Origin of the sequence: Microcoleus sp. PH2017_35_SFW_U_B (genome assembly GCF_020737865.1) — a bacterium.
In the GTDB taxonomy this organism is placed as follows: domain Bacteria; phylum Cyanobacteriota; class Cyanobacteriia; order Cyanobacteriales; family Microcoleaceae; genus Microcoleus.
In genome coordinates, this window is sequence record NZ_JAEQDE010000022.1 from 115344 (window position 1) to 210894 (window position 95551).

Annotated in this window: 87 protein-coding genes and 1 pseudogene (1 of these 88 running past the window's edge); 36 read left to right on the top strand and 52 right to left on the bottom strand. The window is 45.4% G+C overall.

Annotated features, from left to right (window positions below; genetic code table 11):
* From JGK36_RS03460 to JGK36_RS03475, 4 genes are all read left to right on the top strand, one after another.
* On the top strand, positions 1–873 hold the end of the coding sequence (locus JGK36_RS03460; protein WP_293182800.1) for a ribonuclease catalytic domain-containing protein. It extends 1137 nt beyond the left edge of the window; 873 of the gene's 2010 nt are visible here — the last part of the coding sequence; its start codon lies off the left edge, out of view; its stop codon occupies positions 871–873.
* A 499-nt stretch (positions 874–1372) separates the two neighbouring features.
* A complete protein-coding gene (locus JGK36_RS03465; protein ID WP_293196262.1) occupies positions 1373–2818 on the top strand; it encodes a 1-acyl-sn-glycerol-3-phosphate acyltransferase in 1446 nt (481 codons plus the stop codon).
* Between the two features lie 454 nt (positions 2819–3272).
* Positions 3273–4166 (top strand): histidine kinase dimerization/phospho-acceptor domain-containing protein, encoded by an 894-nt coding sequence (locus JGK36_RS03470; protein WP_293182804.1) that lies wholly within the window; start codon positions 3273–3275, stop codon positions 4164–4166.
* A gap of 181 nt (positions 4167–4347) precedes the next feature.
* Positions 4348–5787 (top strand): IctB family putative bicarbonate transporter, encoded by a 1440-nt coding sequence (locus JGK36_RS03475; RefSeq protein WP_293196264.1) that lies wholly within the window; start codon positions 4348–4350, stop codon positions 5785–5787.
* 857 nt (positions 5788–6644) lie between these two features.
* On the opposite strand, the gene JGK36_RS03480 is transcribed toward JGK36_RS03475, so the two are convergent.
* The 3 genes from JGK36_RS03480 to smpB all read right to left on the bottom strand — a co-directional run bounded on the left by JGK36_RS03480 (position 6645) and on the right by smpB (position 8775).
* Complete coding sequence (locus JGK36_RS03480) at positions 6645–6875, bottom strand: Osc7112_2153 family protein (RefSeq protein WP_293185323.1); 231 nt, start codon at positions 6873–6875, stop codon at positions 6645–6647.
* Positions 6872–7597: a tetratricopeptide repeat protein gene (locus tag JGK36_RS03485; RefSeq protein WP_293185324.1), complete on the bottom strand. Its 726-nt coding sequence runs from the start codon at positions 7595–7597 to the stop codon at positions 6872–6874. Before JGK36_RS03485 ends, JGK36_RS03480 begins: the two co-directional genes overlap by 4 nt.
* A 710-nt stretch (positions 7598–8307) precedes the next feature.
* Positions 8308–8775, bottom strand: coding sequence for an SsrA-binding protein SmpB (gene smpB, locus JGK36_RS03490; RefSeq protein ID WP_293185326.1), 468 nt, complete (start codon positions 8773–8775; stop codon positions 8308–8310).
* 138 nt (positions 8776–8913) lie between these two features.
* On the opposite strand from smpB, the gene xrtO reads away from it, so the two are divergent.
* Together xrtO and JGK36_RS03500 are read left to right on the top strand one after the other, a co-directional pair.
* Positions 8914–10464, top strand: coding sequence for an exosortase O (xrtO, locus tag JGK36_RS03495; protein WP_293185328.1), 1551 nt, complete (start codon positions 8914–8916; stop codon positions 10462–10464).
* The gene (locus JGK36_RS03500) at positions 10442–13306 is read left to right on the top strand and encodes a TIGR02921 family PEP-CTERM protein (RefSeq protein ID WP_293196266.1); all 2865 of its coding nucleotides are present in this window, start codon (positions 10442–10444) and stop codon (positions 13304–13306) included. Before xrtO ends, JGK36_RS03500 begins: the two co-directional genes overlap by 23 nt.
* Positions 13307–13554: 248 nt before the next feature.
* Here JGK36_RS03500 and JGK36_RS03505 read toward each other — a convergent pair whose 3' ends face one another.
* Positions 13555–14025: a cupin domain-containing protein gene (locus tag JGK36_RS03505; protein ID WP_293185330.1), complete on the bottom strand. Its 471-nt coding sequence runs from the start codon at positions 14023–14025 to the stop codon at positions 13555–13557.
* A 625-nt stretch (positions 14026–14650) separates the two neighbouring features.
* On the bottom strand, positions 14651–14959 hold the full coding sequence (locus JGK36_RS03510; protein ID WP_293185331.1) for a Rieske (2Fe-2S) protein: 309 nt from the start codon (positions 14957–14959) through the stop codon (positions 14651–14653).
* A gap of 116 nt (positions 14960–15075) precedes the next feature.
* Here JGK36_RS03510 and JGK36_RS03515 point away from each other — a divergent pair, with 116 nt between their 5' ends.
* From JGK36_RS03515 to JGK36_RS03535, 5 genes are all read left to right on the top strand, one after another.
* Complete coding sequence (locus JGK36_RS03515; protein ID WP_293185332.1) at positions 15076–15609, top strand: COP23 domain-containing protein; 534 nt, start codon at positions 15076–15078, stop codon at positions 15607–15609.
* Between the two features lie 154 nt (positions 15610–15763).
* Positions 15764–17395: a tetratricopeptide repeat-containing serine protease family protein gene (locus JGK36_RS03520; RefSeq protein WP_293191925.1), complete on the top strand. Its 1632-nt coding sequence runs from the start codon at positions 15764–15766 to the stop codon at positions 17393–17395.
* 89 nt (positions 17396–17484) lie between these two features.
* Positions 17485–17736 (top strand): PPC domain-containing protein, encoded by a 252-nt coding sequence (locus JGK36_RS03525; RefSeq protein WP_293191991.1) that lies wholly within the window; start codon positions 17485–17487, stop codon positions 17734–17736.
* A gap of 205 nt (positions 17737–17941) precedes the next feature.
* Positions 17942–18286, top strand: a complete 345-nt coding sequence (locus tag JGK36_RS03530) for a hypothetical protein (RefSeq protein ID WP_293191927.1) — start codon at positions 17942–17944, stop codon at positions 18284–18286.
* Positions 18283–18486, top strand: a complete 204-nt coding sequence (locus JGK36_RS03535) for a hypothetical protein (RefSeq protein WP_293191929.1) — start codon at positions 18283–18285, stop codon at positions 18484–18486. Before JGK36_RS03530 ends, JGK36_RS03535 begins: the two co-directional genes overlap by 4 nt.
* Before the next feature lie 59 nt (positions 18487–18545).
* On the opposite strand, the gene JGK36_RS03540 is transcribed toward JGK36_RS03535, so the two are convergent.
* The 6 genes from JGK36_RS03540 to JGK36_RS03565 all read right to left on the bottom strand — a co-directional run bounded on the left by JGK36_RS03540 (position 18546) and on the right by JGK36_RS03565 (position 23300).
* Positions 18546–18767 carry a hypothetical protein gene (locus tag JGK36_RS03540; RefSeq protein WP_293191931.1) on the bottom strand — a complete coding sequence of 74 codons (222 nt, stop codon included), beginning with the start codon at positions 18765–18767 and terminating at the stop codon, positions 18546–18548.
* Between the two features lie 279 nt (positions 18768–19046).
* Positions 19047–19400 (bottom strand): hypothetical protein, encoded by a 354-nt coding sequence (locus JGK36_RS03545; protein WP_293191933.1) that lies wholly within the window; start codon positions 19398–19400, stop codon positions 19047–19049.
* Positions 19401–19424: 24 nt separating this feature from the next.
* Positions 19425–20885: a serine/threonine-protein kinase gene (locus JGK36_RS03550; protein WP_293191935.1), complete on the bottom strand. Its 1461-nt coding sequence runs from the start codon at positions 20883–20885 to the stop codon at positions 19425–19427.
* 115 nt (positions 20886–21000) lie between these two features.
* Positions 21001–21669 (bottom strand): HAS-barrel domain-containing protein, encoded by a 669-nt coding sequence (locus tag JGK36_RS03555; protein WP_293185341.1) that lies wholly within the window; start codon positions 21667–21669, stop codon positions 21001–21003.
* A 170-nt stretch (positions 21670–21839) separates the two neighbouring features.
* Positions 21840–22031, bottom strand: a complete 192-nt coding sequence (locus JGK36_RS03560) for an NAD(P)H dehydrogenase subunit NdhS (protein ID WP_293185343.1) — start codon at positions 22029–22031, stop codon at positions 21840–21842.
* Between the two features lie 198 nt (positions 22032–22229).
* Positions 22230–23300, bottom strand: coding sequence for an Mrp/NBP35 family ATP-binding protein (locus tag JGK36_RS03565; protein ID WP_293145049.1), 1071 nt, complete (start codon positions 23298–23300; stop codon positions 22230–22232).
* Between the two features lie 189 nt (positions 23301–23489).
* On the opposite strand from JGK36_RS03565, the gene hemF reads away from it, so the two are divergent.
* From hemF to JGK36_RS03575, 3 genes and pseudogenes are all read left to right on the top strand, one after another.
* Complete coding sequence (hemF, locus tag JGK36_RS03570) at positions 23490–24533, top strand: oxygen-dependent coproporphyrinogen oxidase (RefSeq protein ID WP_293185344.1); 1044 nt, start codon at positions 23490–23492, stop codon at positions 24531–24533.
* Positions 24534–24879: 346 nt separating this feature from the next.
* Positions 24880–25011, top strand: a pseudogene (locus tag JGK36_RS33800) (zinc ribbon domain-containing protein); the annotation flags it as partial.
* 111 nt (positions 25012–25122) lie between these two features.
* Positions 25123–25485: an STAS domain-containing protein gene (locus tag JGK36_RS03575; RefSeq protein ID WP_106149243.1), complete on the top strand. Its 363-nt coding sequence runs from the start codon at positions 25123–25125 to the stop codon at positions 25483–25485.
* Positions 25486–25676: 191 nt separating this feature from the next.
* Here JGK36_RS03575 and JGK36_RS03580 read toward each other — a convergent pair whose 3' ends face one another.
* Both JGK36_RS03580 and JGK36_RS03585 read right to left on the bottom strand, forming a co-directional pair.
* Entirely contained in the window at positions 25677–26327 is a 651-nt protein-coding gene (locus JGK36_RS03580) for a chromophore lyase CpcT/CpeT (protein ID WP_293191937.1), read from the bottom strand.
* A complete protein-coding gene (locus JGK36_RS03585; RefSeq protein ID WP_293191939.1) occupies positions 26311–26646 on the bottom strand; it encodes a hypothetical protein in 336 nt (111 codons plus the stop codon). Before JGK36_RS03585 ends, JGK36_RS03580 begins: the two co-directional genes overlap by 17 nt.
* 23 nt (positions 26647–26669) lie before the next feature.
* Between JGK36_RS03585 and psb29 the strand changes: the two genes are divergently transcribed.
* The gene (psb29, locus tag JGK36_RS03590) at positions 26670–27383 is read left to right on the top strand and encodes a photosystem II biogenesis protein Psp29 (RefSeq protein WP_293185349.1); all 714 of its coding nucleotides are present in this window, start codon (positions 26670–26672) and stop codon (positions 27381–27383) included.
* 20 nt (positions 27384–27403) lie between these two features.
* Here the strand turns inward: psb29 and JGK36_RS03595 are convergent, their stop codons facing one another.
* The 3 genes from JGK36_RS03595 to JGK36_RS03605 all read right to left on the bottom strand — a co-directional run bounded on the left by JGK36_RS03595 (position 27404) and on the right by JGK36_RS03605 (position 29412).
* Complete coding sequence (locus JGK36_RS03595; protein WP_293196268.1) at positions 27404–27562, bottom strand: hypothetical protein; 159 nt, start codon at positions 27560–27562, stop codon at positions 27404–27406.
* A gap of 156 nt (positions 27563–27718) precedes the next feature.
* Positions 27719–28261, bottom strand: a complete 543-nt coding sequence (locus JGK36_RS03600) for a late competence development ComFB family protein (protein WP_293185350.1) — start codon at positions 28259–28261, stop codon at positions 27719–27721.
* A gap of 212 nt (positions 28262–28473) precedes the next feature.
* On the bottom strand, positions 28474–29412 hold the full coding sequence (locus JGK36_RS03605) for a M23 family metallopeptidase (RefSeq protein WP_293196270.1): 939 nt from the start codon (positions 29410–29412) through the stop codon (positions 28474–28476).
* Positions 29413–29628: 216 nt separating this feature from the next.
* On the opposite strand from JGK36_RS03605, the gene JGK36_RS03610 reads away from it, so the two are divergent.
* The gene (locus JGK36_RS03610; protein WP_366038591.1) at positions 29629–30729 is read left to right on the top strand and encodes a formylglycine-generating enzyme family protein; all 1101 of its coding nucleotides are present in this window, start codon (positions 29629–29631) and stop codon (positions 30727–30729) included.
* A 256-nt stretch (positions 30730–30985) separates the two neighbouring features.
* On the opposite strand, the gene JGK36_RS03615 is transcribed toward JGK36_RS03610, so the two are convergent.
* Positions 30986–32077: an acyltransferase gene (locus tag JGK36_RS03615; RefSeq protein ID WP_293183659.1), complete on the bottom strand. Its 1092-nt coding sequence runs from the start codon at positions 32075–32077 to the stop codon at positions 30986–30988.
* A 119-nt stretch (positions 32078–32196) separates the two neighbouring features.
* On the opposite strand from JGK36_RS03615, the gene JGK36_RS03620 reads away from it, so the two are divergent.
* Entirely contained in the window at positions 32197–34512 is a 2316-nt protein-coding gene (locus JGK36_RS03620; RefSeq protein WP_293196272.1) for a cation:proton antiporter, read from the top strand.
* Positions 34513–34528: 16 nt separating this feature from the next.
* Entirely contained in the window at positions 34529–34708 is a 180-nt protein-coding gene (locus JGK36_RS03625) for a hypothetical protein (RefSeq protein WP_293196274.1), read from the top strand.
* A gap of 157 nt (positions 34709–34865) precedes the next feature.
* On the opposite strand, the gene JGK36_RS03630 is transcribed toward JGK36_RS03625, so the two are convergent.
* Together JGK36_RS03630 and JGK36_RS03635 are read right to left on the bottom strand one after the other, a co-directional pair.
* Complete coding sequence (locus JGK36_RS03630; RefSeq protein WP_293183666.1) at positions 34866–35078, bottom strand: RNA-binding protein hfq; 213 nt, start codon at positions 35076–35078, stop codon at positions 34866–34868.
* A gap of 59 nt (positions 35079–35137) precedes the next feature.
* Positions 35138–35284: a hypothetical protein gene (locus tag JGK36_RS03635; RefSeq protein WP_293183669.1), complete on the bottom strand. Its 147-nt coding sequence runs from the start codon at positions 35282–35284 to the stop codon at positions 35138–35140.
* 57 nt (positions 35285–35341) lie between these two features.
* Here JGK36_RS03635 and dapF point away from each other — a divergent pair, with 57 nt between their 5' ends.
* Positions 35342–36220, top strand: a complete 879-nt coding sequence (gene dapF, locus JGK36_RS03640) for a diaminopimelate epimerase (RefSeq protein WP_293191949.1) — start codon at positions 35342–35344, stop codon at positions 36218–36220.
* A gap of 483 nt (positions 36221–36703) precedes the next feature.
* Positions 36704–37846: a hypothetical protein gene (locus JGK36_RS03645; protein WP_293196276.1), complete on the top strand. Its 1143-nt coding sequence runs from the start codon at positions 36704–36706 to the stop codon at positions 37844–37846.
* A 258-nt stretch (positions 37847–38104) separates the two neighbouring features.
* On the opposite strand, the gene JGK36_RS03650 is transcribed toward JGK36_RS03645, so the two are convergent.
* Both JGK36_RS03650 and JGK36_RS03655 read right to left on the bottom strand, forming a co-directional pair.
* Positions 38105–39286, bottom strand: coding sequence for an aspartate aminotransferase (locus JGK36_RS03650; RefSeq protein WP_293183762.1), 1182 nt, complete (start codon positions 39284–39286; stop codon positions 38105–38107).
* A 233-nt stretch (positions 39287–39519) separates the two neighbouring features.
* Positions 39520–40665: an iron-containing alcohol dehydrogenase family protein gene (locus JGK36_RS03655; protein ID WP_293196278.1), complete on the bottom strand. Its 1146-nt coding sequence runs from the start codon at positions 40663–40665 to the stop codon at positions 39520–39522.
* 192 nt (positions 40666–40857) lie between these two features.
* On the opposite strand from JGK36_RS03655, the gene JGK36_RS03660 reads away from it, so the two are divergent.
* The 4 genes from JGK36_RS03660 to JGK36_RS03675 all read left to right on the top strand — a co-directional run bounded on the left by JGK36_RS03660 (position 40858) and on the right by JGK36_RS03675 (position 43593).
* The gene (locus JGK36_RS03660; RefSeq protein WP_293183678.1) at positions 40858–41193 is read left to right on the top strand and encodes a DUF4437 domain-containing protein; all 336 of its coding nucleotides are present in this window, start codon (positions 40858–40860) and stop codon (positions 41191–41193) included.
* 100 nt (positions 41194–41293) lie between these two features.
* On the top strand, positions 41294–42061 hold the full coding sequence (locus JGK36_RS03665; RefSeq protein WP_293196280.1) for an SGNH/GDSL hydrolase family protein: 768 nt from the start codon (positions 41294–41296) through the stop codon (positions 42059–42061).
* Positions 42062–42125: 64 nt separating this feature from the next.
* Positions 42126–42734, top strand: a complete 609-nt coding sequence (locus tag JGK36_RS03670) for a hypothetical protein (protein WP_293196282.1) — start codon at positions 42126–42128, stop codon at positions 42732–42734.
* A gap of 142 nt (positions 42735–42876) precedes the next feature.
* A complete protein-coding gene (locus JGK36_RS03675) occupies positions 42877–43593 on the top strand; it encodes a hypothetical protein (protein ID WP_293196284.1) in 717 nt (238 codons plus the stop codon).
* 281 nt (positions 43594–43874) lie between these two features.
* Here the strand turns inward: JGK36_RS03675 and JGK36_RS03680 are convergent, their stop codons facing one another.
* From JGK36_RS03680 to JGK36_RS03710, 7 genes are all read right to left on the bottom strand, one after another.
* Positions 43875–44204, bottom strand: coding sequence for a type II toxin-antitoxin system PemK/MazF family toxin (locus tag JGK36_RS03680; RefSeq protein WP_293196286.1), 330 nt, complete (start codon positions 44202–44204; stop codon positions 43875–43877).
* A complete protein-coding gene (locus JGK36_RS03685; RefSeq protein ID WP_293183688.1) occupies positions 44191–44598 on the bottom strand; it encodes a DUF2281 domain-containing protein in 408 nt (135 codons plus the stop codon). The genes JGK36_RS03680 and JGK36_RS03685 overlap by 14 nt, the downstream gene beginning before the upstream one ends.
* A gap of 182 nt (positions 44599–44780) precedes the next feature.
* Positions 44781–45065: a type II toxin-antitoxin system mRNA interferase toxin, RelE/StbE family gene (locus JGK36_RS03690; RefSeq protein ID WP_293183690.1), complete on the bottom strand. Its 285-nt coding sequence runs from the start codon at positions 45063–45065 to the stop codon at positions 44781–44783.
* Entirely contained in the window at positions 45062–45286 is a 225-nt protein-coding gene (locus tag JGK36_RS03695; protein WP_293183692.1) for a hypothetical protein, read from the bottom strand. Before JGK36_RS03695 ends, JGK36_RS03690 begins: the two co-directional genes overlap by 4 nt.
* Before the next feature lie 133 nt (positions 45287–45419).
* Positions 45420–47108, bottom strand: a complete 1689-nt coding sequence (locus JGK36_RS03700; RefSeq protein ID WP_293196288.1) for a DNA repair helicase XPB — start codon at positions 47106–47108, stop codon at positions 45420–45422.
* 444 nt (positions 47109–47552) lie between these two features.
* Entirely contained in the window at positions 47553–49433 is a 1881-nt protein-coding gene (locus JGK36_RS03705) for a hypothetical protein (protein WP_293196290.1), read from the bottom strand.
* 767 nt (positions 49434–50200) lie between these two features.
* Positions 50201–50650, bottom strand: coding sequence for a hypothetical protein (locus JGK36_RS03710; RefSeq protein WP_293183698.1), 450 nt, complete (start codon positions 50648–50650; stop codon positions 50201–50203).
* A 246-nt stretch (positions 50651–50896) separates the two neighbouring features.
* Between JGK36_RS03710 and JGK36_RS03715 the strand changes: the two genes are divergently transcribed.
* Complete coding sequence (locus JGK36_RS03715; protein WP_293183702.1) at positions 50897–52348, top strand: aspartate ammonia-lyase; 1452 nt, start codon at positions 50897–50899, stop codon at positions 52346–52348.
* A gap of 176 nt (positions 52349–52524) precedes the next feature.
* Positions 52525–52851: a hypothetical protein gene (locus JGK36_RS03720; protein WP_293183703.1), complete on the top strand. Its 327-nt coding sequence runs from the start codon at positions 52525–52527 to the stop codon at positions 52849–52851.
* Here JGK36_RS03720 and JGK36_RS03725 read toward each other — a convergent pair.
* Positions 52848–53021 (bottom strand): hypothetical protein, encoded by a 174-nt coding sequence (locus tag JGK36_RS03725; RefSeq protein ID WP_293183704.1) that lies wholly within the window; start codon positions 53019–53021, stop codon positions 52848–52850. The two genes, JGK36_RS03720 and JGK36_RS03725, sit on opposite strands and share 4 nt — an antisense overlap.
* 138 nt (positions 53022–53159) lie before the next feature.
* On the opposite strand from JGK36_RS03725, the gene JGK36_RS03730 reads away from it, so the two are divergent.
* Positions 53160–54128: a DUF362 domain-containing protein gene (locus tag JGK36_RS03730; protein WP_293183705.1), complete on the top strand. Its 969-nt coding sequence runs from the start codon at positions 53160–53162 to the stop codon at positions 54126–54128.
* A gap of 394 nt (positions 54129–54522) precedes the next feature.
* Positions 54523–55461 (top strand): class I SAM-dependent methyltransferase, encoded by a 939-nt coding sequence (locus tag JGK36_RS03735; protein WP_293183706.1) that lies wholly within the window; start codon positions 54523–54525, stop codon positions 55459–55461.
* 377 nt (positions 55462–55838) lie between these two features.
* Here JGK36_RS03735 and JGK36_RS03740 read toward each other — a convergent pair whose 3' ends face one another.
* Positions 55839–57305 (bottom strand): Ig-like domain-containing protein, encoded by a 1467-nt coding sequence (locus tag JGK36_RS03740; protein WP_293183707.1) that lies wholly within the window; start codon positions 57303–57305, stop codon positions 55839–55841.
* 142 nt (positions 57306–57447) lie between these two features.
* Between JGK36_RS03740 and JGK36_RS03745 the strand changes: the two genes are divergently transcribed.
* Entirely contained in the window at positions 57448–57723 is a 276-nt protein-coding gene (locus JGK36_RS03745) for a hypothetical protein (RefSeq protein WP_293183709.1), read from the top strand.
* 200 nt (positions 57724–57923) lie between these two features.
* On the opposite strand, the gene JGK36_RS03750 is transcribed toward JGK36_RS03745, so the two are convergent.
* The 3 genes from JGK36_RS03750 to JGK36_RS03760 form a co-directional block, all read right to left on the bottom strand.
* The gene (locus tag JGK36_RS03750; protein ID WP_293183711.1) at positions 57924–58730 is read right to left on the bottom strand and encodes a WecB/TagA/CpsF family glycosyltransferase; all 807 of its coding nucleotides are present in this window, start codon (positions 58728–58730) and stop codon (positions 57924–57926) included.
* A 110-nt stretch (positions 58731–58840) separates the two neighbouring features.
* Complete coding sequence (locus JGK36_RS03755; RefSeq protein WP_293183713.1) at positions 58841–59923, bottom strand: NAD-dependent epimerase/dehydratase family protein; 1083 nt, start codon at positions 59921–59923, stop codon at positions 58841–58843.
* A gap of 58 nt (positions 59924–59981) precedes the next feature.
* The gene (locus tag JGK36_RS03760; protein ID WP_293183714.1) at positions 59982–61223 is read right to left on the bottom strand and encodes a glycosyltransferase; all 1242 of its coding nucleotides are present in this window, start codon (positions 61221–61223) and stop codon (positions 59982–59984) included.
* Positions 61224–61236: 13 nt separating this feature from the next.
* Between JGK36_RS03760 and JGK36_RS03765 the strand changes: the two genes are divergently transcribed.
* A complete protein-coding gene (locus tag JGK36_RS03765) occupies positions 61237–61395 on the top strand; it encodes a hypothetical protein (RefSeq protein ID WP_293196294.1) in 159 nt (52 codons plus the stop codon).
* 107 nt (positions 61396–61502) lie between these two features.
* Here the strand turns inward: JGK36_RS03765 and JGK36_RS03770 are convergent, their stop codons facing one another.
* The 8 genes from JGK36_RS03770 to JGK36_RS03805 form a co-directional block, all read right to left on the bottom strand.
* Complete coding sequence (locus JGK36_RS03770; RefSeq protein ID WP_293183717.1) at positions 61503–62669, bottom strand: glycosyltransferase family 4 protein; 1167 nt, start codon at positions 62667–62669, stop codon at positions 61503–61505.
* A gap of 1 nt (position 62670) precedes the next feature.
* Positions 62671–63552 (bottom strand): glycosyltransferase family 2 protein, encoded by an 882-nt coding sequence (locus JGK36_RS03775; RefSeq protein WP_325315236.1) that lies wholly within the window; start codon positions 63550–63552, stop codon positions 62671–62673.
* A gap of 315 nt (positions 63553–63867) precedes the next feature.
* The gene (locus JGK36_RS03780; protein ID WP_293196296.1) at positions 63868–65118 is read right to left on the bottom strand and encodes a glycosyltransferase family 4 protein; all 1251 of its coding nucleotides are present in this window, start codon (positions 65116–65118) and stop codon (positions 63868–63870) included.
* 150 nt (positions 65119–65268) lie between these two features.
* Complete coding sequence (locus tag JGK36_RS03785; RefSeq protein WP_293196298.1) at positions 65269–66195, bottom strand: glycosyltransferase family 2 protein; 927 nt, start codon at positions 66193–66195, stop codon at positions 65269–65271.
* Between the two features lie 18 nt (positions 66196–66213).
* Positions 66214–67275, bottom strand: a complete 1062-nt coding sequence (locus JGK36_RS03790; protein ID WP_293183721.1) for a hypothetical protein — start codon at positions 67273–67275, stop codon at positions 66214–66216.
* A 38-nt stretch (positions 67276–67313) separates the two neighbouring features.
* Entirely contained in the window at positions 67314–68531 is a 1218-nt protein-coding gene (locus tag JGK36_RS03795) for a hypothetical protein (RefSeq protein WP_293196300.1), read from the bottom strand.
* Complete coding sequence (locus JGK36_RS03800; RefSeq protein WP_293183723.1) at positions 68528–69862, bottom strand: flippase; 1335 nt, start codon at positions 69860–69862, stop codon at positions 68528–68530. Before JGK36_RS03800 ends, JGK36_RS03795 begins: the two co-directional genes overlap by 4 nt.
* A 140-nt stretch (positions 69863–70002) precedes the next feature.
* Positions 70003–71400, bottom strand: coding sequence for an O-antigen ligase (locus JGK36_RS03805; protein WP_293183726.1), 1398 nt, complete (start codon positions 71398–71400; stop codon positions 70003–70005).
* 312 nt (positions 71401–71712) lie between these two features.
* Here JGK36_RS03805 and JGK36_RS03810 point away from each other — a divergent pair, with 312 nt between their 5' ends.
* The 3 genes from JGK36_RS03810 to JGK36_RS03820 all read left to right on the top strand — a co-directional run bounded on the left by JGK36_RS03810 (position 71713) and on the right by JGK36_RS03820 (position 76359).
* Positions 71713–73191, top strand: a complete 1479-nt coding sequence (locus JGK36_RS03810; protein ID WP_293191975.1) for a polysaccharide biosynthesis/export family protein — start codon at positions 71713–71715, stop codon at positions 73189–73191.
* A 136-nt stretch (positions 73192–73327) separates the two neighbouring features.
* On the top strand, positions 73328–75673 hold the full coding sequence (locus JGK36_RS03815) for a tyrosine-protein kinase family protein (protein ID WP_293183731.1): 2346 nt from the start codon (positions 73328–73330) through the stop codon (positions 75671–75673).
* A 320-nt stretch (positions 75674–75993) separates the two neighbouring features.
* Complete coding sequence (locus JGK36_RS03820) at positions 75994–76359, top strand: response regulator (protein ID WP_039886668.1); 366 nt, start codon at positions 75994–75996, stop codon at positions 76357–76359.
* 63 nt (positions 76360–76422) lie between these two features.
* Here the strand turns inward: JGK36_RS03820 and JGK36_RS03825 are convergent, their stop codons facing one another.
* The gene (locus tag JGK36_RS03825; RefSeq protein WP_293183733.1) at positions 76423–76920 is read right to left on the bottom strand and encodes a hypothetical protein; all 498 of its coding nucleotides are present in this window, start codon (positions 76918–76920) and stop codon (positions 76423–76425) included.
* A gap of 165 nt (positions 76921–77085) precedes the next feature.
* Here JGK36_RS03825 and JGK36_RS03830 point away from each other — a divergent pair, with 165 nt between their 5' ends.
* A complete protein-coding gene (locus JGK36_RS03830) occupies positions 77086–77307 on the top strand; it encodes a hypothetical protein (RefSeq protein WP_293200795.1) in 222 nt (73 codons plus the stop codon).
* Here JGK36_RS03830 and JGK36_RS03835 read toward each other — a convergent pair.
* The 9 genes from JGK36_RS03835 to purE form a co-directional block, all read right to left on the bottom strand.
* Positions 77285–80197: a PAS domain-containing protein gene (locus tag JGK36_RS03835; RefSeq protein WP_293200797.1), complete on the bottom strand. Its 2913-nt coding sequence runs from the start codon at positions 80195–80197 to the stop codon at positions 77285–77287. The genes JGK36_RS03830 and JGK36_RS03835 overlap by 23 nt on opposite strands.
* A 742-nt stretch (positions 80198–80939) precedes the next feature.
* Positions 80940–81401 (bottom strand): response regulator, encoded by a 462-nt coding sequence (locus JGK36_RS03840; protein ID WP_293183740.1) that lies wholly within the window; start codon positions 81399–81401, stop codon positions 80940–80942.
* Positions 81398–83344: a CHASE3 domain-containing protein gene (locus JGK36_RS03845; protein WP_293191981.1), complete on the bottom strand. Its 1947-nt coding sequence runs from the start codon at positions 83342–83344 to the stop codon at positions 81398–81400. The genes JGK36_RS03840 and JGK36_RS03845 overlap by 4 nt, the downstream gene beginning before the upstream one ends.
* A 225-nt stretch (positions 83345–83569) precedes the next feature.
* A complete protein-coding gene (locus JGK36_RS03850; protein ID WP_293183744.1) occupies positions 83570–84646 on the bottom strand; it encodes an RNA-guided endonuclease TnpB family protein in 1077 nt (358 codons plus the stop codon).
* A 791-nt stretch (positions 84647–85437) separates the two neighbouring features.
* Positions 85438–86643 carry a 4-hydroxy-3-methylbut-2-enyl diphosphate reductase gene (locus JGK36_RS03855; protein ID WP_293183747.1) on the bottom strand — a complete coding sequence of 402 codons (1206 nt, stop codon included), beginning with the start codon at positions 86641–86643 and terminating at the stop codon, positions 85438–85440.
* A 415-nt stretch (positions 86644–87058) separates the two neighbouring features.
* Positions 87059–88504, bottom strand: a complete 1446-nt coding sequence (locus JGK36_RS03860) for an ammonium transporter (RefSeq protein WP_293183749.1) — start codon at positions 88502–88504, stop codon at positions 87059–87061.
* A 427-nt stretch (positions 88505–88931) separates the two neighbouring features.
* On the bottom strand, positions 88932–89852 hold the full coding sequence (locus JGK36_RS03865) for an SGNH/GDSL hydrolase family protein (RefSeq protein ID WP_293183752.1): 921 nt from the start codon (positions 89850–89852) through the stop codon (positions 88932–88934).
* 533 nt (positions 89853–90385) lie between these two features.
* The gene (locus JGK36_RS03870) at positions 90386–91999 is read right to left on the bottom strand and encodes an ammonium transporter (protein ID WP_293183754.1); all 1614 of its coding nucleotides are present in this window, start codon (positions 91997–91999) and stop codon (positions 90386–90388) included.
* Positions 92000–92073: 74 nt separating this feature from the next.
* Entirely contained in the window at positions 92074–92595 is a 522-nt protein-coding gene (gene purE, locus JGK36_RS03875) for a 5-(carboxyamino)imidazole ribonucleotide mutase (protein WP_293144866.1), read from the bottom strand.
* A gap of 357 nt (positions 92596–92952) precedes the next feature.
* Between purE and nagA the strand changes: the two genes are divergently transcribed.
* On the top strand, positions 92953–94182 hold the full coding sequence (nagA, locus tag JGK36_RS03880) for an N-acetylglucosamine-6-phosphate deacetylase (RefSeq protein WP_293196306.1): 1230 nt from the start codon (positions 92953–92955) through the stop codon (positions 94180–94182).
* Positions 94183–94376: 194 nt separating this feature from the next.
* Here the strand turns inward: nagA and tnpA are convergent, their stop codons facing one another.
* A complete protein-coding gene (gene tnpA, locus JGK36_RS03885) occupies positions 94377–94790 on the bottom strand; it encodes an IS200/IS605 family transposase (protein WP_293183758.1) in 414 nt (137 codons plus the stop codon).
* Between the two features lie 85 nt (positions 94791–94875).
* On the opposite strand from tnpA, the gene JGK36_RS03890 reads away from it, so the two are divergent.
* Positions 94876–95397 carry a hypothetical protein gene (locus JGK36_RS03890; RefSeq protein WP_293183760.1) on the top strand — a complete coding sequence of 174 codons (522 nt, stop codon included), beginning with the start codon at positions 94876–94878 and terminating at the stop codon, positions 95395–95397.
* Positions 95398–95551 lie beyond the last annotated feature (154 nt).

Here is a 95551-nt window from a genome sequence, read left to right on the forward strand (position 1 = left end):
AAGATCAAACCCACCTATCGCTTAACCTACGATGACGTAGACGAAATGCTGGAGTTGGGAATTGAAGCAGAACCGGAAATAAGCGCGATCGCCTCGGCGGCAAAACTGCGTCAAAAATGGCGCGAAGCCCAAGGCGCCATCAGCATTTTCATGCCCGAATCCGTCATCAAAGTCCACGGCGACGAAATCAAAATCCACGTCATCGACGACTCCACAGCCAGATTGCTAGTAGCAGAAATGATGATTTTAGCTGGCGAAGTCGCCGCCCGCTACGGTCAAACTCACAGCCTGCCCATACCCTACCGCTATCAGCCGCAGCCGGAACTCCCCCCAGAGGAAGAACTGCTGGCCGTGCCCGCTGGCCCAGCCCGCGCTTGCGCTGTACGTCGCTGTATGCCCCGCAGCGAAATGGGTCTGACCCCCGGACGCCACGCAGGTTTAGGTTTGGAATCCTACACTCAAGTTACTTCCCCGATCCGCCGCTATACCGACTTGCTGACTCACTTCCAAATTAAAGCCCACCTGCGGGGCGAACCACTGCCTTTTTCCGCCCAAGAAATACAGGATATTGTGATGTGTCTCGGTACCGCAGTTAGAGAAGCCTCTACTGTGGAACGCCAAACAAACCGTTATTGGGGATTGGAATATTTGCGGCGCAATCCTGATGAGGTTTGGGAAGCTTTGATGCTGCGCTGGTTGAGGGAAGATAGCAATCTGGCTTTGATTTTGTTGGAAGAGTTGGGTTTGGAGTTGGCGATGCGATTTGGTCGATCGGTCGAAATTGGCGATCGGCTAGAAGTCAAAGTCACTCACTGCGATCCGCGATCGGATGTGATTAACTTCCAAGAAATGATTTTTGAAGCCGCACAATAGGATTTTAGATTTTAGATTTTGGCAATCCAAAATCTTAGTGACAGGAATTATGCGTTTGCCGCTATAAACCAATAAGCTTAAGTTAGCAATCTCATGGAAGTGGGTTTTGTTTCTCTAGGGGCGGTTGCAAGCGCCGTCTTATATCATGTCGAGTCGATTACCATCACAAAAACCGTTTGTTTGTAGTGCGGACTAAAGTCCGCTTTCAGGCTGCGGACTAAAGTCCGCACGCGCGATCGAATCTGATTGCGGTAAATCGATCGCACATGATTAACTAAGGAACTAAAATTTAATAACTTACACTCTTAAAAGTGGGATGGGCCAGAAGATCCCGTTCTTTCTGGACGGGCGGGACGCCCATCCCACAAGAACAATAAAAATTGTAAGTTAAGCTGTTGTGCATTTAAACTGTATGTCAAGAAATAATTCAAGTCTTGTGGGATGGGCTTCTAGCCCGTCCCGAATATGCAATTGAAATGCACGACAGTAAAATCGCCAAATGCCCAATTCTATAAACCAAGTTCAGCCACCGCTGGAATTCATACCCCCAGCCTACAACCCCCTCATCGTCAATGGTTGTCAGCAAATACTCCCCTGGTGGCTGCGATTTAAGACAAATATCAGCCACATTCAAGCCGAAAACGTCGAAACCCTCGCCGAACTCTTCCACCAATTTCAAAATCAAAAAGTTCGCTTCTTACTCGCCTTCCGCCATCCCAACTCCGACGATCCCTACTGTTTGGGACAACTAATTTGGAAACTCGTTCCCCAGGCGGCGCGCGCCAAAGGCATTCCCCTGCAATTCCCGGTACATTCCCACTTTATCTACGATCGCGGAATTCCTCTGTGGGCCGGTTCTAGCGTCGGCTGGCTATATTCTCGCCTCGGCGGTACTCCGATTGTGCGCGGCAAGATCGATCGCGCTGGATTGCGATCGGCCCGCGATTTATTCGCCAACAGCCAATTTCCCATCGCCGCCGCCCCAGAAGGCGCCACCAACGGTCACAATGAAATAGTTAGCCCCCTGGAACCGGGAATCGCTCAAATGGGCTTCTGGTGCGTTGAAGACTTGCTAAAAGCCGGACGTACTGATGAAAAAGTGTTGATTGTGCCGATCGGCATTCAATACCGCTATGTCAATCCACCTTGGGAACCCTTAGAAAAACTTTTAACTCAATTAGAAATAGATTGCGGACTTCCAGCCTTAGAACCCACCGAGATTGCTAAATTAGAGGCAGAAAATCTCGCTCCCGCAGACCAGCATCACAAATTCCAATATCTGCGCCTGATTCGAGTTGGCAACCATTTACTAACAGTAATGGAACAGTTTTACGCCCGTTTTTATCATCGAAATTTACAGTTAAAAACATCTTCTTTGACATTAATACCGCTGCCCGAAACAACGACAAACGATTCGGAAAATGAAGCGATGATTCCTCGACTGACAGCACTGTTAGACGTAGGCTTGCAAGTAGCAGAAGAATATTTTAACTTGAAGCCCAAAGGCAGTTTGATAGACCGCTGCCGCCGTCTGGAACAAGCAGGCTGGGACTATATTTATCGAGAAGATATCAAAGATATTGCAGGACTTTGTGCCTTAGAAAGAGGATTAGCCGATCGCCTCGCTGAAGAAGCAAGTCTGCGGATGTGGCACATGAGACTTGTCGAAAGTTTCGTCTCAGTCACGGGCAGATACGTCCAAGAAAAGCTCACAGCAGAACGTTTGGCAGAAACAACTTTACTGCTGTGGGACGTACTGACTCGCATCAAAGGCGGAAATCCTTTCGGCCGACCTTCTTTGGGCAAACAGCAGGTGCAAATGACCGTGGGCGAACCGATATCAGTGGGCGATCGCTGGGAGGGATATCAAAGCAGCCGCAGGGTAGCAGTTGCCGAACTCACTCAAGACTTGCAATCCGCTTTAGAAGGAATGATTAAATCTTAATTAGTCCGAATCTGCAATTAGGAATAGGGAAGTAGGAAGAGAGACGCAGGAAGAGAGAAGCAAAAATAAGGATGATATAGCAACCGCCACATAGGTTAGGACATAAATCATGTCATGAATAGATCCTATAACCCTTTAGCATAAACGGTTTGATTCTCGTACTATGTAACTGTCAACTGTCAACTGTCAACTGTCAACTGTCAACTGCTATATATTGCCTTTGGGTTGCCACTCTATTTTTAATTCGTGCAGCAAACAACTTGTTATAAACTTGGGGAAGATGTATAATAAGTAACTAAGTATCAGTGCCGGTTAATCACTGATAATAAAGTTGTTTTCGTTCGGCGTTTTAAGATTTTGAGGGCTGCCGTCCTCAGTACAAACTTAATTAGAATTATTTAACCGGACTCGATCTAACAATAAGCGCTCGATAATGAACCAACAAAAATAACCGATGAATAACAAACCTATCGATTTATCTACTAACTCAATTAAAGTAAAACTGCTGAATCATTTAGCGCAAGAATTGCTCACCCCGCTCACTTCTGTCCTCGGCATGGCAAGCGTATTGAACCAAGAAATTTACGGCCCCTTAACGAGCAAGCAAAAAGAATATATCGACGTGATCCAAGACAGCAGCCGATCTTTGCGATCGCTAGTTGAAGAAATTTTGGAACTGGCAGATCTAGACGATACCGCTTTCACATTGAAGCGAACCGCAGTTGATATAGAAACTTTGTCTCAGCAAGTTGTGACAACCCTGTCGCCAGCAGCCTCTAGACGAGAGCAAGAAATTAACTTGTCAATGGGGCCCGGGCCGCGCATCTGGCTGGCCGATAAGGATAAAGTTCAGCAAATGCTGCACCACTTAATTTTTAGCATTATTCAATCGGCTGGGGCAGGCAGCGTGATTCGAGTCCACGTTTCTCGGAAACAAGACGGTATCAATATCGGAGTTTGGGTTTTTCATCCTTGGTTGGGTGAAAGTTTGCCCCATGCTAAACTCTACTCCGACTACTTGTTGAAGGTCGGAGCCGATCGCGGTGCGCGATCGAACTCCGAAACCGACTCCCTGGAATTTGAACCGCCACTTCCGTCACAGACACAGGCTTCGCAGCGATTAACGCTGGCGTTTTCTGAGTTGGCGGCTTTGGTGGCCGAGAATGCTGCGGATACGGCACCTGTGTTAGCTGGTTACGGCGCTAGGGAACGCTTGGGGCTGCTGCTTTGCTGCCAGTTGGTGGAAATTCAAGGCGGCAAACTCTCGATTCAAGGCACTCCAGAATCTGGATATCGCTACGCGCTCTGGCTCCCCTGTACCAATGCTACCGAGTTGTTGGAAAGATGAAGTCAGTTGACAGTTGACAGTTGACAGTTGACAGTTGTTATTGGTTACTTGTTATTGGTTACTTGTTACTTGTTATTAGTTATTTGTTGTTATTACAGCCAATAACGAACAACGAATAACGAATAACGAACAACGAATAACGAATAACGAATAACGAATAACGAATAACGAATTTAAAGAAATGAATTCAGTTTGGCAACAGTTAACTCTGGCAAATTTGTCGCTCTCTCAGTGGCAAAGTGGCAGTTATTTATTGAATTTGGCGATCGGCTCTTTGCGCGGTTGGCGGCAGAGTAGCTGGCTGATGCAGTGGGCCGAGCCCCTGGGTTTTGTTTTGCTCGCCTTGACGTTCGGTATGGGCCCATTTGTAAACAACGCCCTGGTGGGTGTGTTGATGGCTGCTGGCGCTGCGTTTTGGGTGCTGCTGACTGTTTCGGACGATCGCGCGATCGCCCTCACACCCATTCACTTGCTGGTACTTTTGTACTGGGGCATTGCTACCGTCGCCACAGCAATGTCGCCGGTGAAAGCCGCCGCTTTTACAGGCTGGACGAAGCTAACGCTGTATTTGCTATTTTTTGCACTGATGGCGCGGATATTGCGAGATTCCCGTTTGCGATCGTGGTTAATAGCCGTATATCTTAATGTTGCTTTAATTGTCAGTTTCTACGGCGTGCGGCAGTGGATTGATAAAGTGCCACCATTAGCTACTTGGAACGATCCGACTTCTACTCAAGCCGATGTCACCCGAGTTTACAGTTTTTTGGGCAATCCCAACTTGCTCGGTTCCTATTTGCTACCAGCCATTGCCTTGAGCGCCGCCGCACTTTTTGTGTGGCAAGGATGGGGAACCAAACTTTTAGCGTTGACGATGCTGGTGGTGAATTGCGCGTGTTTGCGCTACACCGACAGTCGCGGTGCTTGGATCGGTTTTGTGGCACTGCTAGTAGTGTTTTTAGTCCTGCTTTGGTACTGGTACAGCCCTTTGATGCCTAGGTTCTGGCGCACTTGGGCGCTACCGTTAGGGTTAGGAGGTTTGGCTGGAGCGTTAATTTTGGGAGTAGCTTTGGTGCCAGCGTTGCGCGATCGAGTTTCGAGTATGTTTGTCGGGCGCGGCGACAGCAGCAACAATTTTCGGATTAATGTTTGGATGGCGGTGATTGACATGATTCGCGATCGGCCAATCCTCGGCATTGGGCCCGGAAATACTGCTTTTAATAAAGTTTATCCGCTTTATATGAAGCCAAAATTCACTGCTTTGAGCGCTTATTCTGTGCTGCTAGAAATTGCCGTCGAAACTGGTTTTATCGGTTTAATGTGTTTCCTGTGGCTGATGACTGTTACCGTCAATCAAGGTTTGTTGCAGATCAAAAAATTGCGCGACGCACAATTTAACAGCTCTCATTTAGAGGAAGAATCCCCAAATCTCAAATCAAATCAGGGGTTTTGGTTGATTGGGGCGATCGCCACTTTAACTGGTATGATGGCTCACGGTTTTGTCGATACAGTTTGGTATCGGCCGGAAGTTAATATGCTTTGGTGGTTGATGGTGGCGATTATTGCTAGTTTTTATAGCAATTCTCAGCAGCAGCAAGATTCAGGTTTGACACAGGGCGAGTAGAATAGCGATCGGAAAAATCAGGTACCCCTGGGTAATCACCGAAAAGCTTGCGGTTCAAAAATCGAACTTATAAAAGTAATGGCGGGGTTTTATCCCCGCCCGGTAAGGATTCCAGTTCCCAAAAAGCAGACAGCTTTCCTAAAGCTGCAAGCGATGATTTGACACTCTCCGACCTGAAGGTGCGGAGATTCTTAAGAAGCTTTGACACTCTTAAATACGCTGTCAAGACACATCTAGACGTTCAAAACAACTACCTTTTGGTGTTGCAATTACGCTTACTTTTTTGATTTATGCTTTCGTTCGCACTTCTCAACACTAAGCCAGTTCGGTACGCTCCCCATCCTGCGCTGCTTGGCTGTGCCATAGTCTTTCTCAAACAAAGATGTTGAGGGTGTCTTACTGCCCGGAATTTCACCGTTCTAGGAATGGTTCTACGCGTAGTTGATACGCCTACTTGTTCCACATTGTTAAAAACTATAACACAGATTACTGGCAACCTAAAGGTTGCAACTGCGTTTCATCCCCGGCTTGAAAGACCGGGGTTCTCACGCGACGCGCTATAGCCTTTCTCAAATAAGTGAGGTATGCCCTATGCCCTATGCCCTATGCCCTATGCCCTATGCCCTATGCCCTATGCCCTATGCCCTATGAGCACCGCACTGTTACTGAAAAAGGCTATAGTCATCAGTCATTTCCAATTCTTTAATCTCAAATCGAAAAATCTCAAATCTCAAATCTCAAATCTCAAATGGTATAAGGTGCACAGCGTGCACCTACATAACTACTACTACATACTACATACCTGTTAGTTGTAAAGTGCTAGTGGCGAACTCTACAAAAATTATCGAAAATAACTCTTATTCTTCGCTATCCGAAGGCATTGCAAATCTCGGACACGCATAATATCCATCTCTATCTTTGCACCGCCGCCACGTCGTAGACTGATTCAATTGGAACAGCGTTGCGACTGATTCATTCACTGTGGGTGTAACAGTTGCAGGAGTTGGCATTGCTCTTGAGGCTTGACTTAGCTCCATTACCGTTATAATTGCCAGCATGGCTGATGAAAGCAAAACTGTGCGTTTCATTTATTTGTTTTTTCCTCTTTTAATCGTTGACGTGCCATTCCTATCCATATATCCTCATCGAATTCTTGGGAATCCGCATACTTTAGACAAGTTTTCCACTGCGGTAGCGCTTCCTTCGTCTTTTTCATCCCTTCTAGGACTTGCGCTTTTAAGCAGTAAGTTGCAGGTCTTTCACTATCAAGCTTAATCGCTGCATCCAGATGCTGCAATGCCTCTGAATATCTACCCTGTTTCAGCCGAGCCCATCCCAAATTTTTGAGTAAGGAATATTTTACTCGATCGTCCTCAGCTAATTTTAAACCTTGCCACAGCAAGTGAACGGCAGCAGCATAGTTTTTCTTGTCTACTATATATAATCGAGCTAAATTGCTGTAAGCAGCAGGGAGACCCAGTTTGGCAGCTTGCAGGTATTTTCCTCGGGCGCACTCTAAATCTTGCACCTCTTCGCACAGCCATCCCAAATTGTAAAGAGCTGTTCGGCTCTTGGGATCTACGGAGAGGGCTAATTCATAGGCTTTTTGAGTATCAGCCAATCTATTGGCTTTGTAGTTTTCAAAGCCCTTATTATTAAACAGTGAGGCGAGTTCCGGCAACCCAAATTGCCAGCCGCCAAAGCCTACTGCTAGCATCAGTAGGAATGCCGCCCACTTGGAGTGATGATGCTTTTTTGTTGGCTCTTTCATGACATTAAAAATGTTAGCTAACGGTGTCGTTTTTAGCATCTTTTAACTTGAGAGTTGGGATATTTTGTTGTCTAGATTTAATTGCCACCCTCATGGCATCATAATCTTAGGAAATGAAGGAAGGCTTGAACTCATTTCTCATTTATGGTTTGCAACTCCACAGCCGAATGCTTGCCTCATGCTGCGATTACCTAGATGTATTCGAGCATAGGTTAACCCTTCGTGGGACTCCACAAGCAATCCGGATATTTTCAGGAAGATTGAAGATTGAAGCGGGAAGAAGGACAGTTGACAGTTGACAGTTGACAGTTGACAGTTGGCAGTTGACAGAAGAGCCCGAAGAGGTTGACAGAAGCGGTTGAGAGGACTGATGACTGAATGACTGATGATATGGTGTTCGCTCGATTAAGGGCACGCGCGAACAGTTTGTAGTGCGTCCTGGTGTCCGCTCTGAAGCTGCGGACACCAGGACGCACTACGAACCATTTTTATTATGGTTATGGATCGGACATGATAGGCAGCATCTGAGTTTTGTATTTATAGTGCTGTCCCCGCTCGCGTACTATACAATACGCGAGCGGGGACGCTCGCACTCAAAAAAAAATGCTTTTTACAAAAATGAGATGCTCCCACATAATATAACTGATGACTGTTGACAGTTGACAGCTTGCCCCCTGCCCGAAGAGCACAGTCGTTGGGTTGATAGGTGACAGTTGACTGTTTACCGACTAATGACTGATGACTGATGACTAAAATTGCTTCATCGCGCGTTCCATATCCCGCTTGTCTTCGCGTTTCTTCAAATCTTCGCGCTTGTCGTGCAGTTTTTTCCCTTTTCCCAAACCGATATCAAGTTTTACCCAGCCACCTTTCAAATACATTTTTAACGGCACTAAAGTCAAACCTTTTTCTTCCACTTTGCCGATTAATTTGCGAATTTCCTGCTTGTGCATCAGCAATTTGCGGGTGCGGCGAGGCTCGTGATTAAAATAGTTGCTAGCACTTCTCCACGGCGAAATATGAACGTTAATCAGCCATATTTCGCCATTTTTAACCAAAGCATATCCGTCCCGCAAATTCGCTTTTCCTTCCCGAATCGATTTGACTTCGGTTCCCTTTAACTCGATTCCCACTTGATATGTATCTATAATTTCATACAAATGGCGCGCTTGTCGGTTGTCGCTAAGAATTTTGTATCCTGTACTTTTTTCGCTCATTTTTACCTCCGATTAAATTATTATAAGGCTAACATTTATGTATAGAAAATAGAAGCTTGACAAAACTTAATTTACGGGTCTAGGCATTACCAATTTTGCTGAGCTAAGATTTCATCAATGTGAATTTCAAGCGGTATCATGCAGCGCACCAATATTCCAGATTCGGGAATTTCAGATTCTGTTAGTCCCCCTCAGGCGGTTAATTTGGTTTGGCTGGCTCCTTTTTTGCTGGCGCTTGCTTGGTTTTGGGCCAATATCTCGGCTGTTAAGTGGCTGTTATCGTCGTTTGTTGAGATACCGGCACTGTACAAGATAGCAATTGGTTTTCTGATTGTAGCATTAGTAGTGCGATCGCCCCAACCGAGCGATCGCCCGCGCGCATTTTCCCGCAACTTCATTTTGAGGCGCAATCCGCTGCTGTTGATGTTGGGTGCAGGTGTTTTGGCGATCGCCACAGGGTGCATAATTAATATCCCACAAGTTAGCGTACTGCTATTTATCCTCGGAACTTACGGGCTGTGCGGCTTCTTTGCGGAACCGAATTTTTGGCAAAAAAACTTGCCAATTGCCGGCTTGCTGGCTTGTATTTTACCCTTCAGCAATCAGTTTAATAGCGGCCTCGGCTTGCCCGCGCGAGTGATGACTGCTCACGTAGTAGAACAGTTGCTCTCATTCCTGCACGTGGGAGCTATTTCTTCCTACGATATCCTGATTTTGGAAAACGGCATCGCTCACGTTGATATACCTTGCAGCGGCATTAAAACCCTATTAGTCGGGACGCTATTTTTGCTAGTGGCTACCTGGTTAGAAAGCCGAAAATTAAGTTTTCAATGGCTGGCAGTATGCGCTGCTAACTTGTTAATGTTGCTGTCTGCTAACGCTTTGCGGGTTGTCGCGCTAGTGCTGGTTGCCCAAGTTTGGCAACAGCCAACCTATGCAGAAATCCTCCACGTACCGCTGGGAATTGTAGGTTTAGTCTGCGGTTGTTTTGTAAGTTGGTTGATGCTGCAACAAGTTCCCAAATTTCAGCCAACAAAACAAATTGATTTCAACTCGCAACGAGATTCGGAAATACTGAAAAATCAGCCTCTGGCAAAAGCCGGACTAATTGTGACGGTGACTGTTTTAGCAGGAATTTCTCAATTGTATCATGTCGAAAGTACAAAAGTAGCGATCGCCCCTTTACAACTACCCCAACAAATTATATCCGAAGCAATCCCGCTGAATCCCAGCGAACAAAGATTCTTCGGCAATTACCCAGATACAAAAGCCGAAAAAAAGAGATTTGTCTCAGGTAACTTGCACGGTTCCCTCCTCGCAGTAGCCAGCACATCTTGGCAGACTTATCACGCACCAGAGTTGTGCTTTGTAACCAGTGGCATCTCCGTTAATCGAATAGAACAAAAACAGCTAACTCCTACCGTAACCGCTCGCTGGCTGTATCTCAAAGACAACCAACTATCCGCTGCATACTGGCTGCAATCTCAAGCGCAAACCACAGATAACTTCTTGTCGCGCATCGGCAGCGACATCACCCATCGCAATCAGACTTGGGTGCTAGTTTCCATTCTTTTTGACAGTTTCGTAAATCCTGAAAATTCCGAGGTACAAGAGTTTACTGCTAACGTACATAATGCTGTCAAACAAAGCTTAAAAGGAGCAAAAAATGAAAGCAAAGCAGGTATTTGATGCAATTTTTAGAATTGTTTTTTGGGTGTGGAACCTGACATTTTTGTCAACTGTTTATCTAGGAATTTTGCCATACCTAGCAATTCCGTTAATCCAAGCAACAATAGACGGAATTATTCCCCTTGAATTTTCCTTAACCCTAACAGCACTGATAGCAGTACCGACAGTGTTTACCATAGTAGGAGCAAGGCGCTTTCACAAGCAACCATTGCAGCTAATGCGCTTGTTTTACGGAGTAGAAGCGCCGTTGTTTTTGCTCTGCTTAATCAGGCTGTTTATGCTTCGAGAACTGAATCCAGCCAGCTCGCTAATTATCGCTACAATCGTTTTGTGCATTGCAGCATTTTTAGTAGAAATGCTGTACGGATATTTTGGGAAACAAGAAAATATTGAAGATATTTCAATATCTCAAGATGCTCGCAACAGAAAGTCCAGTTCTATTGGATTCATGGGAAACAAGCGAAGTGCATGGATCCAGTTAGGATTTCACAGCTTAATGCTGCTAGTTGGAACTTGGGCGGCAACCTTGCTGATGTTTTACGCTCTACCTGTCGCATTTACGCTGGTAGTTGGATTTTTAAGTTTTGTTTGGGTAGCACCACTGATAGATTCTCTAAAGTACACTTCATTATCCATAATTTGGTGGCTACCATTATCCTTGATTCTGTTTGGTCTTACCTCCAGCTTGTTCGTAGTAATGCCTTCGCTTTACGGCTTTCTATACATCCAATCTGGACGCAAAGTATTTCGCAGTTTTGCTTCCCAATACGGAAAGAATCAAGCAATCATGGGCAGCTTGGGAGTCATGGCTGCTTGGCTGGCAATTTTTGCAGCTTTGCTACAGCAGCCGCAAATTCAAGCCATGAAAATTCTGGCAACTCCCGCAGCAAATGACACTGCGCGTCAAACTTTATTAGCCAAGTCTGATATGATTCGATCGGGCTTAGTTAATGCTTATTTATCTCCGTACCGCTATCTCAGCACTGTGGGAGAAAACAACCACATTTATGAGATGTACAAAAATACGTTCAGTTTGCCTAACACAGCGGCTCGCAACGTGCAGAACAGCTACAATTTTTTAATGTCGCCGTTTTTGTATCAAGGCTCTGATTCCGATGTTAAAAAAGCCGAAAAACTCTACGCTGGATTCTTCGATACCGAAATTCAAAAAGGTGACACGGAAGCAGTAAAGCACGCAGTGCAGTCAACATCTAACCGCCAAGAAGCTAAGGCAGGTTTGCTGAATGTTAATGAGGAAAAAGTATGGTTGCAGTCCCAAGAAGTTACAATCACAGAAAAGGGCGATTGGGCTGACATTCAACTCTACGAAGTTTACAAAAATCAAACGCCGAACTTGCAAGAAGTATTCTATTACTTTTCACTGCCGGAAAGCGCCGCAGTTACAGGAGTTTGGCTGGGCGATACTGGGGATTTGAAAAGGCGTTTTGCATTTAGTGTGTCGCCCAGAGGTGCTGCACAGCAAGTTTACAACCAGCAGGTGAGAGAAAATGTAGACCCGGCTTTGCTCGAACAAGTTGGCCCGAAACAATACCGCTTGCGAGCTTTTCCAATTCCGGCTAAACGAGAGTTTTCGCGCACGCAAACTGATGGGCCAACGGAAATGCACTTGTGGCTGACTTACAAAGTGATGCGACAACCACAGGGTTGGGCGATGCCTGTTTTAGCAGAAAAACGTAACATTTATTGGGATGGAAATACTCGCCGCACAATTGCCGGAAAACAGGTAAATTACAAGGGAAAAGAGGCAAAAGAAACTTGGCTGCCGACTTTTGTGCTAGCAGTTTCCCGGCAGCAAGCAATACCGCGTCTGGCAAATTTGCCGGGAGAAAATACGATTTCGGCTCAGCCGTTAGTTGATGCAAATTATTCGCTGCCGCAGGGAAAAAAGTTGGCAGTGATTCTGGATACTTCTCGCAGTATGGCGGGGGAAACAAAGGAAGTTAAGGAGAATTTTGAATGGTTGAAAGCGAATAGTTTAAAAGCAAATACGGTTGATTTGTATGTGGCGAGTGCGACGGGGATGCCGCCGAAGTTGGTGGAAGATTTGGGGAGTTTTGATGTTGGAAAGTTGACGTTTTATGGTACGCTCCAACTTAAGGATATTCTGCAACAGTTTGCACAGTTACGCGCCGATCGCACTTATGATACTGTATTCTTGGTGAGCGATCGCCACAGCTATGAGTTATCCGACGATCGCAAAACCAGCGTTTCCATGCCCTCACCCCTATGGACTGTGCATTTGGGAGGCTTACCACCGGCTTACGATGATGGAACTTTAAAGCTGATTCAAGATAGCGGTGGCGGAGTTTCTACCGATATCAAAGAGGCGATGCAGCGAGTGGCGACGACAGCATCATCAGGGAAATCTGCAATTAGTGTTGTTGATGGCTATGTTTGGAGTTATGCCAAAACTCCCAAGTCGGCGGCGGTTGCGAAAATAACTGATGATGAAAATGAAGGTTTTAAACCGATAGCTGCGCGGCAGTTGATAACCGCCCTTAGCAAAGAGAAAACTTCCAATCAGTTGACTCAGTTGGATGCAATGCACTCGCTAGCTAAAACTTTTAAAGTCGTCACGCCTTATTCTTCGATGATTGTGCTAGTTAATGACGCGCAAAGGGCGCAGCTAAAGGCGGCGGAAGCTAAGAGCGATCGATTTGAAAGAAAGATAGAATCGGGTAAGGAGGAGTTGACGAAACCGAACAATCCTTTGAATGTTTCTGGGGTTCCGGAACCGGAAGAATGGCTGCTTTTGATCGTTGGGGCGATCGGGCTTTTGGGGGTTTTCCTCCGTCAGCGGCGCGCCAAAGTGATAGGTTGAAAAGTGCGGTGGTTTAAAGTTAATTAACTCCTTCCCAAGCGATGTGCTTGGGAAAGAGTCATATCATGTCCGCTCTATTACCATAACAAAAACAGTTTGTAGTGCGTCGGGAGTGTCCTCCGCATGAAAGCTGACTGAAGTCCGCACTACGAACCAATCTGATTGTGCTTAATTACTCGGACACCATATGAACCCCAGATGCCAGTTCAAAACTTTAATCCGCCACCACCAAGCACCAGTAAAGTCGATTAACGCTCGATCAAAATTGCTTTCGGTTTCTGAGAATCCAGGAGAGAAGTGGAAAGCAGAATTACCAGATCTCCTGTTTCATTTTGACCGTGATGCACCATACCCCCTGCCTCAACTAAAGAATCTCCCACCGTCAGACGAGTAGTTTGGCCCGCGTCTAGGGTTTCTTCTTTACCATTGGCGCGTTTAATTTTCGCGATTCCCTGGACAACAGTATAGGTGAGTGTCCCCAATTCAACTTTGAAAATTTGCATCCCTGGATGAACGTGAGGCAGCAGTTTTGCCATACCAGGAATGGTATAACGTACTAATTCTAAAATTCTACCTTCTGCCTCACTAGGATAACCACTCGCGAAGACTTCCCGTTTCACGGTTTGACTATAGGTATTGATAGGTGGTGGTGTTTGCTGACTTCTGACAATTGCAACTGTTCCCAAGCTAATCATCACCATCAAAAAAAAAACAGGCATAGTTTTTTCATGATTTTATTTGTTGGAATATCTGGTTTTCCGTCCCTAGTTGAGATTTTATCTTTGACGCTCCTTGCCGCGTGAAGGTACGAGGAGTATGAACACTATTGAGAATGTTTGTTGGGTTATAAAACAATACGGTTTACTTAACACTATTTATGCCCGGAGATCACCCTAAATCCCCCGCATCGTTGCGGGGACTTTAAGAGCTTCTTGTCCCCCCCGCATCTCCCGGGGGGTTAGGGGGGATCTGTCTTAAGTGAACCGTATTGGGTTATAAAATTACTGGTATCACGCTCGGAACCCTTCTATTAAATGCGTGGGACTTTGTAATTTACCAGGCAACTCAGATTCTTATGCTCTGCCTTGTTTGGCTCCCATGTCGGCAAAGCCTCCCGGCGCTAGCAGGTTTGTGTTGGAAACAGCACATAATAAGATTTTGACAAATTGTTGTTACGGTTATTAACGGTTATTAACTGTATAAAAAATATCTATCTTAAGGCATAGATTGCCAGACACGGTGCCGTGCCGTGTCCCTACAGGTAAAAACCTCTAATTTATTTTTCTTATTTTTTTATTCTTATGAGATTTTGTTTCAAATTGGTATGAATAAATGACTGATGAATCATGATTCATTGATGTCAACAAAAACGATTTCGCCCTCAATCTTTACGGGATAAGACTCTAGGGAATCACTCGGTGCATTCAAACATTTACCAGTATCTAACTTGAATTGAAATTTATGAAAGGGACAGGTAATAATGCCATTACTTACTTTCCCCATATCGATCGGATATTCTAAATGAGTGCAAGCATTGCGGTAACAAGTGACATTCGCACCTTGGCGATTCAAAATTAGTGAAATTCCTTCAACTTTTACCTTCAAAATATCCCGTTCGGGAATCTGATTTAGCGCTGTTACGTCTACCCACATATGATTTTTTGGTTTAAATAAATTATGACAGACTGATTTGCGGATTTAGCATCAGGATAAGTTCCAGGTTGCAAATGTAGCTCAGCTATGAGATAATATATCAAAAATTTATATTTATGAAATCCAAAATCTTGACCGGACTCCTGACAGGGCTAGTTGTTTCTTATAGCACGAGTGCGCTGTTTTGTCAACCCAGCCGTGCGGGCAATAATAGCTTTTTCTGCGGCACTCTCAATAGACAGCCTGTCACCTTGGTTCGCACCCCACGGGGCAGTGTACCCCTTGTCCGCTGGACTTCTAACAACTATTTTCCGCCGCCGTGGACTGCTCAAAAACGCTGCGAAGAGGTAGGTCGAAGATTTCAGCGAAACTACGATAACGGTACTCTCAAATATATTAACACTGGGACTCTGAACGGAGAACCGGTGGTGTGTGCTGCTGTTAACAAAGACGATAGTTGTACGAATAGGACTTTGCTATTCACTCTCAAGCGGGGGAGTGATGCTGACGCTACTTTGAAAAAATTGATGGATCGTCGCGGGTTGGCTTCTGGATATGTACTATCTGAAACTGGGCCTGGTTCTGTTGATGTGGAGAGATATCTGGAAGACACACCGGTTGAGGAAAATGTTTCTCCTATGTCTCCCTAGGCGTGGGTTTGCTTATCCAATATGAAGACTGACGCATAAATACCAAAGAAACCGGGTTTTTACCAGTGTTAAAGACTGAAATGCAGAATTTTCGGCAAAAACCCGGTTTCTGTCTCCATGACTAAATATCTCAAATTTCTCAACGCTAAAATCAATGAACTTCTCTAACAAAATTCCCATCGCCTTAATCGGTACAATTGCAACTATTGTCATCGCCCAACCAACCGCAGTTTTCGCAATATCTGCTGATGAAGTTGGCAAAATTGCTAAATCAATCACAGTCCTGATTGACAGTAAAAATCCCGGTTCTGGAATCATTATCAAACGGAATGGCAACACTTATACGGTGCTCACAGCCCGTCACGTTTTCAAAGATGCTCAAGCTAAATATGAGATTGTCACGCCTGATGACAAGCGGTATTTGCTCAATTACAGCAGTGTGAAAAAACTGCCAAATATTGACTTAGCAGTTGTCGAGTTTACCAGCAGTCAAACTTACAGCGTGGCTAAGATTGGCAACTCGGATTTGGCGACAGAAGGGAAAGCGGCTTATGTGGCAGGATTTCCGAAGACTTCAGCGGCGATTAATACTTCGATTTACAATTTCACCGATGGGCGGATTACTGCTAATGCTTCTCGACCTTTAGAAGATGGTTATGCGTTGGTTTATAGTAACAATACGCTGCCGGGAATGAGTGGGGGGCCGGTGTTGAATGAGAATGGCGAGGTGGTGGGAATTCACGGGAGGGCGGATACGAGGGCGGCGGAATCTAGCAGTATTAATCAGAATATTCAAATTGCTAAGACTGGTTTTAATCTGGGGATTCCGATTAATACGAGTCTGAGATTGTTGGCTTCATCTCAAGTGGATTTAGGGGTGAAGGTTCCGAGTGCGCCTGTGGCGACTGGGCCGAAAGCTGGTGATTTCTATATTCAGGGTGGGGATAAGTATAAGAAAGGAGATTATCAGGGTGCTGTAGCCGCTTACAATCAAGCAATTCAGCTTAATCCTAACTATGTTGAAGCCTACAGCAACCGGGGACTTGCCCGCTCTGACCTAGGAGACAAGCAGGGCGCGATCGGCGATTACAACCAAGCTTTGCAAATTAATCCTAATTATTCGGAAGCTTACAACAACCGGGGGGCAGCCCGCTCTGATTTAGGAGATAAGCAAGGTTCTCTTGATGATTATAACCAAGCTTTACGAATTAATCCTAATAATGCATATGCCTACAACAACCGAGGACTTGTCCGCTCTGAATTAGGAGATAAGCAGGGTGCGATCGGCGATTACAACCAAGCTTTGCGAATTAGTCCTAACTTTGCCGTAGCCTACTACAGCCGAGGAGTTGTCCGCTCTGATTTAGGAGATAAGCAGGGTGCGATCGCCGATTACAACGAAGCTTTGCGAATTAATCCTAACGATGCTGATTCCTACAGCAACCGAGGACTTGTCCGCTCTGAATTAGGAGATAAGCAGGGTGCGATCGGCGATTACAACCAAGCTTTGCGAATTAATCCTAACCTTGCCGTAGCCTACAACAACCGAGGACTTGCCCGCTCTAATTTAGGAGATAAGCAGGGTGCGATCAGCGATTACAACCAAACTTTGCAAATTAATCCTAACTATGCCAAAGCGTACTACAACCGAGCAGTTGCTCGCTATCGTTTAGGAGATAAGCAGGGTGCGATTCAAGACCTTCAAAAAGCAGCAGATTTATTTCAACAGCAAGGTGATAAAGATAATTATCAAAAAGCCCTTAACAATCTTAGGAGACTTCGATAAACTATAACAACTACCCAAACAGCCAGCGACTAATCACGAATAGCTCATTAATACCTGGTAAATCCTCTGCCCTTCCCTCTGACGGAAGTCTGTACGAGCAACATACCTTTGAAGGCCGAGCCGGTCAATCAGTTACAATTAGCGTAGAAAGCCGCGATTTTGATACCTTGGTCATACTCTTGACCCCTGATGCAAAAGTGTTAGCAAAAAATGATGACATCAGCCGATCGAATTCCAATTCTTCTGTCACCTTCACCTTACCCGCCAGCGGCCGCTATACCGTAGTTGTTAATGCTTATAAAAAAGGCGAAAGAGGTAGATACACTTTGACAATCCGTTAGTATTCAATGTTGATGATGCTTACATTTATCAGATTGAGTGATTGCGTTAAATCTGAATACGATCGGGATTTACTCACTGCGACTAAAGAAACCGGGTTTTTACTTAATCTGTCGGCTACGACGAATATTTTTCGTAAAAACCCGGTTTCCCAGCCCCAGCCAATGCTAATATACTGATAATTTGTCATCCTCCAAATTCAAATTCATGGCAACATTACCAGACCAAACTATCAGCACTATTTTTAGATTGCAACAGCGGTTAGTCGCACTTCTCGACACAGCAACAGCAGCAGAATATTCCCTTTTACAGCAATTTGGCGAAACACAGGAAACAATGCCTGAGTTAGAAGCAATTGATAATGTCAAGGAACGCCTGAGAATTCCCTACAACCGCTTGCACAGAATCTTGCAACAGGTAGCAGAATCTCAACCAGCAGCAACAGCCGATGTGCTAGACTTTTTGTATAGGACGATCGCAGAGACAGAAGCAGCAGCCGATGGCTCAGAAGCAAGTATTCAAGAAATTAAAAGGAGTTGGAATCTGCCATGACTCAACAGCCCAGAATACCGGATTTAGAAACTAGACAGCAAAATGTTGCTAGGATGCGAGAATCTTGCCAGCAGCTTGATATTGTCAATTTAAAATTAGATGAAGTCCTCGCAATGTTAGAAGCTGACAACCGCCGTCAGCGACAGGAACGTTTAGATGGCAAATATCGGCGAGTACCAGAAAAAGTAGCTGAATCCTAAATAATTGCCCAAAATTTTTGACTAAAATATCTGTTCCTCATTTGATGGCAAAATAAGGATTAACTATCATTATCTAATTTCAGGGGAGGAATTTGATCGGCAGTTAAAGTAATTACTTTGCCATCCTGCCAAATGCTAATTGATTCCCCTAATTTGCGGTGTTTTTCTATGGCTTTAGCAATAGCAATTTTAACCCCAGCATCAATTTTTTGATGGAGTTCTGTTAGGGGAATTTGCGGTTTACGATCCAAGGGTGATTTGGTTCCAGATTGGGGATTCATAAATAATGACCTCTTGATTGTTATGTAGTGTTAATCTGTAGGGTGCGTCGCTACGAGATATTGAATAGAACTTGTAGATTTTTGAGGGCGACGCACCTTACACGACATCTCGCAAGATTATGTGTACCACATATACATGGAATATGCTGTATCAGGATTTACTCACTGCGACTAAAGAAACCGGGTTTTCACCTAATCTGTCGGCTACCACGAATATTTTTCGTAAAAAACCCGGTTTCTCGGCCCCAGTAAGTGCTAATTTATGTATAAATTAGGCATCTAATGAGAAATTAAGTTATTAGTTTCAAGTAAAAGATTCTGTAACTTGCGCGTCCAATCTCCTATTCCCTTATAGCAAAATTCCCAATCAGCCAAGTCAATCTCCCACAAATTATTAACCTTCGATTCCAGATTTCTGATAAAAAATTCATCTTCAGAAAGTCGCTGGTTAAAAGTGAGATAATCCATCCCATATTTAGCTTGATACTGAGCATTTCTTTGTCGAAGTTCAGCAACTTTTGCGGTAATCTGCTCGATGGTATAGCGTTGGATTGCCAAATCCATAGCCGCCTGCAAATCACCCAAAGCACTCAACACTTCAACATATTCATCTTTGATTGATACTGTCACCATAATCTGACAACTGCCTCAATAAATTTATTTCGTGTCTTGAACTTCCAGCGACTTAATCATTTTCTCAACAACAGGCAAAAACTGCTCGTACTTCCCCGCTTTTGCCTCGTAGGTTATCAAATAAGCCTTGTCATTTTTCATTGTCCAAACATTCAATTTTTTAAACTCTTCATTCCCTTCTTTTGTTGTATAAACAACTCTATACCCGTTTTTACCAGCCAGAGTAGATTCACCCTCTTGAGCTATCTTAGCATTTTTATCTAAATTCAAGATTTCTTGTTTAGATAACTTCGTATATTCATCAAGGGTTTTATTATTCGTCGTAGGTTCAACTGTCACAATCAGCCGTTCCTGAAAGTTATCAGCATCGTTTTCTTTAGGTGAAATAAATTGAACCACATCTTTGGTAACGGCGTTAGACTCTTCTTGTTTAGTCCAATTATCGGGATATTTGATTTTAATACCTTGGGCTGTATTGTCATAACTTGCCAGATTATCCGCAGCCTCCAATCCCACCATTTTTCTAATTTCTGGTGTAAACAATGCTGCTACACCAAATATAGCAGCCAAACCAACCCCAAGCAAACCAATTATATGATCTCGCGTCCAGTTACTCATTAATGTCAATAAGTTAGGAGATGATACTACAGTAGAAGATGGTGGAATTCTCCTCAAATTGTTGAAAGCTTGCAACACCTCTGCGGCTGACTGGTAGCGATCGCGAAAATGATACCGCACCATTTTGTTTAAGATATTAGCAAAACCATCGCTAACTTGAGTGCGATCGCGCCAAACAATTTCACCGTTAGCATCCTTTGGCAACTCGTGAGGAAGTATGCCCGTCAGCCATTCAATCCCAGTCATTCCCACAGCATAAATATCGCTGCCAAAGTTAGGATGTCCGTTATTTTGTTCCGCTGGCGTATAACCATTTGTGCCGATGCCAATAGTCGGCGGAATTTGCCCTGTAGTGTTAACTATTTGAGTGCTAATTCGTTTGACAGCCCCAAAGTCAATTAAGAATATTTTGCCGTCAGAATTGCGCCTCATTAAATTAGGAGGTTTAATATCCCGGTGGATGACTTTGTGCTGCTGAACAAACACCAATATTTCTACGATTTCCTGCAAAATAGCCATAACTTGCAACTCACTAAGCCGCTGGCCGGGAGTAATTTCTTTGCTTAAATCTCTCCCCTCAATCAACTCTTGAACTAAATAAAATTCCTGATTTTCCTCAAAATGATCCAAAAGTTCGGGAATCTGAGGATGAGTTCCTAGATTGTGGAGGGTGTCTGTTTCTGTTGTAAATAAACGTCTAGCTATCTCTAGAGTTTGCGGATCTGTAAACTGCGGCTTGAGTTGCTTGACGACACACCGAGGATTTCCCGATCGCCTTTTATCTTCAGCCAAGTAAGTTTGACCAAAGCCACCGCCTCCCAAGTGGTTGATGATGTGATAGCGTCCTGCGAGTGTTTGTCCTTGCATGAGAGTTATGTTGGGTAGCAGTAGTGTGCGGGCTGAACTATTGATAGTTTAGTTTAATTTGGGAAACCTGTCATGTTTAACGGCTAGCTTCAGACGATCTCAATTTTGTCAGGTATTAGGGATGAATCTGACTCAAAATCACCCGCAACCTGTCATAATCATCCTTCAACAAAACACTTAAATTCCTGCCCGCTTCCACCAACCAAGATCGATCGCGCATTCGCAACTGATAAATCTCCCGAATCGTCGCCGCCGTCAGCGCATCCACAGGCGCATTCGTCACTCCCAGCAGCGTCCTCAAGAAATCCAACTGCACCGTAAAATCAATCACCTCATCCGGTTCGCAGCGATAAACCGCTTGGTGAATTTGCGGCGGGCGCGGCGGCAAATACTGATAAATTGTACCCCTCGATGGGCCGTGGCCGTTCAACCTTTCCGGTGGCTTCTCAAACCCCACAAGCGCCACTCGAAACTCGGTTTTCAGCATCGCAAAAATCTGCGGTTGTTCTTCCCGCAACTCTTCCAGCGATAAACCCAAAGCCCTAGCTCTGTGCACCGAGTCGATCGGGCTAGTGGTAGCATGGTAAACTACGCCGTAGATTTGATTTTTGGACTCTTCATCTTCCGCCTTCACCCAACTCCCAAAAGGTGGCATCACCGGAAAACTCAAGTCATCCGGTTCCAAGCATTGAGCCAAAAACTCTGTAGTTGCCGTCTCGATGACTTCAGCAATGCGATCGGGATGCCGCTCTTTTGTTCCAAATTGGGGTAAAGGTAAACGCATATTAGTCAGTTGACAGTTGACAGTTGACAGTTGGCAGTTGGCAGTTGGCAGTTGGCAGTTGGCGGTTAGCAGTTGGTTATTTATTATTTGTTATTTGTGAGTGGGTACTAATAACCAATAACCAATAACTAATAACAAATAACAACTGACTAATGACCGCTGACTAATGACTATTTCGCGCGACCAGCCGTAGCATCCACAATATCCAATTGCGATAAGCGGAACGTGATCAGCTTGTCCCAATTGCCACCTTCAAACAATACCGCGACTTTCCCGTCGGTAACTCGCTGCACAAGTCCTTGAAAGCCGTAGTAAATCTCGCCCTTATCTTTAACTCGAACTGCCGAACCTGGAAAAATCATAATTCTTTGAATGTTAAGTTTGCTCTTTATAGCTTACCGTTTCTCGTTTCTAGTTCCCAAGCAGAGCTCGGGAATTAGGCAAACCTTCGCCAACAGGAGACAAAGCTGGGAAACGAAAGTTTGTGAGACTTCTCCCAAAAACTGTTGTGGGGCAGGCCGGAGAGCCTGCCCTTGACGAACTTTTGGATGAGATGTCTATTAGGCTAGGGCTGCTACAGAAACTTTACCAGCAATGCGACCCGCGATCGCCCGCAACTCCCTCGCCGAAGCAGAACCCGGTTGTCCCACGACAATTGGCACACCGGAATCGCCACCTTCCCGCAGCGGAATTTCCAGCGGAATGCGGCCTAACAGCGGCACTCCCAACTCTGCCGCCGTCCTTTCGCCGCCGCCGGAACCGAAAATATCGTATTGCTTGTCAGGCATATCCGGCGGCACAAAATAACTCATATTTTCCACAATTCCCAACACCGACACTCCCAACTGTTGGAACATCTTCAACCCCTTGCGGGAGTCCAACAAAGCCACCGTCTGCGGCGTCGTCACAATCACCACACCAGCCATCGGCACCGCTTGGGCCATTGTCAACTGCGCGTCTCCAGTACCCGGAGGCATATCGACAATCAGATAATCTAAATCGCCCCAATTCACCTGGTAGAGGAACTGTCGGATGATTCCGTTCAACATCGGGCCGCGCCAAATTACAGGCTGGTCTTTCTCAATTAAAAACGCCATCGACACTAATTTGACGCCGTAGTTGAATGCGGGTTCGAGGCTTTCTCCGCTTTTTCCATCCCTAACCATTACTTTCGCGTCCCCCAAACCCAACATATTTGGGTCGTTGGGCCCATAGATATCGGCATCCAGCAAACCCACCTTTGCGCCGGTTTGCGCCAGGGCTACTGCCACATTCACCGCCACCGTGCTTTTGCCGACGCCCCCTTTGCCGCTGGAAATTGCGATAATATTTTTAACGCCTTCTATGCCTTGGCGATCGACCACTCCCTTCTGCTGGGGAGTCTCGGCTGTCACCTCCACAGCCACTTTTTCGACTCCTGGCAACTGTTTGACCGCTTTTTGGCAATCTTCGACAATAAATTCTCGCAGCGGGCAAGCAGGCGTTGTCAGCACTAAAGTAAAACTGACGACTCCGCCGTCAATTTTGATGTTACGAATCATGTTCAATTCCACCAAACTTTTTTGCAGTTCGGGGTCTTGCACAGGTCGCAGGATTTCTAAGACTGAACTAATATCGAGTGTACTGGGCATTGTGTTCTCCACCATAGCTCTGCAATTGTGTCAGTGAATGTTCGATCGCAAGTTTAAGTATATTTTTATTGCTATTTTTTAATGTAACTTCATAGCGATCATTTGCAGACCTGCGGTGGCATAATTACATGGCGACTGGATTTGGCAATCATCACCATCTAAGATTCAAATCTGACAACAGAAAATTTTATGACAGTTTCTACAACACTTAAAACCACGACTTCTCCGTTTTTGCCGCCCGCTGACTCTAGAGCTAGAGTCAGCCAATTTATGAAAAGCCTACAAGACGAAATTTGTCAAGCCCTCGAACAGGTCGATGGCGGCGGCAAATTTAAAGAGGACTCTTGGGAACGCTCCGAAGGCGGGGGCGGACGTTCTCGCGTTATGCGCGAAGGCAATGTGTTTGAACAAGGCGGAGTTAATTTTTCCCAAGTTTGGGGCGAAAGTTTGCCTGCTTTGATTCTGACCAAGCACCCAGAAGCTGCCGGTCACGATTTCTACGCCACTGGTACTTCGATGGTGCTGCACCCCCGCAATCCCTACTTGCCTACGGTTCACCTGAATTACCGTTATTTTGAAGCGGGCCCGATTTGGTGGTTTGGTGGTGGTGTCGATTTGACTCCTTATTACCTGTTGGATGAGGATGCAGCTCATTTTCACAAAACTCTGAAATCAGCTTGCGACAAACACCACTCGGACTATTACCAGACATTTAAACTCTGGTGCGACGAATATTTTTACCTGCCCCACCGCCAAGAAACTCGCGGTATCGGCGGCCTGTTTTTTGACTACCAAAACGCTCAAGGCCCGCTTTACCGCGACCAAAATGTCAAAGGGAAAGCTGCTGAGTACAGCAAAAATGTCGGAAACCCGGAGCCTAGAAGCTGGGAGTCGCTGTTCGCCTTCATACAGGACTGCGGCCGCGCATTTTTGCCGGCTTACACCCCAATTGTTGAAAAACATCGATCGAAAGCATACGGCGAGCGCGAGCGCGATTTCCAACTTTACCGCCGCGGCCGTTACGTTGAATTTAACTTAGTGTACGATCGGGGCACGACCTTTGGCTTACAGACCAACGGACGCACCGAATCGATTCTGATGTCCCTGCCACCTCTGGTACGCTGGGAGTATTGTTTCGAGCCAGAACCCAACTCTCCAGAAGCCGAACTCTACTCAAAGTTCTTAAAACCGCAAGATTGGGCGAATTGGATGCCTCAGCAGTCACCGACGTGAGTTAAACTACTGAGAAAGTCCTTAGCTAGCAATTAAGTAGACAGAATGGTAAACTTTTACACAAACACTCATAGTGTGCCATGTTCAAACCCTGCGCGATTTGCGAAAAAGCTTGGACTTTCAGTATCAAGTCACTACTTACTTATGCAAAAACCACGCAACTATAAGTAGAAGATTTAAATGTTGATCGGATGCCAAAAAATCACAAACTAGCGCAGGCAATAGCTGACTGTGGATTCTCTGAATTCAAGCGTCACCTAGAATATAAGGCGAAAAAGTTTGGTTGTGAAATAATCATTGCTGACCGCTGGTTTCCGCCCTTGCAAAACAATAGTCAAGCTGTGGGCATATCCAAGATATGCCACTGAAAGAAAGAACCTTCAACTGCGAAAGTTGTGGTAATTCGATGGACAGAGACTTGAAGGCAGCGATTAATTTATCACGCTTGGCTAAAGCGCGAAAGCTTACTGAGGGATAACCGCTCCCATGCTCCCTGTGAAGTAAGAAGCAAATGTCTAGACTTGTCTAGTATTTGTATAGCAGAAAGTAACCACCGCGATAAATAGTAATAAATTTGAGGGAAGGGTCAGTGATTCATATTGATCAAAAAACCCACACGCTATCTGACGGTACAACAGTTATCGTCTTAGCACCGACAGGACGGTTGGACATCACGACAGCTTGGCAATTCCGCCTCAAGTTGCAAGAGTGTATTTCCAAACTCAGCCGTCATGTCGTCGTGAATCTTGGTCAGGTAAACTTTATCGATAGTTCTGGCCTGACCTCGTTGGTAGCCGGTATGCGCGATGCGGATAAAGTTAAGGGCAGTTTCCGCATTTGCAATGTTCATCCAGAAGCCAAACTGGTGTTTGAAGTGACCATGATGGATTCTGTCTTTGAAATATTTGAAACAGAAGAAGAAGCTCTAGAGGGGGTGCCGCGCGCAAGTTAAGAAAACCGGGCGGTTGAAACCGCTTCTACACAAACAAAACCTGCCTCCGCAGGTTGAAGAAGACCGGGCGATTGAAATCCCGTCTACACAAACTTGCACGTGTCTGGTGCAGGTTAAAGACCGGGCGGTGAAAATTACGCGATCTTCTTCTTTAGTCCGCGGAGGCGGACTTTGTTTCTGTAGACGCGGTTTCAACCGCCGTCCGATCCGATCCCAAGCGTATTGGCAAATATTTCAGAAGCAAAATCCTGACGCTTGACAAATCTAAAAGGGCCCATTAAAGCTCCCCAGATAGCCTTACCTGTCGTGGGGTTTATTCCTTTGTCGTAGCTGAGAAATTCCTCGTCTGCGGCTTCAAATCCCAAGTCTACTTGGTAAGTTTGCCCATCGTAGGTAAAGCAGCAACGAGTTCCCTCCGGCAGAGATGCCCGAAATCGATAGCGGTTTGAGCCTAAATTTTGCACCGCAACCGAGAGGGTGCAGCCGGGAAGAAGTTCGACTTGCTCGCCCTTGAGTTTTGCCAGTAAGTCGGGGTTGCGACCGGCTCCTTTGACGGCTGCGATATCCTTGAACATATAATACTGAGCTTCTATAAGTTCCGGCGCTGTCTTCACGTGCCTCAGTTGCACGATGCGGGGACGGTAGGGCTTGTCTAATTCTAGAATATTGGCTTGTTCGGCAAACAGGGCAATACTCGGTTCGTCCAAGAGAGGCACGGGCAGGGGTCTTTGCCAAAAACGCAGGTGGACGTACCACGCCGGATCTGCTAGCGCTTGTTCTTGGTTGTCAAATTCGCCCGCCATGTATTGGGCTAAAGCTCTTAATTCAGGAGAAATTGTCATGTTCGTTCGATTTTTGAGGATTGGGCTTGACAATAAAATTTGATTGTGGTAAGGGTTGCCCGAAGAGGGCCGGGCAAGTCAGAAGATGGGATTTATCAGCGATCCCAGAAGAGCTATGATTGTAAAGATACTTGGCTTTTGCCATCGTATTGCGACAGATTAATTGTTGCTGCCGATCGCCCGCAAAATCTTCCAGGGTAAAATTTTGCCTCGCAGTCTCGGCTGCACAGTTAAAAAAAACTGGCAAATTTTGCCAGGGAGATCGCCAATCGACTCTCCCGACTTTACTCATGCCGCGCTGGTCCACCTGTGGCGGCACAATTATTTATCTATAAAACTCAGGTGAACAAGAACCGTACTGTTTCAGATACTAAGCGAAGTTTCTATACGATTCACACTCGACCGATTAACTCAATTTACCGTCGAGTGGTGGAAGAGTTGATGGTAGAAATGCACTTGCTTTCGGCGAATGTAGATTTTCAATACGACCCGATTTATGCTTTGGGCGTGGTGACAGCTTTCGATCGATTCATGCTCGGGTACGCCCCAGAAGCAGACAGACTTTCGATTTTTAACGCTTTGTGCAAAGCCCTAGAAGACGATCCCGATCGCTACAAGCAAGACGCTCACAGATTGGAAAGCTTGGCCGATCGCCTTGGAGGGTCTGAGTTGCTCTCGTGGCTCGATCGCTCCACCAGCTTTGAAGATACAGGAGATTTGCAAGCGTCCTTAGGGGCGATCGCCAGCAACGCTCAATTTAAGTACAGTCGCTTATTTGCGATCGGTTTGTTCTCGCTGTTAGAAAAAGCTGACCCCGAAATGGTAAAAAACCAAGAAACTCGCAACGAGGCGATCGGCAAAATCAGTGCAGCTTTGCATTTACCTGAAGACAAAGTTAGCAAAGATTTAGATTTGTACCGCAGCAATTTGGAAAAAATGGCCCAAGCGCGAATAGTGCTTCAAGATGTCATCCAAGCTGAACGGAAAAAACGTGAAAAACGAGAAACAAAAGTTACTGCCGGCCCCTCCGCAGACTCTTCTGAGAGCAATAATTAATTGTTTGAAGTCATTAGTCATTAGTCATTAGTCAGAAGGAAAAGGGAATTGTTTGTTTTAGGTGGCAAACAAACAATTCCTTTAATTTTTTTTTCAATTGTGACGGATGTCTTGTGACCAAAAAGAATTGGTTTAAAGCCGGAATCCCGATCGGGAGAAATTAAAATCAGACGATTCATTACTCCAATCCCACATCCCCCTTCCTTCTGCTGTCAACTGTCAACTGTCAACTGTCAACTGTCAACTGTCAACTGTTTCTGGCTCAAAAACTAAAAATCCCGCTTTTTGAATTGAGCGGGATCGACTTAACCAAAATAGAGCTGTTGGACGTGGTACTACGGCTGCGGCTCAAAATTAACGGCGTTAGCTTGCAGCCAATTGCTGAGATTTGACAGAACTTCGGTTCCAGAAGACGGCTTACCCAAAGCTGTGGGGTTTACGGGTTCAGGTCTGACCAAGTTGCGGTCGATCGCTGCGTTGACTTCTTTGGAAATCAAATCGTGAAGCTGCTCTTTAGCCCTAGCCCTTTGAAAGTGAGCTCCCTCTTCCGTCGTAGCGTACAGAGGGGGCAGCCTATTTAAAGCATAAGCCGCAATATCTCCCACATCCAGACTCTGCTCGCTGCTCGCCGCCTCAATTTCTGCCACCCTGGCGATCGCCTCGCTAAGCACCAACTCTTCCATCACATTGATGAACTGTTTGCGTGGCAGAACCACCACTTCTCCGGTCAACAAAGCTCCCATCAGGCGATCGAGAGCCATGTACTCTTCGATCGACAATTCAGAAGCCGTATTGCAGATTCGTCCCACCTCAGCTTCCATAGACGGCGTTAAATAGCCGTCTTGCAAAGCCTGTTCAACAATTTTTTCAATACTCATATATGCTTCCCGCTCAACGGCATCATTAATACAGTTTTGTTTTGTAAAGACGCAATTGCTGGCGTCTTGAGATTCGAGTTTTGAGGCTTGAGTTGAGAATTTTTGTACAAATCATAACCCAATAGTGATAACCCAGAACAGTTATCTACACACCCCAGCCACAAACTTACCCCATAATTGACTTTTAAATTCGTCAAAATCGGTAAAAAGTCCTACTCAACTCCCTGAAGCCGCCAAGGTACCGGATCGACAGACTGCCCGTGCACGTAAAGTCCCCAGTGCAGGTGAGGGCCTGTCGAAGCCCCCGTTGACCCCAAAGCACCAATTACTTGACCCGCTTTCACGAAATCGCCTTCCTTGACATCAATCCGGCTGAGGTGCATCAAAATACTTGCTACCCCTTGACCGTGGTCGATACCAACTACATTACCGTGGATTTTGAACCCTTGGGATTCGCGTCCCACGAGAGACACGCGACCGGCAGCCGGTGCAACTACAGGGGAACCGTAAGCGCCCGCGTAATCGACGCCGCGGTGGTAGTAGTCCTTAGCAAATACCCCATTATAGTACCGACGCACGCCGTAAATAGTGGTAATTTCGCCGGAGTTGGGGCGCAACAATTTGCCATCCCAAAATTTTTGAGGTGTCACAAGTGCTTTAAAGGCGTCTACGCGATCGAATTCGGCATCGGTACCTTCACTGTCTTTCCCAGGCGGCAGCCAGATGGATTGAGTCGGAAAATCTCGATCGCGCACTTGCACATTCAACTTCTGCACTTGTCCGTCACCGGAGACTTGAACAACGCGCGCACCGGGTTTCTCCAGTGGTGTCGTCGGTAGCAGGGCCCGAAAGCGATTATTGCCGATCGGAAACGCGGGGTAATTTTTTTGCAGTACAGAAACCGTTGGAGTTGCGCTGCTGCTGTTTACCTGAATGATTACCGACAGCGTATCACCCAGTTCAGGATTTGGCGGCGTCACCTGCACCTGCAAAGCTTGCACAGGCGATACCAGACTGAGAATGCTGGCAACAATTGGGCCAGTCAAAATCGCCCTGTTCATGTTTGCTTTCAATAGCCTACACTCCAAAATAGCACTCGCAACTATTTTGGCACTTTGTCCGCAGTTAGCTCGATTCGCAGTTGCTGTCATTACCGATATCCTTAACCTTTGTCTAGCTAATGTTATACAAAGTAGCTAAATTTAGCACGCTTTGACTCAAAAAGGTAAAGGACTATTATGAGTTATGCTGCGCTGCATAAAAGATGAGATCAAAAAACCTTGTTCAAACATATTATAAGTTTTGAATATTTGACATATTTATTAGACAAATGCCACATTTGTAGATATTATAGAGGTTAAAATGCTATGCCAAGCGAGCAAAATAGACCCAAAGAATACGATGCCGTCCTTGGCGGTCAAAATTTAATTCCTATGAATGCGGCGGTACTGGGAGGAATTGCAGGCGTTAAAAGCCGCTTGGCATCGCCCGATGTTGCAGTGAGAATCGCTGCACTCTCCGATGCGCCCAAATATGGAGATGCAGGATTAGATTTGATAATTGGGGCATTGCAGGATGAGTCAATGCAGATAAAATTAGCGGCCTACTCACTGCTGAAGGATAAAAATGACTTAAAGATAAAACTACAGTTTTCCAAGTATTTACCCACATTTAAATTTGATGTCATCACAGTCGATTCCTCTGGCAAAGAAAACAGCCGCACTAAGTCATTTGCTCGCTTCTTCCCTGAAGACTTAGGTAACTCAACTTTACTGGAAATGGTTTACATTCCCGGTGGCAAATTTATGATGGGTTCTCCTTACAGAGAAGCAGGACGAGAGAATTGTGAAAATCCGCAGCATCAAGTTACAGTAGCCAGTTTTTATGCAGGCAAATACCCCATCACCCAAGCACAGTGGGAAGCAGTAATGGGAAACAACCTATCGTATTACAAAGGCGAAAAACATCCTGTAGAGCAAGTATCGTGGAATGATGCTGTCGAATTCTGTGACAAAATTTCGCTACAAACCGGGAAAAAGTATCGCCTCCTGAGTGAAGCAGAATGGGAATATGCCTGTCGTGCGGGTACAACAACCCCATTTCACTTTGGGGAAATAATTACCACTTATTTAGTTAACTATAGCGGACGCAAAGCCTCCGCAAACGCTTCCAAAGGACTCTACCGAGGAGAAACAACAGATGTCGGGAGTTTTCCCCCTAATGCCTTTGGACTGTACGATATGCACGGCAATGTTAGCGAATGGTGTGGCGATAAATGGCACCAAAATTATGAAGGCGCACCAACTGACGGAAGTTGCTGGGAAAGTCACGCAGGTAGGGGTAGAGTGGTACGTGGTGGCTACTGGGATTCTTTTGCGGTTCATTCCCGCAGTGCCTATCGTAGCTGGAATTCCGTGGGTAGCTGCGTCGTGGGCTGCGGTTTTCGTGTAGCTCTTGTTTTTGTCTAGTTTGTAGGGTGCGGATTCTTCTACAATCTGCAAATGCGATCGACAATCTCACAGCGACGCACCATGGAAAATAAAGTGCGATCGAACTAATTAAACCCTGTGGTGCGTCGCTTTTAGATTTTTCGATTTTTTACCGAGATTCTGGATTGCGACGCACCCTACACCTCAAAATCCCCCCCCTGCTGACGTATTGCGGTAAATCGATCGCAAGTTAAGCTCGATCGCACCGCACATCTCACAGATCCGCACCCTACAATTAGCTGGCTTGCGCCTTCGGAAGAAACATTTTTTCAACAATATTTTTCCGCAGATAAACTGTCAATGGTTTTTCGATGAAAGAGTAGAATATGCAGCCGACAACTACAGCAAACAATGCCACCATAGCCGGAGCAAAGAAACCGTCGAAATATTTTCCTAAATTTGCCTTTTGCACAATTTTTGTAGTTGCTGATATCACCGGGCTGTGGAGCAGAAATATTGAATATGAGGCATCGCCCAGGAAAATTAAAAGATAAGGAAGTCTCGGAGAATCCTTAAGGTCGATCGAAGTTGCAGCAACGATTAATATAGCTGCCAGCACTGCAAAAGTCTTGATCCGATCGAACTCAATGTTGCCCCAAGCCACAAACAGTCCTAAAATAACATATCCTAAATTTGCTATCCCAAATAATATCCATCTGTAATTAGTAATCTTATTGTTATATTTAAGCACGATATACGCAGCCAAGCCACCCAAAACAAATTCTAGATTCATATTGCCAAATACTAGATTCAGCAAGAAAAAAGCATCGGGAAATGTTACTACTTTAGAAAAATGTAGAAATGTGACAAATAGCCAAGCCGACAGCAGAGGCACAGACTGTTTAGGTTTTAGCCAGATAGCTATGCTGAACAATACATAAAAATAAATTTCGTAAACTAAAGTCCAACCTACATCGAGAATTGGCTTGCCATATTGAGGAATCAATAGCAGCGACAGAATTATCTTGTCCAAACTTAAGTCTTGAGCATTAGCAAAACCTGGAATCAGTAGAAAGAAAAACACAACTGTCAGAGTAATTATCCAGTAGATTGGGTAAATTCGCACGCAGCGCTTGACTAAAAATGATTTTAACTGGTCTTTTTTACCGATCGCCGATCGGTGAACGTAGACCATGATAAAACCGCTCAATACAAAAAAGTAATCAACACCACTCCACCCAGCCTGAAATAAATTAAAAAAAGTAACTTGATTTAATCTTTCCGTGCTCATCTGGTTGACGTGAAACATTACCACCAATAAAGCCCCAATCCCTCGATAAACTTGCAAGAGATTAAGCTTTTTGTGAGGATTTGAACTCTTTGTCATTAGAAAATACCTTGTTCAAGAGTGGCAGTTGGGCTTGCTACTCAACTATAGTCAACGCCCCCCAACATAGTCAACACATTAAACACTATAATATAACTTTACACTTTTTTCATAAAGTTGTGCAAGAAGACTTCCGACTGATTGTTGACTTAGTTCTAGTTCTCGCTGCTGCCGCAGCAGGAGGACTCTTTGCATCGTTGTTGCGACAGCCGGTAATTCTCGGATACCTCCTGGGAGGGATCGTAGTTGGGCCGGCCGGTTTGGGGCTGATTAAAGAATTAGTTCAGGTAGACACCCTGGCAGAATTTGGTGTGGCTTTTCTGTTGTTTGCTTTGGGAGTAGAGTTTTCATTCGCCGAACTAAATCGAGTTAAAGCAATTAGTCTGGGCGGGGGGGGCTTGCAAATTGTGCTGACGATCGCCATTACTACTGCAATTTCCTTGGGTGTAGGCTGGGTAGAATCCCCTGCCCAAGGGGTGTTTTTAGGGGCAATCCTGTCGCTTTCCTCGACGGCGGTTGTACTCAAATGCTTGATGGAACGCAATGAAGGCGGTACTTCCCACGGACAAGTCATGCTGGGAATCTTGGTAGTTCAAGATTTGGCTTTGGGGCTAATGCTGGCAGTTTTGCCGGCCCTCAACCAGCCCGCAGAGGCGATCGGCATGACGGTAGTCTGGGCCCTGGTGCGGATCGGATTATTTGCTGCGGGTGCAGTAGTAGCGGGCATTTGGATCGTACCGCAGTTGCTGCGCTACCTCGCGAGAACAGAAAGCCGGGAACTGTTTTTGCTGGGAGTTGTGGTTTTGGCTTTAGGGATTGCGCTGCTGACAGAATATCTGGGTTTCTCGATCGAGATGGGCGCATTTGTGGCGGGTTTAATGATTTCGGAGGTGGAATATGCCGACCAAACTCTAACTTATGTCGAGCCTTTGCGAGATATTTTTGCATCCTTATTTTTTGTTACCATCGGAATGTTAATCGACCCGGTGTTTCTCTGGAACCATCTAGAGTTAATTCTAGGACTGGTATTTCTAGTATTTGTCGGCAAATTCTTGATTGTAACGCCGATCGTCCGATTATTTGGCTATCCCCTAAAAACAGCATTAATCGCAGGTTTGGGCTTAGCTCAAATCGGAGAATTTTCCTTTGTACTCGCTAGTTCTGGCCAAGCTATGGGACTGGTTTCGCGAAACGTTTACCTATTAATTTTAGGAACGACAGCAGTCACCTTGGTGCTGACGCCGTTTGTATTGAGAAGCGTGCCACAGTTATTCAAGTGGGCGGAAAATTTCGGGCCTTTGCAGCGCTATTTTGACCAAACATCTCAACCTGTCGAAATAGCTGAAACTTTGCCGGAACAAAATCATGTTGTGGTTTGTGGCTACGGGCGAGTTGGCAGAAATTTAGTCAAAGTGCTGCAAAGCCGCAACTGTTCAATTGTGGTAATCGACGAGTCGGAAAGCAGAATTCAAGAATGCAGAGTGTCAGGAATTCCTTACATTTACGGGAATGCTGCTAGCTTGCACGTATTGGAAGCCGCCGGGGTAGAACGCGCCAAAGCAATGGCGATTACTCTTCCCGATCCGATGAGCACTCGCTTGTGTCTGAAGCGGGCTTTAGAATTAGTCCCGGATTTGGATATTGTGGTGCGCGCCAACAAAGATAAAGATATTGAACTGCTTTACCAACTGGGGGCTTGGGAAGTTGTGCAGCCGGAGTTTGAGGCTAGTTTAGAACTGTCTGCCCACTTGCTGGCTGGGATGGGTTTGTCAGCAATGGCTATTGGGCGAGATGTGCAGCAAATTCGCAGCAGCCGCTATCTGGAATTGCGGCCGGCGCGGGAACCTTTGGCGGTTTCGCGGGATTTGAAAGTGGCGGTTCGAGATCTCAACGGCGATTGGTACAACTTACCGGAGGGCTCTCCCATTGGTGGGATGACTCTGGAAGAAACTAACTTGCGGCAGTTGACAGGGGTCAGCGTGATGGCGATCGTCCGCGAAGATGGCGAGGAAATTGATTATCCTAACGGGAAGGCTGCTTTACTGTCGGGCGATCGACTTTTGGTAGTGGGTGAACCGGAAGAACTGATTAGTTTTGAGTTGCTGGCGAAGGGCGAAGTTGCTGTCCCCGAGGGCGACAGTTCTTGTCAGTGGTTGAGGTTACCAGCCAACAGTCCTTGGGTTGGCCAAAAACTGTCAGAGGTAGATTTGCTCACTCAGTATGGGGTGCAGGTGCGGGCGATCCGCCGGGAAGGGAAGTTTACTCGCTGGCCGGATGGAACTACTGATTTGCAAGAGGGCGATCGTTTGCTGCTGTGCGGCGGCTTCTACGAGCTCGGCTTGATGCAGCGGACGGCCTCGCCTCCGCTGCCGCAACCAGCCTTAAAGCTGCCTTTTGTCACCGCCCAAGTTAGCGAAAAGCTATTTAGCGATTAGTCATGGGGCATGGGGCATGGGGCATCGGGCATCGGGCATCGGGCATCGGGCATCGGGCATCGGGCATGGGGCATTGGTGCTGTCCGCGCGATCGAACGTTATTAGTCAGACGGAAGACGGAAGACGGAAGACGGAAGACGGAAGCCCTGTAGGGGATGTAACGGATGTAATATCAAATCCGGTAGCATCGGAATAATATATTTCAATTATGTAGTGCGAGCGTCTCGCTCGCGATTGGTTCGCGAGCGAGACGCTCGCACTATATAACTCCGATGCACCCGGAAACGATATAACGGATGGAAGGAAGAGCGAACAGGAAAGATTTTCCCCCTCTCCCCCTCTCCCCCTCTTCTTCACGCGTTGGGTTTGAGATAAGCAATTGCCGATCGCGAGATCAGAATTTGTGTTTCTGAGGCATCGAGGAGGCAAATGCAGCTATGATCCTGCCAAAAAATTCTGCCGGCTAACAAGTCGCCAGTCATCAGTTTGATCTCTAACTGTTCTTTGTCTTTGATGTAGCTTTGTATTAAGCGAACGCTGGGCAATCCGGTCTCAAATTCAGACATACTGGGAAATGGGTAAATTGGTTATTAGTCATTAATCATTAGTCATTAGTCATCGGTCATTAGTGCTGTCCCCGATCGCGAACAGCATTAGTCATTTTTTTGCTATCAACTGTCAACTGCTTGCGGGTTCGCGTAGACGAAGGGTCAACTGCTTTACCCGATCGCCCTTCGGCTACGCGAGCGGATAAACGCAGTCGTTGGGTCAACTATTAACTGTCAACTGTCAACTGTCAACTGTCAACTGTCAACAGAGGTTTGTTTTTATGTCGATCGAGTTTGCGAAGTATCACGGACTGGGCAATGATTTTATTCTGATTGACAACCGCCACTCCTCAGAACCAGTTTTAACACCAGAACAAGCTGTGTCCATGTGCGATCGACATTTTGGGATCGGCGCAGACGGCGTGATTTTTGCTCTTCCGGGTCAAAACGGCACTGACTATACGATGCGGATTTTTAACTCCGACGGTTCGGAACCGGAAATGTGCGGCAACGGGATTCGCTGTTTGGCTAAGTTTATCGCCGATTTGGAAGCAGCGGAAATTCACCCCCCCCAGCCCCCCCTTGCTAAGGGGGGGAGTAAATCTAAGACTGAGTATCGCATCCACACTCTGGCGGGTGTGATTAGCCCCGAATTGCGATCGGACGGTCAGGTTAAGGTGGATATGGGACTTCCCCGGTTGCTGGCTGCGGAAATTCCGACAACTTTGGCGGCGCCAGATGCCAAAGTGATAGATGTGCCGATCGAAGTTGCTGATAAATCTTGGTCTGTTACCTGTGTCAGCATGGGAAATCCTCACTGCATTACGTTTGTAGAAGATGTTTCGGCTGTGGCTTTGGAAACTCTCGGCCCTCAATTTGAACACCACCCAGCCTTCCCGCAGCGTATAAATACCGAATTTATTCAAGTGATACGACGGGACTACGTAAAAATGCGGGTGTGGGAAAGGGGCGCAGGTGTTACTCTAGCTTGTGGGACTGGTGCTTGTGCTGCTGTGGTGGCTGGGGTGTTGGTCGGAAAGTGCGATCGGACAACTGCTGTTGAACTCCCCGGTGGCGTTTTGGAAATCGAATGGGCAGAAGTTTCTGGGCGGATTTACATGACTGGGCCAGCACAGCGAGTATTTACTGGTTGTCAGTAGTCAGTTGACAGTTGTCAGTTGACAGTTGTCAGTTGACAGTTGACAGTTGACAGTTGACAGTTGACAGTTGACAGTTGACAGTTGACAGTTGACAGTTGACAGTTGTCATTGGTCATTGCTCAAAAGGAGTTTTTTGTGGAATTAACAAACAAGAAAAATTCTTAAATTCCAAATTTTTCTTTAATTCTTTAATTATCAAGAATGCTCAATGACTAATGCCTTGCGCCTTGTGAAGTCATATCAAATCCGGTAGCATCGGAATAATATATTTGAATGATGGAGCGTGCGAGCGTCTCACTCGGGAACCAATCGTTCGCTATGGACGCTTGCACTACATAATTCCGATGCAACCGAAAACGATATCATAGGCTGAAGACTAATGACTAATGACAACTGTCAACTGTCAACTGTCAACTGTCAACTATCAACTGACTAAGCCTGAATTCTCAAATCTAAAATCTAAAATTAAGTAGGTGGATGTGCATGGCTGGAGGTATTTATCTGATTCAGGACGACGACAGGCTGGTAGAAATGATGGAACAGCCCTACGACTCGGAAGACCAGTTACAAGACTTGCTTGTAACTTATCCTAATCTGATTGCCGGAGATCAAATCGATCGCGCGACGGCGCGGAAGTGGCTGTTAATTTCACGGGAATCAGTGCCCACCGATGAGGAAACTGCCGTCCAATGGTCGCTGGATCATTTGTTTCTCGACCAAAATGCAGTTCCTACTTTGGTGGATGTCAGGCGCACTCCTAATGCTGCACTCCGGCAAAAAGTTTTGGGTCAGTCGATCGACTATGCTGCTAATGCGTTGGTTTACTGGCCAATAGATTCAATTATTGCTCTGTTTGAAGCCAATTGTCGCGATCGGGGTCGCGATCCCGAACAGATTTTTGAAGAGTTTCTCGGTGCGGATGCTAATGAAGACCTATTTTGGCAGAAAGTTAAAACTAATTTGCAAGCCGGTAAAATTCGCTTAGTATTTGTAGCAGACGAGATTTCCGCTGAAATGCGCCGAGTTGTGGAATTTCTCAACGAACAAATGGACCCGCTTGAAGTTTTGGCCCTGGAAATTAAGCAATATGTAAGTGAAGATGGTTTGAAAACCTTGGTTCCCAGAGTTATCGGTCAGACAGCCGAAGCACAGCATAAAAAATCCAACGCAATGCGCGAAAGAAGGCGCTGGGATGAATCGTCATTTTTTGCGGAAATCAAAGCTAGACAAGGCGCGGACGAGGCGCAAATGGCAAGAGCTATCTACCTTTGGGCAAAAAGTCAAGAACCCGAAATTCAAATCCATTGGGGAACGGGGGACACCTACGGCGGTTTCGCCGCCGGGTTGCATCACAGAGGCAGAAAACCATATCAGTTATTCACTGTAGATATTGCTGGCAGAATGGAGATTTCTGCTGACAATTACGGTTCCCAACCGCCATTTAATGCAGAAAAAAATTGGCTGGAATTGAGAAATAAGCTAAGTTCGATCGGTCTTTCGCTACCTACAGAACCGGGCGAGAGAAGGTCGCCGAGTCTGGCTTTATCTACTTTGGAAGACGAATTTGCCCTCCAGCAAGTTATGGAAACGTTCAACTGGGCGATCGAGCAAATTAAAACGTTATAGTCATTGGGAATTGGGAATTGGGAATTGGGAATTGGGAATTGGGAATTGGGAATTGGGCATTTAAATTAGACATCTCCAATAATTCTTGTGGAACAAGCATCCTGCCTGTTCAAAACTGGCTTTTCTGGAGATGTCTATTGCATATTCAGGGCAGGCGGGACACCCCACAAGATTTTGAGTCTTTTTTGATATACAATTTAAATGCAGAGCAGCTTATCACCAACAACTAACCAATAACCAATAACCAGTAACCAGTAATTAATAGCGAATGTTTGCTTGTTTCAAACGGCGCAGGGCTTCTCCCAGCCGATCGCAATCTGCAATCAAACTAACCCTCACATATCCTTCACCACCAGGCCCAAAAGCATTACCAGGAGTCACAACAACACCCGTTTGCTGCAAAACATTCAGGGCAAAATCTGTCGAACTCATGCCCTGAGTGCAAGGAACCCAAAGATACATTGCAGCCAGAGGTTTAGGAATATTCCACCCCAATTCTGCCAATCCTGCAACCATAAAATCGCGACGAGTGCGGTAGCGTTCCTGCACTTCGTGCAAGTAACTGTCGGGTAATTGCAACGCTGTTTCTGCTGCTGCTTGCAAGGCAGAAAATATGCCGTAATCTAAGTTAGTTTTTAAAGTTCGCAAACCTTGAATGATCCGGCTGTTTCCAACTACAAAACCGACTCGCCAGCCGGCCATATTGTAGGTTTTTGACATGGTGTGAAATTCAACTCCGATTTCTTTGCCGCCGGGAATTTCTAATAAACTTGTCGGTTGATAGCCGTCAAAGGCTAATTCCGCATAACACAAATCGTGAACCAACAAAATTTGATGTTTGTGTGCGAAAGCAACAATATCTTTGTAAAATTCGCGGGGGGCCGTTGCTCCGGTCGGATTGCTGGGATAATTAAAGTAGAGAATTTTGGCTTGTTCGGCTACGCTGTCGGGAATGGAACCTAAGTCAATTACCCAGTCATTCTCTGGTTTGAGGATGATGTTGTGAACTTTGGCACCGGCGATGATTGGGCCGCGAAATAATACGGGATAAGCGGGACTCGGTACTAATACTAAGTCGCCGGGATTGATATAGGCGATCGCAAAATGCGCTAAACCTTCTTTAGAACCCAATAAAGGTAATGCTTCCCCTTCTGGATCGAGTTCAACATTGTAGCGGCGGCTGTACCATTTGGTAATTGTACGGCGAAAACTGGCAGTTCCTTCAAAGGGCGGATAGCCGTGATTTGCAGGATTTTGGATAGCTGCGATGGCGGCTTCTACTACCGGTTGCGGAGTCGCACCGTCGGGGTTTCCCATTCCTAAGTCTATTAAATCTAGTCCTTGTTCGCGGGCGCGGGCTTTGAGTTCGTCGAGACGGGCAAATACGTAGGGCGGTAGTTTTTGCAACCTGTCAGCAGGGCTAATCCAATCCAAAGTCATTTTTTGTGTATCAGTTATTAGTTGTTTTTCGGGTTCGTAGTAAGGACTGAAGTCCTTTCTCACACAGTTTTTTAAGGACTAAAGTCCTTACTCCAAACTGTTTTAATTATTAATTTTTAATTGTCTCACAAGTTGTGCGGTAGAAAACATCGGATTTTGCCTGGTTAGTAGTAAGGATTTCAGTGCTTTCTAGGGCAACCTTTCAAGGACTAAAGTCCTTACTACAAACTTTTTTAATTCTTGATTTTCAATTCTCCCACAGGTGCGGTGGTAGAAACCATCGCTGCCATTAATTGTTCGGGAACAACTTTAAATGGCAGTCTGTGGATGTCCGAATTGGGATGGCAGGCTATTTCGGCGGCGCGCTGCAATTGTGTGAGGCTAACGTCTCCGAGTCCTAAGTTGTCTAAAGTTTGAGGCAATCCAATCTCGGCGTAGAATTTTAGCAGTTGCTGTCTGGCGGTTGCTGCTAGTTGATTGTTTTGCAGAATTTCTTCTAGCCGCAGTTGCACTAATATGCCGTAGGCAACTTTTTCGCCGTGCAATGTGCCGTGACTTGCTAATAGATGAGTTAGGCCGTTGTGGACGGCGTGGGCGGCGACGGTGCGACACCCGGCCCCGCCAATTCCGCCGATTACTCCTGCTAGCAATACGGTGGCGTCTGTGACTTCTTGCCAGGTTTCGCTACCTGGTTCTTTGAGGGCGGCGGCTGCTTTTTGGAACAGGATATCGCGCAGGATTCTAGCTTGTTGGACGGCAGAAATTATCAGAGTTTGTTCTGAGTGTCCGCTGCTGACTGATGCTTCGTACCATTTGGCGATCGCATCTCCAATTCCTGCTACTAATGTCCGCTGCGGTGCAGTTTGAATTAAGCCGTAGTCGAGGACTAGCAAATCGGGACATCTGGCTAATGTGACATCGTATTGGAACGCACCTTGTTCGGAATAAATGTTAGAAAGTGCTGTCCAAGCGGCGCAGGTGGCTGCTGATGTGGGGATGGTGACGATCGCCATTTGGCACTGATGGGCGAGAAGTTTGGCTGCATCCAAGGCTTTGCCGCCGCCGACGCCGATGATGAAGTCGGCTTTGTGGGTTTGGACGGCTGCGCGGAGGGTTTCGAGGCTGGTTTCGCTGCAATCCTTGCCGTAGGCTGTTTGCGCGGATTGTAGCTGTTGTTGTTCGAGGATTGGTTGCAGGTAGGGTTGGGCGGCGGCGAGGGAGTTGCTACCGCCGACTATTAGGGGCCGCTTTCCGAAACGGGCGATCGCATTTCCGGCTTGTGATAGAGCGTTTTGACCGCGCAATACACAGGCGGGAGCAATTGTCAAGGAATAAATTGCAGTAGGGGTGGCGGTTTTGGTGCTTTGGGTTTGAGTCATCGAACCAGTGGATGAGTGACGGGAAGGTAGACGCTTTGCAGGATTGCTGGATTTTATAGGATAACTCTAACTCGTGTTGGGCAACATGGTAACTTTTGTAAAGTTTTTATTAAGTATTGTGGTTGGGCATGGGCTGGAGGGTTGTAAGGGCGATCGGTATAATGAATGTACAGCACGGCGAGAATAAAACCTATGACTCAAAGTTTTCAAGACTTATCCACACAACAATTCGCTGATTTATCGGTGTTTCCTGGGACAAGTTGGGTGGTATTAGCTGAGCCTGTGCCGCAAGGATCGATTCATCGCTTGAAGATGAAGCAAGGTACAATTATTCCAGTTCATACTCATCCGGCTGATGAGTATGTATTCGTCGTTTCGGGTAGTCTTAAAACGGGCGATCGGGTGTGTGAAGCGGGATGCTTTTGGACAACCCCAAAAGGAACAAGACAAGGAGCGCATGAAGCGTTAACCGATGTAGAGTTAATCACTATTCGGCTGGGAGCAATGGGAGAATTTGAAGGAACATAACTTAGGGTAAATGGGATAGCTATGCAGCTAAATATCGCTAGTATATCGATATTGAGTTCTCCTAAGATATGACATTAAATTGCAGCGCAATTCCAAAAACATGGCAGTGAGCAAACCTACTATTCTGTCGATCGCTCTTTTATTAGTGCTAGGAAGTTCAATTTTCCTAAATATTCTGCTTTTGGGTCGAGCCAAACAGTATTATCGCGAACTCAATCAAACTCGCTTAGATCCTCTGGGATTGACCAACCATCCTATCAATGCCCAGCCAGTTACTAATACCAAGCAAACCCGTGTGGTTTTCTTTGGTGACTCCAGGGCCGCCAGTTGGACATCGCCAAATCTCGGTGAATATGAATTCATCAACCGGGGAATTGCTTCTCAAACCTCTGTTCAGGCGATCGAGAGATTTGCCTATCATGTGAGTTCCTTAAAACCCAAAATCGTAATTATCCAAGTTGGTGTCAACGATCTGAAAACCATTCCCTTGTTTCCAGAAAGCAGAAATGCGATCGTTGCCAATTGTCAAGCAAATATTAAGCGAATTGTCGAAGAATCGAAGAATCTAGGTGCAGTAGTAATCGTGACTACTATTTTCCCAGTCGGAGAAGTGCCACTAGAACGCAAGCCTTTTTGGTCTGATGACATAAGTCTGGCAATTAAAGAAGTCAATACCTACATCGCCACCTTAGCTGGAGATAAAATTATAGTGTTTGATACATTCCCTATTATTGGCGATAGTCAGGGCATGATATTGCCGAAATATAGAAGCGATGAACTACACTTGAACGCAGAGGGATATGAAATTCTCAATCAGAATCTTTCGCAACTGCTCAACACAATGGAACAGAAGAAAGTACAGAAATAGAAAACGTATAAAATTTTATTTTTGACACATAAACAATATATTAGTTAATGAGATCCACAAAAATATGCCATACAGTCAATTCACAACCATCACCAAGGTTAAAGAAGCCTTCAATTTAACCACAGTAGAAGGAATCAGATTTCTCCCTGAAATTGCCCCCATCCAACCCAGTATTAGTCTGGCGGCAACTCTGGAAGAAACTTTACCACTTGCTGTAGCTACAGGCAGCGAAAAAGCCAGATCGGAGCTAATTATTAGCCCTGTGCTTGTAGAGGTTCGCCGCATTGTCAACCGTCAAATTAGTCTGTTCTCTGGGGAAGATTTCAACGTAGATGAATCTCTGGGACTGAATGGACGCTGCGACTTTCTCATTAGTTGTTCTACAGAACAATTAGCAATTGAAGCACCCGCCATTATTATTGTAGAGGCAAAACAGGCTGATTTAAAAACAGGAATTGGTCAGTGTGTTGCAGAAATGGTGGCGGCACAGAAATTTAATGAAGCTAAACAAAAACCTTTACCTACCCTCTATGGTTGTGTTACTAATGGTCTCCAATGGCAATTTCTTCAGCTTATTGGAAACGAAGTAACCATCGACCTGAATATTTACTCCTTACCGCCAGTAGAGCAAATTTTGGGTTTTTTTGTTTGGATGGTAAGGTTTGAGAATTGAGATTTTTGACCGATAAATCGAATAGAGTTTTCAACTTGTGCAGAACTTTTTGCGAATCCTGCCAAAAAACAGTAAATACTGTTTACGAATTGCTCAATTATTTTGACTTAGGCTATTAGTTGCATTTCAACTTATTATCAAAATGGGAAAGAAGAAATCTCTTAATGCGAAACGGCTCAAAAGAAATCAGGTTCAGGAATTAATAGAATCTGAGGGAAGACTGCATGAGGAGTTTACAAAGTTCTTTGAGGAGACATATAGCACTGGATACAAGAATCAGCCTCAAATTTATGAGTTATCAAATGATAGATTTCTATTTGTTTTCGATCCCAAAGGATTTTCAATTCCTGGTAGAGGAGATATTTACTCTAAAGAATATTTTCTGAGGAAAATTCGATGGACACAGAAGGTGAGGGATGACTATGCTAATAACCGGGGTAATTCTGTAAGTCATTGGATATATTTTTCAAAAAACAAATTACAGCTTGTTAACAAGGTTGATGAATTGATTAATGAGTTAACAATTTATTTAGATATTTTGGATGAGGAGTTGGATTATTCATACAAAAGTTTAGACATTGTATCTAGCAAGGCTGAAAGTTATGGATTTGAAAAACTTCAAGCTGATTTATACGATAATCTAGTTGCCTATGTAGGAGAGGTTATACGACGCAGAGTAAAAGGTGATTGGGTTATTAGAGAAGATTATCCAGGTTGTGAATACCCTACTATTCAAGTGAATAATGGCGTACTTATGCCTATTAATGTGGTGTGGCAAGAGCTAGGTAGGCTTGAATCAATAAATCTACGGCAAGAAGCTGCTAATGAAATAAGACGATTTTCACTCAGATATCGGTAGATGTCAAATTTTACTAGATTTAGATATGTTGCGCTGCTTAACATTTATTTGATGTCTTTTGCGGCGCTGTTTTAATTAAGCCGTAGTCGAGTATCAATAAATCGGGACATCTGGCTAATGTGACATCGTAAGTGACGGGAAGGTTGACGCTTTGCAGGATTGCTGGATTTTAGAGGATAACTCTAACTCGTGTTGGGCAACATGGTAACTTTTGTAAAGTTTTTATTAAGTATTGTGGTTGGGCCTGGGTTGAGGGAGTTGTAAGGGCGATCGCTTTATCATTAAAATTGAGGCTTAACGTACAAATCCCAAACTCGTTTCACTACTTCTGCATTTGCTTGAGAAATTTGCCCGATTTTCGCCAGCAACAAAGACTTTTCCAAACAATCTAATCTAGATAAACGCACTGTTGAAGCAATACGCAAACCGCTGGCTTGCCAATCATTAAGAAATACATCAGTTTGACTGCGGGGTTTTGCAGAGGTGACGGCTTCTGCTACTACATCCTCGCCATCCAACCACAATAAAAGTATGGGACGTTTTTTAGAGCTTGCGCCACCTGTAAAGGGAATATTTGCTACCCAAAAATCACCCGGTTCAATAGTCATCATAAAGTCCTTCGTCTTCGGGTGCGTAGCTGTTCAAAAAAGCCTCGTGGCTGCGAGTAATAGCTGAGTCAATTAAAGATTCTTCGCCATCAAGTACCGAAAACTCCGTTAATTCAGGATAAGTCAAAAAATCTTCGGCTGTAGCTGCTATATATGGTGCTAGTATTTTATGGCGTTCTGCGATCGGCAACCTAGCAATTTCTGTAAGTGAGAGCTTGAGAGTAGGTGCGGTTGTTGGCGAATTGTTAGACTCAGAACTTTCGCTGGATAACTGCTTTTTCTGTGACGCTTTTTGCACGAGGAATTGTACAAAGTCGAGGACTTCTTCTTGTTTCTCAGTTGGCAACTGTCGCAGATTCTCTAACACGGCTTGCTCAAAATTGATTGTTTCTGACATTTCAATTACCTTCCTTAAGCGTTGATCGGTTTATTTATCACGCAGCCAAGTTTTGTAGTTCCATGTTTGCAAATCACGCCGATCACAATTTCGATCGCTAAAATCCTATCCCATCAGCAGTTATATACAGTCATCCAGCATTTCATAATCATCCAAGCAATTAGAGGCTGTATTCATAAAACTTAGTAAACATCATCATGAGAGCCAAGAGTCAGCAGTAAAATCTCTGCTTCATCTGTATCTGAATTATGAACAAATTTAAACACAATTCGATTGCTATAGTCAATGGAACAAGACCATCTATCCGATAAATCTCCTTTGAGTTTATGAGTCCGTAAAGTAGGAGCAAATGGCTCTTCAGCAAGTTGTTGTAATGTTTGCTCAACTAAAGAGCGCAATTGCGGATTTTGGCGAACTAAACGCTTGAGCGCACGAGTAAAGGCTGAACTCCAAATTAAAGTTTTCACTCATCTAACTCCGCCATCAAGTCGGCAACTGTACCTCGACGCACATTGCCTATTTCATAATCTTTTTCTGACTCGGCAACTGCTTTCAATAGTTCATCGCGATGCTGTTGCTTAAGACGGTTTTGAATGATATCGATCAGCATATTCTGCTCTTCAGGCGAGAGAGCTTCTACGGTATCTATTGCTTTTTGAAAAATAGAAGTCTTTTCAGCTTGAGTCATGTTTAGGTTAAGGTTGCAATCAGTCTATTATAGCTTAACTTAATCGATGGGTGCATCTCAATTTGGGAAGGGCTTCGCCCCTACGAGTATATTTGCAAAAATGAGATGCACCCGGTCTATCCTGCCAAGCCAACTAACCATCGCCTTGAACCTCAATAGTATAACTGTAGCCCTGTTCAGTCAGAAACAGTTGGCGGTGTCGCGCAAAATCTTCCTCGCAAGTTTGTAGCGACACTAATGTATAAAAACTCGCAGTATGTCCGTCAGATTTAGGCCGGAGAATCCGTCCGAGGCGCTGCGCTTCTTCTTGGCGAGAACCATATTTACCTGATACTTGAATTAACACATCGGCATCGGGTAAATCGACGGCAAAATTGCCCACGCGAGATAGAATTAATCCGGGAATCTCTTTGTGACGGAATGCTTCGTATAACCGATCGCGCTCAACCTGTTTTGTCTTCCCCGTAATCAGTGGCAAATCGGTAACTCGGGCGATCGCATCCAACTGTTCGAGATACTCACCAATAATTAAAATACGGTGTCCCGCCTCCTTTTGCAACAAACCTTGCACCACATCCAACTTACCCGGATTTTCCGCAGCAATCCGAAACTGACTGCGGCGCGGCGCTAGGGCATATTCCATTTTTTCTGCCTCATTTTGGGCGACGCGGATTTCGGTACAATTAGCTGTAGCAATAAATCCCTGTCCTTCCAATTCCCGCCAAGGTACGTCATAGCGCTTCGGGCCAATTAGCGTGAAAACATCGCCTTCTTTCCCGTCTTCGCGAATCAATGTCGCAGTTAAACCTAACCGCCGTCGCGCTTGTAAGTCGGCGGTAATCCGAAATATCGGTGCGGGTAATAGATGAACTTCATCATAGATAATCAGTCCCCAGGATTGCGCGTTAAATAACTCGAAGTGGGGGAATTCATCATCTTTAGTCGATCGATAACTGAGCATTTGGTAAGTCGAGAGAGTTACAGAAGCCGTTTTTTTGCTGTTGCTGCTGTACTCGGCGATCGCATCTTCAGTTAAACTCGTCTTGTCCAATATTTCCCTGCGCCACTGGTGCACCGAAGTCAAACTGCTGGTGAGAATCAGTGTCTTTTGCTGCACCAAACTCATCGCAATCATCCCCACAATCGTCTTACCAGCCCCGCACGGTAGGACGATCGTACCGCTGCCGCCTCTAACCTCTCCGCCTTGATAGAATGCCTCTACGGCTTCCTTTTGATAGGCGCGCAAATTAAAGGGTAAGTCGCTTCCTAAAGTGCGATCGCGCAACGCAATCGCCAACTCCGCACCCTCGATATATCCAGCCAAATCTTCCGCCGGATAACCTACTGCTAGCAAAGCTTGTTTGAGTACACCGCGATTCCCCGCATCAACTTGAAAGCAAAGATCCGAAATCCGCTTACCTAACAGCGGTTTTACGCGATCGTCCCGCACTAACAACTCCGTCAGCGGGCGATCGACAATCCGCAGTTGTAAATTGGGATTTTCCGTATCAATCCTTTCAATTACCGTCAATCCGTAGCGCGTACCGAGTAGTTCAATTTCCTGCGCTACCGATTCGGGAATATCATATTTAGCATACTTTCGCAGCGCTGCGATCATCAATTCAACTAACATTCCCGCCGCCCTGGCATTCCACACACTCAAGGGCGTGATCCGATAGGTGTGGATGTGTTCGGGACTTTTGATTAATTCGGCAAAAGGTGCGATCGCTTCTCGTGCTAATTTCGCTGTAGGGGCGTGAACTTCTAGTAAAATTGAGCGATCGCTCTGCACGATTAAAGCATTCTCAGCAACATAACTCATAATTCACAGTTGACAGTTGATAGTTGACAGTTGACAGTTGGCAGTTGGCAGTTGACAGTTGGCAGTTGGCAGTTGACAGTTGGCAGTTGACAGTTGATAGTTGATAGTTGACAGTTGGCAGTTGACAGTTGATAGTTGATAGTTGATAGAAGGAAAAAATCCCTTCGAGTTCGATCAGGGTAAAAAGAGGGGAGAAGGAAGAAGGAAGAGAAATGTTTGGTTTATTTATTCCAGTCTATGTGAAAGGTGCGTCGCGATCGAGATTGTAGATCGCATTTAGGGATTTATCGCCAGCGACGCACCCTACAAATACTCTTGTGGGGGGGACAGGATGCTTCTCAAAGTCCCCCTTTTTAAGGGGGATTTAGGGGGATCTTGCCTCGGCTATAAACGAAAGATACAAAGGTTTTCGCGCCATTGTTGATACTCATAATATCAGGTGTATTATTTATCCGACTGGGGTAAGACATAACCCATTTGTCGCAGGGCGGTGCGAAATTTCGTTTCCTGGCCCAATGGAACCGCTACAGTGCGATCGCCCGCCAACTGACAGAACTTTTTAGTACGGGAATCATTGGCAATCAGCAATGCTATATGGGCGGTAGTACATTCGATCAACCTGACACTACCTATATCTTGCACGCTATTCGATCGCTCTGTAACATCCGTCAGAAATTGTTGCACAGTTTGCGGCAGCGGTTCAATACTCCGGGCGTCCAAAAACTCTGTAAACTCGGCTAATGGATATCCGTTTTCAATGGCTACAAAGATTTTTGGGCGATCGAGTCGCCACACAACATCCGAAACTTTCTTAGTATAGATATCCAGGACGATCGCATCAGATGTCTCGACACCATCTCCCGCCGCAATAATTTCTAGATTCGGCAATACCCGCAGCGTTTGACGAACCTCAATTGCTGGCGGAATATACTTATCCGTCAAATCCAAACAATAAGCCCCCAAAGCCGTCAAGCGAAAATATACTAAGCCATCATAACGACTCAAGAATTCCAGATTGTCCGTTCCCCAAAGATAGTCATAATCGGATGGTATGAGTAACGGATCGACATATGCAACATCAATGATTCCCAAAGTAGCAGCATACTCAAACAAAAAACACCGCATATATCGTTCTTCCAGAATCCGCCAACTGTCGCCACTCAATTCTGATAAGTTTCCATACCCAGGTTCACCAATATACAGATAGTACAGTTCCTCAGTCACATCAAATCTATGGCCGGTTGCGACTAGATATTGGCTAAAGTCATGAAACATAACCCACTTACCCACAGGACATTCTGCGAGTACAGAGGCGATCGCATCTCTCCGCCACGTCACATCCGTAATGCCACCTGCACCCCTCCCAGTTTGTCCTTTGATCGCATCAATGCGGCGAAATTCATCAAAGACTTTTGTCTTTAACCAGCGCTTCCATGCTGTCTGTAAACCTTTGGCGGGTGATTCTTGTAAAGCTTTCTGTCCCGCTTTTGTCAAAACTAGCTTTTTGCCCGATCGTTCCGCGAACTTGCTCCCTTGCGCTATCATTATCCAAGCAAAGGGCTTGATGCTACCGATTTCAGCGAATACTTCATCATCGTAGTCGCTATCCTTGGCTAGGCTAATTTGACGCTGTTCCTCATTATAAAAATCACCGCCTTGCAATATAGAGGCGATCGCCTTTACACTTCCAGCAGTAGGTAAAGCAGTTTTCTCGCTAACCGCAACTTTACCCGACTGAATCAGACGCAAAACGGCTGCAAAATCCTTTGTAGCTGCCAACTGTGTTTGACAAGAAGCCAAGGGAATATCGTATTCTTCTGTCTCCTTTTCTCCTGTACTATAGTTATATCTTTGAACGCTGAGTTTAACCTGATTTTGTAATGTTTCACCAACATTATCTAACGTGGCTTCTTTGGGTTCTGGAACAAATTTCAGCAATTCTTCTTCTAAATCGTAGGGTATCTGCCTGCCATAAATAAACAAGCATAGCAGTGATGGTTCTCTGTTAGTTCCATAGCGATCGCTTGTTCCAAAATTTGCTGGTTCTCCGTATTTTGCGCTAAATATCTCAGGAAAATAAATACCATCCTCCCCATGTATAACTTCAGATACAGCCGCTTTTTGAAGGTTGTCTAATTTCGCCCACACCTTCCGAAGGTTCTCTCCCAGCAATTGCGATCTAATGCCATCAACCAGATCTGCTTTACGGGTTAATTTACGAGGATCTGGTAATAATGCTTTGAGCTTTTTTAAATCGTCAACAATTATTCCTTCGAGTGCCTGTTGGAGGCTAACAAGGTTATTTATGGTTTGGTAACGCGACATAATATTTGACAATGCGCCCGCTTCAAAATTGTTTTTGCAACCCAAATATAACAACTTTACGGGATGCAAAGCTTGAACTTTTGTTACAAAATCCAGAAATTTGGTTAAACAGTTACGGTACGATGAACCGGAACGGTGTATAGATTATTTGTTTTAAATTTTAATGGAATATTTACCACCCTAAAATTACCCGGTTCAACAGTAGTCGGGTGCGTCGCCATTAACAATCCCTCAAAAAAAATGGACAATCTCAAAGCGACGCACCTTAGACTTCTTGCAAAAGTCCTTTTAATCAAATTTTCGGACGGACTCTGGGCACCATCCCACAAGTCAATCGATTTTAGATTTTAGATTTTAGATTTTAGATTGACCCCACGGATAAATTTGGGGGAAGAGAGGATTTTAGATTTTCGATTTGGGATTGATTCCACGGATAAATCACGTGGCGGGTACCATCAAGAAATTCTTGGTCAGGATTTAATACCAATTTTCAGGCATTTATACAACATTAGCTGTAGGGTGCGTCGCCATTAACAATCCCTCAAAAAAATGAACAATCTCAAAGCGACGCACCTTATAAACTGAGCCTCTTATCAGCAAAACGAACAATTATATTGTATGGTTTGTTTCGTCCACCCAATGTGTAACGTGCGTCGCCATGAGATATGGCGTGAAATTTAGGGATTGTTCTCGTGCGACACACCCTACGACTAACTGAAACCATTGCCGACAAAGGAGTTTTTATGTAATTAATTTTGTGTGGTTACTTACTCGATCGAAACTGACATACTGTAACTTGCACCTCCTCTTTCTGTGCCGATAGCTATTTGATAGTCTCCTGTTTGGCTCAATTCTCCAGACCAGTTTTTTGATTCTTTAACTATTGTCTTTGTATTTGGGTCTATGATGTTAAAAACAGCATTTTTTTCAAGGGATTGGATCTCGATCTTCATCTTTTGCCCTTTTTTAGCTTTAATCAAATAAGTATTAACAGTGCCGCGCGCTACTCCTCCTTTGATTTCCGCTGAATTAGTACCTTTTTTGAACTGGATTCGCTGCTGAACCTTAGCCATTAAAACGGCAGGTTTTTCGGAAGTTGCTGGGGAGGAAACCATGCTGGATATGGCTTTTACTGAAGCTGGAAAAATCAGGGATGCACTTAAGCCGATCGTCAAAATATTGAGCGGGAATTTGAAACTTTTTGCTGGTGTTCTCATGGGAGTTTAACAGTAAGAGTGAAATTTGTTTACTTGTAGGATTATAGCTGACTGGGGCTGTGTGCGCGCGATCGCCCTTACCGCCAACTTGATTGGAGAGGGAACCCCGAGATGTGAGATAATTCTAGGCGATCGCAAATTACAGATTACTGCACAGTCGCCAGCGGGTACGGTACAGTAAAAACATCCGCAGCGCAGTGTTACCAAAAAAATTGTACACTTCCTAATTATCACAAACCAGAGGATATGACTCAACAGCCAACCATCACCTACCGCACCGAAAGCGACTCGATGGGAGACAAACAAATCCCATCTACTGTTTACTACGGCATCCAAACTCTGCGCGCCGTTGAAAATTTTCCAATTAGCGGTATCAAGCCTTTATCAACTTACGTCGATGCTTGCGTTTTAATTAAAAAAGCTGCCGCCATAGCTAACGGTAAACTCGGCTGCATTCCTGAAGATATCAGCACAGCACTGATTAAAGCTGCTGATGAAGTTTTAGCAGGAAATTTGCGCGATCAATTTGTCGTTGATGTCTACCAAGCAGGCGCCGGAACTTCTCACCACATGAATGTCAATGAAGTTCTTTCCAATCGCGCTTTGGAAATTATGGGCGATGAAAAAGGTAACTACAAGCGCGTTAGTCCCAACGATCACGTAAACTACGGTCAATCAACCAATGATGTGATTCCAACTGCAATTCGGATTGGCGGATTGTTGGCTTTGGAAAAAACTTTGTTCCCGGCTTTGTCGCAGGCGATCGCATCCCTGGACAAAAAAGCCGTAGAATTCCACAATATCGTCAAATCCGGCCGCACTCACCTGCAAGATGCCGTCCCGGTGCGACTCGGCGAAACCTTCCGCGCTTGGGCACAGATTCTTAGAGAGCACAGTGCCAGAATTGCCACTGCTTCCGGAGATTTAACATCCTTGGGATTGGGCGGAAGCGCCGCGGGAACTGGCTTAAATACTCACCCAGAATACTGCGAAAAAGTCGCTCAAATTCTTTCGGAGTTAATCCAAAAACCTCTGAAACCAGCACCACATTTAATGGCAGCAATGCAGAGTATGGCGCCGTTTGTCAATGTCTCCGGCGCCATCCGAAATCTCGCTCAGGATTGCGTTAAAATGTCCCACGACTTGCGTTTGATGGATTCCGGGCCAAAAACAGGTTTCAAGGAAATTCAACTGCCTCCCGTGCAACCTGGTTCCTCAATTATGCCTGGGAAATACAATCCGGTGATGGCAGAAATGACATCGATGGTGTGTTTTCAAGTCATGGGTTACGATAGCGCGATCGCCCTTTGTGCCCAAGCAGGACAATTAGAATTGAACGTAATGATGCCCCTAATCGCCTACAATCTAATTCACAGCATCGAAATTTTGGGCAACACCATCAGCGCCCTAACAACCAAATGCCTCGACAAAATTGAAGCCAATGGCGATCGATGTCTCGCCTACGCAGAAGGCAGTCTCGCCCTCGTTACCGCCCTCAATACTCACATCGGCTATCTCAACGCCGCCGCCGTCGCCAAAGAATCTCTCGAAACCGGCAAATCTTTGCGGCAAATTGTGCTGGAACGCGGTTTAATGAATGCAGAAGACTTGGCAACAGTTCTCGATTTGGAGAAAATGAGTGCGATGCCAGAAAACCGGGCGGTTGAAACCGCGTCTATAAAAACAAAACCCTTCTAGTGCGGGTTGAAGGCCGGGCGGTTAAAATTAAATTATTTTCTTTACACCACGCAGGTGGACTTCGTTTGTGTAGACGCGGTTTCAACCGTACGTCCTATCTAACGCCTAGGTTTCTTTAGACGCGGTTTCAACCGCCATCTTAATCTTTTCAACTCTAAAGTTTGGGAGCAATATTTATGCGCGCAGGTTCCTTTGGCAAAGTAACTCAAGATAAAGAGAACACCACTCAAGTGACATTTCATTATGTGGAAGGTCACACGGAAACCTTTACTGTTCCGATGCCCGCACTAGAATTTCAAGAGGAAGTGCTGAATTTGTTAAATCAACCTTGGTTGACTTTTCATCTAGTCGATCAAACGGTTTTTATCTGCACGGCCCGATTGGTGAAAGTGGAAGTTAAACCTGCTATCCCAGAACTTCAAGGTCAAGGAATTTTCCCTAACTCCCTGCGAGTTAGTACCATGCAGCGGGCTGCTTCTGGCAGATTGCCGATGTCTACTTAAACTTGGTTGATGGTAATGGGTAATTGGTAATGGGTAATTGGTAATGGGTAATGGGTAATTGGTAATGGGTAATTGGTAATTGGTAATTGGTAATCACGAAGTGTAAAAATACTAATAATCCATTTCTCCTGCCAATTCCCGATCGCCAAATCCCAAATCCCAATTCCCAATTCCCGATTCCCAGAAACAATTAGTTTAAAGCCTCTCCCCGATCGGGAGAAATTAAAATAACACGATTCATTACTCCAATCCTCTTCCTTCTTTTATCAACTGTCAACTGTCAACTGTCAACTGTCAACTGAATGATTATGTCTTCTGTTAGTTTAATTCGGGCCAATTCATACGATCGCCAAAAGCTACAAAAATCTTTAGAAAACCTGCTCGCACCCTTGGGCGGAATCTCAGCTTTTGTCAAATCGGGCGATCGTGTTTTACTCAAACCCAACCTCCTCACAGGTGCTCGCCCTACCAAAGAATGCGTCACCCGCCCAGAATTAGTTTACTGCGTGGCGAAAATGGTCATCGAAGCAGGTGGTAAACCGTTTTTAGGAGACAGTCCGGCTTTTGGTAGCGCCATGGGTGTCGCCAAAGCCAACGGTTATTTGCCACTGTTGGCAGAACTAAATTTGCCCGTAGTAGAGTTTCAAGGAAAACGTTACAAAACAGTCAGCCAAGATTTCAATCATCTCCGACTTTGCAAAGAAGCAATGGAAGCGGATGTGGTGATTAATCTGCCCAAACTCAAATCTCACGTTCAATTAACCGTCACAATGGGCGTCAAAAACTTGTTCGGCTGCGTGCCCGGGAAAATGAAGGCTTGGTGGCACATGGAAGCCGGCAAAGATAGCGCCAGATTCGGTCAAATGCTGGTAGAAACTGCCCGGACAATTAACCCAAATTTGACGATTTTGGATGGCATTATCGGTCACGAAGGTAACGGGCCCAGCGGCGGCGAACCTAAGTTTTTAGGAATTTTGGGCGCCTCCAGTGATGTGTTTGCTTTGGATCGAACTTTAGTGGAAATTATTAATGTCGATCCAGCAATGGTTCCGACTGTAGCTGCGGCGATGAGATTGGGACTGTGCTCGAATTTGGAGGAACTCGATTTTCCACTGTTGCGCCCGGAAACTCTCAAGGTTTTCGATTGGAAATTGCCGGAAAATATGATGCCGATCGACTTTGGGATGCCTCGGGTGATTAAGTCAGTGTTCAAGCACCTTTATATCCGCTTTATCAAAGAAAATAAGGGAACAAGTGTGTTTTTATCGAACAAGTGACAAAGCAAGTTACAATAATTTCGACATTTTTGGGCACTGGCCCAAACCCTCATTCTACCGTTTAAATTTGAGCTGTCGAGAAAGCCCAAACCCTATCCCAGCCTGATTTCTGACTAAAACCTGTCCTGAGTATTGAAATTCAATGAGTTATCTTCAATAAGATGCTAAGCTAACAACCATGCCGGAGAAATCTGTTTCTGAATCCTCATAATTTTAGGGTAATCATCTACTGTGTATCAGAACACACAATTTTCAACTGCGATAACTGATTTCATGATGTAAACTGCGACTCCGGTGGTTATCAGTACATCAAGTCTGTAAAATAAGGAGAACTCCAATGCAAACTCAGAAGCCCTTAAGTCCTACTGTAGTTTCCCTTATATCGGGACAGAGTATGAAACCCTGGTTATTCATCCCGGGTGATTGGCGAAGACCTGCAAATAAAGAGTCATTTCAATTGTACTGGTGTCAAAAATCACAACTTGGATGCCTCCATCCTCTACCAGAACTAGACCAAATTGAGAGCTTCTACGACATCGACGATTACTATACTCACCATGCAGAATTTACCGACTCAGAAGCACCCTCTTCTATTTCCTTCTTCGATAAATTGCGAACCCATCTAGCTTGGCGTTTCGATAAGGGAGTAGATGTCACCACTCAATGGTGGAAACAGCAGTTCGGGACTTCTTCTTACTCGATACTAGAAATCGGTTGCGCCAATGGCAAACTGCTGGAAGACTTCAAATTGGATGGTCACAAAGTCTGGGGAGTAGAACCAGATAGACAAGCTTTGCGTTTCGCCGAGGAACGAAATCTTGATGTATATTATGGCACTGCTGAATCTTTGCCCCCGGAAATCACGTCGAGAAAATACGACATGATTATTATGAACCACGTACTGGAACATACCATAAATCCTGTACTGGCACTCCGCAATACCATGGAGTTGCTCGTGGACGGCGGCAAATTGGTGATGGAAGTACCAAATAACTCGTGTAGGGCGCTAAAAGAATCAGGGATTGCATGGCTCCATCTAGATGTGCCAAGGCATTTTTATTTCTTCACACCGGACAGTTTGCGCGCTATCTGCCAACAGGTGGGATTTGAGGTGATTTCTACCGAGTTTAATGGCTACTATCGCCTATTTACTAACGGTTGGATCGATGATGAAAGAAAAATTTTGAATGCGCTCGATGCAAGGCAATCTCCTGGGATGGTAAAGCCCAAAGCAAACAGTAAACTCCAAGCTTGGAAGTTACTACTGAAAACATTTCTGGCTCCCGACGAGAAAAAATACGATTCAGTCAGAATTGTTGTACAAAAGTCATAGTAAGAGCGAAGGAAGGGAAATAAGGCTTTGAGAATTTCTTATTACCTTGAGAATTTCAGAAGCGAGGCTTCCCATTACCTAAGACAGAACTTACGCATGACGGACGGGTGCATCTAACTTGGGCAATTACGTCTTTTTTGCCTTAGTGCTACTTTCCCCACATAGCAAAGCTTCTATAAAGCTATCGCAAGCGATGTGGCACTATTCAAGCAAACTGAGATGCTACCCTGACTCACCAGCTCTGCATACGGTGTGAAACTCCGGGTGGTTTCCTCAAATATTGTCGGTGCGTCGCTCCTATGAGATTTTCGATCTTTTTTGGGTACAATAAGGTGGATGAGACAATCTGCATGAAAAAATTAGGAGTCTCGATTTGTTTAGGGCAGCCAGCGGGGGCGGAATCCTTTTAAAGGCAAGTCTTCGGGTGATGGAGAATTATTAGTAGATGCCGGTGGGTTTTTTAAGTTTAAAAGTATGAGAGTTGAAGAGGCGATCGCATTTCCGCCATCTGTTCTCAAATCTCCTGCGACTGGTTCCGATTTCTTGACAACTAGCCGATCTAACAGCAATTCTAACCCATCGGGCGACAAGCTCATTTTTGTCTCCACTTGGTCGGGCAAAACTAACAGCGGTTTTACTGCAAATGTCTGCAAATTAATTGCTTCTAGGGTGAGTTGCTCGGAAAAATCTTTTCCGGGCTGGCGCCTGGTTAACAAGCAGTAAAGCTGAGGATTTCTGGGATCAAACTGACAGTTGAGGAATTCTCCGGCGGTGCGGATCAATTCTTTTTGCAATCCCTGGTTGGTTACTAAAAAGATTGACTGCGTAAAATCGCTATTGTACTTGAGCATTGCCGATTCTCTGCCGTCGGGAGTGAAGCTGAACACTCTCCGAAAAGATGGTATGAACTCTAAAGGTTTGACGTTTGGTGTGAGGGATAAAATGGCGATCCCGTCTGCTTGGGGATTGGCTAAAGTTGCGCTGTCTGGGGCGATCGCAAATTCTCCAGCGGGATGACTTAACAACCGCTGCGGCACCGCCGAAGTGGACGATCGCACTACCCACAAACCAATGTCCTCTGCATTGCCCCTCTTTGCCCGCTGAATCGCGATCGTCTTGCCGTCAGCAGACAGATCGAATTTGAGATTTTCATAGTCTTGATTGCCTAAAATCTGCTGAATGCTGCCAGGTTTTTGAGCCGGATCGGAACTTCTGCCTGTAGTGACGGCATACAAGGATTGTTCGTACAAACCAGGCTGATATTTTGACCATTGGCTAGCAGAAAATAAAATGCGATCGCCCGCTGGGTAAATTCTATAATCTTTAATTACTAAATTTTCAGGAGTGAGGATGATTTTTTGTTTGCGGGTGAGATTGTAAAGAATTAACCGCCCTTTTTCTGAGGCTTCTGTGCCAGTGTAAACAAAAGCGCGATCGGGCGTGCTAAATTGACTGACAAACGGTGCGATCGCATTTCCTTGTTTGTCAGAACCTAGTTTTTCCCGCGCTTGTTGCAATGAAATTGTATAAGTGCGATCGTACTGGGGAGGCGCGATCAAAGTATATACTAGCCGTCGCCCCGACCAACTAATTTTTCCCGGCAAAGGTGGCTCGACGTGCAGGTTTGCTTCAACGCTTGCACGATCCATCTGGCGGCTGAAAGTCAGGACAAAAGCCGTATCTCTCGCCCCTACTTGTTTGTTTTCCCAGCTAAAATCGCGCACTTTCGGTAAAGATCGATCGCCCAGAGCAAGCAAAAACCCGATCGCGAAACTCAGCAATACCATCAATGATACAGCCGTGCGGTCGATCGGCTCTAATTTTTTTAATTTTCCCACAAACATACAATAGCCTGAATTTAGACTAGACTAATTGCCAAACTTGTTTCAATACAAACAAGCAATCTCAAATAAAAAGTTAAATTTTATGCGATGGCTCAAATCAGTCTGTTAAACTAATGTCTTTCCCCTCTACAGGAAAGTTATCGTGAACAAAAACCTACTAACTTTGCTCGGCTGCTCCGGTTCTGTAGCCTTAACGATCTTAGCGGTAAATCCCGCTAATGCTAGCACCCGAATTTCCCCAAATCCCAGCATTGAGCGCAATGGCGAAATATCAGCCAATCCAGACATAAATCAAGACGAAACCCAATCCTCGCTGCCAGAAATCAACTCTGACAAAATAGGAGACCTCGCCCTCATAACTTCAGGCTGCAACTGTGCTGGCTGTCGAGTTCAAGTCCCCCAAACGATCGAACAATGACGGCTGCTAGTTCCTCAGCAATCTAAATAGCAAGTTACAAAGCAAGCAAAACAAAAATCACAGAAAACAACCCATTAATTCTCGATTTAAATAGTCACAAGTTTAAAGTTGCCAGTTAAAATAATTATTTATTATTTCTACTTTCGGCTTGTGGCTTTTTATTAGTCAAAACTGACTATTTACAACACAATAGATAAAATTCAACCATACAATACTTCTTCCACAGGCGGCGTGGCGTCTTTGGGGTCGAACTCTTTTAATTTGAAAGCTTGCAGCAAAAACAGCCAGATATAAAGCGGATTTAACAAAACATACCGCTTCCAGAGGCGTCGGGGTTCCTTCATGAACCTAAACAGCCATTCCAAACCCATCTTACCTAAAATCTCAGGAGATTTAGCCAAATTTCCCGCATGAAAATCGTAGGCTGCACCTACAGCAATCAGTGGCATTGATATGTCATCCCGGTATTCGTAAGCCCAGACTTCTTGTCGCGGACAGCCCAAACCTACAAAAGTAATGGCTGCACCGCTGTTGCGAATTTGCAGCGCAATTTCCTTTTTCTCTTCCGGCGAAACGTGCCTAAATTTAGAAGGCTGAGTTCCAGCAATAATTAACTTGGGATAAAGTTGGCAGAGATTGCGAGACAAAGCCTCCAGTACAGAAGCTTTAGAGCCGTACAAATAGATAGATAATCCTTCTTCGGCCGCACGTTCGCAGATTTCTAACATCGCATTCGGCCCGCAAACTCGATCGGGCAATCCCGTATTGTAGAGCAAATTTAACGCCCACCTTACCGGTTGTCCATCCGGCAATACTAAGTCAATGTGATTGAGCCGATAGCGGTGAGTGCTGTCAAGAACCCCTGTCATTACCCCGTGCACCGCTAGAGCCGAAACTGAAAGTGGTTTTCCGGCCTTGGCTGCCGCAATAATTTTGCTGACAGCCGCTTCATAATTCAGGGCATTTACTAATATGCCTAGTACATTCTTTTTCCCGAGATCGATCATAGAACACCTCTGTAAGCCAACAGCCGTTACAGTCATAAATCTCCTGTAGGATTTGTTTAACGTTGTATTCAATCTTTACCAAAAATGCCAGCCCATTATTTTTGTCCCGCTCAATTCTGCGCCCCTTCTTTCAGCCAGCGCTCGCGGTTACAGTCATAAATCTCCTGTAGGATTTGTTTGACGTTATATTTCATTTTCCAGTCAGGATAGTGGCTGGAAAATTTTGAGTTGTCGCTAATCCACCAAATGTGATCGCCAATGCGATTCCCTTCTGCATATGTCCAATTAAATTTGCGTTCAGCAATTGCCTCACACATCTGGATGGCTTCTAACATCGAACAATTGCTATATCTGCCTCCTCCTGTATTATAAACCTGGGCGCTTCTGGGAGCTTTATAAAATTCATAAAAAGCAGAAATTAAATCAGCACTGTGAATGTTGTCGCGGACTTGCTTGCCTTTGTACCCAAACACGGTGTAGGGAGTTCCTGTCACGGCGCACTTCATCAAGTAGGCGAGAAATCCGTGTAATTGAGCTCCCGAATGATTGGGCCCAGTCAGACAGCCACCCCTAAAACAAGCCGTATTCATATTAAAATAACGACCGTATTCTTGAACTAAAATATCAGCGGACACCTTAGACGCACCAAACAAACTGTGCAGGCACTGATCGATTGACATATCTTCCCGAATCCCACCTTCGTAAGTGTGACCTGGTTCAATTTCCCACCTGTGTTCTAATTCAATTAAAGGTAATTTGTTGGGCGTATCGCCGTATACTTTGTTGGTAGAAGTAAAAATGAAAACGGCTTTGGGACAGTACAAGCGAGTTACTTCTAAAAGATTGAGAGTACCGTTAGCGTTGACGGTAAAATCTATTTTAGGAGCGCGGGCAGCCCAATCGTGGCTGGGTTGGGCTGCTGTGTGAATTACTAACTCGATCGACTCGCCATACCGCTGAAAGATATTGGTAATCGCTTCATAGTCGCGAATGTCCACATCTAAATGGTAATACTTTGTTCCCAGTGATTTTTCGAGTTGTTGGCGGTTCCAATTAGTAGAACCATCAGCACCAAAAAAGAACTGACGCATATTGTTGTCGATGCCAACGATGTCGAAACCTTGTTTGGCAAAGAATTTACAAGCCTCGGATCCAATTAAACCCGCCGCTCCAGTAATAATTGCAACGCTCACGTTTCACCGCCTAAAAAATATAGTTTTCTTTGTTTTGTGCGATCGCACAAATCAGAAGTTATCCTGATTTGCCTTGGAATACATCTTCGCACAATTCGGCGCACAATTCGGCAAAAAATTTACCTTTTATGTTCCAGTCATATATTTCCCTGACGCGCTTTTGACCGGCTCGACCCAAGCGATCTCGCAATTCACGATCGTGCGCTAAACACACTATAGCTTCTGCTAGACCTTTCGTCGAATTTTCGGGCTCGGTAGCCTTGACTTTAATGCCAGTTTGGGCCGTTACTTGAGTCGCAGGCCCACCTAAATCCAAACAAATCGTAGGACGCCCAATCCCCATGATTTCAGTACATACAAAACCTCCCGAGTCGTGCAAACTCGGATGGAGGAGAACATGAGACTCGCCCATTTTTGAAAGAGTTTCAGTACGCGATAAAGCTCCCCAAAAATATACTTTATTTGCCAGTCCCAATTCTGTTACCAAAGCTTCTAAACGCTGCCTTTCCGGGCCGTCTCCCACAATCCAGTATTCCGATTCTTCCACGTTTGCCTCCGCAAATGCACGGAGTCCCAAGTGCACTCCTTTCCAGTGTAATAGACGACCCACACTAATAAATCTAATTGGTCGATCGGGCGGGGTTGGAAATTTTTCTAGTTCCTCAATTTCCTGCTGGGACAAACCGACTTGCGAGAAAATTTTCACATTTTTTGCTTTGAGAAATCGCAGTCGGGCTGCTGTTTCTTCGGTAGTTGCTAGCGCGATCGCACTGCGACGCGCCGTCAGCCCCACAAACGGATCGCGTTCTCCTACGCTTTGAGCCAATGCTCGCAGTGTTTCATAAATTCTGCCCCGGCGGCTAAAATCTTGCCAAAAAGGCTTTGGTGCTGCTTCTGCACCCCCGACAGGCCCCCAAATAAAAGGATGCGGCAACAGCGCCAGGAAACTTGGTGACCAATGTTTGACATAAGTTACGTGGTGTACTATGTCAAAACCGATTTCGCGATCGAGCTTTCGAGCGATAAAATAAGCCCAGATTTGCCACAGATAGTAGTGAAGTTGCAGCAATCCTTGTTTTCCTTTCCAATCTTCGCTCCACCCAAACGGATCGAAATAAACAAAGTGCAGGTTGGGCACTGGATTGCGTTCTAGTTCTGCTTCAATGTACGATCGACAAAACGTCCGAGTAAATACCCAACTTTCGTGATGTTTAGCAGATTGGATAACAGTATTCCATCCCACTCCCTCTTCAGATCCTAGATTTGGTTCGCAAGCAAAGGCAGATAATAAAACTTTCATAGGTAATTGGGAATTGGGAATAGGGAATAGGGCATTGGGCATTGGGAATTGGGAATTGGGAATTGGGAATTGGGAATTGGGAATTGGGAATTGGGAATTGGGAATTGGGAATTGGGAATTGGGCATTGGGCATTGGGCATTGGCCAAACAGGGCATCGGGCATTGTAGATAGAATCGGGAAGTTATTTGTAATAAATAAGCAATAACCAATAACTAATAACCAATAACTAATAACTGTCAACTGTCAACTGTCAACTGTCAACTGTCAACTGTCAACCGTCAACCGTCAACTGACTTCATCAAAAAAGATGTAACTTCGACATAAGCTTTAGCTGCTGTTTCAGGAGATTTTTGAGAAATTAGCTGTCGCGAACACTCTCCCATCGATTCAATCAAATTAGGATTGTCTATGAGAATCTGCATTTTTTCTGCCAACTCCTTGGCATTGTTAGGGTCAAAAATATAACCGTTTTCCCCAGACGCAATTAACTCACAGGAAGCTGCACCGTTAGAACACAATACCGGTTTCCCAAACACCATTGCTTCCGGTACAACCATACCCCAGACATCCTCAAAAGTAGGAAAAACAAAAATATCAGCAAGCTGAAAATAAGCTCCCAAACTTCCGTAGTCAACCCATCCCACCCAGTTTACTTGCTCGGGGAAATCTTGCTCTTTAATAAAAGCTTCCAACTCCTCTCGCTGGTCGCCCTTGCCAACAATTAGTAAAGTATAATCAGAATATCCTTGCTTTTTGAGAAGGGCACAAGCTTCTAACAGCGTCTTAATTCCTTTTCTAGCTGTGATCCGTCCCACATATAAAAAAACTGGGTGTTTGAGATCTAAATTTAGTGGCTTGGTTGTGACCAAAGGTTTCAGCAGCGTTTCCGCATCGGGAACTAAATAAGTTCTCGTAAAAACTTGCTCTTGGGGTGCATGGAGAACTTCCACCAAATATCTTTTTCCAGCTTGGCTGTTAGAAACAAAAGCATCGGCAAACTTAGCTAAAATGCGTCTGGCGAATGTCCGAAAACTCGAATCTCGAAAATCTGTGTTTGGCGAACTCCCGTCATAAATAATTGCAACTCGCCATTGACAAAGCGGTTTGAGGAGAATTACCAAGACAGTCCACAAAGAAAAAGCTTGAGGAAAAACTACTTGTGGCCTAAATTTAAGCAAATGACCGATGATGCTAGGCGAGACTGCGATGAAACCGCGATCGTATCCTGTTTCGATCTTTTCTGTCTCGACAAATTTAGTTTCCCCTACCAATTTAATTGCTGATGCTCCCGGTAGCGTCGGATCGAACCCAGACCAAACGCGACCAGTATAAAACACAGTATTTTTATATACTTTTGTAAATTCTCTTAATACAGGCTGCCAATATGCGCCCAATTCTACTTCTGGAACCAGCCAAGCGACGCGCAAATCATCTCTATCGACCATGCTATTCACCTTCAGTTTTGTTTTTATTGAATCCCAGCTTGCTTAAAACTGAAAACCAAACTAACCTTCTGTAAGGTAGCAACCAATATACTGGCCAGAATAAACCACCGTGACGGCGAGCAAAAACTTTCCACTCTTCCCAGGGTTGAAGGGTAGCATCTTTAAAAGCTAAACCCTTGGGTTGGTTCATTTTTTCCAAGCCTTCACTCATATTGGCAGCCGCTATTGTTGTTGATTGCGGATTGGGAGAACAGGTTCCTTGATAGCCTGGAGCTATCCAAACTGTACAGCCTTTTTGTCGGGCACGCAGACCGTATTCCCAATCTGATAGATAATGAATAAAGGCTGGATCGAGATTGCCAACCAGTTCAACCACGCTGCGGGGAATTAACACGCAGTTACCATTCATGCTGTCACAAGGCTGAGGTGCTTTTGTTGGCTGAAGGAAGCGAAATTTAAAGGGAAGTAATGGGGTAATCTTGACTATACCGCCGTATGTAAAATCACCGGTTTCTGGATCGCGAGTAGAGCCGGCAACGATCGCCTTTTTTTCTCCTTTTTTGATTAGCTCGCTACTGGTGGCGAGCAAGTCGTTGAAAGCTTCTGGTTCGAGTACGGTGTCGTCGTTGAGCCAGACATAGTAGTCTGGATCGTCTTTCATAGCTTCGCTGAAAGCAACCCGCATTCCTCCATTCCAAAATAAGTTACCATCTCCCGAAAAAATCTTGACGTGAGGGTATGTTTGCTGTATTACTTCTGCTGTGCCATCAGTGCTACCATCATCTACCAGATAAGCATTGAGTGCAATTTCCTTTGTTAATTTTTGCTTAAACAGCGACTCTAGAGTGGCCAAAGTCTTTAACTTGCGGTTATGGCAAGTCATCAGGACTGCTATACTTATCTGCTCCATCTATATCAAATATTGGGCTGTTTGTGCAAAATTGGTATAAAACTGTCCTCGGGCGATCGACAATGCCGATCGCAGGCGAGTCCTATTCAATTAATAACTTAATCTGTCACAAGTATCAAGATATTTAGTCGATCGTTTATTTTTTGATTGGCCAGCTTTGCCCAGCCTCTAATTGCCTGACGGTGTAATTGTAACAATCAACACGTCGGCTGTCCGAAAATATACTAATAAACACCCAAAAATCGGCATTATAAATACCCTACAAGTTTTACATTTAATCAGTTTTACTTACTTAGGAGTTTGGCAAACTTCTTGATAAAGATTTTGATACTCGCGAGCTTGCACTTCTAAGGTAAACTTGGCTTCAACTTTCTCTCGTGCTAGGCGACAAAGCTTTTGATGCCGCTCACCATCTTCTAGCACCCAAGCAATCCCTCGCGCTAAATCCTCGGTATCATAGGGTTGGGCTAAATAGCCATTGTACTGGCGATCGACAATATCTTTTAGTCCCGTCACATCAAAAGCCACCACAGGCGTACCGCAAGCCATGGCTTCCGATGCCGTCTGCCCAAAAGCTTCGTACCGCGAAGGTACAACCATCACATCCGCCGCTGCATAAACCTGTGACAAAGTAGTATCATCCAACCTGCCTAAATAATGAGTTTTGAAACCAACATCGATCGGGCTTTCAGGCTCAGAACACCCAAAAACCAACAGTTCAATCTTATCTTGCCAACCCGACTGACTGAGGCTTTGCAAAGCCGGAACCAGCAACGGAAACCCCTTCCAGCGATCGCCCGTACCCTGCATCGCCCCAAACAAGACCAACTGTTTATCTTGAGGCAAATTCAAACTATCCCTCACCTGCGGGCGGTTCAGCGGCTTGTAGAGTTCAGCATCAAGGCCATTCGCAATGACTTTAACTCGATAATTTTTCAACAAAGAACTAGATTTCGCGCATTCAGCCAACCAATGACTCGGAGTTACCAAAGTCAGATTCAAATTTTGCCAAGCCTCAGCTTTCCGCTGCCAAATCCAACGAGAAATATCAGCATCCTTAGTGCTGTGCAGTTGCGGACAAGCACCGCAAGCATCAAGATAGCGATCGCAATTTTCACTGTAGTGACATCCACCCGTAAACGCCCACATATCGTGCAGCGTCCAAACCACCGGTTTATTAAACTTAGCCAGAGTTTCAATCTGCATATAACCTTCACAAACCCAGTGCAAATTGATCGCATCAGGGTTAATTTTGGCAACTTCCGATGCCAAGGAATCAGGAACCCATTGCGGCGAAAAAATTACCTGACCTAGTTTGGGATAAACTTTTAACGGCAATCTATTTAATTTTCCTCGGAGACTCTTAAACTTTTCTCCTAACCTTGTCGGCATCAACCGCACCGTTTCATCATCACTAAACTTATAACCCGCCAAAATTTCGGAATCCACCCCGATACTTTGCAAGCCCTTGTGCAGCCGATAAGTCGCCCTCGCAGCACCGCCTTTAAGATCGTAATTACTCACCAGCAAAACTTTCATCCAAACATCCTCATTATCAAATCCCTTCTCCTCTTCTCTTTCTCTGCGCCCTCTGCGCCCTCTGTGGTTAAATCCTTAAAAATCCCAAACCAAAGACCCAAATCCCCGACTCATTCAAAAAGTAGGATATCTAAAAAACAGCATTTTTACTTACATTTTCAATAATCCTTTAATTTTGCGCTGGACTTTCTTGACCAATTTCGGATCGTAATCATATAAACTCTCTTGAGTAAAGCGATCCGCTTGGGCATCGCGAATCACAAACGGAGGATGTTTTAGAGGAAAGGCGATCGGTTCAACAGACATATTGTTGTAGGGACTATTGATATCATCCGTGTGAGTCCCCCCCGTTCCGTGTCCGATATTTGCAGCTAAATTGACATTAGACAAAATATTCAAACCATTTTGAATAAAACTCGCAAATGTCCACTGAAAATCCCATGTATCAATAGCTTTGTCGTAACACAACTGACAAGTTTTAGTCCAGATTTTGGCAGCATGAGCATCTTCCAATACATCCATCAAAAAATTTCCATCTCGAACCGACGGCCACAGCTTCATATCTAGATCGTAGTGTCGCCAAGCTCGCCTCCAACTCGCCCAACTCCAGCAATGAGTGTAGCGAGAAAAGTAGTAGCTACAATCAGTTCGCTGCTTGCCAAACTGCACGTTTTGACCAGATATCGACATAATTCTTTCGTCGTATCGGTAGCGTTCCAACAACTCTTCGGCAAAGTAGAAAAAGCTACTATCAGGCAAACAATCATCCTCAATAATAATCGCCTCTTCCACCGTATCAAACACCCAATCTAACCCGCTAGAAACTCGCTGGCGACAACCCAAATTAGTCTCAGCATAATTCTGCAAAACTTCGCATTCCCAATCCACCTGTTCAATAATCGCGCGAGCCGCAGCGCATTGCGCGTCTTCTCCCGGCTTGTCCGGCCGCGGCCCGTCAGCAACTACTAACAATTTTGACGGCTTGACTTTGCGAATTTCTGCGAATACTCTCTGAGTTTCTTCGGGACGTTTGAAAATAATAAAAGCGACGGGGGTTTTTAACGGTCGATCGAACATTTACACAACTCCACTATGCTAATTGCTGACAACACTTTTGACTTTCGACAATCTCCTTTTGATACCAGAAATTCTATTGTCAAAAACATCCAAAACAGTCTTAGAAATATTGCGTTGTGGTATGCCGACATAACCCGCAACATATTTAGTAAACTGCTCTCCTAAAGGCAAATTCCAAAAATCTGATTGGGGATTAGAAACTTGTGCAAAAATTCGCTTAATTCCGTATCCTTTTTCGGCTGGCAAATGCCATATATCCATTTTTAAATCAGCCTCAGTTGCCGTATGAATGATCGGCGATGTCCACACTCGATTAAAATAAGCATTGCCGCTGCTGCGAGCATATCCCAGCTTGTTGTAAATGTAGGTGAGCATCTGCTCTTCTGTATTTAATTTTGTCTTTCCTTCGGCAAATCTTTGCAAGCAAGTCTCCCAGATCGAGTCTACTTCGTCGGACAATATTTTAATGTGTTTGCCACTTCCTACGATAAATTCTGCACCAAAATACTTGGGAGGCTCATCTACTTTATAGCCTAATTCCTCATAAATTTTCTGCATTTCTCGCCTGGTTAAACCGCTGATTTTTTTGTCTTCAGGCTCGTACAAATCGTAGGTAGCCAAACCTTGTTTTTCAATATCGGCAATTATGCGATCGGCGGAGTTTACCCACACGCAGTCAGAGTCTAAAGCTATACAGCGATCGTTTAACGCTGAATGATTTTTCAAATATTGAATAATGTCAAACTTAAAAAACGTACTTCTGAAGGCGGGGTAGTATTCCATTGGTGGCTGATAGGTAAATGGAATCTGGACAACTTTAACTCCAATTTTGTCGAAAAACTCAACGGTGTTAAAGCTTTCAATATTTGGAATGCGATCGGCATTCGTAAATAAGATATGCTGAGCTTCCGGGTTATTTCTAACGCTGGAAGCAAAATATACCACCGCACATCGCCAGTAAACTGATTGAAATTTTTCCGAAGAAGATTTAGCATCCGATCCTTGGGGATATTTACTTTCCTGGCCTTCTTCATCGCAGCACATTCCAGTAACTATGTAAACAGAACCGCTGTCATTCATCGTGTATATCTCCTGTTATATTTAAAGTGTGGAGTAAATTAAAGCCGTGAAGCGAAGCTATCCCTAAGGGAATCGCCCGTCATGTGAAAATAGAAATCCAAGCGCTTGATAATCATTTCAGAACCAATATGCGCTAAGTTTTTTAAGCTAGTCGCCAGCGGCAGATATCGATAGCGAAACGAAGACAGTCTGGGGTCTGTTTCTTGATATAAAATATCTTGAGCAAAGTTGCCCCACCTTTCATCGATCATATCGATCGTCATACCAGCGTGTCCCGAAGGCAGCAACATATTGGAACCGTGAATCCCAATTACCAAGCGACTCTCTGAATAAACCTGACACATTTGCCTCTCAGTTTTTTCATCGAACTTATCCACTCTGAAATCTTCTACCCACTCTGGAAAGCTAGTGTTTTTGCCTAAACCTACAACTGCAAACTTAGCTTGCGGCAGCAACTTTCGCATTTTCGCAAACAACCTCTGCACTTTCCAATTTTGAATACTTAAAGGAATTTGTAGCAAGTTAATTTTTCGGAAAATTTTGACAAGCAAATGCCGGCACCACAGCCGATCTTCCCGCCAAACAAAAGTAATTTTGTATTCTTCCTTATCAAAATCGTGTTTGGCAACCCCCGTAAATTTACTAATGTCAAATTGACTGGGGTGAGAATAGGCTTCACTGATGTAAACTTCCTGGAAACGTTCTAACTGTTTGCTGACAAAAGCGTCAAAACTGGGATAGTGACACTGACCGTTTTTCAGAGATATAGGTACTGTCCAGACTTCAGCAACTCCTTCGGGAACCATCCACCTCATAAATTTTTGGACAATGACAATCAAACCAAATTCTGGGTGAGATTCTAAATGCCTCTGTGCGTTGAGCAACTTTAAAAGGCTGTGTCCGTACAGATAATCAATGCAGTTTAATACGATCACCCGATCGCAAGATTTAAAGATTTCTTGAGTAATTTCTAGGTGTTCGTTTTGAGGATTTTGCAGAGATTTGAGCAAGGGTTTTGCTAAAAATTCTTCCGCATATTTGTCATCACTAAAAGTTGTTCCTTCAGCTAAGTTAATGCTGTAAGCAGTTTTAGCCGCGTGGCCAATTCTCAACTCGTCAATGATTTCGCCACCTCCTGGAGACTCAGACACAACACAGATGCGGGAACCTTGCCACAATACTTTGACAGGTTTGAGTATTTGCCCAGAAGAGGGACAGTGCGATCGGTGTTCGAGCTTGGGTTTAATTTCAATCATTTGATCAATCCTATCAGCCTGGATGCAGCCTTGTATAAATTCAGCGAATTCAGAATTAAATTACCAAAAGGTCTCAGTTCTTTAATCAAAAAGTTGACTAAAATAATTACATAGAAATAAGTAATTAAAGTTGCCGCAGTTGCTCCAAAAGCTCCATATTTAGGAATTAGTAGAGAGTTCAATACTATATTAAAAAATGAGCCAATAAATGTCAAGTAAAGACCGTATCGCAGTTGACCTTCTAAGGCAAAATAGGTATTTCTAGCGATGCCGAAGTTACTGCCAAATTGAGCCCAAACGTAGATTGACAATACCCTGGCTGACTCTGTATATTGAGCGCCGTAGAGAGTTTGGACTATGAAAGGAGCTAGCAGAGAGATTGGTAATGCCACTCCCAACCACAAAAATAACATGGCATCTGAGTAAATCTGAAAGTTTTTTAAGTATTCGCCATAATTTTTTTCTCTTAACTGTGCGAGTTTCGGGAAAATAGAAGAAGCGATGATCACAGGCAAAAAATCACATATTTCTGATAATTTGACTGCAACTGCATAATATCCTAACTCAGTTTTATTTATAGAGCCGAGCATGATTTGATCGATTTTGGAATAAATAAAAACCGCCAAGCCTGAAAGCACCAGCGGCCAACTTTCGTGAAGCAGTTCTTTACCTCGCTGCCAACTGACTCGCCACAGCTTTAAATCATTTCCCTTGTTTTGATAGACAATTGCGATCGCCAATCCGGCTAATGCTACCTCTCCCAACCTGATCCAAGCAAAAGCAATCAGTGGTGCTTTGAGTTGAATTAATCCGATTCTGAGTCCTGCAACCAGTAATGATACGCAATTTTTAGCGACAACTGTATACTTAGATTGAACTTGAGATTGAAACCAAAAATTTATTGTTTCAAAGGACTGAAAAATCGTGCCGGCGGCGATAATCCCTACCAGCCAACGAGTTAAGCTGTCATTGGGATTCTGTATTGAAATCACTGTGACAGTGAGCAGTAAAGTGATGATTCCGCCTGCTAATTGTATGGCAAAAGCAGTCCCTAGAGTCTCTTCTTTGCAGTCGGGATTGCGAGCAATGTCTCGCACTACCAGAGTACCCAATCCCATTGTTGCCACCGAGGAAAACAGCGAAACAAAGGCGATCGCATAATTGATTAAGCCAAATTGTTCCGGGCCCAGATATCGTGCTACCCACACTCCCACCAGCAGACCCAGACTCATCTGCAAAATTTGGTCAGTCAACAGCCAAGCCAGGTTGCCGAGTACCTGGCGGAGGCCGGGGCCGAGCTTTTGACTGACCGCATTTAGCTTATCTAACATCAGAAAGTTTTCAGTCCTTGTCAGAAATAAATATACTTTTCGAGCGTTCGGGAATTAATCAAAAACCAGGCTCATTAATATAGTATATCATAGTTCGAGCAATTTTCAACTTCTGCAAGTTAATCATGATTCAATCTGGATCAAGATGGCGCCACCAAATCGCCTCCGGAAATACGCCGGTTGCTGGATGGAGATTTGCCACTATCGATACTGAGTCTAACTGTTATTAACACGTAGGCAAGCCAGACATCCCCAATATCACATAGAGAACCTTCAGTTAGGTTGTTCAAAATAATAAAAACTAAGTAAATAATCGGTATCCCCGCTTGAGATAGCGGGCTGCGGCTCAGTTGCCGGACGGCGAAAATCAGATTTGTCAACACAGAAATTAAGATTAGAACCAGTCCTGGATAGCCGAAAGAGAGTAAGACTGCTATGGAACCATTATGAGCAGTTTTAGGTTGAAATCCACTCGTAGTATATATATAATAAGCTGGGGTCTCCTTGCCTATTAATGCTTGTTGAAAAAATCCCTCAAATCCATAGCCAAACCAAGGACGCTGGTTGGCTGCCGCGATTAATTGCGGCCAGAACTCCGTGCGTCCTGTCAAAGTCAAATCTTTTCCTAAACCTCCGACAACAATGGATTCCAAATTGTCGATTATATAAATGCTACCTATGATACCGAAGATCGTAAAGCCGACAATACAAGTAAAGGCCCATTGAAACTTTAACTTGCTCAAAAAGCTTAAGGATGATACTACAACTATGAGCATCAAACTATTAACTAGAGAACCCCCAGAGCTAGTAGTTCTAACCAAATAAAAGGAAAAAAACATGAATGCCAGAGCTATCCAGCGTTCTTTCTGAGTTTTAGCACCTTGGGAATAGTGCAGGTACCAAAGTGCTGTACTTACTACCATGATGCTGCCCAGAGAATTTTTGTGACTGGTAATTCCTGACAATTCCCGTGTCACATTCGGGTAGCGCAAAAAACTAACTATACCCACCGAGGTATAGCCCCATCGCACTAAGGCTGATAGTTCGTGCCACTCATATCGCGCACCTATATAAAAACCCACAACCGTAAAACCTGTAAATGCTATCCCCGCTTTCAGCGTAATATCAGGAACTAGCGACCACAGTGTCGATGTTATTGGTAGCCAACAATATAGCGAAAAAGCCGGATTTCTCAGCACCACAAATAACAATCCTTCGACAAGTTTGTGTTTACAAAAATTAATAAATTTCCCACATAAAATAAAAACTATCCAGGGATAAAATACATAAGGAAGCTGCTTAATTACTCCACCCTCAGGGTCAGTGATATTGATAAAGTGCATATAATTAAAAGGAGGTACATTAACATGAGGAGACATGAAAATGTACAGAACTGCAAACCACTTTTCTAAAGTAATACCAATTTGTTTTTTGCTGGCAATCTGAAATATCAACAGAGTGATCGCCAAGCCACTGACACCCAATATCATCAGCAACAAATTATTGCTGAGAATTAGTTCTTTAATCATTCTCGCCATAAATATCTACCCTCTCTGAGAAAAATACCAATTTAGCAGCGGGCTAATTCCACCAAAATAACAATAAACCGAGGTATTTGTCGCCGGCGATCTTTCTATATAAGCTGCTGCTGGTCTAAAGTGTTGGTTGGTTGGGTATGAGGAGAGGGGTTGGGGAATGCCGAGGTTTTTTTATTCTGCCTTCTAGATAATTGCCGGGAGGGGGAGGGGAAGAAAATTTGATGATTTTTTTCTTTGTATTTGCGATCGACATTGCTTTTCAACGATCGGCGATTAAACTGGTGAATGATCCTCAAATAAAATAAGTAGTCTGTGGCTAACACTGATTTTTCCAAACAAGTAAACCCGCCAGTCTTGAGTTTGATGTTGTGGACGATCGCCTGCGCGAGTATTTCCCTCGGGTTCCCGCTTGGTGCAACAGCGCAACTACCATTGCGTCCTGGCGCAGTCACAACACCTGTCGGCGTTAGAAGATCGCCCCAAAGCTACAAACTCGGCGGTGGCGATCGCATCCAAGTAGAAATACTCGAAGTACCAGAGCTCACCCGTGGCTACGAAGTCCTCTCAGACGGTTCCGTCAACCTCCCGCTGATCGGTCTGATCTCGATCCGCGGCCGTACCTTAGCGGAAGCCACCACCATCATCCGCAACGCCTACCGCCGCATCCTCAAAGATCCGATAGTTACAGTCAGCCTCGTCGCCGCCCGCCCCCTCAACGTCGGCGTCATCGGAGAAGTAACTAGGCCCGGAAACTTCACGATCGCCCTCACTCCAGGCCCGGGGGTCGCGCCCAGCGTGCAGTACCCAACCGTCACCCAAGCCCTCAGACTCGCAGAAGGCGTCACTGGCGTCGCTGACATCCGCAACATCCGCGTCCGCCGTCCCCAACCCGACGGCCCCGACCAAGTGCTCAACGTTAACCTATGGAAATTCTTGCAAGAAGGAGACATCTCTCAAGATATCATTTTGCAAGACAGAGACACGATTGTGATCCCTACCGTCGCGAACTTCAACCAAGCAGAGGCGCGCCAATTTGCGATCGCCAACTTCTCGCCGCCGCCGGAAAAACCTCGATCGATCTCCATCGTCGGCCAAGTAACCCGCCCGGGGGCTTACGTAGTCATCGGCGGCAACACCAATAGCGACCTCAGCCGAGAAGGATTCCCCACCGTCATCCGCGCCATTCAGCTTGCAGGCGGAATTACCTCCGAAGCCGACATCCGCCAAATTCAAGTGCGCCGCGTCACCAGAAGAGGCGAACAAATCATTCCAGTCAACCTGTGGCAATTCCTAGAGTCCGGCGACGGCGCCCAAGATACCATCCTCCAGCAGGGAGACACCATCATCGTTCCCAAAGCAACTATCGTCAACCCCGCAGAAGCTGGCGTGCTGGCTAGCACTAACTTTGCTCCTTCCGGCATTAACGTTTATGTAGTAGGAGAAGTCAGAACATCTCTCGATCCGTTGAGGCTGCCACCTAATGCCACCCTCAATCAAGCTTTAGTTTCCAGAGGATTTTTTGGCTACGAGAATACGAGAGCTAGAAGGAATAAAATTGAGCTAGTCCGCCTCAATCAGGACGGTACTGCTACTAAACGGACGATCGAAGTCGATTTAACTCAAGGCATTAACGAAGAAGTCAATCCTCAACTTCGGAACAACGACATGATTATCGTATCCCGCAGCGGTATCGTCAACTTCATAGACCGCATGAACGCTGTAGTCGGGCCTGTCGGGCCAGCTACCGGAGTGTTAAATTTTATAAACGTTCTCCGAAGTTTATTCAGGTAAGAACGTTGCTGGTGAGGTGGATAATTCCTGCGAAAGGCTAGAATAAATTAAACAATAGAATTTCTGGCGTCGCGGCGTGGCAGCTTCAAAAATATCAACATCAAAAATATAAACCTCAAGAATACCCAGGCTGAATATGGATAGCAGACAAGATTACCAACCCTTCACACCCAAATCTAATGGCAAACTGCCCGACTTCTCGGCTCAGAACTACAGAGATAGGTTCGTCGAGGAGACAGAGGAAGAAAAGCTAGACTTGTCGTGGCTGTTAGGAGTCCTGCGCCGCCGTATCCTGGTGATGGCAGCAGCCACAATTGCTTTGAGCGCCCTCGCAGGAACAGGGATCGTCACCGCTTCTAAACGGATAACGCTGGAGTATGAAGGCTCATTTTCTCTGTTAGTAGAACCAGCAACCGCTGAAGGTTTGCTATCCAAACAATTAGACAATACCGTCGCTGCCGACTTAGCAAAAATTAATATAGAAGGAATTAGTTTAGTAGATTACGAAACCCAAATTAGGATTTTACGCAGCCCCAAAATGATGCAGCCAGTGCTTCAAGATTTGCGAGCTTGGAATCCCAACCTAACCTACAGCGAACTGATGACAAAACTGTCGATCAGCCGCGTCAGCTACGGAAGAGATGGCAAACAGCAAGGTACAAAAATCTTAGAAGTTCGCTACAAAGATTCAGAACCAAATAAAATTTACGGCGTATTGGATAAGGTTTCTAAAGCTTATCTAGAATATAGCTTGCAGCAGCGGTTGACGGGCATCAATCAAGGTATTAAATTTATAGACATGGAGATGCCCAAGCTCCGAGAAAGAGTCGAAGTTTTGCAACTGCAAGTCCAAAGACTGCGCCAGAATAGCAACTTGTTTGAGCCGCAGCTAGAGGGAAAATCTCTGTCAGAACAAGTTCAAAGCATTCGGGGACAGCAAGTAGGACTCCAGGTACAGTTAAAAGGGATGCGGAATCTCTACCAAAGCTATCAAAATTTACTGGATAAAAATAACCCCATTGGCGTATTGATGACCCAAGGACAAGCTTACGGCGGACTGTTATCTCAAATCCAGAAAATAGACTCAGACTTGTCCCTGAAATTAGCTCAGTATAGAGATGACAGTTTGCCTGTTTTAGCACTGCGAAAAAGTCGGGAAGAACTGATTTTAACGGCGACTCAACAAGCAAAAGAAGTGGTGATGGGAAATTTGTCAAGCCAAATCAAAGAAGTTGAGGCGCGCGATCGCGAAATGACTGCTTTGCAAAAGGCTCTCTACCAAAAAATTAGAAATTTTTCAGTAACAACGAGACAATACGACAATTTAGTGCGGGAACAACAAGTTGTTACTAAGAGTTTGTCGGACTTTTTGGCAAAACGGGAAGCCTTGCGGATTGATGCAGCTCAACAGCAAATACCTTGGGTGCTGATCAATCCTCCGGAAATTCCGCTAGACAAATTCAATAGGCCGATCCCAGCTACAATCAAACAAACCAAAAGACAGTTAGCGTTGGCACTAATTTTAAGCAGTCTGCTGGGCATAGCAGTCGGCTTGCTCGTAGAGGTGCTAAATACTGTTTTCCACACTCCAGAAGCACTGAGAATCGCCACAAAATTGCCGGTGATCGGGGTGATTCCGTTTAGCAAAAAAGTCAGGCGCAGACAGCCAGCGAGGCCGAGGAAACTAACTTCGGCTCGCTCGTCGTCGAAGTCGCAAGTGCAAGTTCTCGAATCCCTCGACACTGAACCTACTCCTCCGACGCTCATCGGGGGTCAAAGTATTTTTAGGGAGTTGGACTATCAATTTTTAGAAGCATTTCGATCGCTCTACACCAATATTCACTTGCTCAGTGCAGGTACGGCAATTCGATCGCTTTTAGTGAGCTCGGCCGTGGCTGGAGACGGCAAATCTACAGTAGCTTTGCACCTGGCCGCGATCGCAGCAGCAGTCGGACAGCGAGTATTGTTAGTAGATGCAGATTTGCGCTGCCCGCAACTGCATACTAAGCTAGGACTGCCAAACGTGCGCGGGCTCGCCGATGCCATTTCTACAGATCTCAGCCTCAACGACGCGATTCAGCGAGCTTTGAATCAAGACAATTTGTTCGTACTTACCGCAGGACAAATTCCGCCCGATCCGATCAAGCTGCTTTCTTCCAAAAAAATGCAGTATTTGATGGAGCAGTTTCAAGCATTTTTTGACTTAGTGATTTATGACACCCCACCGCTAGCCGGCTTGGCAGACGCCCACTTGATAGCAGCTCACACCGACGCTACGATTATGGTCGTGCAAATTGCCAAAACAGACCGAGCGCAAGTTCGCAAAGTTTTAGAAGAATTAAAAATTTCTGGAGCTTCGGTTTTGGGAATCGTGGCTAACGGCTGCAAAAACGATCCTAACAGCTACCGGCAGCGCTCGGTCGGTTTAGACACCCTCTACGACCAAAAACTATCGGCTTTAGGTACAAAAAATCAAAATTAGACAAATTTCGCTCCAAGCGGCGCCGTGCCGCCCTCCTCTACCCGAAATGCACAACCAACCTGCACAATCATTTTTTGACAAACGTACCATTTGAGAAAGAAAATGATAGACTAACGGACATAGCCTCGTGTGTCAACCGAGATTACGCGGATATTTGGTTCGCAGTAATTCTTTAAAAAATGATTGGGAAATCAGCAAAAGTGGGTAAACTACATCTAGCAGAGCGCAATCTCAATCAGGAAAAGACACCTTTGAAGGTGAACGTTAATGCAAACGTTAATGTGAACGTTTCAACCCAGAAACTTGGTAGGGATTATTCTATGAGTACAGTTATGGTTGTTGATGATAGCGTCACTCTGCGGGAGATGATCGCCGACTTGCTCAAAGGTAGAGGACTCAATGTCACGGTAGCTAGTGATGGCGTAGAAGCTCTAGAGCAAATCAAAGCCAACCGCCCGGATTTAGTCGTTCTGGATATCGTGATGCCCCGGATGAATGGCTATGAAGTCTGTCGCCGGCTCAAGAGCGACCCCAAAACTCAGAATTTGCCCGTGGTAATGTGTTCGAGCAAAAGCGAAGAGTTCGATCGCTATTGGGGAATGAAACAAGGAGCCGACGCTTACATCGCCAAGCCGTTTCACCCTCAGGAATTGGTGGGCACGATTAAGCAACTGCTGCGCGGTTGAAGTAGAGGAAGAGGGACAGAAAAAATGTCTTGAGTGGTTCCAATTTCTGATCCCGCAGCCTCTCTAAACTACTCGATTGACAATAGTCCAAACATCCCCGTCCGATCGCACGTAGGGTACAGAAATACTCTTAAAACCCGTAATAAAAGGCTTGTAATAAACCTGCCAGTAGCTGGGACTAATTTGGTCGGCAATGGCTTTAAGTTCCTTCACTTCTCCCGACAATTGGGCCGCCAGTTCGTTAATCCGTTCCGCGTGTCCGCGAGCGAGCTCTCTTCCCTCTTCAACTTGCTGCTCCATCGGACTGATTCTTTGCAAGTTTACCGATAGCTGCTGTTTCTGATTCAGTTGAGCAGACAGAGCTGCGATCGCATCATCTATTCCCTTGACTTCTGCCGACACTTGTGCTGTTTCCCTCGCGTGACGGCGGTAAGCATCAGCGATGGCTTGGGGCGAATCCCCCGCTGGGGCGATCGCGCCAGTGCTAAGCTGTTGGCGTTCGCGGCGCAAAGCCTCAATCTGAGAGCAAATTGCCTCTATGTCTGTCTGAAGTTTGTCCACCAAATTACCGTAGTTTTTGGATATCTTAGCATATTAACACAAGCTAATAAAGGTCTTATATAGCCGAGTCTCAGCAACAGTGCGGTGGTATCGGGCATAGGGCATAGGGCACGCAGGCATACCTCACTTTTTTAAGAACCGCTATAAGAGAGATGAATAATTCCGATGAAGAGCGGATTTGATATTACACATAATGGAGAAACCTGTTTCAAAGTGGCGCATAATTCGCAATTCCCAATTACCAATTACCAATTACCAATTCCCAATTCCCAATTCCCAATTACCAATTACCAATTACCAATTACCAATTACCAATTACCAATTACCAATTACCAATTACCAATTACCAATTACCAATTACCAATTACCCGGCACGCCTCAAACTGACTACAGCCTCCACCAAGACATCGGGCTGTACGGGTTTAGTCAGATGCCGATCGTAACTAGCTTTCAAAGCCCGATCGCGGTCTTCATCTCTAGCATAGGCCGTCAGGGCGATCGCCCGAAACTTCCTGCCGCTTTGGGTTGCCAGAGAACGCAGCCTTAACAGCAGCGAATAGCCGTCTTCCTCAGGCATTCCGATATCGCTGACCAAAACATCCGGCACAAACTCCGAAGCCACCTCAAACGCCTCAGCAGCACAGGATGCAGCCCTGACAGCCGCCCCGGAATCGCTCAAGACAAACATCATAAATTCCCGCGAATCCACCTCGTCATCAACCACCAAAACCTTGACTCCCTGTAAATTACCACCGCCAGCCAACACCGACGCTTCCTCAGGGGCGATCGAATTTACCGGAATCGAAGGGAGGCGGAAAGTAAAAGTCGAACCCATATCCAGTCCCGGACTCTGGGCCCAAACCCTGCCGCCGTGGAGTTCCACCAACTGCCGGACGATCGCCAGACCCAGCCCCAAACCGCTATAATTGCGAGTAATCGTAGCATCCGCTTGCCGGAAAGACTCAAACACGTAAGGCAAAAAATTCGCAGCAATCCCAATTCCGGTGTCGGTAACAGTTAGCTCAACCTCCGAATCAAATCGCTGCAACCGGATTTCCACTCGCCCGCCACGCGGCGTAAACTTAATCGCATTCGTCAACAAATTCCAAATTATCTGCTGCAAGCGGCCGGGGTCTCCCGATACCAAAAATCTCGGATTTAACGGAGATTCGCGATCGCCATAAACCTCTTTGAGCGGGCAAAATTCAGCAGTATCCAAGCCCAAATCTAGAATTGCCAACTCCACGTCGATCGACTTAGCATCGGCCGCCAACCGCACCGTATTTACGGCTCCTTCCACCATCGAAATCAAATTTACTGGACAAGGATTTAAAGTCAATTTGCCGCGAATAATTCTCGAAATATCCAGCAAATCCTCAATCAATTGAGTTTGCAATTTAGCATTGCGCTCGATCGTTTCCAACGCCCGTGCGGTAGCTGCCGGACTGAAACTGCGATTTCGTAGCAATTGCGCCCAGCCCAAAATCGCGTTTAAGGGCGATCGCAACTCGTGAGAAAGAGTTGCTAAAAACTCATCTTTCATGCGATTTGCCTGCTGAGATTCCTCATAAAGCCGCGCGTTTTCGATGCTCGCCGAAACTGCCTGAGCCAACTGCATTAAAATACTTTCGTCATCTTCCCCAAACTCCCCCTCATACTTGTCCGACAACTGAATCAATCCCATATTTCTGCCATCGCGAGCCGTCAGCGGTACCGCCAGCCAGCCCCGCATCGGCGGGTGCTTGTCGGCAGCCTTGCCGAACTTCCGCCACGCCTGGTGAGCCTCTAACTCGCTTTGAGTCATCCGCATCGCCTGTTGGTGCCGGCAAACTTCCTGATAAATGCCCGTACCGTCTGGCTCTTCGCAGTAATCTTGCCACTGGGCGTATTTTTCGGATAGGGAAAACTTGCTAATTCCGGCATCCCAGTGGGCGGAAGGGCTGAGGTTGACGGCTGCTTGGTGGACTTCCAGAATTTGGCGGGCGCTATCTGCTGCTAACTGAACGATGTCTGCTACCGAAAGCATGGAGTGGAGCGCAACTGAGGCGGAGGTTAACTTTTGCAGGCGGTGCAGATACGATCGCTCGCGCGCCAAAGCCTGGGAGCGATCGTATTCTAACTGTTTGCGAGCGGTAATGTCGATCGCTACGCCGAACAGTCGCACTGGTTTACCGGATGCGTCAAAAACCACCCGCCCTTTGTCGTGAAGCCAAATCACCGAACCGTCGGGGCGCTCTTGCCGGTGTTCCGAGTCGTAAAATCCCGAGCCGCTGAGTGCCGCATCCAAATCTGCCAAAAAGCTGTCGCGGTCATCTCGATGCACCGCATTCTTTTTTTCCTCAAAAGTACCAACTGCGCTGTCCGGGTGCAAACCTATCTCTGTTTGGGCATTGGAAAAACGGCGGATTTCAGCGGAAACAACATCCCAACTAAAAGCAACCGTGTTAGCTGCTTCCAGGGCAAAGCGCAAATTTTCCTCGTTTTCCTGTATTCTGGCTTCGGATAACTTGCGATCGGTAATATCCCAAACCACGCCGATCGATCGCACCGATTTACCAGTACCATCATCAAAAAACTTGCCCCTAGCCGCGATCCAGTGCAAGCTGCCATCGGGCCAAATCACTCTAAATTCGTGCTGGTATTCTATCTTGTTATCTAAAGAAAAGGCGATCGCGCGAGCAATAGAATCGCGATCGTCCGGGTGAATAAAGGCAAAAAATGCTTCATAAGTTCCCAAAAAACTGCCTTTTTCCAACCCGAATAACAGTTCGTGTCCCTCCGACCAAACCACCTCGCCAGTTAATATATTCCAATCCCAAGTTCCCATTTGCGAGGCGCAGATAGCTACCCTCAGCCTTTCCTCAGAAATTGCCAACTGCGCCGAAGTTTTTGCGTAATTCTCGCGCAACTGCTGTTTTTCCAAACTTTCGCGCACGGCAGACGCCAGCCGATTGAAGTGTCGCCCTTTGAACACATAATCGCTCAAACCCGCTTTCATCGCTTCGACTGCCACTTGTTCGCTGCCGCTGTCGGTACACATAATTACCGGACAATTTGGGTACTGGCTTTGAACTTGTTTGAGAATAGTTAATCCGTCGCTCCAGCGCACTTGGTAATCGGTAATCACCATGTCAAAACCCCCGACGACCAGGATTTGTTCGAGACTTGGGGCATCTATCGCCGACTTAACTTCTAAATCGGGCAAAGTTTTTCTCAGTTCTCGCTCGATCATCAGGCGATCGTTCGGGTTGTCGTCGATCAACAGAATAGACAGCATGGTTTTTGGGCTTTTTGTATTGGCACAAACATTCTTGAATCTAAAAATATGTTATTGAGGAGTTCCGTTGTTTCAATATTTAGTGCTAATTAACTATCCTCGGATTTTTTTAATTGTATTTGCTTGTATTTTATTATATCTCACAGATTATGCTGTCGGTAGTTTTTTCCCAGTATTTGCTAACAGATACATAACCTAATTTCTTCTCTCGAACCTTGTGGGTATTATATTAGTCAATGCCTTGCTTCAACAGTTGACACTTGACACTTGACAGTTGACTTTTGAGGGCAACCTCTACCCTTAAGTCCGAGGATTGGAGTAATGAATAGTCTAATTTTAATTTCTCCGTCAAAGGCGGGCGGGCTTTCAACCAATTCTTTCTGGTAAAAATCCCAGCCTTACGATTTTCGAGGTTGATTAGCCTCCCGTCAATCTTGGATTCATCGCACAGGAACAGATGATACAGGACTCGCCACCTCAAGACCAACTTCTACCAGTTTTGATTTGATTATATTTGAGATTAAAGAATTGGGAATGACTGATGACCACCCAAAAATGGATACAAGCCCACGACAGCAGAAGTGGAGATTACAAAATCTTAGACCAAAGTTCAAACTCCCAGATTCACGGCGCTACAAGTAAATCTCAAACTTGTACAGCCAAGTCGAAGTATCTCAAATCTCTCATTACGAGGAAAAGTCTGACAACGAGGAAATAAACCCTAAAAATTGGGATAACGCTACTATAAACCAGAAAATTCTATAGGTTCCGGCAGTTCGGTCTGGTTGAGCCAATACTCGCCAAAACTCTGCATCATGTCCGATAAAGAAGCAAACCCGACAGGTTTAACCAAATAAGAATTAACGCCTAGATCGTAAGCTTGATTGACATCTAATGTTTGCCTCGAAGATGTAAGAACAATCACAGGTAAACGTTTGAGTTGCGGCTGCTGTTTGAGCCAACTCAGAACCTCGTGACCCGATCGCCTGGGCAACTTCAAATCTAGTAAAATTATCGCAGGTAAAGGATAGCGCTCGCGATCGCTGTATTCTCCATCACCATTTAAATAAAAAACCGCTGCATCTCCATCTCGGACAATTTGCAGCGAAGTATTAGTAAAAATCTGATTGCGAAACGCCCGCTGCATCAACAGAATATCAACGGGGCTATCTTCCACCAGCAAAATCGTCTGCCTTTGCCTCATCCTTTCCTCAGCTCTATCCAAAATCGACTGCCGTGTCCTAATTGCGATTCCACCCCAACTTGACCGCCCATGCGATCGACTGCTTTTTGTACAATAGCTAATCCTATACCAGTTCCGGGGTATGACTCGATACCGTGAAGCCGTTCAAAAACGCGAAAAATCCGTTTTTGATGTTCTGGAGCAATACCGATGCCGTTGTCTGCTACCCAAAGACGGATGATGCGATCGCCTTCGTTGGCTTCGCTAACAGGCAATTGGCCAGTGCTAATCAATAACTGCGAATGCTCCCACTTTCCCACTTTCCCCCTTTTCCATTCTCCCGCAGTCTGTCTGTCTGTCTCTCCCTCTGGAGGCAGTTGAATTTCCTCAGCCCATATTTGCACTTGCGGCGATGCGCCTGCCACAAATTTTAGAGCATTGGCGAGCAGATTTGTGATGACTTGAACTAAGGTAACGCGATGGGCAATTACCGGCAATAAGGGCGATCGCACGCTGATGCGAGCACCGTTGGATTTAGCATCGGCTTGTACCATAGCAATTGCCTCAGCGACAGCAGATTCTAACTCTACAACTTGCAGCGATAAATCAGTGCGGCTCAGGTGGCTGTATGCTAGCAAATCTTGGATCAAATCTTCTAATTGTTGCCCAGAATTTACAATTTGCTGGGCATATTCTTGACCGAGTTCGTCAAGGATTTCGCCGTAATCTTCTAACAAAGCTTCAGCCAATCCCTGCATTCCCCGCAAGGGCGCGCGCAAATCGTGGGCGACGGTATAGGTGAAAGCTTCTAATTCTTCGTTAGCTCCTTGCAGTTCATTGGTGCGGAGTTCGACTCGCTGTTCTAACGTAGCGTTGAGCATCCGAATTTCCGCTTCTGCTTGTTTGCGTGCAGTGATGTCAATGGCGGTACTAATTACTAAACTTCTGCCGTCGGAAAGCTTGCCTAAAGGTGCCGAATAAAAGTCCCAAATTCGTTTTTCACCGCTGGCTGTGGTAATTATATATTCACCTTCAGAAAGGCGCGAGTTTAATTTGTGCAGCCAATTGATATTTGCTGGCACTACCGATTTGCGGCTGCCGTAAGCTTTTTCTGTCCAATCTTCAATTGTAGGAATTTCTGAGGATTTGTAGCCTGAGAATTCTGTCCAAGCGGAGTTAATTTGCAAAACTTCTCCGTTTTCAGCGTGCAGCATAATTGGCAGCGGGGCGTTAACAATGGCGCGGCGGAAACGTTCTTCGGTTAATTGCAGGGAATTGCGATCGCGTTCTAGCTCTTCTAGCAGTTGATTTTGTTTGATTTGGGCATTGTCGCGCAAAATGCGATCGCGCTTTACCAAATATAAAATTAACACCAGCAACAGCCAATCTACCACAGTAGCAACGGTAAAAGTGATGATTGTCAAATTAGCACTGGCTTGAGATTCTTGGGCGCGCTGCTGCAATATCACATTTTCCTCGGCAGTCATGGTGGCTACCTGCTGCCGAATCCCCTCCATGATTTGCTGTCCGCGATCGGTTTTTACCACCCGCAGGGCTGCTGCTAAGTTTTGTTTGCGCCGCAGATTGATGGTTTCTTGAAGTTCGGCTAATTTAGAGTCGATCGCACTTTTCAAGTCGCGAAGGCGCTCTTGCTGCCGATTGTTGTCGGCTGTTAGTTCCTGCAATCCGACTAATTGTGTGTTAACGTTGGCGATCGCAGTGTAATAAGGTTCTAAATACCGTTCTTCTCCCGTCAGCAAATAACCGCGCTGCCCCGTTTCAGCATCTTTTAAGGTAGAAAGCGTGGCTTCGAGTTCACTTAAAACTCCGTGAGTGTGGCTCACCGAGCGCTCGTTTTCCACTAACTTGAGAGTATTGCGGTAGGAAGTTGCCGCATTAAAAATTAGCAGTCCCAAGGCGATGCCGATGCCTGCGGTGATTTGGCGAGTCAGCGATTTGTTCATGAAATATTCGGCGCGCGAGTGCTGCTTTTTTTGTTATACCTCGCTCCGGGCGATGAATTTTTTGCTCGGGCAGACAAGGCGGCCAAAGCAGATAAATTTAAGGCTCAAATCTGCGATCCATCTTGTTTTTAGTTTAGTGTCGCTGCTACACAAATACTAGACAAGTCTAGACATTTGCTTCTTACTTCGTCGGGAGCATGGGAGCGGTTATCCCTCCGTAAGCTTTCACGGTTTAGCCAACCGTGATAAATTGATGGCTGCGTTTAAATCCCTGTCCATCGAATGACCGCAACTTCCACAGTTATAAACCCTTTCTTTGAGTGGCATATCTTGAATATGCCCGCAACTCGAACAGGTTTTGCTCGACGGGAACCAGCGGTCAGCAACGACAATTTCACAGCCAAACTTTTTCGCTTTGTATTCTAGCTGGCGTTTAAATTCATGAAATCCGCAATCAGCTATTACCTGTGCTAGCTTGTGATTCTTTAGCATCCCTCCAATATTCAAGTCTTCTACTACTATCGTTGCGTGGTTTTTGCATAAGTAAGTAGTGACTTGATGTAGAGTATTCTTTCTGAGGTTTGCTATTTTTGCATGGTGTTTTGCCAGTTGGATTTTGGCTTTGTATCTATTGCTGGAACCTTTCACCTTTCTAGCAAGAACTCTTGATAATCTCTTCAGCTTTATAAAATGCGCTTTGTAGTGCTTTGGGTTCGGGAATACTACGCCAGTTGAAAGTGTAGCCAACTCTTTTACTCCCAAATCAACTCCTACAATTTCATGAGTTTTGACTGTGGGTTCATGATTCTGTTCGTAAGCAAATGCGATAAACCAACTGTCGGCAGTGCGTGAAATGGTGATTGACTTGCAAGTTGTGTGAGGTAGTCCTTCGTGGGTTTTTACCCAGCCGATTGTCGGCAACTTTATAGACGTACCACCCACAGGGATAGGCTTACCGCCCGCGTCAATAGTGAAAGAGTCGTGATGCCCCTTCTTTTTGAATCTGGGAAATCCACCTTTTTTTGAGAAAAATTTAGAGAACGAATCCCCAAGATTGTCAAAGGCGTATTGAGTTATTTTCTGGCAGATTCCCGTCTCTTTGATCCATGTAAATTCAGGTTTTACATGATTGTTGAAGAATTTCTTGAGTAGGTATTTATTGGGCTTTAATCCATCTTGATAAAGGCTATTCCAAGTAGCTAGTCCCCAATTATAAGTAAACCTCGCTATGCCAGCGTGTTTGCTCATAACCGTTGCCTGGTTCTTGTTTAGCTTTAACTTTGTCTTGATGGACAGAAGCATTGTTTGGCCTCAACACTCGATTTATTTGTTTAATTTTGCCACATCTTGTAGGGGTTTGTCAACAGCATTTTTTAGTTTTATTTGATTTCCTTGGAGTAATTTTGCAGACCGTATAATCGACAGGAAAAACAGTGAATTATTTCAAGTATTCTAGCAATTCATGTTGAGGAGACGGCGAGTCTTTTTACTGACAATCCAAGCTTTTTTGCGAATTCATGTGGTTTAAACAAAATGGTATACCGTAGATTTGTCCACAAGTGTACCACTCTGTCTATTTATTTGCTACCTAGGTACTAGCTCCTCTTCGCATCCTCCTTAAGTAAGAGAGGCCAAATATACAATCTCTCGCTCTCTCGCTAAGCTTAATTAGTCATTTTCTGTGGCATCACTTTTGCTGCTTTGACTATTTCAAATCGCGGCGCAAAAAAAGGAGTTTTTACCTATTGATTTCGGTTGATTTATGGGGTATATTTTAGATAATGGAAGTGGTGACTTCAATTTAAAAATTTTCACTATTCCCATTATTAAATAATACCTTGTCAAGCAGCCCGCGTCAAGCTTTTTACCCGAAAAAAAAGGCGATTTTTTCATGATTTGTGAAAAAAATAACTTTGGGACGCAGGGGAGAAATTGCTAGGGAAACTAACCGCAGATAAACGCAGATTAACACAGATAATTTTCAGCATCCAGATGGAATCAATAGCAATTGGAGTCTACAGTCTGTTTGGAAGCGAGACGATCGCACTGCACGCCGGAAAAGATGATTCCGAGTGCAGTGGCGAAGCAGAGAATTAGGGAATAACAGCGGCTTTCATCGCCAAAATGCGATCGATCGCATCCTCAACAACCTTATCAGGAGTCGAAGCACCCGAAGTCACGCCGACGACAATATTACCTTCAGGCAGCCAATTTTCAGTTACGACCAAATCCCGGCCCAAAGGCTTGTGTTCGATGCGATTTCCCGGTAAAATGCGCTCCGCAGAATCAATGTGATAAGAAGGAAGAGTTTTGTCGATCGCAATTTCCTGCAAGTGAGTAGTATTAGAAGAATTAAAACCCCCAATCACCAACATCAAATCCAACTTTTCCTCAACCAAACTCAACATAGCATCTTGCCGTTCCTGAGTCGCATCGCAGATAGTATTAAAACTCAGAAAATGCTCATTAAGATTGGACGGCCCAAACTTCCGCATCATCGTCTTTTCAAACAACTTGCCAATATTCTCAGTCTCAGTTTTGAGCATAGTAGTTTGGTTAGCAATCCCGACACTTACCAAATCCACATCCGGGTCAAAACCAGCAGAACAAGCCTTGCTAAACTTAGCAAGAAACTCAGCACGATCGCCTCCGTGCAAGATATAATTGCTGACATATTCAGCTTCCTGCAAATTCAGCACAATCAAATACTTATCAGCAAAAGAACTCGTTGCCACAGTTTCTTCGTGCTTGTACTGACCGTGAATAATCGAAGTATAATCCCTTTTCTTGTGTTTTTCAACAGTATTCCAAACCTTAGAAACCCAAGGACAAGTAGTATCAACAATCTTGCAACCCCTATCGTTCAGCAACTGCATTTCTTGCACGCTCGCCCCAAAAGCAGGTAAGATTACCACATCGCCACTATCCACCACAGAAAAATCTTTCTGCCCCTTTTCCACAGCAATAAAACCAACTTCCATATCGCGCAAATGCTGGTTCACAGAAGGATTGTGAATAATCTCATTAGTAATCCAAATCCGTTCCGAGGGGAAGTGCTGGCGAGTCTCGTAAGCAATAGCCACAGCGCGTTCCACTCCCCAGCAAAAGCCAAAAGCCTCAGCCAGCCGGATGGTGACGGCGCCGCGTTGCAGCCTGTAATTGTTGTCGCGAATTTGCTGGATCAGGCTGCTTTGATAAGCTGTCTCCATTACGCCAGCTACCTCAGCTTCGTGTCCGAAACCCTTGCGGTGGTAGTTTTCAGACTGTTGGAGCGATCGTTTAAAAGCTTTAGTATCCATGCGGTACTGAGTTCAAATCTAGGTTAATTACCTTTGATTTTAGAAGGCCTGGGTGCGATCGGGATTATACGATTTTAGATTTTAGATTTTAGATTTTAGATTGGAATGAACTACTGCATAAGGGTTAGGATCGCAAATTAAATAATTTACACAACGAAAGTGGGATGGGCGGGGGAGCCCGTCCTTTAGAGACGGGCTCCCCCGCCCATCCCACAAAAACCATCAAATTATAAGTTATTTAATTCTCATTCCTTAGTGGCTTGTATAAAGTTACATTCTCTTTTGAAACTGGTATTATTTAATTCAGTAACGAACAGAGGCGCGACTTTCATGGGTTCGTTCAAAATAAAACAAAAAAAAGCGTAGAGACGCACATAACTGCATCTCTACGCGATGATCGAACTTACCCTGAAAATCAGCCCACCTTTTTCGGCGCGAAAGGAGAACCAGATTCAAAGGAACTGAAACCGCCGGCAAAATCCTCACCGTAAGCTTCTTCCCCGTGTTGGCCGATATCCAAACCTTGGTCTTCAGCAGATGAGGCGACTCGCAGTTCCATAAACTGCGCGAGAATTTTTAGGATGACAAAAGTACCGGCAGCCGCAAACACGTAAGTAGCTACAACGCCTACAAACTGTGTCACAATTAGCCCCGGATTTCCGGCAAACAGCCCGTCATTTCCGGCTGCGTTAACGGCTTTAGTCGCAAACACGCCTGTCAGAAGCGCGCCTACAGTTCCGCCGACGCCGTGAACCGGGAAGGTGTCCAAAGAGTCGTCAAATCCCAGCTTAGCTCGCAAGCTAACGGCGAAGAAGCAGCAAACGGAAGTTATCGATCCGATTAACAGGGCCCCCACTGGCAGTACGTATCCCGCCGCTGGTGTGATTCCCACCAATCCTGCTAGGAAACCACTGGCAATTCCGACTGCTGTCGGTTTGCCTCTGAGCACCCATTCGATGATTGTCCAAGTTAAACCGCCGGCTGCGGTTGAAATCATTGTGGTGACAAAAGCCACTGTTGCTAAGGAACCCGATCCTAAAGCGCTACCGCCGTTGAAGCCAAACCAGCCGAACCACAGGAGCCCTATTCCGAGCAAGACGTAGGGTACGTTGTGGGGGGTGTGGGGCTTGTTCAAGTGATCTTTGCGGGGCCCGATTACCCAAGCTGCGACAACCGCAGATACGCCGGAACTGATGTGCACGACTGTGCCGCCTGCAAAGTCTAATGCTCCCATCGCCCCCAGCCAGCCTCTACCCCAAACCCAGTGGGCTAGAGGAGAGTAGATGAATGTAGACCACAGCAGCACGAACCAGAAGTAGGTTTTGAATGTTACCCGTTCGACGATCGCCCCGGAAATCAAAGCTGGGGTGATGATGGCGAACATCATCTGGTAAACCATGAATACTTGGTGGGGTATTGTCGGTGCGTAGCCGATCGGATCTGGTTTGTCGGCTGCGACGTTGTTCAAGAACATCCAGTCGAAGCCGCCGATGAAGGTTTCAAATCCTTTCCCAAAGCCTTCGGAAACTGGAGTGGAAACGTCAAAGGCCAAACTGTAACCCCACAGCGTCCATGTGACGCCGATCAGTCCCATCATGACTAAGCTCATCATCATGGTGTTGAGGACGTTGCGCGATCGCACCAGCCCTCCGTAGAAAAACGCTAGCCCGGGTGTCATCAGCAACACCAGTGCTGAGGATATCAACATCCAGGCTGTATCTCCGGTGTCGATCGGACTTGCCGCCACCGCAGCAGCCGCCGCCGCAGGGGGAGCAGCATCTTGAGCTAAGGCATTGTTCATCAGCGGCCAACTTAACAGCCACAGTGCGAGGATGCCGATCGTGAAACTTTTTTTGAGCACGTTATTTTTACCTTTTAATACTCAGCAATTCGCAGGGAAGACCGAGCCGATTTTAGATGTGAGGATTTTAGATGCAATAGTTAATTTGGTTTTAAGTCCCTGTTTTAGCGGAACGAATCTTTAATAGATAATTCCCCAATCCTCAAGCCCCGACTTCGTATAGTCGGACTCATCTAAATTTGTCAACTCTCAATCCCATACTCTCTGCCTTTTGGATTGCACCATTTGTACAAACTGTTATTCTGTATCATTGTATACTAAAAGCTCAACTATTATATTTTCTTAATCTATCCGCAGGTACTTGACATTACCCCTGACTTCGGAGTAAGCCGTGTTGGAAGGGGGAGAATGGGGGAGAATATGACTTCATCCTTCTAACTACTGACAACTGCCAACTGACAACTGCCAACTGACAACAGTCAACTGATTAATTTTTCAACTGCATTTGACTGAACATTTGCAAGGCCGATCGCCAAACCAGATAACCTCGCTCGTTAAGGTGTAAGCCGTCTGTACTGAGTTGGGTTGGTAAATTGCCGTCAGCATCCGCAAACAACGGCTGCAAATCCAGATAGGAAACATTTTCGGAACTAGCAATTTCTTTCAGTCGCCGATTGATTGCGCGAATCCGACTGTTGGGAATCGCTAATAGTCGATCGCGATTTTCCCAGGTAGACTGTTCCCCGCTGTGGGGCAAAATCGACTGCACCACCACTTGTGCTTTCGGGTGCGCCCACCGCAAATCGCGGATAATCTGTCGCTGGTTGTTCAAAATCCCTTCGTCGCTGGCCCCCCGCAATAAATCGTTAATCCCGATCATCACAAACACCGTATCGGGCAGAGTGCGATCAAACAACTGCAATCGCTTCAGCAAACCTACGGAAGTCTCGCCGGAAATCCCTTGATTCAGCCAAATGCGATCGGGCGGTAACAGCTTCGTCGGAAACCACATACTCAAAGAATCTCCAGCCAAAACACTCAGTTTTGGGGGACGATTTGCCGCGGCAGCCTCAGCTTCCCGGCCCAACTGCGTCACCCACTGCTGGTAAGACCATTTGTGTCGAGGCCCTGCAAGGGGCAAGTCTGCCACTACTTTTGTAGAGTTTGTCGCCGTCGTCGAAGAGCGAATTAGTTCTTCAGTGCTTTCCGGCGTTAGTGCAGCACTAGCAGGGGAACTTTCTGTTAAGTTGTTTCCCCTACCGATTAGTTGAGCGACTGTGACAATTAGTACCGCGTTGGTAAGCAGAGATAGCAAAGCCCAAACCGGAACAGTTTTCGATCGGCTAACTTCCATCCCCAAGAGGGATTTATGAGTTCTACTTCTGCTAACTACTCCAAACTTCTCCATAAACTCAAGCGATTTGCAGGCACCATACTGAAATAATTGGCACTGATTGCTGCATCAAATTTTACCGTTCAATTTTCGCCTCAATTCTTGTAAGAATCAAGCACTGTGCTGTGTTGGGCGTGACGGCGATGCAGAACTTTGCTTTTTGGCACTACTCTACCATAAAAAATCTGCCTGCCAAACTTTCTGGCGCAGAAATCAGGCGATTTTAGATTTTAGATTTTAGATTTTAGATTTAGGAATTCCGAATGACTTACTGTATCAGGATTTAGAGCTTTTCTAAAGTAGCTTTTTTTAAAGCTGAGCCGCACGCAAAAACCCAGTTTGTTAACGTAATTGCGAGATTTTAGCAAGGAATGCCAGAACGATCGACCTGGTTTAAAAGACTCAAGAGTGCGTCTGCGACTGTATCTGCGGGCGGGGGATTTCAGATTGTGGTTTTTCACAATTAAGCCCTAGATGGACGTACAAATCGCTCATCTAGGGCCAGAAAGCTGAAGAAAGTCGATCGTCCCACGCTTGAGAGTTTTGCTCTAAAGTTTGGTAGTTCTGTCCGCACCCCCCCCAGAATAACCGCCGTAGCTGCTTTCTGTTCTGTTGCCAGAGCTAGTTTCCTTCACAAACCCGGTGTAAGCTTCCATCCCATGTTCGCCGATATCCAAACCTTCAGCTTCCTCAACAGCAGAAACGCGGATACCCAACAAAGCTTTGAGTGCCAACCAAAAAATCGTACTCAGCAGCACGGTCATTCCGCCTACAGAGATAATACCGATCAACTGCGGTATTAGTTGATCGAAACCTCCGCCTACAAACAATCCCGCTTTCGGCCCAGCGGTATAAATTCCCGTTGTGGGCCCGTCAGCAAATAAGCCAACTGCCAGAGTTCCCCAGATGCCACAGACTAAGTGAACGGAAGTTGCTCCTACAGGGTCGTCAATTTTTAAGTTGTCGAAGAATGTTACTGCAAAAACTACCATGATGCCGGCGATCGTGCCGATAATGGCAGAGTTGGGTATGTTAACCCAAGCGCAGCTCGCTGTCACCCCGACTAAGCCAGCGAGGATGCCGTTGATAATCATCGACAAGTCTGGTTTTCCGAGGTAAAGCCAAGCTGTAATTGTGGCAGCAACTCCCCCGAAAGCACCGGCGGTGTTGGTGGTGAGCGCAATGTGGGCGATCGCATTTGGATCGACAGCCATTGTCGAACCGGGATTGAACCCGAACCAACCGAACCACAGAATCAAACAGCCGAGGGTGGCAATGCTCATATTGTGTCCCGGCATCGCCACAGTGTCGCCGTCGCGGTACTTGCCGATCCGCGGCCCGAGAAATGCCGCTCCCATCAAAGCAGCCCAACCGCCTACCGAGTGAACCACTGCGGAACCTGCAAAATCGTAGAAACCTGCTGTTTGCAGCCAGCCGCCGCCCCAAATCCAGTGTCCGGTAATCGGGTAAGCAATTCCGACTAACAGCAAGCAGAAAATTAAAAATTCAAGGAATTTAATGCGCTCTGCAACTGCCCCAGAAACGATCGTAGCAGCAGTTCCCGCAAAAACTAATTGGAAAAAGAATTTAGCATTCAGGGGGACTCCCGTCCAGTTTAAGGATTTGAAAATGCCTTGATAAGCATCTCCCATAGCGGGGCTGTTGTCAGCCACGTTCAACAGGAAATATCCGCCGCTGCTGCCGATAAAACCGTTACCGTTGCTGAACATTAACGCAAAGCCGATCGCCCAATATGCGATCGTCGCAAGCGCAAACACAATCAGGTTTTTTGACAGTACGTTAACTGCATTTTTCTGGCGGCAGAAACCTGTTTCCAACATCCCAAAACCCGCGTTCATAAAGAACACTAGCATCCCAGCCACCATCACCCACATGGTATCCATGCCTACCTTGAGGCTGGCCAATTGCTCTTCGGTGGTTGGCGCAGCAGGAGGGGTTTGGGCTACTGCGGCATATCCCCAAATCAAGAAGATGACTGCTGCTATTGGTATACAGGCTTGCCAACTCGGACTGAGGCGGGCGATCGTCCTTTGTAATTTCTTGAACCTGCTGACTTTTGTCAAAAAGTTAGGGGCTGGCAAATTCAAAGACTCCCGCCTGACTTGTTTCGATTTTTTCTTTCCGACACTCATTTTCATCATTTTTACGCTTTTACAACTTATCAGCTCAGCTAGACCCCGAAAATTTCCCACAATTGTACTACAACACTTAGAGATTATTTGTTCATAGTGAGATATTTTTGATAGCCTAGCTCTTCTAGCTGAGTTTGTTTTTTCATTACAGATTCGGACAAAGTTTTCCGGTAATCCAGGATTCGCTCCAGCAATTGAGGCTGGGAAACTGCTAATATTTGAATTGCCAGCAAGCCAGCATTTTTAGCATTGCCGATCGCCACTGTTGCTACGGGTATACCGGCTGGCATTTGGACGATCGAGTACAGCGAATCTAGGCCTTGGAGGTGGCGGCTCGCTACTGGTACACCAATTACCGGCAATGGTGTTAAAGATGCTACCATACCCGGAAGGTGCGCCGCTCCCCCAGCACCTGCGATAATTACTTTCAAACCTCGTTGGTGCGCGGTTTGAGCATATTCCACCATCCGATCCGGGGTACGGTGGGCGGAGACAATTGCTACGGAGCAAGGTACGTGGAATTCTTCGCAAACTGCGATCGCTTCAGACATGGTAGGCAAATCCGAATCGCTGCCCATGATAATTCCAACTGTCGGTTGACTCATGCAATTTTCAGATGTGAGATTTCAGATTAATGGTAATTTTAAGTTATGGCGTTAACTAAAAGATCTCTTGCAAAAATACAACGCACCCCACCCCAACCCTCCCCGCGAGTTCGGGGAGGGGGTAAGATTATTCTTGTTTCCCCCCTTAATAAGGGGGGACTTGCGGGGGGTAAATTTGACGAGAGCAAGAGTTCTAAAATTTAGATATTTTGTAGCCAAACTGATGCTCGAAAGCAATTTGGTGACAAGCCAAGAGTGCAGAAAGCAAAAATCTCCACATCCTCATCAAGAGCCCGCAGATTTATCGAGGCGAGCAAATCTAAAATCTAAAATCTAAAATCTAAAATCTAAAATCGGATGACTGAAGCCACAACCCCAACTGCCGCCCCTACAGATATTCTCAATGCTCGCCTGCCCGGTTGCAAGGATTTGCAGATGCTTGCTGTTGACAACACGGGCATCATTCAAGAAGTTTGTTCGATGGACAAAGTATTTAAACGAATTGCTCCTCCCAATTTGCAAGTGATCGACGCTGCGGGTGATTGGGTTTCTCTGGGCGGTGTTGACTTGCAGATTAACGGAGCACTCGGTTTAGCTTTCCCAGATTTAGAAAGCAAGGATGTTAAAGTTTTACCTAAAATTTGTCAATTTTTATGGTATCAGGGAGTTGATGCTTTTTTGCCGACTTTGGTGACAACTTCCCTGGATAAGTTTAGGCGATCGCTCTCGACGATAGCTGATTATATGCGGACTGCAAAAACCGCTGCTCCTGCCACCAATAAATCCCAAAGTGCCGAAATAATCGGCGTTCACCTCGAAGGCCCTTTTCTCAACCCCCAGAAGCGAGGAGCTCACCCAGTTGAGTTTTTACTACCGCTAACAATAGAAAATGTCAAGTTAGTTCTAGGAGATTGTGCGGATATTGTCAAAATAATTACTTTAGCGCCGGAGTTAGACAGCACTGGTGAAGTCATTCCCTATTTGCAAAGTTTGGGAATTGCCGTCAGTCTGGGACACTCCCAAGCGACGGCAGAGCAAGCACAGCAAGCATTTGCCCAAGGAGCTTCAATGGTAACTCACGCTTTTAATGCGATGCCGAGTTTGCATCACAGAGAACCGGGTTTGTTAGGAGCGGCGATCGTTTATCCGGGCGTAAAATGCGGTTTAATTGCTGACGGCAAGCACGTTTCTCCGACAATGATTGATTTTTTGCTGCGTGCTGGCAGATACGACACAGGCGTTTTTTTGGTAAGCGATGCTTTGGCTCCTTTGGGTTTGCCTGACGGTGTTTATCCTTGGGATTCCCGACAAATGGAAGTCAGAAAAGGTACAGCATGGGTAAGATTGGATTACCATTCGCCGCTGGAATCTGCTACTTTGGCAGGTACAACTCTGCCGCTGTTGGCGGGAGTGCAGAATTTGGTAAGGTGGGGGATTTGCGAGGTAGAAAGTGCGATCGCCCTGGCAACTGAATCTCCCAGAAAGGCGATCGGACTTTCGGGAATTATCGGCAAACCGGCAACTCAATTGTTGCGCTGGAATTTCAATGCAGCGACAAAAGAATTGACTTGGCATCGATTGTTTTAAGTCATTAGTTATTAGTTATTGGTTATTGGTTATTCGTTATTCGTTATTTGGTAATTCTCCCACTCTCCCACTCTCCCGCTCTCCCCCTCTCCCTCTCCTACTCTCCCCCTGCTATAGCGCGTCGCGTGAGAACCCCGGTCTTTTAAGCCGGGGATGAAACGCAGTTGCAGCCTTAAGGCTGCCAGCATTCTATATTATTTGTTTCTTTGTTCTTCGATATATTTCCTGACAGTTTCAGTAGAAACGTTTCCAACACTGCCAACAAAATAACTAGGAGTCCACAATGTAGGTAATTTCAGTAATTCGGGAAACTCTTTCCTCAAGTAACTGGATGCCCTACCCTTAACTCTTTGCATGACGAAACTGGCGGAGTCTGTCGGCTTAATATTAAGCAATAAATGGACGTGATCCGGCATAATCTCCAAAGCAATAATTTTCCACCTGTTTTCCGTGACTACCTCAAAAATAATTTCTTGCAGCCGTTCTGCAATTTTGCCGACCAGAACGGCTTTACGGCGTTTGGGAATAAAAACAAAGTGCATATTGATCAGCGAGACGGCCTTGCTCTCGTGCCGATACTCTAAATCTTTTTTTGACAAACTCGCCATAAGACTATTGACTCCATCGACAGGTAGTGTATAATCAACACATTACATCAACAAGGTGACTGGCGTGTTTGGATGTCAGCAGGTATTGATTAAGCCCGATCAAAAGTTGAAAGCAGTTCTAGAATATATTTGTCAAGAGTCAAACAAACTACATAACTGTGCGGTTTACTACGTTCGTCAAGCATACTTTAAGGGTCATATTTTTGTCCGCCCGTTTGACGTAATCAACGAGTTAAAACGCAATCCTCATTACGGAGCTTTATGCGCTCAAGCAGCTCAACAGACTTGTGGTGCTGTCGGTGAGTCGGTAAAATCTTTCAAAGGATTGATTAAATTGTTTCGTGAAGGAAAGCTTGAATCTAGACCGAAATTTCCAAATTACCGTACTCCTGGCGGGCTTCACTTAATTGCCTATCCGAAACAGGCGCTTGGTAAAAAGTTGATTGATGGTCGAATTTCTATCCCTCTCGGACAAAAAGTTAAGGCTTGGTTCGGATTGAAGAACTTTCAAATTCAAATGCCTTCTAATCTGGATTATGCCGAGATCCGAGAAGTGAGAATCCTTCCTAGAAATGGTTGTTTTTATGCCGAATTCGTCTACAATTGATACTCCCCAGCCCGCTCCGGGACGGGGATTCTTGAAGAGTCCAAATGCGAACTTTCGGCTCTCCAGAACTTATGGTGATAATTTTATCTAATGCAAGAAACAAGCTAATACGCGATTTCTAAAATTATCAAAATTAGAAAAGCCATACCCTTGT

Coding starts and splice junctions, on each gene's coding strand:
- JGK36_RS03685 (WP_293183688.1), bottom strand. CDS start 44,598: ATGTCAGAAACAATCAATTTTGAGCAAGCCGTGTTAGAGAATCTGCGA.
- JGK36_RS03680 (WP_293196286.1), bottom strand. CDS start 44,204: ATGATGACTATTGAACCGGGTGATTTTTGGGTAGCAAATATTCCCTTT.
- JGK36_RS03870 (WP_293183754.1), bottom strand. CDS start 91,999: ATGATGAAAATGAGTGTCGGAAAGAAAAAATCGAAACAAGTCAGGCGG.
- JGK36_RS03645 (WP_293196276.1), top strand. CDS start 36,704: ATGGCTGGAGGTATTTATCTGATTCAGGACGACGACAGGCTGGTAGAA.
- nagA (WP_293196306.1), top strand. CDS start 92,953: ATGACTGAAGCCACAACCCCAACTGCCGCCCCTACAGATATTCTCAAT.
- JGK36_RS03770 (WP_293183717.1), bottom strand. CDS start 62,669: ATGGTCGATAGAGATGATTTGCGCGTCGCTTGGCTGGTTCCAGAAGTA.
- JGK36_RS03650 (WP_293183762.1), bottom strand. CDS start 39,286: ATGACTTTGGATTGGATTAGCCCTGCTGACAGGTTGCAAAAACTACCG.
- JGK36_RS03485 (WP_293185324.1), bottom strand. CDS start 7,597: ATGCTAAAAACGACACCGTTAGCTAACATTTTTAATGTCATGAAAGAG.
- hemF (WP_293185344.1), top strand. CDS start 23,490: ATGACAGTTTCTACAACACTTAAAACCACGACTTCTCCGTTTTTGCCG.
- JGK36_RS03605 (WP_293196270.1), bottom strand. CDS start 29,412: ATGACAGCAACTGCGAATCGAGCTAACTGCGGACAAAGTGCCAAAATA.
- JGK36_RS03600 (WP_293185350.1), bottom strand. CDS start 28,261: ATGAGTATTGAAAAAATTGTTGAACAGGCTTTGCAAGACGGCTATTTA.
- JGK36_RS03835 (WP_293200797.1), bottom strand. CDS start 80,197: ATGCTGTCTATTCTGTTGATCGACGACAACCCGAACGATCGCCTGATG.
- xrtO (WP_293185328.1), top strand. CDS start 8,914: ATGCAGCGCACCAATATTCCAGATTCGGGAATTTCAGATTCTGTTAGT.
- JGK36_RS03850 (WP_293183744.1), bottom strand. CDS start 84,646: ATGCTTCTGTCCATCAAGACAAAGTTAAAGCTAAACAAGAACCAGGCA.
- JGK36_RS03520 (WP_293191925.1), top strand. CDS start 15,764: ATGAACTTCTCTAACAAAATTCCCATCGCCTTAATCGGTACAATTGCA.
- JGK36_RS03855 (WP_293183747.1), bottom strand. CDS start 86,643: ATGGATACTAAAGCTTTTAAACGATCGCTCCAACAGTCTGAAAACTAC.
- tnpA (WP_293183758.1), bottom strand. CDS start 94,790: ATGGCGAGTTTGTCAAAAAAAGATTTAGAGTATCGGCACGAGAGCAAG.
- JGK36_RS03720 (WP_293183703.1), top strand. CDS start 52,525: ATGCGCGCAGGTTCCTTTGGCAAAGTAACTCAAGATAAAGAGAACACC.
- JGK36_RS03660 (WP_293183678.1), top strand. CDS start 40,858: ATGACTCAAAGTTTTCAAGACTTATCCACACAACAATTCGCTGATTTA.
- JGK36_RS03805 (WP_293183726.1), bottom strand. CDS start 71,400: ATGGCGAGAATGATTAAAGAACTAATTCTCAGCAATAATTTGTTGCTG.
- JGK36_RS03740 (WP_293183707.1), bottom strand. CDS start 57,305: ATGTTTGTGGGAAAATTAAAAAAATTAGAGCCGATCGACCGCACGGCT.
- JGK36_RS03625 (WP_293196274.1), top strand. CDS start 34,529: ATGGGGCATCGGGCATCGGGCATCGGGCATCGGGCATCGGGCATCGGG.
- JGK36_RS03630 (WP_293183666.1), bottom strand. CDS start 35,078: ATGTCTGAATTTGAGACCGGATTGCCCAGCGTTCGCTTAATACAAAGC.
- JGK36_RS03560 (WP_293185343.1), bottom strand. CDS start 22,031: ATGATTTTTCCAGGTTCGGCAGTTCGAGTTAAAGATAAGGGCGAGATT.
- JGK36_RS03500 (WP_293196266.1), top strand. CDS start 10,442: ATGAAAGCAAAGCAGGTATTTGATGCAATTTTTAGAATTGTTTTTTGG.
- JGK36_RS03700 (WP_293196288.1), bottom strand. CDS start 47,108: ATGAGTTATGTTGCTGAGAATGCTTTAATCGTGCAGAGCGATCGCTCA.
- JGK36_RS03655 (WP_293196278.1), bottom strand. CDS start 40,665: ATGACTCAAACCCAAAGCACCAAAACCGCCACCCCTACTGCAATTTAT.
- JGK36_RS03815 (WP_293183731.1), top strand. CDS start 73,328: ATGGATAGCAGACAAGATTACCAACCCTTCACACCCAAATCTAATGGC.
- JGK36_RS03735 (WP_293183706.1), top strand. CDS start 54,523: ATGAAACCCTGGTTATTCATCCCGGGTGATTGGCGAAGACCTGCAAAT.
- JGK36_RS03480 (WP_293185323.1), bottom strand. CDS start 6,875: ATGAAACGCACAGTTTTGCTTTCATCAGCCATGCTGGCAATTATAACG.
- smpB (WP_293185326.1), bottom strand. CDS start 8,775: ATGAGCGAAAAAAGTACAGGATACAAAATTCTTAGCGACAACCGACAA.
- JGK36_RS03540 (WP_293191931.1), bottom strand. CDS start 18,767: ATGAATCCCCAATCTGGAACCAAATCACCCTTGGATCGTAAACCGCAA.
- JGK36_RS03775 (WP_325315236.1), bottom strand. CDS start 63,552: ATGACTTGCCATAACCGCAAGTTAAAGACTTTGGCCACTCTAGAGTCG.
- JGK36_RS03760 (WP_293183714.1), bottom strand. CDS start 61,223: ATGAAAGTTTTATTATCTGCCTTTGCTTGCGAACCAAATCTAGGATCT.
- JGK36_RS03615 (WP_293183659.1), bottom strand. CDS start 32,077: ATGACAAAGAGTTCAAATCCTCACAAAAAGCTTAATCTCTTGCAAGTT.
- JGK36_RS03595 (WP_293196268.1), bottom strand. CDS start 27,562: ATGAATCGTCTGATTTTAATTTCTCCCGATCGGGATTCCGGCTTTAAA.
- JGK36_RS03785 (WP_293196298.1), bottom strand. CDS start 66,195: ATGTTCGATCGACCGTTAAAAACCCCCGTCGCTTTTATTATTTTCAAA.
- JGK36_RS03470 (WP_293182804.1), top strand. CDS start 3,273: ATGAATAACAAACCTATCGATTTATCTACTAACTCAATTAAAGTAAAA.
- JGK36_RS03665 (WP_293196280.1), top strand. CDS start 41,294: ATGGCAGTGAGCAAACCTACTATTCTGTCGATCGCTCTTTTATTAGTG.
- JGK36_RS03670 (WP_293196282.1), top strand. CDS start 42,126: ATGCCATACAGTCAATTCACAACCATCACCAAGGTTAAAGAAGCCTTC.
- JGK36_RS03795 (WP_293196300.1), bottom strand. CDS start 68,531: ATGATTGAAATTAAACCCAAGCTCGAACACCGATCGCACTGTCCCTCT.
- JGK36_RS03730 (WP_293183705.1), top strand. CDS start 53,160: ATGTCTTCTGTTAGTTTAATTCGGGCCAATTCATACGATCGCCAAAAG.
- JGK36_RS03475 (WP_293196264.1), top strand. CDS start 4,348: ATGAATTCAGTTTGGCAACAGTTAACTCTGGCAAATTTGTCGCTCTCT.
- JGK36_RS03845 (WP_293191981.1), bottom strand. CDS start 83,344: ATGAACAAATCGCTGACTCGCCAAATCACCGCAGGCATCGGCATCGCC.
- JGK36_RS03820 (WP_039886668.1), top strand. CDS start 75,994: ATGAGTACAGTTATGGTTGTTGATGATAGCGTCACTCTGCGGGAGATG.
- JGK36_RS03715 (WP_293183702.1), top strand. CDS start 50,897: ATGACTCAACAGCCAACCATCACCTACCGCACCGAAAGCGACTCGATG.
- JGK36_RS03830 (WP_293200795.1), top strand. CDS start 77,086: ATGAAGAGCGGATTTGATATTACACATAATGGAGAAACCTGTTTCAAA.
- JGK36_RS03710 (WP_293183698.1), bottom strand. CDS start 50,650: ATGAGAACACCAGCAAAAAGTTTCAAATTCCCGCTCAATATTTTGACG.
- JGK36_RS03610 (WP_366038591.1), top strand. CDS start 29,629: ATGCCAAGCGAGCAAAATAGACCCAAAGAATACGATGCCGTCCTTGGC.
- JGK36_RS03780 (WP_293196296.1), bottom strand. CDS start 65,118: ATGAAAGTTTTGCTGGTGAGTAATTACGATCTTAAAGGCGGTGCTGCG.
- JGK36_RS03530 (WP_293191927.1), top strand. CDS start 17,942: ATGGCAACATTACCAGACCAAACTATCAGCACTATTTTTAGATTGCAA.
- JGK36_RS03750 (WP_293183711.1), bottom strand. CDS start 58,730: ATGATCGATCTCGGGAAAAAGAATGTACTAGGCATATTAGTAAATGCC.
- JGK36_RS03675 (WP_293196284.1), top strand. CDS start 42,877: ATGGGAAAGAAGAAATCTCTTAATGCGAAACGGCTCAAAAGAAATCAG.
- JGK36_RS03545 (WP_293191933.1), bottom strand. CDS start 19,400: ATGGTGACAGTATCAATCAAAGATGAATATGTTGAAGTGTTGAGTGCT.
- JGK36_RS03840 (WP_293183740.1), bottom strand. CDS start 81,401: ATGAGGCAAAGGCAGACGATTTTGCTGGTGGAAGATAGCCCCGTTGAT.
- JGK36_RS03465 (WP_293196262.1), top strand. CDS start 1,373: ATGCCCAATTCTATAAACCAAGTTCAGCCACCGCTGGAATTCATACCC.
- JGK36_RS03510 (WP_293185331.1), bottom strand. CDS start 14,959: ATGTGGGTAGACGTAACAGCGCTAAATCAGATTCCCGAACGGGATATT.
- dapF (WP_293191949.1), top strand. CDS start 35,342: ATGTCGATCGAGTTTGCGAAGTATCACGGACTGGGCAATGATTTTATT.
- JGK36_RS03505 (WP_293185330.1), bottom strand. CDS start 14,025: ATGCCTGTTTTTTTTTTGATGGTGATGATTAGCTTGGGAACAGTTGCA.
- JGK36_RS03705 (WP_293196290.1), bottom strand. CDS start 49,433: ATGTCGCGTTACCAAACCATAAATAACCTTGTTAGCCTCCAACAGGCA.
- JGK36_RS03515 (WP_293185332.1), top strand. CDS start 15,076: ATGAAATCCAAAATCTTGACCGGACTCCTGACAGGGCTAGTTGTTTCT.
- JGK36_RS03555 (WP_293185341.1), bottom strand. CDS start 21,669: ATGCGTTTACCTTTACCCCAATTTGGAACAAAAGAGCGGCATCCCGAT.
- JGK36_RS03800 (WP_293183723.1), bottom strand. CDS start 69,862: ATGTTAGATAAGCTAAATGCGGTCAGTCAAAAGCTCGGCCCCGGCCTC.
- JGK36_RS03695 (WP_293183692.1), bottom strand. CDS start 45,286: ATGACTCAAGCTGAAAAGACTTCTATTTTTCAAAAAGCAATAGATACC.
- JGK36_RS03535 (WP_293191929.1), top strand. CDS start 18,283: ATGACTCAACAGCCCAGAATACCGGATTTAGAAACTAGACAGCAAAAT.
- JGK36_RS03565 (WP_293145049.1), bottom strand. CDS start 23,300: ATGCCCAGTACACTCGATATTAGTTCAGTCTTAGAAATCCTGCGACCT.
- JGK36_RS03580 (WP_293191937.1), bottom strand. CDS start 26,327: ATGACAATTTCTCCTGAATTAAGAGCTTTAGCCCAATACATGGCGGGC.
- JGK36_RS03550 (WP_293191935.1), bottom strand. CDS start 20,885: ATGCAAGGACAAACACTCGCAGGACGCTATCACATCATCAACCACTTG.
- purE (WP_293144866.1), bottom strand. CDS start 92,595: ATGAGTCAACCGACAGTTGGAATTATCATGGGCAGCGATTCGGATTTG.
- JGK36_RS03865 (WP_293183752.1), bottom strand. CDS start 89,852: ATGGAGAAGTTTGGAGTAGTTAGCAGAAGTAGAACTCATAAATCCCTC.
- JGK36_RS03790 (WP_293183721.1), bottom strand. CDS start 67,275: ATGAATGACAGCGGTTCTGTTTACATAGTTACTGGAATGTGCTGCGAT.